The sequence below is a fragment of the Nocardiopsis mangrovi genome, assembly GCF_042653925.1.
GTDB classification, from domain to species: domain Bacteria; phylum Actinomycetota; class Actinomycetes; order Streptosporangiales; family Streptosporangiaceae; genus Nocardiopsis_B; species Nocardiopsis_B mangrovi.
In genome coordinates this window covers 1-115,343 of record NZ_JBHSFQ010000008.1, presented here as the reverse complement: position 1 = coordinate 115,343, position 115,343 = coordinate 1, and the positions used below count along the sequence as shown (strand labels likewise).

Below are 115,343 nucleotides of genomic sequence, written 5' to 3'. Positions count from 1 at the left end.
GGTCTACTTATGCACCAAGGAGTGTCATGAAGGTTCTGATCGTTCTCACCTCGCACGACGAGCTGGGCGACACCGGCCGTAAGACCGGGTTCTGGCTGGAGGAGCTGGCGGCTCCGTTCTACCGCTTCAAGGACGCCGGCGCGCGGATCGTGCTCGCCTCGCCCAAGGGCGGCCGCCCTCCGGTGGACCCCAAGAGCAACGAGGCCGATTTCCAGACCGACGACACCCGGCGCTTCGAGGCCGACCCGGAGGCGACCGAGGCACTGGCGAACACCGTGCGCCTGGACTCGGTGTCGGCCGCCGACTTCGACGCGGTCTTCTACTCCGGCGGGCACGGACCGCTCTGGGACCTGGCCGAGGACGCCTTCTCCGCCCGGCTGATCGAGTCGACCCTGCGCTCGGGCAAGCCGGTGGTACTGGTGTGCCACGCTCCCGGCGTACTGCGGCACGCCGTCGAGGAGGCCGGCACCCCGCTGGTCGCGGGCAGGAAGGTCACCGGATTCGCCAATTCCGAGGAGGAGGCCGTCCAGCTCACCGATGTCGTCCCCTTCCTGGTCGAGGACGAACTCACCAGGCTCGGAGGCGTCTACTCCAAGGGCGGCGACTGGCAGCCCTATGTCCTTCGGGACGGTCTGCTGATCACCGGGCAGAACCCGGCCTCCTCGGGTCCCGCGGCCGACGCCCTGATCGAGCTGTTCGACACGGGCGGCGTGTGAGCGGGGTCAGTTCTGGCCGGTGATGTGGGTGTGGAGTTCGTCGAGGGTCTGGCGGATGAGGCGGGAGATCTGCATCTGGGAGACGCCGATGGTGCCGGCGATCTCGGACTGGGTCTTGTTGCCGAAGTAGCGCATGAGCATGATGCGGCGCCGGCGGTCGGGGAGTGTGGCCAGGGCGGCTTTCAGTGCCTCGCGGTCGATGACGCGCTGGAGGTCGTCGTCGTGTTCGCCGAGGGCGTCGGCGAGGGTGTCGGGGTCGCCGTCGTCGTCGGTGCCGCGGGGTGCGTCCAGGGAGAGGGCGGAGTAGGCGGTCGCGGCCTCCAGCAGCTCGTTCGTCTCCCGCACGTCCAGGCCGAGTGCCTCCGCGGTTTCGGGCGTGGTGGGGGTGCGCCCGTGCTCTTGGGTGAACTCCTCGGTGAAGCGGTTGAGCTCGGCGCGCTTCTCCTGGTGCTTGCGCGGGACGCGGATGGCCCAGGTGGTGTCGCGGAAGTGGCGCTTGAGCTCGCCGGTGACCGTGGGCAGCAGGTAGGAGATGAACGGCTTGCCGTGGCCGGGGTCGTAGCCGCTGATGGCCTTCATCAGGCCGAGCATGGCGACTTGTTCGAGGTCGGCGGCGGGTTCGCCGCGGCCGCGGTAGCGGCGCGCCTGGCCGCGGGCCAGGGGTGTGTACATCTCGACCACGCGGGTGCGGATGCGGGCGGCCTTGTCGGCGTCGCCGGGGGTGTGGCGGGGGGCGAGGCGGGCGAGGTCGCCGAGGAGGTCCTCGGCGCTGGCCGGGGACACGGCGGTTTCGGCGGCGGGGCGTTCGGCCGTGTGGTCGAGGACGGTCCGGTCGCGCCGGGGGCGGTCACGGACGGGTCTGGTCGCTGCGGTCGGGCGGTTGCGGTTGCGGTGGCGTGCGGATGCTGTGGGTGTGCCCATGAGTGGACGGTCCCTTCCAGCGAGCCGGTCGTCGCTCGCGGTCGACATGGTGCGGCGGGTGCCGCGTGTGGCCGGTCGCGCGGGGTGGGGGCGGGGGTGCCGCTCGGCGCGGAGGTGGCCGGATGTCGTATTCGCGTTGTGCTGGGCCCAAATTCCTCCCGTGCCCGGCTCTCCGATGGGCAAACACCCGCGGCCGCCGCCAGGGCCGACCACCATCGGTCACCGGCTCCGGAGGCGCCGTCTCCGGCCGCGACAACGGCCGGGAACCGCGCGCCTCCTGCGCACGGCCGCGCCGCGGTGGATGGGGTGCCGTGCCCGCCGTATCAGCCCCGCGCGCGCAGGCCGTCCACGATCAGGCCGAGGATGCGGCGTGCGCGTCCGGCCGCCTCGGTCCCGTCCAGCCGGGACAGGGAGCCCAAGAGGATGAGCACGTCGTGGGCATCGACGTCGACGCGGATCGAGCCTTCGCGCTTGCCGGCGTCGAGCAGGAGGTCGACGGCCTCGCCGATCGGCCCGCTGTGGCTCGCGGCGAGTGCATGACCCGACCGCGGTTCCAGCGCGGCGAGGACGCCGCGCTTCACGCGTGCGTAGTCGGCGACCTCGTCGAGCCAGCGGCGCAAGGCCGCCACCGGCTCGTGCTGTTCGAGCAGTGACGCAGCGGAGGCCACGAGCCGGTCCACGTCGGCGCGGTAGACCTCCGTGAGCAGCGCCTCGCGCGTCGGGAAGTTGCGGTAGAGGGTTCCCTGCCCGACGCCGGCCGCCTTCGCCACCGCGTTCATCGGCAGGTCCGACGTCGAGCTCAGCAGCTCACGGGCGACATGCAGGATGCGCGTCCGATTGCTGAGCGCATCCGCGCGCGTCCTGCGCTCGGCCATGCCGGGGACCCTCCTTGCTAAGTGGACACGTGTCAACTTACCCGGCCAGGAGGCGGCATGCCGGAACGGCCGGACCCCATCACCGGCAAGACCATCGTGGTCACGGGCGCCAGCAGCGGCATCGGACGCGAGACCGCGACCATGCTCGCCCGGCGCGGAGCCTCGGTGGTGCTCGCCGCACGGCGCCGCGAGCGCATCGACATCCTCGCCGAGGCGATCGCGGGTGCGGGCGGACGGGCACTGGCCGTGCCGACCGACGTCACCCGCATCGGCGATGCCCAGGACCTCGTCGACAGGACCCTCGCGGAGTTCGGCCGGCTGGACCAGCTCGACGTCGGCGGCTGGTCGGCCATGATCGACGCCAACGTCCGCGGCCTCCTGCACGGCCTCGCCGCCGCCCTGCCGGTCTTCCGGCGCCAGGGACACGGCCACGTGATCACCACCGTCTCCACCTCGGGCATCACGATCTCCCCCACGGTGGCCGTCTACGCGGCCACGAAGAACGCGGCGCGCACGATCATGGAGGGCCTGCGCACGGAATCGACCGACGGCGTGGTCCGCACGACCGAGATCTCACCCGGCTTCGTCCGGACCGAGCTCGCCGACGGCATGGAGCCCCGAGCCCGGGAGCAGATCCAGGCGGGCATGCGCGAGTTCGGGCTCGCCCCGGTCGCGGTCGCCCGCGCGGTGTGCTTCGCCATCGAGCAGCCCGATGACGTCGAGATCGGGTCCCTCACGATCCGACCGACCGTTCAGGGCTGAACCGATCCCGGACCCGCGCACCGCCCTCCCGATCCCCGGCATTGGGGAACACCGATGACGGCCGGCCTCCCGCCGCACGGCCGTCCGGGGAGCGTCGGGGGTCCCGGGGTAGGAGGGACGCCCTGCGGGGATGCCGGTGTCGCCTGGGGCGAGGCCGACGACGACGCCCCGACGGAGGACGGGGCGGCAGGAGGGGGCCGGTGGTTCCCCGCGCGCGACCGGTGCGACCATATGGGCACGATGCCTGAGAGATTGCCGTGCCGTCCGCTGCGCACCGGGGTGTTCACCATGGTGTGCGCCGGCCTGTCCGCGCTCGGGCACGCGGTGGGTTCCGGCCACGGCATCCCGTTGCCCGGACTCCTGCTGGGCGTGGCGGTCGTGGCCGCGGCCGCCTGGACGGCGTCGGCGAAGCGGCAGGGGCCGTGGATGCTCGCCGCCTGGATGCTGTGGGGCCAGCTCACCCTGCACCTGGCGTTCAGCTTCACCCAGTCCCTCGGCTCCGGGCACCTCGCGCACCAAGGCGCGCCCCCGCCCGAGGGGGGAGTTCCCGGGTGGACCATGATCGCGATGCACGTCGTCGCCGCCGCGATCAGCGCGTGGTGGCTGCATCTGGGTGAGAACCGGCTGTTCGCCTTCCTGCGCTTCATGGCGCTCTCGTTCTTCGCCCTCCTCCTGCTGCCCGGCGCGGCCCCCGCGTGGCGCGAGACCGTCGCCCCGCGCCGCCCGGCCGAAGACGAGCGCAGCTGGCTCCCCCCGCCCTACCTGCGCCACGTCCACGTCCGGAGAGGACCGCCGCGGCCCCGCGCCGCCTGAGTACCCGCCCCCGGCCCGACGCGCCCGCGTCGCCGACCGGCGGGTGCGTGCGCGCCACCGCGGGGTCCGTCCGGTCGCGACGACCCGCGGGCGCGGTTCCCGCTCTCCGGATCGTCGCCCGACCGGGTGATTCCCGGGCGCGTGGCGCGTGCGCGCGACTCCTGACCGCCCACCGCGATCAGCCGCGGTGCTCAGCGGCGTGCCCCTGAACCCCCATTCACCCGGAACACCGTGCCGCCGGGCCGGCCGGCCGTGCCCGGCCCCGCCCCTGGCCGCCGGCGCTTTGGCGCCAGGCGGAGGCCGCGGTGTTCCCGCACAGGAAGCACTCCGATGACGACCTCGACCGACCTGTCCTTCGCCGCCGCGCTCCGCGGCGGATCCCCGGGACCGCTGCGCTGCTCCGGCTCCCGCCTCGCACCCGGACCGGTCCCGCCGGACCGGTCACGCGAGCTCGACCTGCTGGCGCGGGAGGCCCGGAGCGGGCACCCCGCCGCCTTGAACGCGCTGTTCGCCCTCACCCGCGAGGACGTGCGGCGCTTTATCGCCCGGCGGGTCGATCCCGAATGGGTCGACGACCTCACCCAGGAGACCTACACCCGGGCGACGCGCAGCATGCCCCGCTTCGCCGGACGCGCGCCGGTCAGGGCCTGGCTGTTCTCGGTTGCGCGCCACACGGTCGCCGACCGCTACCGGACGCAGAACAGCCGGCCGCGGCCCTGGAGCCTGGCCGACCTGGACGGCGCGAGCCGGCGCACCCCGCCGGAGCAGAGCCGCTTCGACGAGTACATCGCGCTGTCGGCCCTGCTGGACGAACTGCGGCCCGACCGGCGGTCGGCCTTCGTGCTGACGCAGCTGCACGGGTTCACCTACGTGGAGGCCGCCGAGATCGCGGGCGTGCCCGTGGGCACCGTCCGCTCCCGGGTGGCCCGGGCCAGGCGCGACCTGCTCACCCTGCTGAACGCGCCCGCCTGACCCCTGTCCACACCCGCCCGGGGCGGCGGAGCGCCGCTCCGCCGCCCCGGGCCCGCGACTCCGATGACCACCTGCCATCCCCGAAAGGCATGACATGCACCATCCCACCGCCGGCCTCCGATGGACCGCGCTCGGCGCCGCGCTCGTCTGCGCCCTCGCGCTGACCGCCTGCGCGGCCCCGCACGAGGAGGCCGACTACTACCTCGACCTGGCCGACGATCCCATGGACGCGTCGGCCATCACGCTCACCACGGTCGACGGTGGGGAGTGGACCTTCGCCGACGCGGCTCCGGACCGCTTGACACTGCTCTTCTTCGGCTACACGAGCTGCCCCGACGTGTGCCCGATGACCATGGCCGAGATCCATCTGGCCTTGGCGGACATCGGCGACGACGCCGAGCGGTTCGACGTCGTGATGGTCACCACCGATCCCGCCCGCGACACCGGCGACCAGCTGAAAAGCTGGCTGGCCCGGTTCGACCCCTCCTTTCAGGGTGTCCGCGGGGACATCGACGACACCGTCCAGGCCGCCCTGGACTACGGCATCCCGATCGAGCCCCCGGAGGAGGTCGAAGGCGACTACCTGGTCTCCCACGGCGGCAGGATCATCGTCCTGGGCGACGGGGGAGAGGCCCTCGGCATGTTCGACGAGGGGACCGAGGCCGACCGGATCGCGGCGCTGCTGCCCGGCCTCGCGGACACGCTGCTGTGAGCGGCGGCGTCCCGCCCCGGCGTCCGATGTCGCGCCGCGCGCTCGTCACGCGCGTGGGCGCGGCCGGATTCGCCGGCCTGGCCGGCGGAATCGCGGCCGGTCTGACGGCGGGCGGGTACGCCCGGCAGGAGCCGGGCGACGAGCCGGCCCTCGCCCCGGCCCGGGCCGCGACCGGCTCCGGGCCGGGCCCGGTGCCCGCCCTGGCGGTTCCCACACCGGCGCACGTGCACATCGTGGCCGTCGATCTGCGGGCGGACTCGGCCGCCGCGGCGCGCGCCGCCGCCCGGGCGACCCTCACTGCGTGGCGTGAGTCAGCGGCGGACCTGCACGAACGCGGTCTGGCATCGCTCGGCCCGGGCGCACCGTCGGCGGGACTGCACCCGGCGTCGCTGGGCGTGACCCTGGGCGTCGGCCCGGGACTGCTGGAGCGCGCGGGACGCTCCGGCAACCGCCCACCCGAGCTCGACGACCTGCCCGCCTTCGCCCCCGACGACCTCGACCCCGCCTGGTGCGGTGGGGACCTGCTGCTGCACGCGGGCGCCGAGGACGCCGTGGTCCTCAGCGCGGCGGTGCAGTACCTGCTCGGCCGGGTGCGCGAGCACGCGCGGGTGCGCTGGTCCCTGCCCGGGTTCCAGCGGTCGGCCGCTGCGGCGGTCGACCCCGCGGCCACGCCGCGCAACCTGATGGGGCAGGTCGACGGGACGGTCAACCCGGAACCCTCCGACGCCCTGTTCGGCACCCACGTCCTGGCCTCGCATCCGGACCGGGCCACCGCGTGGATGGACGGGGGGAGCTATGTGGTGATCCGCCGCATCCGCATGCTCCTCGACGACTGGTACGCCCTGGAGCCGGAGGCGAGGGAAGCCGTGATCGGCCGCCGCCTGTCCGACGGCGCCCCGCTGGGAGGCGCGAACGAGGACGACCGGCCCGACCTGACGGCCGTGGACGGTGCGGGCCACCGGGTGATCCCCGACACCGCCCACATCCGGCTGGCCGGCCCGGAACGGACGCTGGGCGCCCGCATGCTGCGGAGGGGGTTCAACTTCGACCTGGGGTGGGGCGCCGACGACCGCCGGGAGGCGGGGTTGATCTTCACCGCCTGGCAGGCCGACCCCCGATCGGCCTTCACCGCCGTCCAAGAGGCGCTCGACCGGGGCGGCGACGCGCTCGCCCCGTTCATTCGCCACGAGGGCAGCGCGGTCTTCGCGGTGCCGCCGGTGAGCGGGGACCGGCCCCACCCGGCCGCCTCCCTGTGGTGAACGCGGGGGACCGCGGAGGGCGCCACAGGCCGCGCGGCAGAGGCTCCACGCGGCACACCCCGATCCCTTGTAGTCCGTGGCGGCCGGCGCCGTGCGGCCGCTCCTTCCCCGCTGTTCGAGAGCGGGGGAGGAGGCGGCCGCGCGCAGGGCCGGTCCGGGGGATCGCCCCGCGCCATCGATTCCCCCGGACCGCAGGGAACCATCCGCGCCGCGGCGACGACTCTGAGAGCGGGCGCGGCCGACCGCCGCCCCGCACACCGAGAACACGGAGGAAACCGACACCATGCAGTGCCGACAGGCCGGAAGAACTCCGCGGCGGCCGTTCCCCGCTCTTGCGGGGCTGTCCGTTCTCCTGCTCGCCGCCGCGTGCGGCGGCGCCCCGGGCCCCGCTCCGGCGACCGCCCCCGCAGGGGGCGCGGAGACCGACCGGGGCGGCGCGAGCGGCGGCGCCCTCGACGTGGCCGGCGCCTGGATCCCCGAGCCGGCCAACCCCGAGGTGGGGGTGGTCTACCTGGAGGTCGCCAACGCCGCAGGGGAGGACGACGCCGTCACGGGCGTCTCCACCAGCGCCTCGGACGACGCCGACCTGTGCGCGACCGAGAACGGGGCGTCGGCCCGGATGCGCACCGTGGACGAGATACCGGTCCCGGCGGGCGGATCGGTCACCCTGGCCGACGGCGGGTACCACCTGATGATCAACGACATCGCCGAACCCCTGGCAGTAGGCGACCGGGTCACCGTCACCCTCACCTTCGCGAGCGCGACGGAGCTGGAGTTCACCGTCCCCGTACAGACCATGACGGGCGCCCCGGGCCCGGAGGCCGGGCACGGGGGACACCACTGACAGCCCTCCGCCCGGCGGCGCCGGTTGCGGGCATCGCGAGCGGCCCGTCGCCGGCCGCGGATGCATGACACCGGCTCCGGATCGACTCCGGACGCGTCGAACGACGGCCGACCGGCCGGCTCCCGTCCGGCGTCGGCCATCGCGTCGGCATCGGGCGGAGCGCGGACGCCCTGCGCGCACCGCTGTTCATCCCGGGAGGTCCCGGATGATGCGGGCCACCTCCGGGGCGTGCGTGAAGGGGAGCCGGTGGTCGGCGTCGAGCCAGGTCGCCGAGGCGTGGGGCACCTCGCCGACGAGGCGCTCGATGCCGGAGCGCCAGAGGCGGTTGTGCCGCTGGGTCCGTCCTTCGGTGCCGCCGCCGGCGATGGAGGTCGACATGATCATGCTGACCGGGCGGTCGATCCTGCGGTGGCGGTCGAGGATCGCGGCCCGGACCACGTCGATCTCCAGCTGGAGGGCGAAGATGTCCTGTGCGGTGAGCAGCACCGTGCGCGCGGTCGGTGCGCCCCGTTCGGCCTCGTGCCGCTTCGCGAGGTCCTCGGCCAGCGCGCGGAATTCCGCCAGATCGGCCTCTGCGATGAACGGCTCGGGCAGGGGGTTGGCGCCGTCGATGAGGACGAGTCCGGCGAACGTGCCGGGGAACTCGGAGGCGTGGTGCACGGCGAGGTCCGCCCCCAGCGAGTAGCCCACGAGCACGGGGGCCGAACGCAGGCCGAGGCGTCCCGGGTCCGCCAGTACGGCGGCGAGGTCGCCGAGGAAGCCGGCGAAGGCGTAGCGGTCGGCGGCCGAGCTGAGGCCGTGGCCCCTGAGGTCGAAGGTGATGACGTCGTGGTCGCGGCGCAGCAGCCCGGTCAGTTCGCGCAGCTCGGCCTGGGTCGTGTTCAGCCCCGGGCACAGGACCAGTGGCCGCCCCCGTCCGCCGCGGGACACCGCGATCGTGACGCCGTCGTGGCGGACCGTGAAGTGGCGTACGGTCCCGTCGCCCTCCTCGGCCTGTTCCCCGGCGCCGCCGGCCGGCACGGTGGTGCCGGTCCGTTGGCGGACGTCCCGGCCGCCGTGCCCTCCGCGCGGTCCGGCGGCCTCGATCGCATCGCTCGTCCATGTCATGCCGGCCATCCTCGGGGGTTGACCCTGCGTCAGGGTCAACCCCCGCCCCGAGGGCACCGGCACGGCGGGCGGAAGAAGGACGGCATAGCCTCGGGACCGGGCCGAGGCAGGATTGGATGGGGCGATGCGATCGCGTGAACTGGCCGACCTCGCCGGCGTGACCGTGCGCACGCTGCGCCACTACCACCAGATCGGCCTGCTGCCCGAGCCGGAGAGGTCGGCGAACGGGTACCGCCGCTACACCGCCGACGACCTGGTCCGGGTGGTGCGCGTCCGCCACCTCGCCGAAGCCGGGGTCGGCCTCGCCGACATCCCGCGGTTCCTCGGCGACGGCCCGGCCGAATCCAACGCGGCGGCCCTGGACCGGGTCGAAGCGGATATCGATGCGCGGATCGCGCGGTTGCAGGCCCAGCGCGAACTGGTGCGTTCTCTGCGCGCAGACCAGCGGAACCCGCGCGTCCCCGTCGGCGTGCCCGGATCCCTCGCCGACGTGCACGACATGTCCGGGCTGACGCCCGAAGCCGCGCGGCTCGACTTCGACATCGCCACACTGGTCACGCATCTCTCCGGCGCGGCGGCGCGGCCGGTGGACGAGGGCATCGCCGCACTGCGCGCCGTGGCGGACCTGCCCGCGTTCTTCTCGGCGCTCAACGGCCTGGCGGACCTCCCTCCGGAGGCGGCCCCCGAGCAGCGGCGGCACGTCGCCCACCGGCTGCGCGCGCATCTCGCCGTGCTCAGGCCCGCACACGGGAGCCCATTGAACGTGCCCGCCGAACGGCTGCTCGACGAACTCCTGCGCCGCCACCTCAACGCGGCGCAGCTCGACGCGCTCGACCAGGCGGCGCGATAGGCGGCGCGGCCCCTGGGGCGGCCGTCCTCACGGCTTTCGGCGACGCGGAGCGGTCCCCTCGCCGCCCCGGCCTCAACGAGCCGCGGGCGAGCGGCGCATCGCGGTCGCCCCGGCGGTCACGCCGCCGAGGGCGCCGTGGGCCTCGAACCCGAAGCTCTCGTACAGCCGCCGGCTCTGCTGGGTGGTGGCTTCGAGGAAGGCGGCCTCACCGTGCTCGTCGATGATGCCCAGCCGGTGGCCCAGTAGCGCCTTGCCGACCCCCAGCCCCTGCGCGGAGGGGGAGACGCCGATGTCCACCAGGTGCCAGAACGGCGGGCGCGGACGGAAGGGGCGAACCGCCCGGTCGTAGCGGGCGAGGGCGAGGACGCTCCTGGGGCCCAGCTCCCACGCCGCACGCAGGCTCGCCCACAGCGCGCCGCGCGGCGGCCCGCCGCCGGCGGGCGAGGACCAGACGGCCGTCCCCACGATCTCGTCCGCGCCCTCACGCCGGGCGACGTCGACGTCCTGCGGGCGGGCCAGCAGGATCGCCGAGCGGAAGAGGGCCTGGAGCTTCGCGCGCCGGCTGCGCGCCTGGGGGCGCACCAGCCGGGCCATGACGGGATCGTCGGCGAAGGCACCGGTCAGGACGCGGGCGGCGGCCTCGACCTCGTTCGCCCCGATGGACTGGACCCGGATCATTGCGAGCTCCCCCCGCGTCGGTCGCCGCACCTACCCCGTGCGGACCATCACGCTATGCCCTCGGGGCCGCTCGGGACCGTATCCGCCACTCGGCGAGCCGGTGCCACATTCCCGCTGGTCATGGGTGCTGCGAGCGGGTCGCCGGCGTCCCGCTCACGGCGGTGACGCCGCGACCCGCACGCGGTCGCCCCCGCCGTCGGAGAGGAACGACGCCAACGCCCGCCCCTCCTCGGCCACGGCGGTGCGGTCGGCCCGGGACAGGCGGTACAGGGGGGTGACCGCCACGGTGCCGGCGTCGACGCGCCAGGTCGCGGCGACCCGGCCGTCGACCAGCACGACGCGCTCGCCGGCGACCGACAGCCCGCGGTGGGCGTCGTCGATGATCCGGCCGCGGTCGTGGTATCCGAGGATCGCGTTGTCGAACGCCGGCAGGAAGCGGACCGGGGCGGGGGTGTCGGGGGAGGGGCGCGGCGCGCCGGGTAGGTCCAGCAGCTCGCGGCCCCGCTCGTCGCGGAAGGACACCAGCTCCCCGCGTACCGCGGCCACCGCGCCGGGCAGTCCGGCCAGGCCGCTCCAGGCGCGCAGGTCGGCCGTTGCGGCCGGGCCGAACGCCGCCAGGTAGCGCCGCACCAGTGCTTCGCCGACCGGATCGGTGCCCTCCGGTGCCGGCGGGTCGACCTCGCGCCCCAGCCAGGCGGAGAGCGGGAGGTTGCGCACCCCGGCCCGCGTGCGCCACAGCCCGCGCGGGGGCAGCTGGGCCATCGGGACGAGGGCGGCGACCAGCATCTCACCCAGGGCCCGCGGTCCGGGCGCCGGCCAGCGTTCGGCCAGCGCCCCCGCGAGTTCGGCCATCGAGCGGGGTTCGCCGTCGGCCAGGACCGCCCGTCCGGCCGCCGCGAGTTCGTCGAGGTCCACCCCGTCGAGCTCGCCGCGGTAGACGCCGAGGACCCGCTGGCGCAGCATGGCGCCGTGGCGGGACCGCCAGGCCAAGGCGTCGTCGGCGGTGAGCAGGTGGACGGTGCGGCGCATCAGGTGCGTCCGCACCACCTGCCGCCCGGTCAGCAGGTCGTCGAGGGTGGCCGGGTCGAACGCCGACAGCCGCGACCACAGCCCGATGAACGGTTCCTGCGGTTCCTGCGCCTGCAGACCGCACAGGCGCGCGACGGTGTCGAGGACCGGCGTGCCGGCGCGTTCGAGGAGCGATTGCCGGGCGAGGGCCGCCCGGTTGAGTGCCCGGGTGCCGAGGACGGTCGTCATCGCGACCACCCCGCCGCGCTCCGGCGGGCCGGGGCCGCGGGCGGGGTTGCGTGCACCCGGCTCATCGGCGGGCCGGTGACGGGGGAGGGGGACGCTCGCCGTCGGGGGCGGGAGGAGGTGCGGTCGTGGCGGTCACCGTGGTCGTGTCCTTCGGGGCATCGTCGTGGCGGGGTACGCGACCACGATCCCAGGCGATGCGGTCAGGATCCGGCCTCATTGCCCGCAGGCACCCCCTATGAGGGGCAGGACAGGAGAACGGTCCTATCGGTCAGCGGGTGTAGAAATGGACGACCGATGATCACGACGATTCTCGTGAGGTACCCCCCGATGCCCCCTGCCCTGCCCCTGCCCCCGGCCGACGACGGACCGCGGGTGTCCGGCATGCTGCTGATCCGCACCCACCACGGCGACGACGACGCCTGGCGCGACGTGCTCCACCGCATGGGCGACCTGCCCGGTATGGCCGCACCGCTCCCGGAGCACGACGCCCACGCGGTGCTGCGGGAGCCCATCCCCCGGCGCCTGATCGTGGTCGACGACCCCGCCTGGCAGGACGCCACACCCGAGGATGTGGGCGAGGCACTGGACACCGATGGGGCGTGGGTTCCCGACCTGGTCCTGCTCGCCACCGACAGGACCGCGGCCAACCCCGATCTGCGTCCCCTGCTGGCGTTCCGCGGCCCCGACGGCGAGGCGTTCCGGATCACGCCGCGCCAAGCGGCCCTGACCTACCTGGTGCTGCACCTCCCGTACCAGGAGATGACCCTTGAGGACTTCGAGGAGTGGGCCCCCGCCGAACCCGAATGGGAGCCCGATGAGGACGAGACCGCTGAGGACTGGGAGGACGACCTCCCCGATCCGGTGGGCGCCTTCCTGGAGTCGCTGAACCCGCCGCCGCGCTACGAGCGCCCGGCCCGGGAACTGCCCCTGCTCACCCAGGAGAACGACGGCCTGCTGGTGCGCACCGACTTCACCGATGACGCCGCATGGGAATCGCTCCTCGATTCCGTGCACCGCCCCGGGCCGGGCTACGACGACCCCATCGACGACTTCGGCGATTACATCGACGCCCTGGACGACCCGGTGTTCGACGGCGCCACCCCGGAGCAGTTGATGGCGCTGGTCCGCCCCGACGAGGAGGACGCCGAGGAGTCGGACGCGGAGGTCCTGCTGATCGCGGACGCGACCGCAATGCGCGATCCCGGCCAGGGTGTCCTGGTCGTGCCGCTGACGGGCCGCATCGGGTGCGCCTTCCGGCTGATCCCTGAGCAGGCCGGGATCATGGTGGCCAACCTGATGATCGGCAACCAGGACATCGAGGACTACATGGACGACCGCACCAGGGAGGGCCTGGGGGCGTAGCGGCTCCGGGGGCGGTCCGTGAGCGCCGCCCCCGGAGCCGACGAGCGGTGCGGGTCCGGTGCCCGGCCCGGGCCCGCACAGCCGAAAACCGCTTGGCCGCGCGGCGGCGGGGTCCGCATGATGGCGGGATGGTCGATCGACACTTCTCCCTGCCGGACCTGGCCGACCTCTACGACCACTTCAACTTCTGGCGGTGCTCCCCCCAGGACGACTTCTACCTCGACCTGGTCATGGACGCCCATTCCGTCCTGGACGTGGGGTGCGGGACGGGCAAGCTCCAGCGGGTGGCCCGCGAGCGCGGGCACACCGGGCGCCTGGTGGGCCTGGACCCGGCCGACGCGATGCTGGAGGTCGGCCGCCGGGACCGGGACGACATCGAGTGGACCCTGGGCGACCTCGCCTCGGGTCCCTACGGCGGGGGCGGGGCGCCCTTCGACGGCGAGTTCGACCTGATCGTCATGTCCGGGCACGCCTTTCAGGTGTTCACCACCGACGACGAGCTGCGCGCCAACCTGGCGGCCGCGCGGCGGGCGCTGCGGGCCGGCGGCCGGTTCGTCTTCGAGACCCGAAACCCGGGCGCGCGGGGCTGGCAGGCGTGGTATCCCGAGCAGGTGCGGACCGTGGACGGCCCGGGAGGGCGCCGGGCCACCTGCGTCGACCGCCTGCGCGAGGTGGCGGGCGACCTGGTCACCTTCACCTCCGACTACAGCGTCGAGGGCTGGGATGGTCCCCGGCGCAGCCGCAGCACCCTGCGGTTCCTGGACGCCGCCGCCCTGAACGGGTTCCTGGGTGCGGCCGGGCTGCGGGTGAGCGCCCAGTACGGGTACTGGGACCGCAGCCCGCTCACCGGCACCAGCGAGGAGATCATCACCTGCGCCCGCCCCGCCTAATGGGAGCTGTCGGGTCGTAGAGACTTGATGCCGTAGCCGCCAGCAGGTGAGCACTTACCTCGCCTTAAGCACGTGACTTCTGCGGTCAGACCGTGCCCCTGCTGGCCGGCCGGGAGGCCAGACCGCTGATGGGGTGGCGTGCCCGCCGATCGGGGCGTGAGCAAGCGTCAGCGGTCGCGTTTGGAGGTGTCGCGAACGGCGGTGAAGCTCTTCTGGGAGCGGGGGCCGGCCGGCACGAGCGGCAACGACATCGCAGCGTTCCGCCTGGTGAGCGAGACCGTGGCGCCCGCGGCCGTCCAGGAGTCCACGGCCGAGCGGCACGCGTATCCGGCCGGCGAGATCCCCGGTAGGGACACGCAGGCCGCCGAGTCGCTGGTCCGCCACGCCGCCCGTGCCTAGGGCCGGCCTGGACCCGGCGGCCGTGGTCGCGGCCGGTGCCGCCCTCGCCGACGAGGTCGGCGCCGCCCACCTGACGATGGGCCTGCTGGCCGCGCGGCTGGGCGTGCGTACCCCGTCCCTGTACAAGCACGTAGGCGGCCAGGAGGACCTCAACCGGCGCATCGCGGCCTTGGCGTTGAGTGAGGCCGCCGACGCCGTCGGCAGCGCGGTCCAGGGGTACGCGGGCCGCGACGCCCTGGGGGCCGCGGCCCGCGCCTTCCGCGCCTTCGTCGTGGAGCACCCCGGACGGTACGCCGCGACGATCGGCGTGGAGCCGTCCGGCCCGGACGATGCGCTGGCCATCGCGGCTCAGCGGCTGCTCGCCGCCTTCACGGCGGTCCTGCGCGGCTACGAGATCGCGGAGTCCGACGTGGCCCACGCGCTGCGCGGACCCGCTCGCGGGCACGGCCCGATCGGGGCAGTTACCGATCGTCGGCACGCCCTTCACGGGCGAGCCTCACAACCGGATACCACTCGGCCCGGGCCCGGTCCGGGGCCGTGGAAGGGGACTTCATGTCCGACACCGGCCTGCGCGATTTCTACGGGCGCTACATCGAGGCGCTCAACGCGCACGAGTTCGACCGCATGGACGAGTTCGTCCACGAGTCCATCGTCCTGCACAGCGAGCCGAGCTCCCGCGCGGCCGTCGTCGCGCAGCTCAACAGCATCGTCGACGCGGTCCCCGATTTCCACTGGGAGATCCGGGAGCTCGCCATCAACGGCGACAGCCTCGCCGCCCGTCTGGCCAACACCGGCACCCCCGCCAAGGAGTGGCTCGGAGCGGCCCCCACCGGCACGTCGATCGAGATCGTGGAGTACGCCATCTACCGGGTGCGCGACGGGAAGTTCCCGCACATGTCCGTCGTCCACGACGCCGAGGTCCTGCGGAAGCAACTCGCAGGCTGACCCGGCCGGGCTCGGCCGGCGCAGATTCGGACACGAGCGGGTGCCCCGCCCTTCGGGCCGGGGTACCCGCTCTTTCCGGCGTCCGACGGGTTCGTGCCGACGCGGACGATTCGGACGGCCGGCCCGGGCCGACGCTGATCGGCGGCGCCCGTCTCCTCCTCCCGGACCCTCGCCCAGTGTCACCGGTACCGCCGGACTCTTTGGAATCGATAGTTCACTTAATGAACGTTTCGTTCATTGAGCTTGCATGGATGCAAGGAAACGCCGCCGCAGTCAACCCACTCGTCTCTCAATTCCCATCCCGTACGGCCTCTTGACGCGGCACGCACGCGTGCTCACAATGACGAGCAGGCGTTCGTATGTTGAACGCTTCGTTCGTTATTTCTCATTCGAGGAGTTGGGGGTCCGTCTGCCGCGCGGTCCGACGGCCGACGCGGCCTCGCCGTCCGTCTTCGCCGCGGGTCGCCCGAGCGGAGCGCGGTGGCGGGCCGGTGACGTGTGCCCCTGATCCGAAGCAGCGACGACCGGATGTGCAGCCGACTGCGAGGGAGTGTTGTCATCGTGACCGAGGTAGCAGACGTCGTCGTGGTCGGCGGCGGGATCGCCGGTCTGATCACGGCCCGTGAACTCGGCCGGGACGGTGTGGGGGTCACCGTGCTCGAAGCGCGCGACCGGCTCGGCGGACGGGTGTGGACCGATCGCCGGCTCGGGCGCGACCTGGAGATGGGCGGAACCTGGCTGCACTGGGTCCAGCCGCACGTGTGGGCGGAGGTCACCCGCTATGGGCTGGCGGTCACCCGCGCCCCACGCCCGGAAGAGGCGTACTGGCTGGCCGGCGACGAGGTCCGCAGGGGCACGCTCGACGGATTCATGGAGCTGATCGACCCGGGCATGCGTCGGCTCCTGAGTGAGACGATGCGCTGGATCCCCCGGCCCGATGCGCCCGTCTCCGCCCCCGGGCTGGAATCCGTCGACGGCTTCAGCCTCCAGGACAGACTCAGCGGACTCGACCTGTCGGTCGAGGAGTACAGCGCCAATGAGGCCGCCTGGGTGGGGCATTTCAACGCGCCGCTCGAGGACGGGGCGTTCACCAGCGCGCTGCGCTGGACGGCGGCCACCGCCGGTTCGTGGCACCTCATGCACGAGGCCTCGGCGGTGTTCCGGCTCGCCGCGGGAACCCGGTCACTGGTCGAGGCGATCGCCGGGGACACCGACGCGGACATCCGCACCCGCACCGAGGTGCGCCGGATCGAGCACGACTCGGCCGGCGCGGTGCTGACCACCACCGCCGGAGACCGGATCAGGGCACGCCGGGTGGTGCTCACACTGCCGCAGAACCTCATCGGCGAGTTGGACGTCGACCCCGGGCTGTGCGCCGAGAAGCGCGCCGCGAGCAAGGAGAAGACGGCGTCGAAGGGCGTGAAGGTCTGGATCCGGGTCCGCGGCCCGATCGAACCGTTCTTCGCCTACTCGTCGGCGGCGCACCCGCTCTCCGTCGCGCGAACCGAGTTCGTCGGCGACGACGACGCCGTGCTGGTGTCCTTCGGGGCCGACGCGCGGCGGATCTCGCCGCACGACGCCGACGCCGTCCGCGCCGCGCTGCGCGTCTGGCGCGACGACCTCGACGTCCTCGAGGTCACCGGGCACGACTGGATGGCCGATCCGTACTCGCGGGAGACGTGGCTGATGCATCGGCCGCACCAGCTCACGCGGTACCTCACCGCCCAGCAGCGACCGGAAGGCGTCCTGCACTTCGCCGGCAGCGACTACGCCGACATCTGGGCCGGCTTCATCGACGGGGCCGTCGAAAGCGGCTTGCGCGTCGCCCGCGAGATCCGCACCGGCCTCGGCACCGCTCACTGACCACCGCGACGACCGGCACCGCACTGAGAGGAAACGCGAGCATGACAACGTCGTCTCCAACGCTCGAGCCACGCCATTTCCGGGACGTCATGGGGCATCTGCCCACCGGCGTCGCCGTCGTGGCCGGTCGCGAGCCCGGCACCGGCCACCCCGCCGGACTCGTCGTCGGCACTCTCCAATCGCTGTCGCTGGACCCGCCGCTGGTCAGTTTCAGCGTGGCGACGACCTCGCGCAGCTGGCCGAAGATCCGCCGCGCCGGGTACTTCAGCGCCAGCGTCCTCGCCGACGGGCAGAACGACGTCTGCCGCGCGCTGTCGAGCAGGCGGGACGACAAGTTCGCCGCGGTGGACTGGCACGAGTCCGCCGACGGAACCCCGCAGATCGCCGGCGCGCACGCCTGGATCGACTGCAAGACCGTGCAGGAGCTGGCGGGCGGCGACCACTTCATCGTGATCGCCGAAGTGCGCCGCCTGGAGGCCGGCGGGGGAGAGCCCATGGTGGTCCACCGCGGCCGGCTCGGCGGGTACCGCGCGCTCCGGTTCTGACCGCCTTCCCCCGCCGGCACGACGGCGGGGGAGCACGCACATGACCACACGGCTCCACCCCCGCCTTTTCGATCCCTGAACAGGAGCAGATGATGCCGTCTCGCCGCATGCGGCTTTTCGCCTTCGATTTCCAGGGCCCCGCGCACCTCTCCGCGGGGCTGTGGCGGCACGAGAATGACCAGGGCGCGCGTTACAAGGACGTCCGGTACTGGACCGAATACGCCCGGCTGGTGGAGCAGGGCCGTTTCGACGGCGTGTTCTTCGCCGACAACGCCGGCTACCACGACGTCTACGAGGGCAGCGCCGCCGGTGCGCTCGCCGACGGTGCGCAGATCCCGGCCAACGACCCGGCCCTGGTGGTCTCGGCGATGGCCGCCGCGACCGACCACCTCGGGTTCGGCCTGACCGCGTCCACCAGCTACGAGCACCCTTACGCGCTGGCCCGGAAGTTCAGCACCCTCGACCACCTCACCGACGGCCGGGTGGGATGGAACCTGGTGACCTCCTACGCCGGCAGCGCCGCGCGCAACCTCGGCAATGGGCGGCTGACGCCGCACGACGAGCGGTACGACATGGCCGCTGAGCACCTCGAGGTCTGCTACAAGCTGTGGGAGGGCTCCTGGGAGGACGGCGCCGTCGTCCGCGATACCGACCGCTGCGTCCATGTCGACCCCGAGCGCGTCCACGACATCGACCACCGCGGCACCTACTTCACCGTGCCCGGGTTCGCCCTGTGCGAGCCCTCTCCGCAGCGCACTCCGGTGATCTTCCAGGCCGGCGGCTCGTCGAAGGGACGCGCGCTGGCCGCCGCCCACGCCGAGGGCGTGTTCGTCAACGCGCTGTCCAAGCCCGCGCTCAAACGGCAGGTCGACGTGCTGCGCGGGCTCGCCGCCGCGTCGGGCCGCGACCCGCGCGACCTGCGGGTGTTGCAGATGCTCAATGTCGTCTGCGCCCCGACCGACGAGCAGGCGCACGCGAAGTACGACGCCTACCGGAAGCTGGTCAGCTACTCCGGCGCGATGGCCCGCTACAGCGGCTGGACCGGACTGGACATGTCGCGGTTCGATCCGGACGTGCCGCTGCGGCATGTCACGACCGCCGCCGGGCAGACCATGGTCGACCTGTTCTCGAAGATGGATCCGGACAAGGAGTGGACCCCGCGCGACATCGCGGAGTTCCTGGGCATCGGCGGTACCGGCCCGACCATCGTCGGTTCGCCCCGGACCGTCGCCGCCGAGCTGATCGGCTGGTTCGAGGAGGGCGACATCGACGGCTTCAACCTCGCCCACGCCGTGAAGTACCAGGACATCGCCGACTTCATCGAACTCGTCGTGCCCGAGTTGCAGCGCCGCGGAGCGATGTGGACCGAGTACGAAGGCACGACCCTGCGCGAGAAGCTGTACGGCCCGGGAGCCGTGCGTCTGCGCGCTGACCACCCGGGCCACCGGTACGCCCACCGTGCGGCCGCCGGCACGGCGCACTGACCGGGGCCGACCGGACGAGCACGGTCCCACGCGAAGGCACCGGTTCGCGACCGCCCGCCTGCCGGCCGAGCCGGTGCCCGAGGACATCAGCGCCGAGTCCCGGGTCCGGAACGACCCCCCGCACCGCCGCGTACCGTCGAGCTCAGTTCCCGTAGCCCGTTACTCCTGCCCGCCTCGTCTCATCCACCGCCGCGTTCACTAAGTGAACACACCTGCTAGACTGGGTGGCGGTCGTGATCCATGGCCTCTACACAGGCTCGAGACGGGCGGGAGACGGGAACGCAATGGGCGACGAGCCCGGGCGCACCGAGATGACCAACAAGTCGGTGACCAAGGCCGTCCGATTGCTCCGCGAACTGGCCGCCCAGCCGCGCACCGGCGCCACGGTCACCACGCTGGCGAAGGTGGCCGGCCTGAGCAGGCCGACCGCGTTCCGGCTGCTGTACAGCCTGGAGCAGGGGGGCCTTGTCGACCGCGTCGACACCAACTACGTCCTCGGCTGGGAACTCGCCAGGCTCGGCCGCCACGCCGATCCGTATGCCGGCCTCGTCGCCCATGCGCAACCGCTCCTGCAAGAGCTGGCGGACCGGTTCAACGAGTCCGTGACACTGTCGATCCCCAACGCCCAGGACGCACTCGACCTGGTCGCCGAGGCCGCCGGCTCGCATGTGGTGGGGGTCCTCTCCCGGAACATGGTCGGCCAGCGCTACCCCATGCACGCGAGCTCCACCGGCAAGGTGCTGCTGGCCGAGCAGTCGGCCGACAAGCTGCGGGCGACACTCCCGGAGCGGCTCGAGGCGTTCACCCCGCACACCATCACCGACCGCGCGACGCTCCTCAAGGAACTCGAGCAGGTCCGCGAGCAGGACTTCGCCATCATCGACAACGAGCTCGAACCCGAGCTCCTCTCGCTGTCGCGCCCGATCCGGGACAGCGCCGGCTCACTCGTGGCGATCCTGACCCTCAGCGGCCCGCGAGCACGGTTCGGCCGCGCTCGGATCCCCGAAGCCCTGCAGCAGATGCAGAGCACCGTCGAACGCCTGGCGGAGTTGTTCTGGCGCGACTCGATCACCGCCTGAGGCCGGTGTTCTCGACCGGGTGAGGCCGCGGCCGGCGCCCGCCCCATCGAGGCTCCAGCCCGGCGCCGGCGTTCCCCGTCCCCGGGGCGGCGGGCTGATCGCCTCGGCTGATGGCATGCGCGGCGCACCGCGGCCGGCGAGTCGTCCCTGCCGCTCATCCGAGGTGGGCGGCGCCGGACGACCGGCCGGCGCCCGCGCCCTCAGGTGTCGGCCGCGCCGATGTCGCCGGTCGCTTCGGCCTCCGCCAGCCTGCGGAGCAGGTGGGCCCGCTCGGGTTCGGTGCCGGCCAGGTCGATCGCCTCGCGGTAGGCCGCCGCGGCCTCGGGGAGCCGGCCGAGCCGGTGCAGCAGGTCGGCCCGCGCGGCCGGGTAGGGGTGGTGACCGCGCAGCCGCGGCTCGCCGGCCAACCCGTCGAGCAGCGCCAGCCCTTCGGCCGGACCGTCGCGCATCGCCACCGCGACCGCCCGGTTGAGCGCGACGACCGGGGACGGCACGAGCGCGAGCAGCACGTCGTAGAGGGCCACGACCTGCGGCCAGTCGGTGGTGGCGAGGTCGGCGGCCTCGTCGTGCACGGCGGCGATCGCGGCCTGTACCCCGTAGGGGCCGGGCGGCCCGCCGGCCAGCGCGGTGACCGCCAGGCCCCGGCCCTCCTCGATCATGGTGCGGTCCCAGCGGCCGCGGTCCTGGTCCTCCAGCAGCACCATCTCGCCGCCCGGGCCGGTCCGGGCGGCGCGGCGCGCGTGGGTCAGCAGCATCAGGGCGAGCAGGCCGGCGACCTCGCGCTGATCGGGCAGCAGCCGGCGCAGGATCCGCGTCAGCCGGATGGCCTCCTCGGCGAGGTCGAGCCGCTGCAACCGCGGGCCCGCACTGGCCGCATAGCCCTCGGTGAAGACCGAGTAGACGACCTGGAGCACGCCCGGCAGGCGCTCCGGCAGTTCGTCGGTGCCGGGCACACGGAACGGGATGCGGGCCTGGCGGATCTTCTTCTTGGCCCGCACGATCCGCTGGGCCATCGTGGCGGGCGGGACGAGGAAGGCCCGCGCGACCTCGGGCGTCGTCAGCCCGGCGAGGCAGCGCAGCGTCAGGGCCGTGCGGTCCTCGGCCGCCAGTGCCGGGTGCGCGCAGGTGAAGAACAGCCGGAGCCGCTCATCGGGCAGGTCGCCGCCGGTGTCGGCGGGCGGGGCGGGGTCGGCCCGGTCCGCCTCCACCTGGAGGACGGCGAGCCGCGCCGCGTAGGCCCGGTCCCGGCGCAGCCGGTCGACGGCCTTGCGCCGCGCCGTCGTCAGCAGCCAGGCGCCGGGCCGGGCCGGAACCCCCTGGACGGGCCAGTGCACGAGCGCCGCTTCGACGGCCTCGGACGCGACCTCCTCGGCCAGGTCGAGGTCGCCGAAGCGGTGGACGAGCGAGGCCAGCAGCCGGCCGTGCTCCTCGCGGAACACCGACTCCACGGACGATGCGACGGGTGTCCCGGTGCGGGAGGCTCCCTCGTCCACGGCCGGTCAGGCCCCGAAGTCGGCGATCGGGCGCACCACGACCGCCCCGCTGCCGCGGGCGCCGGGGCAACGGGCGGCCCAGTCGAGCGCCGCGTCGAGGTCGGGGACGTCGATGACGTAGAAGCCGCCGAGGACCTCGCGGGTCTCGGCGAAGGGCCCGTCGGTGACGGTCCGCCCGCCGGCCGGGTCGACCCGGACCGTCGTCGCGGTGACCAGGTCGGCCAGCGACTCGCTGGAGACCAGGATCCCCGCGTCCCTCACCTGCTTGTCATAGGCCATCCAGTCCTCGACGCTGCACTCGGCGGCCCCGCCGTTCTCGTCGATCGCGCCGCTGTGGATGAGCAGCATGTACTTCATGGGTCGGCTCCTGTCGTTGCCATCGGATATCGCGCGGCGTGGTCGCCGTACATGATGACGACGAACGGGATACGGCCGGATCGACACCCGTTCCGATATTCTCGCTGAGAGGGCCTCCCCGTGGCGGCCGCCGTCGCGTGCCGGGGGGTTCACCGAGCGGTTCGGCCGCATGGCGGACGCTTCCGACCCGGGCGCGCGGCCTCGACGCTCCGCATGGACGACGTCGCCGCCGGGTTCCGTCACGCCGGTTCGGGCAGCTGTCCCGCGAGCAGTTCTTCGGAGCGCTCCCAGAGCCCGCGGGCGAGGTCCGCGTCGGCCGCTTGCGGGTTGCGCGGCGTGCTGTCCCGGCGCTTGTAGTAGTAGGCGCCGGACCGCCAGTCCGTTCCGGGGGTGCCCTCGGCGAGCCACACGATCTGGTCGGCGCCCTGGTCGGGCGTTGACAGGAGGATGGGCCGGATCAGCGGCTTGGTGCCGAAGAAGCGGACGAAGCGCATGATCGGGCTGGTGGTCGCGGAGGCGAAGTTCGTCGCGACGTTGCCGGGGTAGAAGGAGGCCGCCGAGAGTCCGCCGGCGTGGTAGCGCCGATGGAGTTCCGTCGTGAACAGGATGTTCTCCAGCTTCGCCGCACCGTACGCGTGGACCGGATCGTAGCCGCGGTCGTGATCGAGGTCGGCCAGGTCGATCTCCTTGGCGAACCTCACGGTGCTGGAGGTCTGCAGTACCGACGCCCGCGACGCGATGAGCGTATCCAGGAGCCTGCGCGTGAGCAGGAACGGTGCGAGGTGGTTGACCTGGAACGTCTTCTCGAAGCCGTCCCTGGTCGTCGTCTTGGCGCCGAACACGCCGCCGGCGTTGTTGGCGAGCACGTCGATCCGCGGATAGGCGGCGCGGAGCCGGTCGGCGAGGTGCTCGACGTCGTCGAGACGGGTGAAGTCCGCGACGTAGCCGTCGACGCCGAGTTCCCTGGCAATGGCGTGGGTCTTCTCGGCGGAGCGGCCCACGACGACGACGGTATGCCCGTTCGCGTGCAGCCGCCGCGCGGCGGCTGCGCCGATGCCGTCGCTCGCACCCGTGATGACGACCACTTTGCTACCGCCCATGGTTCTCTCCTTCGAAGAGACTTGGTCGCTTATGTGAGACACGGTACCACCAATGGTTTGTAGTACCATCGGGATATGGCTCCGAACCAGGCTGCGCGCGGCGTGCGGGCGCGAGCGCGTCAGGCCATGCGCGCCGAAGTGGCTGCGACCGTCCAGGACCTGGTCCTCGAACGCGGCTACGAGGAGACGACGGTCGACGACATCTGCACGGCCGCCGAGATCTCCCGCAGCACCTTCTTCCGGTACTTCCCCTCCAAGGAGGACGCGCTCTTCGGCGAGACGGCCGAGGCCGGTGAGCACCTGCGCGACGCTCTCGCGGCCCGGCCCGCGGGCGAAGCGCCCTGGGTCGCCATGCGGCGCGCGCTCGACACGCTGATCGAGGGGTACGAGGCCCACGACGAGCGCACCCGGCGCCTCACCCGCCTGATCGTGAACACGCCGTCGCTCGCCGCCCGGCATCGGGAGAAGAACGCCCGATGGCAGGAACTGCTCCGGCCCGAGATCGCACGCCGCCTCGGAGCCGACCCCGCCGACGGCTCCGACCCGCGCGCCCACGCCGTGATCGCCGCCGCCCTCGGCTGCGTCGAGGCGGCCCTGACCGCATGGACCTCGGACGCTCGGCCGCAAGCGCTCGCCACCCTCCTGGACCACGCCATGGGGGCCTTCGCCCGCGTGGAGTGAGCAAGAGGGAGCCGCGTCCCTCCGGGGTCGCGGCGGAGGGAGGCCGCCGGCGACGGCCGCAGTCCCGGGTGCGATGGTTGGAGCCGGTACCCGCCCCATCCGACCGAGGACACCGTGAACATCTGGCTCGCCGCCGCCCTTGCCGTCCTGGGCGGGCTGATCCTGCTGTGGCTCGCGGCCCTGGCCGCCCTGGCCCTGGCCCGCCCGCGCGGCAACCTGCTCTCCGAGGCCGTGCGGCTGCTGCCCGACCTGCTGCGGCTCGTCCCCCGCCTGGCCCGCGACCCGGACCTGCCGCGCGGGGTACGCGTGCGGCTGTGGCTGCTGGTGGGCTACCTCGCGCTGCCGCTGGACCTGGTGCCCGACTTCATCCCGGTCCTGGGGTACGCGGACGACGCCATCGCGGTCGCCGTCGTCCTGCGCTCCGTCGTCCGGGCCGCCGGACCCCGGGCCCTGGAACGCCACTGGCCCGGCACCCCCGACGGGCTCGCCGCCGTACGCCGCCTGGCCGGCCTGCCCGCGACCGCGTGAGCTGCGGATACGCGCAGCAGCCCGGAGTTCCTCGGCGGCGCCGCCGCGCGCACCGGGCGGTCGGCGGCGGGTCCGCCCATTCGGCCCGCCCCCGGGGCCCACGCCGCGCCGCCACTTGGCCGGAAGGTTGCCCGTCCGCGGCTGTCCGTGAGGGGAAAGCGGGGTACTCCTCATCCACCCGCGGCATCCGCCGGACCGGGGACCGCGGGCAGGACCGCGGCGCGCCGCGGATCGACCTCCGACGCCGGAACCGACGCAGATGGGAGTCGCCGAATGCGTGTGCTGTTGTCGACGATGGGGACGCGCGGGGACGTCGAACCGCTGGTGGGACTCGCGGTGCGGTTGCGCGGACTCGGCGTGGAGGTGCGGGTGTGCGCGCCGCCGGACTGCGCGGAGCCGTTCGACGGTTCCGGCGTGCCCCTGGTGCCGACCGGCCCGCCGGTGCGCCCGATCCTGGCACGGGCGGCGCCGCCGACGGCCCAGGACCTGGCCCGGCGCGCGGCGGCGTCGGTCGCCGCCCACTTCGGCACGGTCGCCGCGGCGGCCCGGGGATGCGACGCCTTGGTGGCGACCGGCGTGATGCCGGCCGGCGCGCGGTCGGTGGCCGAGAGGCTGGGCATCTGCTACGTGTTCGCGAGCTACCAGCCGGCCACTCTGCCGTCGCCGTACCGCCCCCCGCCGCGGCTGCCGCTTCCCGGCCGGCCGTTGCCGCCGGAGGCGACCGACAACCGGGCGCTATGGGACCTCGACGCCCAGGGCTGGAGCGCGGTGTTCGGCACGGCGCTCAACTCCCACCGGGAGTCGGCCGGCCTGCCGCCGGTGGAGGACGTGCGGTCCCACGTCTTCACCGACCGGCCGTGGCTGGCGGCGGACCCGGTCCTGAGCCCGTGGCAGGAGCCCGCCGACCTCGACGTCGTGCAGACCGGGGCGTGGATCCTGCCGGACGAGCGCCCGCTCCCGGCCGGCCTGGAGGCGTTCCTGGCCGCCGGCGCGCCTCCGGTCTTCGTGGGTTTCGGCAGCATGCCGGTGCGGGCCCCGCGGGATGCCGCCGCCAACGCCGTCGAGGCGGTGCGCGCGCAGGGCCGCCGCGTGCTCGTCTCCCGCGGGTGGGCCGGCCTGGCCCCGGCCGACGGCGGCGGCGACTGCCTCGCCGTCGGCGAGGTCAACCAGCAGGCACTGTTCGCCCGGGTGGCCGCGGTCGTGCACCACGGCGGCGCGGGCACCACGACGACGGCCGCCCGGGCCGGCGCCCCGCAGGTGGTGGTGCCCCAGGCGGTCGACCAGCCGTACTGGGCCGGCCGGGTGGCCGAGCTGGGCATCGGCGCGGCACACGACGGTCCCGAGCCGACCGTCGCGTCCCTGTCGGCCGCGCTGCGGACGGCCCTGGCCCCCCGGACGCGCGCGCGGGCGGCCGCCGTGGCCGCACGGATCCGCACCGACGGGGCGGCGGTGGCCGCGGACCTGCTCCTCGAAACCGTCCGCGGGGAAGGGACGCCGGCATCGTCCTGAACCACGGGGACCGTCGTTCCGGGCCCGGCTCAGGCCACACGGCGGGCCGGTCCCGGCGGGCGGCCGCGGAGCCCGCGCCGAGCGGTCGTTCCCGCTCCCATCGCATCCCGCAGGCGGCTGTCGGCACCCCCTGGCGCGGATTCCCCCCGTCCGCGAGATCGCCGGGCTACTCGCCGGTGGCGGCGAGCGCGTCGATCTCGACCAGCATCTCCTCGTGCGGCAGCCCGACGAACACGGTGGTCCGGGCGGGCAGGTTCCCGTCCGGCACGTACCGGGAGACGAACTCGCCGTAGGCCTCGTTCATCGCGGTGAAGTGCGCGCGCTCGGTGAGGTAGACGCGGAACATCAGGACGTCGGCGACCGACGCCCCGCCGGCCTCCAGGATCGCCCGGACGTTCTCCAGCGTCCGCAGCGTCTGGGCGTGCACGTCGCCCGGCGCGATGTAGGTCTTCGTCGCCGGGTCCATCGGACCCTGCCCGGAGACCTGCAGCAGGCCGCCCTTGCGGACACCCTGGCTGAAGGTGTGGGCCGGGGCGGGCGCGTCGGGGGTGGAGACGGCGGTCGTGCTCATGCGGTGGAATCCTCTCGGGTCGGTCGCCAGCCGTTGTCGCGGGAGATCGCCCCGCTGACGGCCAGCAGTGACGGGACCAGCTCGATCAGCTGGTCGTAGCCGGCGACGATGGTCGGCACCGAGACCGACACCGCCGCCACCACGGTTCCGGCCGGTCCGCGGACCGGCGCCCCGATGCAGTTGATCGAGGGTTCGTTCTCCTCGCGGTCCTGCGCCCAGCCCTGCCCGCGCACGCGGTCGAGCTCGGCGAGGTAGGCGCCGCGATCGGTGATGGTGTGCGGGGTGCGCGCGGTGAACGCGACGGCGTCGAGGACCCGGTCCCGCTCGGCGGCGGGCAGGTCGGCGAGCAGCACCTTGCCGGCGGCCGTCGAGTGCACCGGGCCGCGCAGCCCGACCCGCGACGCCATCCGCACGTGGTCGTGCGAATCCAGCTTGTCGATGTAGACGATCTCGCTGCCGTCGCGTTCGGACAGGTGCACGGTGTGGCCGTGGGCGCGGTTGAACGCGTGCAGGTGCGGCGCCGCGACCGCGCGGACCTCCCGCTGCTCCAGCCCGCGCGAGGACAGCTCGAACAGCCGCGAGCCGAGCCGGTAGCGGTGCTGCGCGTCGCGGTGCACGAAGTGCTCGTCGGCGAGGGTGCGCAGCAGCCGCAGGACCGTCGTCTTGTGCACGTCGAGCCGGCGAGCCAGCTCGTCGAGGGACGCCGGTCCCTCCCCGAGCACGGTCAGGATCCGCAGGGCCTTGCCGAGGCTTCCGCTCACGCCGGCACCCCCGCAACCACGCCGCCGGGGCCGACGCGCAGCGCGGCCCAGCCGTCGTCGTCGAGGTCGAGCAGGTGCGCGGGCAGGGGGGCCGCGGAGTCGCCGGGCACGACGAGGACGGCGGCCGCGCCGAGGTGGCCGCGGCGCAGGCAGCGGCCCACGTCGTCGCCGCGGACCAGGCCGGCCAGCAGGCCGGCGGCGAACGCGTCGCCCGCCCCGACCGGTTCCACGACGTCCACGGCCAGCGCGGGTCGGGCGACGACCGAGCCGTCGCGCTGCACGGCCAGCGCGCGGGTCGCGCCGTCCTTCACGACGACCAGGTCCGGGGCGGGCAGCAGCGCGCGCAGCCCGGCCGGGTCGGCGGTGCCGAACACCCGCTCCGCTTCGTCGGCCCCGACGAGGACCACGTCGGCCTGCGCGGCGAGCCCCGCGACCCGGGCGGGGTCGCCGTCCGGCCACATCTGCTCACGCCAGTTGATGTCGAACGTGACGCGGTACGGGCGCGGGCGGGCGAGCAGGGCGTCGAGTGCGGCGGCGCAGGACGGCGACACGGCGGCGGTGATCCCGCTGAGGTGGACCCAGGACGCCGCCGCCAGGCGGGATCGGACGGGGGCGCCGGTCAGGAAGGGCGGATCCGTCGCGGTGGCCGCGGACCCCGCGCGACGGTAGTGCATACGCGTCGTGGGGCGACCGTCCGGACCGGTGGCGACCGTCTTGGCGTAACGCCCGGTGGGCCGGGTCGTGTCGGTGGCCACGGCCCCGACGTCGACACCCGCCCTCATGAGCGTGCCGGTGGCGAGAGCGCCCCACCGGTCGTCCCCGACCCGGCCGATCCAGGCCACGGGTGTTCCCGCGGCGGCGAGATTCAAGGCGACGTTGACCTCCGCTCCCGCCGCGCTGGCCGAGCCGGGGGACGTGGTGTCGAGGTCGGACACCAGTACCAGCGCTTCGCCGAAACACACCACCGGGCCGCGGTCCGTGATGTCCACCTGCGACAACTCCTTCTCGTGCCGTTGACCGCTCAGGGAAGTGAATGTTACAAACGAGAAGCAAAAAACGCAACAACCGGTGCAGAATACGCAACATGGCACTTCAGTGGCGTGTTGTGGGAAAAGATGGGTGAGTCTGGTGATCGATGTCGTCGACCTGGTGAGCCGCATGGTGCGGATCCCCAGCATCAACCCCCGTGGGCGGCCGGAGCCGGCGGAAACCCCCATGGCCGAGTTCGTCGCCGACTGGGCACGCGCGCACGGCATGCACGCCGAGCTGCGGGAGGTGCGGGACGGGCGGTACAACGTCGTCGTCACGCTGCCCGGTGACGGGCCGGAGACGCTGCTGCTCGAGACCCACCTCGACACCGTCGAGGTCGACGGGATGTCGGTGCCGGCTCACGAACCCGACGTGCGCGCCGGACTGCTCTACGGGCGTGGGGCGTGCGATGCGAAGGGCCCGCTCGCCGTGTTCCTCGCGGCGATGGCGGACCTCGCCGCCGCCGGACCCCGCCCGTACACGGTCGTGCTGGTCGGCGTGGTCGACGAAGAGCACCTCTACCGGGGGGTGGTCGCGCTGCGCGGGTACGGGCTCGACCCCGTCGGGGCCATCGTCGGGGAGCCCACGTCGCTGCGCCTGGTCACCGCGCACAAGGGATGCATGCGGTGCCGCATCACGACACGCGGACCCGGCGGGCACAGCTCCGAGCCCTGGGGGAAGACGAACGCGATCGCGTTCGCGGCCGAGGTGGTCGACCACCTGGCCGGCGAGCACGCGGCGAGGCTCGACGAAGACGTGCGTCCGCTCGTCGGGCCGCCGTCCCTCGCGGTCACGATGATCGAGGGCGGATCGGGACCGAACGTGCTGCCCGATCGCGCCGTCATCACCATCGACCGGCGCACCGTCGCCGGCGAGGACCCGCACGAGGTCTGGGCGGCACTGCGCGCCGAACTGGTGCGGCGCTGGCCGGAGGGGCTGGAGGTCGCGGAGCCGCACGTCGTCGACTACGCGTTGCAGACCGACCCCGATCTGCCCCTGGTCCGGGAATTCTCGGGGGCGCTCGCCGCGGCGGAGCTGGACCCCGGGGTGTACGGCGTCGGGCACGGCACCGACGCATCCAAGATCGCTCTCGACGCGGTCCCCTGCGTGGTGTTCGGGCCGGGCTCGATCGCGCAGGCGCACATGCCGGACGAGTACGTCCCGGTAGCGGACCTGCACACCGCCCGATCCGTACTCGTCGACGTGCTGCGTCGCCCGCTCTCCCGGGGAGGAAGCCGATGAGCGTCGAGAACGACCGGGGACCGGCGTCCCTGCTGGACGACGGACCCATCGGCCTGCGCTTCCCCGGCCTTCCTGTGGACGCCTCCGGACTGACGCTGACCGAGCTCGGCGCCCAGCGCCGGCCGCTGTTCGGCGGCGGGTTCGATTTTCCGCTGATGGTGCTCCGTGAGTCGGCCGTGCGGCACAACGCCGAATTGATGGCCGCGTTCGCGGAGCATGGCGGCGTGTCGCTGGCCCCCCACCTGAAGACGACCTGCGCGCCCGAACTCGCCGCATATGCCCTGCGGGCCGGGGCATGGGGCGTCTCGGTGGCGACGCCGTTCCAGGCGCGCGTCTTCATGGCGGCGGGGTTCGAGCGGATCCTGCTCGCGAACCAGGTCGTGGACCCGGGGTTCGCCGTCGAGGCGGCCGCCTGGGCGAACGCGGACCCGCGGCGCGACTTCCTCTGCCAGGTCGACTCGCCGGCGGGCGTGCGGGTGCTCGCCGACGCACTCGGCGCGCGATCCGGCGACCGCCCGTTGCCGGTGCTCGTCGAGATCGGCCACCCCGGTGGTCGCGCCGGCTGCCGCGACCGGGCCGCGCTGGACGCGGTGGTGCGGGCCGTCCGTGCGGAGCCCGCGCTGGTCCTCGCCGGTGTGAGCGGATACGAGGGATCGGTCAGCCACTCCCGCGGCCACGACGGCCTCGCCGCCGTCCGTGACTACCTGCACTGGGTCAGATCGGCCATGGACGAGGTCCTCACCCGGCCCGACCCCCGCCGGCACGAGTACGTCCTCAGCGCCGGGGGCAGCCTCTACTTCGATCTCGTCGCGGACGTGCTGGCCGCGGACCCGCCCTCCGGGCCCGGTGCGCCGCCCGTGCGGGTGATCACGCGTCCCGGGGCCTACCTGACCCACGACCAGGGGCTGTACGCCGAGCTCTCGCCTCTGGACGGCGGCGGCAGCCCACCCGAACCCCTCCGGCCCGCGATCGAGGTCTGGGCGCCCGTGCTGTCGCGGCCGACCCCGGACCTGGCGATCCTCGGGGCCGGCCGCCGGGACCTGAACTTCGATCAAGGACTCCCGGCACCGTTCGAAGCGCGGGACAGGTTCGGCCGCTCAGCCCGATACGGCGGCCCGGAGTGGAAGATCGTGGACCTGAACGACCACCACGCGTTCCTGCGGCTGCCGGCCGACGCCGAGCTGGCCCCGTCGGACCTCGTCCGGCTCGGGATCTCGCACCCGTGCACGGCGCACGACCGATGGCGTGCCGTCCTCCTCGCAGACGACGACGACACCGTCGTCTCGGTCGTCCGCTGCTACTTCTGACCTTCAGCGGCCCCGCCGCCCGAGAACCGAGAGTCCAACCATGACAGCTCCATCCACGCAGGAGCGGACCGGAACGAGGACCCGCGTGCGCTACGCGGTCCTCGCATCCGACTTCGTGATCCTCATGCTCAACTACGCCGATCGCGCGGTCATCGGCGTCGCCGCACCCCTGATCATCTCCGAGTTCGGGTTCTCGAACGCGGCGTTCGGCTGGATCCTCGCGGCCTTCGCCTTCACGTACTCCCCGTTCGGATTCATCGGCGGCTGGCTCGCGGACCGCTACGGTCCGGCCAAGGTCATGGGCTGGGCGGCGATCGCCTGGTCGGTGTTCACCGCGCTGACCGCGGCCGGTGTCGGGTTCGTCAGCCTGATCATCATCCGGCTGCTCTTCGGGGCGGGTGAGGGCCCACAGGCCACCGTCACCGCCAAGATCATGCACAACTGGTTCCCGAAGCGGGAGCTCGGTACGGCGCTGGGCATCGCGAACGCCGCGACGCCACTGGGCGGTGCGGTGGGCACGCCCGTCGTCGTCGCGATCATGGAGGCGACCCAGGGCAACTGGCGGCTGCCCTTCATCATCTTCGGCGTCCTGGGCCTGCTGTGCGCCATCGGCTGGTTCATCGTGGTGCGCGATCGCCCCGAGGACCACGCCCGGGTCTCCGCCGCGGAACTGGCCCACATCCGGCAGGACGAGCACGTCCCGGCCGATGCGGCGGAGGACGGGGCGGGGGCGAGCGGTCCGTGGCTGCACCTGCTTCGGCTGCCCGCCGTCTGGTCGACCGCGATCGCCTACTTCGGCTACGCCTGGATCCTCTGGACCTTCCTGAACTGGTTCCCGACGTACCTGGTCAACGAACGCGGGATCGACATCGCCGAGCTGTCGGTGACCGGCGCGGTCCCGTGGGTGGGCGGCTGTGTCGGTCTGGCCCTGGGAGGCGTCTTCACCGACTGGCTCGTCCGCCGGACCGGCCGGACGCTCGGCCCCCGGCGGTGGACCGTGGTGGTGTGCCTGGCGGCGACCGGTCTGCTGTTCGGACTGATCGGGCTGGTGGCGAGCACGACGGGAGCGGTCGTGCTCATGACCGTCGTCGTCTTCCTCCTCTACTTCACCGGCGCCCAGTACTGGATCATCGTGGGAACGGTCGTGCCGGCGGAGCGGTACGGATCCGTCTCCGGTGCGGTGCAGATGTTCGCGACATCGGCGTCGATCATCGCCCCCACCGCGACCGGGTATCTCATCGACTCGTCGTTCGGCTGGACCGGCACGTTCGCGGTGGCCAGTGCGGTGGCGGTGCTGGGCGCGCTGCTGCTGGCCGTGGTCGGGGGCGCGAGCGGCCGCCGCGAGGCAGCGGGCTGAGGCACCGCGGACACCCGGTGGTCCTGCGTCGGCGTCCACGACGCGCCGTTGCGCGCGTCGTGGACGCCCGGCCGGAGCCGCCCCATCGCGTGGCCGCCCCGTCCGGCCGTTGCTCCGACGCCGTCTCATTCAGAGCGCCGGGGCCTCACCAGTGCCGGCAACGGCTTGGTCGCCCCGCGGGTCAGGGCCGGACGAGGACCTTGAGGGCCCTGCGCTCGTCCATGGCGCGGTAGCCCTCGGGCGTCCGGTCGAGGGCGACGGTCTCATCGAAGACCCGGCCCGGCTCGACGGTGCCGTCCAGGACGGCCGGCATCAGCGTCTCGATGTAGGCGCGGGCGGGGGCGGGCCCGCCGGTGAGTGTGATGTTGGGGCCGAAGAGGCTGGTGAACCCGACGGGCGCCTGCTCGTACTGGGGCACCCCGACCCGGCTGATCACCCCGCCGGGGCGCACGACGCCGACCGCCTGCTCATAGGCCGGCATGTGGCCGACCGCTTCGAGCACGACGGGGCTCCCGTGCCCGCCGGTGAGCTCGCGCACCTTCGCGATGCCCTCCTGCCCGCGCTCGGCCACGACGTCGGTGGCGCCGAACTCGCGCCCCAGGTCGGTCCGCGCCTTGTGGCGGCCCATCAGCACGATCCGCTCGGCACCCAACTGGCGGGCCGAGAGCACCGCGAGCAGTCCGACCGCCCCGTCACCGATGACGGTGACCGTGCTGCCGGCCGTCACACCGCCTTTGAGGGCGGCGTGGTAGCCGGTGCCGTAGACGTCGGAGAGGGTCAGCAGCGACGGCAGCAGGTGGGAGTCCTCGCCGACCGGCGCCTTGACCAGGGTGCCGTCGGCGAAGGGGACCCGTACCGCCTCGGCTTGGGCCCCGCCGATCCCGCCGGCGGCCCAGAAGCCGCCGTGCAGGCAGGACGTCTGCAGCCCCGCGTGGCAGAACTCGCAGCTCCCGTCCGACCAGGCGAACGGTGCGATCACCAGGTCGCCGCGGGCCACGGTCGACACCGCGGAGCCCGCATCCTCGACAACGCCGACGAACTCGTGGCCCATCGGCGTGCCCTCAGGAGTGGCCGGCATCGAGTGGTAGGGGTGCAGGTCGCTTCCGCACACACAGGCCCGCACCACGCGCACCACCGCGTCGGTGGGCAGCTGGATCTTCGGATCGGGGACGTCGACGACGCGCACGTCGCCGGCCCCGTACATGTAGGCGGCTCTCATGATCTGCAGTCAACCGCGCCCGACCGCGCGCAGGGAGAGCCTGGTGTTCGGGGTACCGCCACTACCTCCCTGCCCACCCGCCCCTCGCCTAACCTGGAGAAATGAGCCAGGACGACCACCGCGCCGAGATCCGCGAGTTCCTCAGCTCACGGCGGGCGCGCATCACGCCCGAACAGGCCGGGCTGCCCGCCTACGGCGGCAACCGCCGTGTCGCAGGGCTGCGCCGCGAAGAGGTCGCCATGCTCGCCGGGGTCTCCATCGACTACTACATCCGCATGGAACGCGGCAACCTCTCCGGAGCCTCCGAGGCCGTGCTCGACGCCCTGGTCCGCGCCCTGCAGCTGGACGAGGCCGAACGCGACCACCTCTTCGCCCTCGCCCGGGCCGCGGGCCCGGCACGCCGCCCGCGCCGCCCCCCGCCGACCGACGTGCGGCCGGTCATCCAGCAGGTGCTCGACGCCATCACCGACGCCCCCGCCTGGGTGCGCAACGGCCGCCACGACATCGTGGCCATGAACCCCCTCGCCCGCGCCCTGTACGCGCCGGTGCTGGCCGATCCCCGGCGGCCGGCCAACACCATCCGGTTCATCTACCTCGACCCCGCGGCGCGCGAGTTCTTCGTCGACTGGGAGCGGGTCGCCGACGACGCGGCCGCGATGCTGCGCCTGGAGGCGGGCCGCACCCCGCACGACCAGGCGCTGGTGGAACTGGTCGGCGAGCTGTCGACACGCAGCGACGTCTTCCGGCACCGGTGGGCCTCCCATGACGTGCGGTTCCACCGCAGCGGGCAGAAGCGGCTGCGCCACCCGGTGGTCGGCCGACTCGATCTGGACTTCGAGTCGATGGACCTGCCCTCCGAGCCGGGGCTGGTGCTCAACGTCTACACGGCGCCCCCGGACACACCGGCGGCGGACGGGCTCCGGATGCTCGCCAGCTGGGCCGCCACCCAGGAGGGGGAGGAGGCGCCGACCGGTACCGAAGGCGGCCGGCACGGCTGAGAACGCGCTCGATCGCGTCGAGAACCACGGCGCGGCACACGGGCTCGGATCGGGACTCCGCTCGACCCCGCCAGGGGAGTGCGGGAGCAGCCGCGAGACGAACCCGACTGATGGGCGTTGAGTAGGGTGACGGGAGCCAAAGTGCCGTCGTATCCGGTGCGCCCGCCCCCTACGCCTTGGAGGAACCGCCATGGAGCAGCTCTCCTTCGCCGACCGCACCGTCGTGGTGACCGGAGCCGGGAGGGGCATCGGACGCGCCCACGCGCTGTTGCTCGCCTCCCGCGGCGCCCGTGTCCTCGTCGCCGACCGCGGAGCCCGGACCGACGGGGCCGGCGTCGACGGCGGCGACCCCGCGGGTGACGTCGTCGCCGAGATCCGGGCCGCGGGCGGCCGCGCCGAGGCGTCGCGGGCCGACATCTCCACCCGGGAGGGCGCCGAGTCGGTCGTCGCCATGGCGGTCGAGGCGTTCGGGGGCCTGGACGCGGTCATCAACAACGCGGGCATCGTCCGCACGGCGCCCTTCGACGAGGTGGATCCCGAGGAGTACCAGCGCCATCTCGACGTCCACTACTTCGGAACGCTCCACCTCGTGCGGGCGGCCTGGTCCCACCTGGCCGCCTCCGGGAGCGGGCGGGTGCTCAACACGGTCTCGGCCGCCATGCTGGGCCACCCGATGATGGCCCACTACGGCGGCTCCAAGGCGGCGGTCTTCGGGCTCACCCGCAGCCTCGCGGTGGAGGGCGCCGCGCACGGCATCAGGGTCAACGCCCTGGCCCCCGGTGCGGGCACCCGCATGGTGGAGAGCTCCGCGAGCACCCTGAGCCCCGAGGACCTGGAGTACATGCGGACCAGGTTGCGCCCCGACCACGTCGCCCCGGTCGCCGCGTACCTGGTCCACCCCTCGTGTGAGGTGACCGGTGAGGTCATCACCGCGGCGGGGGGAATGGTCAACCGGATGGCGGTGGTCTACACCGCCGGTATCCACGACCCCGGCCTGACCGTCGAGACCGTCGCCGAACGGTTCGACGAGGTCATGGCCGTCACGCCCGAGGCCGTGCCCCAGGTGGTGGCCACGCAGGTCCCCTGAACCGGCGAGGAGGCACCCCCACGCCCTGCGGGGCCGATCGGCCGTCCTCTCAGCCGTCCAGCCCCATGGGGCGGCCTCCGTTGTACCACCCGTCGGGCGGTCCGGGGCTGAGGGCGGTGCCGCTCGGGCCGCGCCGCAGGCTCTGCTCCGCTCCGGCCGGCCGCGCGGTGGGGGACGCGATCCCGGTTCCGGGCCGCGACAGGACCGGACTCAGGTGGCCCCGGCCGGCGAAGCCGGAGGAGAGCGGATGCCCCAGGAGACGGACGATCACGGAATGTTTTCGTCCTGTCGCAGGTCAAGGCGCTGCCTGCTCTTGTGAGCAAATATCCCCCCATCTGTTGCGCCTTTGTGAAATCCAGATCTACGGTGCGTAACACGCATCACATCTGGAGGCCAACATGCGTCGTTCACGCATCCTGGGCATCACGGCGGCGGCGATCACCACGGTCACCCTCTCCGCCTGCTCACTGTCCACGACCCCGGGTGGGGCTTCCGGGGGCGGCACCGACTCCGACGGCCCCGTCGTCATCGGGTTCAGCCAGGCCACGCAGCAGTCCCCCTTCTACGTCCAGCTCCGCGAGGGCGCCGAGCAGGCGGCCGCGGACGAGGGCGCCGAACTCTACTTCGCCGACGCCGGCGGCGACGTCACCAAGCAGAACGACGACGTCCAGGACCTGATCACCCGCCAGGTCGACATCCTGCTCGTCAACCCCGTCGATCCCGAGGGCGTCGAGGCCGCCATCGCCTCCGCCGAGTCCGCCGGGATCCCGGTCGTCACCGTCGACCGGCCGGTTCCGGAGGGCGCCGACGCCCACGTCGGCCGCGACAACGAGGCCATGGGGGCCCTGGTCGGCGCCCGTCTGGCCGAGGAGCTCGGCGACGAGGGCGGCACCGTCATCGAGATCAAGGGCGACGCGGGCGGCGCCGTGGCGCGCGACCGCAGCGCCGGATTCCACGAGGCCGTCGCCGACAACGACGCCATCGAGATCGTCGAGGGCCCCTACAGCGACTACATCCGCTCCAACGCGGTCACCGCCATGCAGGACCTCATCCAGACCAACCCCGACGTCCGCGCCGTCTACGCGCACAACGACGACATGGCCCTGGGCGCCCTCCAGGTCCTGCGGGAGAACGGCCGCGACGACGTCCTCGTCACCGGCGTCGACGGCCTGATGGAGGCGGTGCAGGAGATCGCCGACGGCGGCCCGTACCTGGCCACCGCCCTCAACGACCCCATCGAGCTGGGCCGCGTCGCGGTCGACGTCTCCCTGGGAGTGCGGGACGGCGAGGTCCCCGGCGAGCCGGTCGACGCCGGGACCACCCTCGTGGACCCCGGCAACGCGGCCGACTACGTCGGCGACACCACCTTCGCGCTCGACGGCGACCGCTGAGACGACCGACGGCACGAGCGACAGCGACCGCGGCCCCGGCTTCCCGGGGCCGCAACCGAGAGGAAGAACCACCGCCATGTCAGAGACCATGCAGGCCGCCGTTCTCCACGGCCCCGGGGACATCAGGGTCGAGCGGGTCCCCGTCCCCGTCCCGGGCCCGAACGAGGCGCTGGTCCGCGTCGCCGCCTGCGGCGTCTGCGGCTCCGACATCCCCCGCATGCTCCGCCCCGGCGGCGCCTACCACCTGCCCCTCATCTGCGGCCACGAGTTCGCCGGGCACGTCGTCACTTTGGGCGAGGAGCTCGCCGCGTCGGGAGCGGTCGCCGAGGGCGATCTGGTCACCGTGCCGCCGCTGCTGCCCTGCCGGGCCTGCGGGCCCTGCGCCCAGGGCAACTTCAGCCTCTGCGAGGACTACGACTACTTCGGCAGCCGCCGCGCCGGCGCCTACGCCCAGTACGCCACCGTCCCCGCCGGCAACATCCTGGTCGTACCCGAGGACCTGGACCCCCGCGCCGCCGCGATGCTCGACCCGGCCGCCATCGCCCTGCACGCCGTGTGGCGCACCAAGCTGCGCGCGGGCCACCGCGTCGCCGTCGTCGGGGCAGGGCCAATCGGGCTCTTCGCCATCCAGTGGGCGGCGCTGTCCGGGGCCTCGGAGATCCTGTCCATCGACGTCAGCGAAGAGAAGGCGGCCATGGCCCGCCAGGCCGGCGCCACCCACACCGCGACCTCCCCCGAGGAGGCCCGCGACCACGCGGGGTCCGGCTACGACGTCGTGATCGAGTCGGCCGGGCTGCCCGCGACCGTCGACCTGGCCGTCTCCCTGGCCGCCCGCCTCGGACACGCGGTGTTCATCGGCATCCCGCACGACCCCGTGGTACTGCCCAAGACGACCTTCAGTTCCTTCCTGCGCCGCGAGGTCACCCTGCACGGGGCCTGGAACTCCTTCTCCGCACCCTTCCCCGGCGACGAGTGGCGCCACGCCGCCCGCGCCATGGCGGAGGGCCGCCTGGAGTGGAAGTTCATGATCACCCACGAACTCGGCCTGGACGAGCTTCCTGAGACGATGCACCGGCTCGGAGACCGGTCGGTCTTCAGCTCCAAGGTGCTCTTCCTGCCGAACGGGGACTGACATGACGGCACTGTTGGCCATCGACCTGGGGACGGAGAGCGCACGGGTCGCCGTCTACGCGGACGACGGCACCGCCCTCGGACACGGCGAGAGCGGCTACCCCACGCTCTACCCCCGGCCCGGGTGGGCCGAGCAGGACCCGGGTGACTGGTGGCGGTCCGTGGTGAGCGCGGTCGCTCAGGCGCTGGAGGAGGCGGGCCGCCCTGAGGTGGCGGGCGTCGCCGTCGCCACCACCGCCTCCACGGTCGCCGTGCTCGACGACGCGGGCCGGCCGCTGCGCCCGGCCCTGCTGTGGATGGACAACCGGGCCAGCGAGGAGTCGGCGCGCACCGCGGAGGCCGACCACCCGGTGCTGCGCTACTCCGGCGGCTCCGACGCGGTCGAGTGGCTCGTCCCCAAGGCCATGTGGCTGGCCGCCAACGAACCGGAGACCTACCGCCGCGCCGCGCGGATCGTCGAGGCGGTCGACTACCTGGTGTGGCGGCTCACCGGCCGGTGGGCGGGCTCGCAGATGAACGCCGTCTGCAAGTGGAACCACGATCCCCGCGGCGCCGGGTTCTCCGTCGACCTCTACGCCAGGTTCGGGGTCCCCGATCTGCGGGAGAAACTGCCCGACACGGTCGTCCCCGTCGGCGACCCGATCGGCGAGCTGACCGCGGCCGCACGCGCGGAACTCGGGGTGCGGGGCCCCGCCCTCGTGTGTTCCGGCGGCATCGACGCCCACCTGTCGCTCCTGGCGGTCGGCGGTGCCGAGAACGGACGCGTGTCCGTGGTGTCGGGCACCTCCACCGCCTTCATCACGGAGGTGGACGAACCCGTCTTCCCGCAGACCATCTGGGGCCCCTACCCGGACGCCCTGGACCGCGGCGCCTGGCTGATCGAGGGCGGCCAGGTCGCCTCCGGATCCGTCCTGACCTGGACCGGGGAACACCTGCTCGGCCTGCGCCGCGCCGATCTCCCGGCCCTCTTCGACGAGGCGGCGGCTCTGCGGCCCGCCGACCACGGACTCCTGGTCCTCGACTACTTCATGGGCAACCGCACCCCGCTGCGCGACCCCCGGCTGCGCGGCGCCGTCCTGGGGCTGACCCTGGGCACCACGCCCGCGCAGGTCTACCGGGCGGCCGTGGAAGGGGTGGCCTACGGGACCCGCCGGGTCCTGGAGTCCTTCATCGAGGGCGGGGTGCCCGTGGACGAGGTCTTCGTGTCCGGGGGCATCCGGCACAACCCGCTGTGGCTCCAGACCACCGCGGACGTCCTGGGCCGGCCGCTGCACCTGGTCACCGGGGACAACCTCACCCTGCGGGCCTGCTCCGTCATCGCGGCGGTGGGCACCGGGGCGGCGGGGGGCCTGCGCGAGGCCGCGCGGGCCTTCGCCCCCCGGTACCGGGTGATCGAACCCGATACCGCGCACGCCGAAGCCCTGGAGCGCGGATACGGGGACTACGTCGCCGCCACCGACCAGACGCGCGCCATCGCCCACCGGCTCAGCGACCCCGCTCGGAGGCGGCCATGAGCGGGCCCACCGACGAGAACCTGCTCTACCAGGTCGCCTCGCTCTACTACGAGCAGGACCAGACCCAGGAGCAGATCGGCACGCGACTCCACTTCACCCGCTGGAAGGTCGGGCGGATGCTCGTCGAGGCCCGTGAGGCCGGGATCGTGCGCATCGAGGTCGTGCACCCCCGATCGCGCGTCCACACGGTCGAGAAGGCCCTGTGCGACCGCTTCGGGCTGCGCGACGCCGTGGTGGTGTCCGCGGGACGGGCCCAGGACGAGAAGGAACTGCGGTCCCGCGTGGCCAAGGCCGCCGCGGACTACCTGGCGGCGCTGCGCCCGGCTCCGGTCCTGCTCGGTGTCTCCTGGGGGCGCACGCTGGACCTCGTCGCGCGCGGCATCCCCGCCGGGTGGGCGCGCGGAGTGGACGTGATCCAGATCAACGGCGGCCTGAGCCGGTCCCACCGGCCCACCTCCGCCCAGGACATGGCGAGCCGCATCGCCCACCAGGGATCGGGGACCGTCACGCTCCTGCCGGTCCCCGCCATCGTCGAGCACGAGGACACGCGCCGCGTCCTGGAGCGCGATCGCGCGGTCGCGGACATCCTCGACCACGCGCGGAGGGCGGACGTCATGCTCTTCAGCCCCGGCGGCATGGGGACGGACTCGGTCCTGGTGGAGTCCGGGCACATCGATCCGGCCGATGTCGAGCGCCTCGCCTCCCTGGGGGCGGTGGGCGACGTGGTGGGCCGCTTCCTCGACAGGAGCGGGGCCGTGGTCGACCCCGGGCTGGACGCCCGGACCCTGGGCGTGTCCTTCGACGCCCTGCGGTCGGCCCCGGTCTCCATCGCGGTCGCCTCCGGGGCCGCCAAACACCCGGTGTGCGCGGCGGTCGTCAAGGGGCGGCTGTGCAACACCCTCGTCACCGACGACCAGACCGCCCGGTGGCTGCTCGACCGCGAAACCGGGGAGGTGTGATGTCCATGGATACCGGACCCGACCGCCTGACGATGCGCGGCATCGTCAAGAGGTTCCCCGGCACCGTCGCCAACGACGGGGCCGAACTGTCCGTGCGAGCCGGGGAGGTGCACTGCCTGCTGGGTGAGAACGGGGCGGGCAAGAGCACCCTCGTGAAGATCCTCGCCGGGTCCCAGCAGCCCGACGAGGGCGAGATCCTGATCGACGGCGCGCCTGTGGCGCTGCACAGCCCGCAGTCCGGGCTGGCAGCGGGGATCGCCGTCATCTACCAGGAGCTGGACCTGGTCCCCGATCTGACGGTGGCGCAGAACCTGCTGCTGGGCCACGCGCCGGCGTTCGGGCCCTTCGTCCGGCGCGCGGAGCGGGAGCGCCGGGCGCGGCAGGCCCTGGACCGTGTGGGCGCCGACTTCCCGGTCACCGCCACGGTCCGCGACCTGCCCATCGCCGCGCAACAGCTCACCGCCATCGCCCGCGCCCTGACCTCCGACGCTCGCGTCATCGTCATGGACGAGCCGTCGGCGACCCTGGGCGAGAACGATCTGCGCAAGGTCTTCGACGTGGTCCGCTCCCTCGCGGCCGAGGGCCGCTCGATCATCTACATCTCCCACCGCATGGACGAGATCATGGAGATCGGGGACCGTGCCACCGTCCTGCGCGACGGGCGCACCGTGGGGGTGTTCGACGTGGCCTCGACCGGCCCGGACACCCTGGTGTCCGCCATGATCGGCGAGGCGCGCGAGCCGGCCGGGTCCGACCAGCGGCCCCCGGTCGCGGGCGACCCCCTGCTGTGCGTCGACCGCGTCCGGGTTCCCGGACTCCTCGACGTCTCCGGGATCGAGGTGCGGCCGGGCGAGGTCGTCGGGCTCGCGGGGCTGGGCGGCGCGGGCCGCACCACCCTGCTCAGGGCGCTCTTCGGCGACGTCAAGGCCACCGTGGAGGTGCGCCTCGACGGCCGGCCGCTGCGCGCGGGGAGTCCCGCGTCGGCGGTGCGTGCCGGCCTGGCCCTGGTGCCCGAGAGCCGCAAGGAACAGGGCCTCATGCTCGGGCTGTCGGTGGTGCGCAACGCCGCGGTCACCGCCCTGGGCCGTCCCCCCTGGCTCCTTCCGCACCGCCGCGGGGCGCGCCGCGCCGATCCGGTCCTGGCCGACCTGGGCGTGCGCTTCTCCTCGCCGCACCAGCCCGTCGGCAAGCTCTCCGGCGGCAACCAGCAGAAGGTCGTCCTGGCCAAGTGGATCGCCCGGGGCGGCGTGCGGGTCCTGCTCCTCGACGAGCCGACCCGCGGACTGGACGTCGGCGCCAAGGCCGACCTCTACCGCCAGGTCCGCGCCCTGGCCGACACGGGGGTCGCCGTCCTCCTCGCCAGCAGCGAGCTCAACGAGCTGACCGCGAACGCGGACGGCGTCTGGGTGCTGTACGAGGGCCGCAACGTCGGCTTCTTCGACCCCCGCACCACCTCCGAGACCACCATCGCGCACACCGTCATCACAGGAGCGATGCCATGAGCACCCTCACGCAGGAACCCCGGGCGTCCGCCGCCCCCGCGTCGCGGGGGAGGCGCGGTTCCGACATGTTCGTCAAGTTCAACCTGCTCATCGTGTTCGCCGCGCTGTGCGTGGTGGCGAGCCTGCTCGCCCCCGAGTTCCTCACCACGCGCAACCTGGCGAACCTGCTCCAGCAGTCGTCGCTCACGGGCATCGTCGCGATCGGGATGACCCTGGTCATCCTCACCTCGGGCATCGACCTGTCGGTCGGCAGCATCGCCGCCTTCGGCGGGATGACGGTCGCCCTGCTCATCGACGGCGACATGAACTTCCTGGTGGCGATCGCGATCAGCCTCGCGATCGGCGCGCTCTTCGGCGCCGTCATGGGCGGGCTGTCCGCCTACCTGGCGCTGCCCGCGTTCATGACGACGCTGGCCGGGCTCACCGCGATCCGCGGCCTCACCTACATGCTCACCGACGGCCAGCCCGCGGGCGGAGACGTGCCGCAGGCGTTCCAACTGCTGGGCGGCGGTTTCCTGGGCTACGTGCCCGTCGTCGGCCTGATCTTCATCGCGGTCACGGTGATCGCCTCCCTGGTGCTGCGCTACACCGACTTCGGCGAGTACGTCTACGCCGTGGGCAGCAACCGCGAGGCCGCCCGCCTTGCGGGCCTGCCCGTTCGCGGGGTCGTGACCGCGGTCTTCGCGATCTCCGGGGGGCTGTCGGCGCTGGCCGGGGTGCTGCTCACCGCGCGCCTGACGATCGGCCAGCCCACCGCGTTCAACGGCCTGGAACTGGAGGCGATCGCCGCGGTGGTCCTGGGCGGCACCAACCTCTTCGGCGGACGGGGCGGGGTGTTCGGCACGTTCGTGGCCGTCCTGCTGCTCTCGGTCCTGCGCAACCTGTGCAACCTGATGGGGCTGGGATCGTTCTTCCAGATGGTCGTGACCGGCGTCATCCTCGTCGTCGCCCTCATCCTCAACATGGTCATCGAAAAGAGAGGTTCGCGTGTCTGATACGGCCACGGCGCCACCGGTGGTGTCGAACTCCTCCCTCCGGGCGTTCCTGCACGGCCTCCCGGGGGTCGACGAGGTCGGCGCCCGGGCCCGCGCCCAGGACCTGTCCACCCGGTCCATCAAGACCACCGCCAAAGCGCGGGCCATCGACCTGGCCATCTCCATGGTGGACCTGACGACGCTCGAGGGCGCCGACACACCCGGCAAGGTCCGGTCCCTGTGCGCCAAGGCCGCCCTGCCCGACCCGACCGACCGGACCGTGCCCCACGTGGGGGCCGTGTGCGTCTACCCCGACATGGTCGCCACCGCCGTCGAGGCACTGCGCGGTACCGGGATCGGCGTGGCCTCCGTCGCCACCGCCTTCCCGTCCGGGCGCGCGCCCATGGAGGTCAAGCTGGCCGACACCCGGCGCGCGGTCGCCGACGGCGCCACCGAGATCGACATGGTCATCGACCGCGGCGCCTTCCTGTCCGGGGACTACCGCAAGGTGTTCGACGAGATCGCCGCGGTCAAGGAGGCCTGCGGCCGAGCGCATTTGAAAGTCATCCTGGAGACCGGCGAGCTGGTCACCTACGACAACGTGCGCCGAGCCTCCCACCTGGCGATCCGGGCCGGCGGGGACTTCATCAAGACCTCCACCGGCAAGGTGTCCCCGGCCGCGACGCTGCCGGTCACCCTGATCATGCTGGAGGCCGTGCGCGACCACCACGCCGCCACCGGCCGCCGCGTGGGCGTCAAGCCCGCCGGGGGGATCCGCACCACCAAGGACGCCATCCGCAACCTGGTCCTGGTCAACGAGACCGCCGGTCCCGGCTGGCTGACCCCGGACCTGTTCCGCATCGGCGCCTCCAGCCTCCTGAACGACCTGCTCATGCAGCGCACCAGGCTGTCCACCGGCACCTACCCGGGCCCCGACTACTACACGCAGGACTGAGCCGTGATCTTCGAATACGCGCCCGCACCGGAGTCCCGCTCCGTCGTCAGCCTGCGCGAGACCTACGACCTGTTCGTCGACGGCGAGTTCACCCCGGCCCAGAGCGGTGAGTACCTCACCACGCTCAACCCGGCCGACGAGGAGGAACTCGCCCGGGTGGCCGTGGCCGGGGCGGCCGACGTCGACCGCGCCGTCGCCGCCGCCCGCCGCGCCCACGACACCGTGTGGAGCCGCATGAGCGGCGCCGAACGCGGCAAGTACCTGTTCCGCATCGCCCGGATCATTCAGGAGCGCTCGCGTGAATTGGCCGTCATGGAGTCGATGGACAACGGCAAGCCCATCAAGGAGACCCGCGACGTCGACCTGCCGCTGGTCGCCGCGCACTTCTTCTACTACGCCGGCTGGGCCGACAAGCTCGCCCACGCCGGGCTGGGCCCCGACCCGCGACCGCTCGGCGTAGCCGCCCAGGTCATCCCGTGGAACTTCCCGCTGCTCATGCTCGCGTGGAAGATCGCCCCGGCCCTGGCCACCGGCAACACCGTCGTGCTCAAGCCCGCCGAGACCACCCCGCTGACCGCGCTGGCCTTCGCCGGGATCTGCCGGGAGGCGGACCTGCCCCCGGGCGTGGTCAACATCCTCACCGGCGCCGGGGAGACGGGCCGGGCCCTGGTCGAGCACCCGGGCACCGACAAGGTCGCCTTCACCGGTTCCACCGAGGTCGGCCGCCGGATCGCCCGCACCGTGGCCGGGACGGCCAAGCACGTCACACTGGAGCTGGGCGGCAAGGGCGCCAACATCGTCTACGACGACGCCGCCCTCGACCAGGCCGTGGAGGGTGTGGTCTCGGGCATCTTCTTCAACCAGGGCCACGTCTGCTGCGCCGGGTCCCGCCTGCTCGTCCAGGAGTCGATCGCGGAGGAGTTCCTGCCCCGGCTCAAGGAGCGCATCTCCAGACTGCGCCTGGGCGACCCGCTGGACAAGAACACCGACATCGGTGCCATCAACTCCGCCGCCCAGCTGGAGCGGGTCCGCGCGCTCACCGCCACCGCCGACGAGGAGAACGTCGAGCGCTGGTCGCCCGCCTGCGACCTGCCCGAGCGCGGCTACTGGTTCGCGCCCACCGTGCTCACCGGCGTCAGCCAGGCGCACCGGGTGGCGCGCGAGGAGATCTTCGGCCCCGTGCTGTCGGTCCTGACCTTCCGCACCCCGGAGGAGGCCGTCGCGAAGGCCAACAACACCCCATACGGGCTGTCCGCGGGCGTATGGACCGAGAAGGGCTCCCGCATGCTGTGGACCGCCGAGCGCCTGCGCGCCGGCGTGATCTGGTCCAACACGTTCAACAAATTCGACCCGACCAGCCCCTTCGGCGGGTACAAGGAGTCGGGATACGGCCGCGAGGGCGGCCGCCACGGTTTGGAGGCCTACCTTGGCTGAGCGGCGCGGCAGCAAGAAGAACACGAAGGACACCCGGGGCGCCGAGAAGGCCCTGGAAGCGGGGGGTGGCGGCGCGGAAGCCCCGGAGGCCGGCGGCGGCCGCGCGGAAACCCCGGTCCCGGCCCGGCTCGCGGTCCGCAAGACGTACAAGCTCTACCTCGGCGGGGCCTTCCCTCGTTCGGAGTCCGGCAGGAGTTACCCCGTGACCTCAGCGGACGGCGCCCACCTGGCCAACGCCTCACTCGCCTCCCGCAAGGACGCGCGCGACGCCGTCGCCGCGGCCCGCAAGGCATTCGGCGGCTGGTCGGGGCGCACCGCCTACAACCGCGGCCAGATCCTGTACCGGGTCGCCGAGGTCATGGAGGGACGCCGCGACCAGTTCGCCGCCCAGCTCGTCGACGCCCGGGGCCTGACCCGCGCACAAGCCGATCGGATCGTCTCCGCGGCGGTGGACCGCTGGGTGTACTACGCGGGCTGGACCGACAAGTTCGCCCAGGTCCTGGGCGGCGCCAACCCCGTCTCCGGACCCTTCTACAACCACTCGGCGCCCGAGCCCACCGGTGTGGTCGCGGTGTTCGCGCCCCAGGACGCCCCCCTGCTCGGGCTCACCTCGGTGATCGCCCCGGCCATCGCCACGGGCAATACCGCCGTGGTGGTCGCCTCCGAGCGGGCGCCCCTGGCCGCGGTCGACCTCGCCGAGGTGCTGGCCACCTCCGATGTGCCCGGCGGAGTGGTCAACCTGCTCACCGGGCGGGTGGGCGAGGTGGGACCGCACCTGGCCTCGCATGCCGACGTCAACGCCCTGGACCTGACCGGAGCGGGGACGTCTGCGGCGGAGTTCGAGGAGGCCGCCGCGGACACCCTCACCCGGGTGCTGCGCCCCGGCCCCGAGGCCGACGGCGGGGAGGACGCCTGGCTCGGCACCGACCCCGGCACCGCCCGGATGACGCCGTTCCTGGAGACCAAGACCGTCTGGCACCCCGTGGGCGTCTGACACACGGCCGCCCTCCCTCAGTGGGGGAGGGCGGCCGCAGTCAGCACACGGTCGCGCCCTCGCCGCGCAAGGCGGATCACGCCGCCGGTGGCCGACGCGCCGGCCGTGCCTTCGGCACGATCTCCACCGTCGCGGACACCGGCACGGCCGCGCGCCCGCACGGGCGCATGGCGGCCACCGGCACCGCTCCGAGCAGGTCGATACCCGTCGTTCCGGGACCGTCGGGGGACCTACGTGAGGGACGCACCCCACCGTCAGACGCCGCGGCTGCACGTGAAGCGGGGAACGGTCCCACTCGTGGCCGGCAACGGGACCCACACCGCCTCCGGTGCCCCGACGACCGCGGTCTACGACGTCCAACGCCGCACTCGGCGGAGGGACGGTCACACTCACCGGGTTCCGGTACCGGCGCCGCCCCACCCTCCGCTGGGGCGACCAGGGCGCCGAGGTTCGCGCGTTGCAGAACGAACTCCTCGACCTCGGTTACAACCTCGGCCCGGCCGGGGCGGACGGGGATTTCGGCGACGCCACCTACAACGCTGTCCGCGCGTTCCAGCGGGCGCGAGGCGTGTACCCGGCGGACGGTGTCCCCGGCCCGGAGACCCGCGCCGCGATGGACTACGGCTCGGCCGCCGCTTCCCGCCGTTGTGGGTGTCGCACGTGGCGCTGTCGGATGGTGCGTGGGTGGGGCCTGCCCCGGCTCCGGAGGTTCCGGTTCCGGTGCGGTTACTGCTGGGGATGCCGATCTGACCAGCGTTAGCGGGATTACTCGGGTCTCAACGGTTCCCCGGCTGAGACTCCTGAAGGGTCTGAATTCGGGAGGAGCCATGCTTCGGGAACTTCAGGACTCCAGATACTGCCTGTGTATGGGCCTCTAGCAGGCCATCGGGACATGTCCCGGTTGCGTTCTGTAGTAGTACGTGGCCGCCAGTTAATAGGGCATTCCGGAAGTCCACCAATCCGCCGGTGAACTTCGTATTGGAGAAATCGCCCCCGTCGAAGACGACTCCAGTGAGCCTTTTTCATGCTGACGATGCAGGTCACGGTCCTGTACCGGCCGTGCGGAACCTCCCCTGACAGCAAGAGGCCCCTGGTAGCCGGAGAGCGGGCCCATCGCCCAGCTCAAGAACTGGGACGTCCTCCGCCGGTTGCGGTGCTGCCCGCACCGGGTCGGCGAGATCACCCGAGCCGTGCTGGTGCTTCAACTCCGCGAAGCAGGATGAAAAGGCTCAGTGACGGGCTGTCGGTGGCTGCTTCTACCGTTGCCTCATGGGGAACTATTTTCAGACCGTCGTCGATCTCGACGCCACGCATGTGGACGCCCGGACCCTGGCAGACAGCGGACTCGACTGGCTGGTCGGGGAGGGGATAGTTCGGGCCGAGCTCACCGACTGTGTTCTCGGGGCGCCGTCGGGGCATCCGCCCGGTCCCTCCTGGGCCAAGGCGGTCGGTCAGGAGGACTGGGAGCCCAGCGACGGACTCAGGGTCGAGACCGGCCGCACCGTGTTCAACTGCGGCCAGGGCGAACCCAGGTTCGCTGTGTGCCCCCATTGTGCCGGTCGGGCGGATTTCTACACCGACCGGCTTGAGGAGATTGAGGGTGCCTGGGAACTTTTCGGTGAGGCCATCGGCGCCTGGAGCGACACAGGCAGCGCGGCAGTCGCCTGCCCGCATTGTCGGCGCCCTGGTGACCTGACTGCGTGGACCTGGTCGGATGACTACTTCGCCTTCGGGTATCTCGGTTTCGAGTTCTGGGACTGGCCTGACTTCAGCCCCGGCTTCCTCGAAGGTCTCTCACGCGCGCTCGGGGGGCATCGCACGGTCCTCATGGAAGGCAAACTTTGAGGGAGCTGGGCGGCGGTGGGGAAGCTGGTGCCGTCGCCGACGGTGACCAGCAGGACGCGGCGGTCCTGACGCCGACGCAGGGATCGACGTCGGGACCAGGGGAAGAGGGTGGGCCTCCAGCAGGGCGTTGATCTGGGCTTGCAGAGCCCGGCGCTGAGCGTTGCCTGAAGCGCATGGCCGGCACGGGTGATCTTCGTCGTGAACCCGTGCCGACCAGGGGCTTCACTCATCGCGGGGGATGCGGATGCCGGTGCCGGCCAGGTGGGTGGCGAGTGTGCGGATGGACCAGCGGGTGAAGGGCCGGCCGGGTTTGGCGGGGCGGGTGGTGGCCGTCTGGGCGACGAGGGTTTCCCTCATCGGGGCTGAGCAGGCGGGGACGGCCTCCCGCCCGGTCAGGGTCCAGGCAGCCCAGGCCCCGGTCGTTGAACGTGTGGATGACGTCGCGGACGGTGTCCTCATCGGCGGCGACCGGTTTCGCGATGGCCGGGACGGTGTTGCCCGAGGCCGGGGCGAGGCTCATCATCGCGCGGCGGTAGCGCACGGTGCTGGTGCCGCCCCGGCGCACGATGCACTGGAGATTCTGGCCTTCCTGGTCGGTGAGTCCGCGGGCTCTGACCGGTTCCGCCACCACTTGCCTGACAGGGGTGACCGCACTGTCGCGGCCAACCCTGTCAGCGATCACCGCCCCGGTGAACGTTCCCGGTCACAGCACTAGTTGCCGTCGCCGTCCATGTCGTCCATCTCGTCCATGGGATCCCCGCCGTCCGTGTCGTCGGCGTCGCCCGTCGCGTCCTCGTCCTCCATGCCTTCCGTCTGCTCACCGTCGCCGCCGTCCATGGACGCGCCGTCGTCCATTCCCTCCATCTGCTCGCCCTCGCTGTCGTCCATGCTCTCGTTCGTCTCCCCGCCGCCGGAGTCGCCGGACTCGGAGACGGTCTCGCCGGTCTCGCCGTCGCCGTTGTTGCAGGAGCTCAGCGGCAGCGCGACCGCCAGGGCGATACCGGCGGCCGCCGCCAGTCGGCGCAGTTCATCGCGAGCGGGGTGGGACAGGGACATGTGCGACTCCTTTTCGTGGTGGGGTGATCTCGTCGGGTGGCGGGTGCGGAGCGCACCGCGTAACGACACCGCGGCCACGGCGGGCGCGGGGGCTTGGGGCGACGGCGACCCCGATCGGGCCACGGGCGCCGTGATCGGTTCACGCCTGTCTCGATCAGTTCACGCTCAACTCGACAACATGGTGTCCGGTCGCTCCATCGGGGGCGACGGGTGCCTGGGTGCCGGTCTGGGGCCGGCCCTCGCGGTCGGTGGCGCGGACGCCGATCCGGTGATCGCCGGGTTCGGCGTCCCACTCCAGGACCCATTGGCGCCATGTGTCGCTGCTGTCCTCCTCGGCCAGGCGCGCCTGCTGCCAGGGGCCGTTGTCGATCCGGACCTCCACGGCGTCGACCCCGACGTGCTGGGCCCACGCGACCCCGGCCACGGCGACGCGTCCGGACGCGATCCGGTCGCCGTCTCGCGGGGTGTCGATGCGCGACTGAGTCTTGATCGGCCCCCGGGCCGACCAGCCGCGCGGCACCCAGTAGGCGTCGAAGTCGGCGAACGACGTCAGTTCGAGTTCGACCAGCCACTTGCACGCTGAGACGTAGCCGTAGAGTCCGGGCACGACCATCCGCACGGGGAAGCCGTGCTCGACCGGCAGCGGGCGGCCGTTCATGCCCACTGCGAGCATCGCGTCGCGGCCGTCGAGCACGTCGGCGACCGGGGTGCCGATCGTCATCCCGTCGGAGGAGCGTGACACGAGCTGGTCGGCGGAGCCGCCGTCGGCCGGCGACCGGACGCCGGCCTCGCGCAGCAGCGCGGCCACCGGCACGCCGATCCACCGTGCGTTGCCCACGTAGGAACCGCCGACCGGGTTGGAGACGCAGGCCAGGGTGACGTCACGTTCCATCAGGTCCGGGCGGCCCAGCAGGTCGTCGAAGGAGTACTCGCGCTCCCGCGCGCCGCGGCCGTGGACGCGCAGCGACCACGTGGTGGCGTCGAGGCGGGGGACGGACAGCGCGGTGTCGATCCGGTAGAAGGAGTCGTTGGGTGTGAAGAACGACGACAAGCCGTCGATGTCGAGCTCGGCGCCGTCGGGCAGCGCAGGGGCGGGGACGGCCGGGCGTGGCAGCCGGATCGCGCGGTCGGCGGCCACGGCGTCCGCCCGGGCCGACGCATACCAGCGGGCTCCGCCTCCTGCTGCGGCCGATGCCGCCGCGGTGGCCCCGGCCAGCAGCACGAACCGGCGGCGGTCGAAGCCGGACGAGGGCTCCTCGGGGTGCCGCGGACTCGGGAGCGCGACGGGGTCCACGTCTGCCCCCGCGGCAGGCGAGCCGGGGTGCCGGTCCGCGGGCTCCGCAGAGCCGGCGCTCCCCGCGGGGTCGCCGTCGCCCGGCAGGTCCACCGCTCCGGAGACCGGCGGCCTGCGCCCGGGCGCCGCGGGCGGTGCCGAGGCGGACAGCAGCCGCAGTACGACGTAGGTGACGGCGCCGCCCAGCACGCTCGGCAGGACGTCGAAGGGGCCGCCGTCGGGGCGGGTGACCGCGGCGGCCGCACCGGCCGACGCGAAGAGGGCGATTCCGGCGATCCCGAAAGCACCGACGGTGTCCCGGCGCCGCGCGGCGATCCCGATGAGCGCGGCCGCCACGGCCAGCACGGCGGCGATGCCGCCGAGCAGGACCGGCTTGTCGGCGGTGCCCAGCAACGTGACCGCGAGGTCCTTCAGTGGCGGGGGTGTGAGGTCGACGACCGCATCGCCGACGACGAGCAGGGGAGTCGCCTCGGGCCGGGTGGCGGCCCCCACGACCTCCGCCGCGGCCAGGCCGGCACCCGCCGCGACGAGACCGGCCAGCGCACCGACGGAGCGACGGGCGGCAATTCCGCCTGTCGGGGGGCGTGCAGGGTCGAGCTTGAGATCGAACACACCCCTGCTTCGGAGCCCGGTGACGAAGAGCGACCGGCTCCATCATCACGAAACGGCAACGGTCCGTTCGGCGGTTCGCTCCGCCCTCACCCTCGCCCACTCCTGTCCGGCGCCGGCCCACGCAATTCTCCCGCGCGGGGTCGCCTCCCACCGGGCGGCTCCGAATGCCACAGTGGTGACCGGCGTGCGCCGGCGGCAGGGCACGGGAACGAGGACGGTGGCACGGGTGGAACAGGCGATACCGGCGCGGCGGGCAGGGCTGAGGGCGGCGCGCGGCCGTCCCGCGACGCCAACGCATCCCGCGGCCCCCCAGGACGGGCCCGATACCAGAAACGATGACGACCTCGCCGATCACCTGCACCTCACCGCCCTCGGCGACATCGACGCCTTCGAAGCGGTCTACCGCGAGCTGTCGGGCCCCGTCTTCGGGCTCGCGGCCCGGGTCCTGCTCGACCGCGCCCAGGCCGAGGAAGTCACACAGGAGGTGTTCACCGAGGTCTGGCGGATGGCCGCGCGCTTCGACCGGAGACGCGGCGGCGTGCGCGCGTGGGTGCTGACCATCGCCCACCGCCGCGCGGTCGACCGGGTCCGCTCCGAGCAGTCGGCCGCCGCCCGCATGGCGGCGGCGGGCCGGCTCACCCCGGAGACGTCGGCGCCTGATGAGGTCGCCGACCAGGTCGAGCACCGGCTCGAACGGGAGAAGGTGCGGCGCTGCCTGCGCCGCCTGACCGACCTCCAGCGGCAGACGGTGCGCCTCACCTACTACACCGGCTACACCCAGCGGGAGGCGGCCGACGTTCTCGGGGTGCCGCTGACCACGGTGAAGGGCCGGCTGCGGGACGGTCTGATCCGGCTCCGCGACTGCCTGGGGGTGACCGCATGACGCGCCCGGACCACGACGACCACGGGCTCACGGCCGGCTACGCCGTGGACGCGCTCGCCGACGACGAGCGCCGCCGTGCCGAACGCCACCTCGAGGAGTGCGCCGACTGCCGCCGCGACCTGGACGATTTCCGTGCGACGACGGTCCGGCTCGCCTACGGCGCCGCCCGTGCGCCAGGGGACCGCGTCTGGCAGCGGCTGCGCGCGTCGGTGCCGCGGATCCGCCAGCTTCCGCCGGTGACCGCGGTCGAGAAGCCCGACGGAAGCGCCTCCGCTGGCGCCACACGGCGGCGACGGAGGTCCCCCCTGCCATCTCCGAACCAGGCCCGCCTGCCGTGGGTCCTGGCTGCGGCGTCGCTGCTGGTCGCCGTCGCCTTGGGCGGCACCAGCGTGTCCATGGGCATGCGCATGGCCCAGATGCAGACGCACAGCTCCGAGGTCGAGGCGCTGCTCGCGGCCTCCGACGCCCAGATGCGCGCGTCGCAGATCGGCCGGAGCGACGCGCGCGCCACCGTCGTAGCGTCCCAGCGGAACGACGCCGTGATGATCGTGGTGGAGGGCCTGCCTCCGGCACCCAGCGGGAGGGCGTACCAGATGTGGTACGTCGACGACGACGGCATGCGCTCGGCGGGGATGCTCCAGGAGTCGGGCGATGGCATGCTCGCGGGCATGGCCGACGGCCTGGGCTCGGCCCGCGAGATCGGCATCACCCTGGAACCGGAGTCGGGCATGCACGAGCCCACCGGCAACCCGATGAAGGTCGAGGTCTAGTGCTGTGACCGGGAACGTTCACCGGGGCGGTGATCGCTGACAGGGTTGGCCGCGACAGTGCGGTCACCCCTGTCAGGCAAGTGGTGGCGGAACCGGTCAGAGCCCGCGGACTCACCGACCAGGAAGGCCAGAATCTCCGGCGCATCGTGCGCCGGGGCGGCACCAGCACCGTGCGCTACCGCCGCGCGATGATGAGCCTCGCCCCGGCCTCGGGCAACACCGTCCCGGCCATCGCGAAACCGGTCGCCGCCGATACCGGCACCGTCCGCGACGTCATCCACACGTTCAACGACCGGGGCATGGGCTGCCTGGACCCTGACCGGGCGGGAGGCCGTCCCCGCCTGCTCAGCCCCGATGAGGGAAACCCTCGTCGCCCAGACGGCCACCACCCGCCCGGCCAAACCCGGCCGGCCTGCCTGACTCTCAGGCGGGGCGGGACGTTTCGTCGTCTCCGCGCCTGGCCGGGCGAACGCTTTCAGGACGACCACCCGGCCGGGATCAGGGTAAGCGCGCTACAGCAGCGGGGGCTGCTCGAACCCGACCGGTTCGTTCCCGAGCGGCAGCCCTGCGGTGTCGAGCAACGCCTTGATGGTCGGCGGGTTCTCCCACAGCTCCGCGACCAGCACCGGCAGGAGGAGCCCGGCGGCGACGGTGTCCCACATGGCCCGGTGCGGTCGCCCGTCCGGCACGAGGTCGGTGATGCGGTCGCGGAGCCCGTACCTGTCGACCAACGCCCCCAAAGATTTCGGCGCCTTGCCTTCGGTCTTGCGGGCCAGGCGCATGGTGTCGATCAGCCCTGCCGGCTGGACGTCGGGGTGGCGGCGGTGCAGGAGCCGCCAGTCCACCCCGACGTTATGGCCCACCAGATAGCGGCCGTCCGCCATGGTCGCCAACGTCGGGGCGATCTCGGCGGGTGTGGGAGCGTCACCGAGCCCGTCGTCGGTGAGGCCGGGGGAGATCCATGGTTTCCTCGGGATCGGGCGGCCGGGGTTGATGAGGGTCTCCCACCCTGCCGCCGAGTCGGGGGAACCTCCTACCAGGGGGACCACCGCTATCTCAAGGATCGCCTCGTTGTCGCGGTCTTGGGCGCCGGTGCCTTCCAGGTCGATGACGGACATGGGCGCGGACGTCCACGGCTGGTCGGGCATGGCGGTCCCCCAGGGGGGTCGTCGTAGCAGGCGGTAACGGCTATCGGAGGGGTGCGCCCATGGCGCGGTAGCCGCCGTCGACGTGCAGGGTCGTTCCCGTGATGCCGCGCGCGGCGGGCGACATCAGGAACAGGGCCGGCCCGGCCACGACGGTGGAGTCGTTGGTGTCCCATCCGAGGGGGGAGTGGTCACCCCAGGCTTCCGCGAGTGTGCTGAACCCGGGGATGGAGCTGCCCGCGAGGGAGGCGATCGGCCCGGCGGAGATGGTGTTGACCCGGATGTTCTCGCCTCCGAGGTCGCGGGCGAGGTACTTCGTTGAGTTCTCCAGGACGGCCTTGGCGAGCCCATCCAGTCGTAGACCGGCCAGGCCACCGACGCGTCGAACGTCAGCGACACGACCCCGGCACCCTCGGGCGCTTTCGTCAGCAGGTTGCGGAACCCGACCGCGAGGGCCTTCAACGAGTAGCCGGAGACGTGGATGGCGGTCGCGACGTCCTCCCATTCGGTGGTGAGGAAATTGCCGCCGAGCGCGGCCTCGGGTGCGTAGGCGATGGAGTGGAACAGCCCGTCGATGTGGCCCCAGTGGCCGGCGACCTTGTGGGCGGTGTCGGTGATCTGGTCGGGGTCGGTGACGTCCATCGCCAAGATGTCCACCGGGTCTTTGGGGAGGCGTTTGGCGACGCGTTCGCAGATGCTCAGCGCCCGGCCCGGCGGGTTGGTCAACAGCACCTCGTGCCCCTGGTTCATGGCCTCCTCGGCGACGGCGTAGGCGATGGAGGAGGGGGTGGTGATGCCGGTGATGAGCAGGTTCATGCGCGCCTGTCCTTGTCGGTGTTCTCGCTGGTGGCAGCAACGTATCGGTGGGCGATCAGGCCGTCACCGCCGAACCGGTACAACTTTTCGGCGCGGACTTTGAACCCCCACGCCTCCAGTTCCTCGCGGCTGACGGGGGTGATGTGGGTGGGGTCCATCGCCCGCACGTCGATCACCGCGGGGTTGGGGGTGGTGATGATGACCCCCTTCGTGGCCGCGTTCACGAGTTCCGAGACGAGGCGGGCGGGGTCGGCCAGGTGCTCGATGATCTCCAGCGCGGCGAACCACTCCCGCGCGAACGGGGGCTCCCACGTGTTGAGTTCGACGCCGTCCATCGCCCCGTCCACCCGGATGTAGCGGCCCCGCCACCGGTGGTCGATGCGCAGCACCTGGTCCAGCTCGGTCCAGCCGGCCGCGATGTCGACCAGGGTGTCGTCGTCGTTCAGCCCGCCCTTGATAAGGAGGTCGGCGGCGTGGTCGAAGCGGCGTCGCCGCGTGGGGGAGGGGGAGCGGCGGCGCAGGTAGTACTCGTGGTCGGCGATGCGGGCGGCCGTGGGGTCGGTTCGCTCCCACACTGCGGCGGTGAGGTCGGCGACGGTGCGCAGGCGCCGCACGTAGGCGGACTGGTTGGTGGCGTGGATGATCTCGCGCAGCGGCTGGGTGAACACGTTGCCGAACCGCAGGTTCTCCGGGACGTCGAACGCCGCACAGGAGTAGAAGTCACCGTCCTGCTTGACCAGGGACGTGGGGAGGACGTAGGGGCCGACGGTGGGGGCGAAGCAGTCATAGCAGCGCCGCATCCACGCCGAGATGGGGGTGTGGCCGGGCCGGTCGATGGTCGCTTGGCCGTCCAGGCGCTCGTTGGGCAGGTGGACACGCATCGTGGAGTGCACCCGATCGTGCGGGAACTCCCCATAAGCGTCCTCGTAGAGCTCGATGAGTCGGTACACCCTGTGCTCCCGGGTGGCCGGGTCGGCCAAGGACGACACGCAGACGTTCACCTCCCGGTCGGTGAACTCCCGGGTGACGTGACGGATGATGCGGGCGACATCATCCAGCGGGGTCGTCTGCTCCCTGATGGACACCATCACCAACGGCACGAACAACCGGTTCTCCAACAACCCCGCCCCGGTGAGCCGGTCGAACATGCGCCCGCACGCCCGGTCGGAGGACGCCCACACACCGTTGGTCGTGAGCTTGGAGACGTCGACACCCACACCGCGGGCTTCGCGGATGAGGGGCCGCGGCGACGCCGGCGTTTTCCCAGCCAGCCCGGATCAGGTCGAACACCTGCGGGGTCTTGGCGGCGTATTTGCCCTTGAACGGGGTGACGGGGGTGCGGCCGTCGATGAAGGTGAAGCTGCCTGAGCTCCAAAGATCGGGCAATCTTCCTTACGGGATCCGGAGGAGACCCGCGTGGGGTGGACGAAGAAGGACACGACTCGTCTCTGTGATCAAATGCGTCGCCAGGGGCGCGACGATGACGAAATCGCGGATGAGATCCGGCACGGGAGCAACTGCTCTCCCCTGGCCGCTTACCGGATGATGAGCGGCTGGAGCCAGTCTGAAGTGGCTGAGCGCTACAAAGAGAAGTCCGGACTTCCTCTGGAACAGGCCACACTGAGCCGAATCGAGCTGTGGCCAGAGGGCGGCAAGGCCCCTCACGCATCCCAGATCATCGCCCTGGCAGAGATATACGGCACGTCACCTCTGCGCCTTCTCACCCCCTACGGGTTCGATCGGCTTGACCGGCACGAACGCGAAATCCTCGCTCGTCTCCGAACCGCGCAGTACGGGACGGATACCCTCCCCTCGCCGAAACAGCCGGCACGGAAGCCGTTCTTCACCCCGACCGCTGTCGACCATCCCACCTCAGAAAGGCAGGTCGCCATGGCCGCTCAGAGGGCACTGCGGTTCGCCGCCCTCGCCGAAGGAACCAACGTCGGCCCCGAGACGCTCGCGGAGCTGTCCGACGAGGTACAGCGCATCGCCAGCGTCTACCCGCGTAGCCCGCTTCACCATGTGCTCGGGGACCTTATCGAAGCCCAGAACATCGCCTTCGTCCTCTTGGAGGGCCGACAGCAACCGAACCAGACCAAAGACCTATACATGCTCGCGGGCCTGCTCTCATTGATGCTCGCCAAAGCCAGTCACGACCTGGGAGACCCCAGGGCAGCCATGAAACAGGCCCGGACCGCCTATGTCTGTGCCGACAACGCGGATCACAACGGACTACGCGTGCGTATCCGCGCCCAACAGTCCCTCATGGCCTACTGGGCTGGTTGGACGTCGGAAGCCTCGCGGTACGCGCAACTGGGGCGGGACTTGGCAACCCCCCACACTGGCACAGCCGGCGTATGGCTGCTGGCACAGAGCGCCCGCACGTGGGCAGCCCTCGGCCATGGGGAACGCGCATCCCAGGACCTCGACGCGGCGACCGACCTACAAGACGCCGCGGAGCACGACGATCTAGATGCCTTCGGCGGGCTCATGCGGTTCGCCCGCTGCCGCCAGCTCTATTACGGGGCCGACACGCGGATCTGGATTCCGGGGCAGGAGGAGGCGGCAGAGCAGGCAGCGATCGAAGCGATCAACGCCTACGAGGAAGCGGCTGCCGGCCAGTCGGACGACTGGGCCTATGGCGACGACGCAGGCGCACGGTCGGATCTGGCGTTCGTCCGGGCGACGCAAGGGGATGCGGACGGCGCAGCCGATGCGCTTTCCCAGGTGCTGGCGCTGCCTGTGGACCAGCGCGTCGCTGGGGTTGTGGCCAGCGCCATGCGTGTCCACGGCGCGCTACGGGATTCTCGCTTCGCCGGTAGCCGAACGGCCAACACGCTCCGCCAGCAGATCGAGGGCTACGGGCAGGCGTCTGCCGCCGCGCTCACACCGGGGCGCTAGCCTCGGGGCGTGATCGACGTACAGGGTTCGCGCCTTCGGCTTCGAGAGTTTCGCCCGTCCGACGCGGCTGGTCTGTTCGCGGTTTATGGGGACGAGGCGGCGACCCGGCATCTGTCCTTCGAGCCTCGCACCTTCGACCAGTGCGAGGCCATAATCAGTTCCGCGGCCGGGGACGCTGCGATGGTGTCGCGCAGCGTGTACATGGTGGCCGTTGCGGACAGCGCGGATGAACTCGTGGGCGCAGCCCGATTGGGGGTCGACGAGCGCCCCCACAGCGGGCAGGTCGGATTCGCTCTACGACCGGACATGTGGGGACGTGGCCTCGGCGTAGAACTCGTCCAACTGCTTCTCGCCCTCGGGTTCGACACGCTGGAGCTGAACCGGTTGTGGGGAGCGCGGTCACCGGACAACCTCGCGTCGAAGCGAGTGATGGAGCGCGTAGGGATGATCGAAGAGGGGCGCATCCGCCGGCACCTGCGGACCCGTGGCGCATGGCGTGATTCCATCGTGCATTCCATTCTGGATGATGAATGGAGGGCGGCGTGATGGGCCGCTGACGTTTGCCTAGCCATTACAAGGGGAGATGACCGAGTTGCCGGGGCCGTCCACCCACAGGGTTTGGTCACCATCGGCGGCCACGGTCACTCCCAGCCGGTCGCGCCTCGGTCTGCCTAACCGTTCCCACACATCCCGGGCGGCGGCGATCTCCGCCCACAGGTCTCGGGGGCCGTGCCGCTTCGCCTCATACGGGCCGCCCGCCGGGGTGTACTCGCCGAGCACCCACGACGTGCCGGCCCGGTCGAACACGTAGACGGTCGCCTCCCCCGCGGCCGTGGTGTTGTCCGGGGCGGCTTCGTAGGAGGCGTATCCGATGTGCGGTACGAGGTGGCCGAGCACCACCTTCCACCCCGGGTGGGGGTCGGTGACCCATCGCGGGTTCGTGGCGGTCGTGCCCTCTGCAACGCCGGGCGCGTCCTCGTCCACGAACGCGCCGTACCCTAACCGGTCCGGGCGGTGGGCGCGCAGCATCATGAACGCGGCGTCCCCGACAACCCGGCCGTGAGCGTCCCCGGTCTCGTCTACGATCAGGCGCAGCAGGACCGACGACGCGAAACCCGGCCCGGGGGTCCAGGGGGTCACGATCACCCCGCCGGGGCCGAGAGCTTGCAGCCACGCGGCGGGAATCGTCTGGACGGCCACGGTGGACAGCACCCGGTCGTAGGGGCCACCGGCCACCGGCGCGGCGCCGTCTCCCACGATCAGGTGCGGCGTGTACCCGGTGGCGGCCAGGTTTTTCTCGGCGTCGGCCGCTACGTCGGCGTCCACCTCGACGGAGGTCACGTTCCCCGCACCCAGCCGCGAACACAACAGGGCGGTGTTGTATCCGGAGCCGGTGCCGACCTCCAACACCCGGTGCCCGTCCTCGACGTCGAGCACTTGGAGCATGGCGACGACCAGGCTGGGCTGCGAGAGGGAACTCGTCGGTGTGTATCCCCGGCCTCCAGCAGCGGCCGGGTGCCCGTCGTCCACCTGGGTGACGAGCGAAACGTCCTCACCCAGCCACCGATGAACGTCCGGGTCGGCATCGCGCGGATAGGGGGCGTACAGGCCGGTGGACGGCTCCTCGGCCCACACCACATCCGGGACGAACGCGTCGCGGTCCACGCTGAGAACGGCCCGGTGCCACGCCGGATCTTGGATCACGCCCCGGCTGGAGAGGACCCGGGCGATCCGTGCGCCGGCTGTCACGTCGACGGGGTCCCGCCTTGCCCGTCACCGCTCTGCGGTGGGATGCCTTCCGAGCCGTGTTTGGTGCCCTGCTGGCCGTCGCTGTCGCCGCCGCGCCCGGTGTCGGGTGGTGTGTCGGGTTTATCGTGCTTGCCCATGGTGGTCTCCCTGCTAGGGGTACCTGTCACGGGTACGGTAACCGGCCGGTCCACCGTGTCAGGGGAACCGGCCGGTCTCGGCCACCGGTAGGGCGGTTACAGCGATCCGGCCACCCTGAGTAGAAGCCCACTCACAAGGGCGTGGATGACCGAGCCCACCACCCCACAGCATGGCCGGCAGCGACACCAGCAACGACAGGGATAGGGGCCCCGCCATCTTGATGTCCACGGCGAACAGCAGCACGTTCATGGAGATCAGCAGCTCCCACGCGGGCAAGGAGAGGGGTTCCCAGGGTGGGGGTGTGGGTGGCCACCAGGGTGACGGCGATGAGGACCATCAACTCCACCAGGACCTTGTACAGGGTGAAGTTGCGCATGCGTACCGTCCAGGACTCCCCGACCCAGGCACTCAGCAGGCTCCGGCCAGCAGGTTGACCGCCACCGGCCAGCGCGCGGGCCAGCTCCGAGACGGGCACGGCCGTCAGACGGGCAGGCAGGCGAACAGGACCACGACCGCGCTCATCGCCTTGTTCAGGATGACCGCAGACAGGGTGGCCGACCCGAACATGCCGACCAGCAAGGGAAGCGGGCCCCGCGAGTCGTCGGCACCGGGGCGGCCATGCCGGAGTCGAGCGCGTCACAGGCTGCAACGGGCGTCGGTGGGCGGGGATTCGAGGTCGAGGAGATACGCATCGACCACGTCGTCGACGCACTCGCTGCCGCCGAGGAGGTAGGCGCCGTGCTGCTTGCCGTCGACTGTGAGCAGGCTTGCGTCGAGAGCTCGCGCCATCGCGATGCCGCCCTCGTGCGGCGTGACCGGATCGCCGGTGACCGACACGACGAGCGTCTCCGGGAGGCCTTCGACATCGGCGAGCCAGGGCTCGTCGCGTGTCGGCGGCGCGGGCCACGCCTCGCATTCGCTGTGGTAGTTGCCCGCCGTGAACACGTCGAGGTCGAACATCGGCGCGACCTCCCCGATCTCGCGTGCGAGCGCGGTCTGTTCCCCCGGCGTCAGACGGGGCGAGTCCATGCAGCGCACAGCGATGTTCGTGTCGAAGTCCATGCCGTAGGCGCCGTCCGCCGTGCGGGCGTAGAACGCGTCGCGCAGGGCGAGCATCTCGTCGGCGTTGCCTGCCTCGAGCGCGGTCAGGGCGGAGATGACCTCGGGCCATTTCGCTTCGGAGTACAGTCCACCGCTGATGCCGAGGTAGACGTCCCAGACGCTCACGTCCCGGCCGCCGGCGGTCGCCGCCGGTGTCTCGATGAGCGGCTGGACGATCTCGTGCAGGCGGTCGTTCGCAGCGGCGGGGTCGGGGCCGAGAACGCAGTCGGGTGATTCCGCGCAGAGTGCGGCGAGGTCGTCGAACCGTGCCTGCAGGCCGGCGAATGAGGAGACGCGGAACTCGCTCGCCGTCAGGTCGGGTGCGACGGCGCCGTCGAGCACGATCGCACGGACCTTCTCAGGGTAGGTCGCGGCGTACATGGCGCCGAGCTCGGAGCCGTAGCTGTAGCCGAGGTAGGTGAGCTTCTCGTCGCCGAGCACCTCTCGCATGATGTCCATGTCGCGCACGACATTCGTCGACCCGGCGTTGACGAGGTTCCCGACGCCGCCGGAGCCGTCGGTGCAGCGCTCTGCGAGCTCGGCCGCCTCCTCGGCGCTCGTGACCTCGTACACCGCGCCGAACCGCGGCACGTCGCCCGCGTCGTACTCCTCGTCGGTGTAGCAGTCGAGAGCGGGGGCCGACGCCCCGATCCCGCGCGGGTCGAAACCGACGATGTCGAAGCGCTCGGCGACGGGGCTCGCCTGCCACAGCGGCAGGGTGGACGCGATGAAGCCGGTGCCGGATCCTCCGGGTCCGCCCGGGTCGATCAGCAGCGAGCCCTCGGCCTCGCCTGTCGCGGGGAGGCGCAGGAGCGCGACCTGCGCCCTCTCGCCCTCCGGCTCGTCGTAGTCGATCGGAACCTCGACCGAGGCGCACTCGAGCGCCGGGTTCGCGAACAGCTCGGCGTCCGCCGCGCTCGTCGCGGTGTCCTCGCACCCGGTCCAGTCGAGCTCTTGCCCGAGGTAGGCGCCGAGGTCCGCATCCGCGCCGGAGTTCGATGCGGGAGAAGCGGGCGTGCATCCGGCGAGCAGGAGGAGACCAGCCGCCGCGGACGCGGCGAGCACGGTCTCGGGGTGTCGGGATCGATGTGGGAGGCGAGGATGTGATCGCATGCGTTTCTCCTATGCCGGGCCACGGTCGTGTACGAGGGCGCGGCGGTTGACGGATCGTTCTCGGGTCAGGGGCGCTGAGATGCCCGATAGGGCGGCGACGTGACCGGTCAGCGCGGGGATGTCGGCTCTCGATCCCCTCGGTCTCGGCATCCAGGAGCCGGTGCCGGCGGGAGAGTTGGGCGCGCCAGTGCTCGGGCGTCCCTGGAGCGGGATCGAGACGTCGCCGGCTGCCGTCCGCGCTGATCAGGTGAATCCGCTGCCCGTACCTGCTCGCGGCGACCTCGATGCCGTCCGATCCGAGCGGGAACGGGACCGGCATGTCGGAGGTCTGCACGTGCCCGTCGTCCCGGTAGAGCGAGGCCCGGCCCCACATGTGATCGATATCGACCGTCGCCGTCGACGCATCGGGAAGGTCGATCGCGAATCGTGTGCGCTGCGGCGAGAGGGAGGGGCGGAACGGTGGCAACGGCGAGCCCGGCTCCGGATCGGGCGTCGACCACGCTTCCGCATCGCCGTCGAGGCCTTCGAGCCCGTCGAAACAGTGGGGATCCTTCCGCGCCGCACCGGTCCAGGGGGCGTGCCGGTCGTTCATGTCCCGCCCTGTCCGGGATCGTAACGGGACGGAGCACCGCCACGAGGTCTATCTAGCATTCTCATGCTAAATAAAATAGCACGGGCATGCCAAAAAATGTCTAGGATGGTGTCATGCCTAAGAGAGTCGACCCGGATGTCCGCCGAGAGCAGGTCGCCGACGCCGTGATCGACGAGATCGCCGCGCATGGGATCCGCTCGGTGACCCTCGCCCGGATCGCCGCACGAACCGGCCTGGCCATCGGGAGCATCCGACACTACTTCGGCGACACCGTCCGCGAGGTCATGCGCTTCACGCTGGGCGTCCTCACGCAGCGCGTCGCGCGCCGCGAGGCGACGATGTCCGACGACCCGGTGGCACGGATCGCGGATGTGATCACCTTCGCCGCGCCGACCAGCGAGCAGGAGCGCCGGGAGAACATCGCCCTCGTCGAATACCGCGTCATGGCGCGCACGGACCCGGAGCTCGCGGCCGACATCGCCGCGACGTCCCTCGCGGGCGCAGAGGTGGTCCGCTCGCTGCTGCGCGAGGCGCTGGCCGACCGCGCTATCGACGAGGAGGCGCTGCACCGCGAGGCGCTCCTGCTGTTCGCCCTGATCGAGGGCTTCTCGTTGAGTTCGGCGCTGTTCTCCGCCCCGTTGCACGAGACGGATGTCCGTTCCGTCGTGACGGCGACCATGCGCCGTCTGCGCGACGCTTATCCGCCTTCCGGAAAGTCCGTCGGGGGAGCGGCGAAAGATCCTGAGGCCGCCGAGGAGTCACGGAGCGACGGCTAGTCTCTGGCAGGAGCCGTTCGCCGGGTGTGGTCGTGCTGCGGTGGCCGGTGACCTCCCAAGCGCAGGCGGCGGTCCGCACCGGCTCCGGCACGGCTCCACAACACCGTTGCCGCTTTTTCTGAATAGGGCTTCCCGGAGGACCAGGCACCCGCTCCCTGCGGGCGCGGGTGCCGGATCAGATCCAGCCGTGGCCCGCGGCGCACGAGACGGCGCGGCGAGGGGGCTCCCAGGCGATGCCGCCCGGGAGCCCCCTCGCGCGCCGCGCACCGGTGTCAGGCCGGTCGGCCGTACTCCTCCAGGAGCCGCAGCCACACCTCGCTGGTGGTGGGGTAGGCGGGGACCGCGTGCCAGAGCCGGTCGACCGCCACCTCGCCGACGATCGCGACCGTCGCCGCATGCACCAGCTCGGCCACGTCCTGGCCTACGAACGTCGCGCCGACGAGCACGCCCCGGCCCTCGTCGACGACGATCTTGGCGCGCCCGGTATACCCGTCGGCGTGGAGCACGGCCCCCGCGACCGACCCGAGGTCGTACTCGACCGCCCGGACGTCCAGCCCCCTGTCGCGGGCGTCGGCCTCGGAGAGCCCGACGGCGGCGACCTCCGGGTCGGAGAACACGACGCGGGGCACCGCCAGGTGGTCGGCCGTCGCGGCGTGCGCGCCCCACGGGCCGTCGGCGAGCGGCGTTGCGCGCAGCCGCGCCGCGATCGCCTCGCCCGCGGCGCGCGCCTGGTACTTGCCCTGGTGGGTGAGGAGGGCGCGGCCGTTCACGTCGCCCACGGCGTAGAGCCAGTCGGTGCCGTCCACGAGCATCGTGTCGTCCACGGCCACTCCCGCGGCCGGGTCGAGGCCGACCGCCTCCAGGCCGAGGTCGCCGGTGTTCGGGCGGCGCCCGGTGGACACCAGCAGCTCCTCCGCGGCGAACGCGGTGCCGTCGTCCAGGACGACCGAGGCGATCCCGTCGGCGTCGCGGTCCACCCGTACCGGCGTGACGCCCAAGCGCACGTCCACGCCCTCCCCGGCCAGGGAGGCGGCGACGTGCTCCCCCGCGAAGGGCTCCTCGCGGGGGAGCAGCCCCGCGTTGGACAGCAGGGTCACGCGCGAGCCCAGCGAGGAGAACGCGAACGCCAGCTCGGTGCCCGCCACCCCGCCGCCGATGATGACCAGCCGGGGTGGGACGCGGTCGGTGGAGGTCGCCTCGCGGGTGCCCCAGGGCTTCGCGGCGGCGAGGCCGGGGATCGGGGGCAGGACTGGGACGGAGCCCGTGGCCAGGGCGACCGCCCGCGCCGTGTGGACGCGGTCGCCGACCCGTACCTTCCCGGGCCCGCTGACGCGGCCGCGGCCGCGGATGAGGTCGATGCCCGCCGAAGCGAGCCAGTCGACCTGGCCGTCGTCCTTCCAGTGGCTCGCGAATGAGGACCGCCGGGCCAGGACGGCGGCGGCGTCGACGGGGCCGCCGAGCGCCTCCCGGGCCCCGGCCAGCCTGCGGGCCGCCCGGACCGCGTGGCCGCTGCGCAGCAGCGCCTTGGAGGGCATGCACGCCCAGTAGGAGCACTCGCCGCCGACGAGTTCGGATTCGACGATCGCCACGCGGACCCCGCGCCTGGCCGCGTAGTCGGCGACGTTCTCGCCGACCGGGCCCGCGCCCACGACGATCAGGTCGTAGTCGGTCCCGTGCTCACCGGTGCCGGTCATGACGCCTTCTTTCGCAGCAGGATGCTCAGACGGATGGCGGAGATCAGGAAGAAGACGCCACCGACGGCAGCGTAGCCGCCGACCCCCGCGATGTCGCCGGAGCCCTGGAGCCCTTGGGCCAGGAAGGCGCCGCCGGCCAGGACGGAGATACCGCCGCTGAGGATCTGCGGCACCTGGCCGCCGGAGCGCCACTGCCGGACGGCGGCGACGAGCTGGGGGATGCCCGAGCCCACGGCCCAGACGCCCCAGACCGCGAGGGCGGTGGCGGGGGACGCCGTGGACGCCCAGCCGAGCGCGACGGCCACGGCCACGCTGACCACCACGTTGACCCACTCGGCGGCCTGCGGCGCGCCGGGCGCGCGGTGCCGGGACCGCAGCTGCCACAGGACGGCGGCGGCGTCGAAGAGCGGGTAGACGACCAGGAGGGCGGTGAGCACCGGCCCCTGGGCGCCCGCGGTCGCGAGCATGAGCGCCGCCCAGGCGGCGGCGAAGGCGAAGCGGATGAAGTACAGGCGGCGCAGCGCCTGGCCGAACTGCGTCGGCGCCGTCGTATCGGACACGGTCATGATGTCTCTCCTCTGTGGGAGTGGGGGTGGGGGTATAGGTCAAGCGGCGGTGGCGGCACGTTGCCGCGGGTGGCGGCCGGGTAGGGGCACCTCGTGGGCCGCGGCGGGCGAGATCCTGGGCGGTCTCCCGGGCGGTCCCGTTCCCGACGCGCACGCGCAGCGCGGCGTTCAGCGCGGAGCCGCCGCCCTCCGTGGGGACGACCGGGACCTCGGCGGTGACGGCGGAGTCCTCCAGGGGCGCGTTGCGGCGCGCCGCCACGAGCTCGAGCGCCGAGCGGAAGCACGACGACCCCCGGCGGGGAACAGCTGCCGGGGTTGGTCGCCCCGCCGGATCCGCCCATGGCGGCCGGGACGGCGAGGGTGACGTCGCGCAGGCCGTCGCCGGTGGAGGTCGCGGCGGCGGTGTACAGGGTTGCGGACATGGTTGTTCCTCCTCGGCCGCTTCAATGTAGAGTTACTAGTTCGTCTACATCGAGGACTCTAGACTGCTCGCAGCGCCGGCGCAACCGGCCGGACCAGAACAGGAGCACGCGACATGCACGCCGATATCACCGAACCGGTGAAGCGCAAGCCGTCGGGATCAGTGACGAGAGCGCGCATCCTCGCCGCCGCGAACGAGTTCTTCTACGCCCAGGGCATCCGCGCGACGAGCGCCGACCGCATCATCGAGCAGGTCGGGATCACGAAGGTCACCTTCTACCGGCACTTCCGGACCAAGGGCGATCTCGTGGTCGCGTACCTGGAGGAGCAGGCCGCCGCGGAGCGGGAGTGGCTGGCGGGCACGCGCCGCGAGGGCGACCCGGTGGAGTCGCTGCGCGCACTGGCGACCGACATCGGAGCGGCAAGCTGCAGCCCGGGGTTCCGGGGGTGCGCGTTCATCAACGCGGCGGCGGAGTTCTCCGACCCGGCGGACCCGGTGCGCGCGACGGTCGACGCGCACCGCGCGTGGATGCTCGGCGAGTTCGCCGGCATCGCGGCGGAGGCGGGCGTGGAGGACATGGACGCCGCCGCGAGGCAGCTGATGATCCTGCGCGACGGCGCGATGGTGAACGGCTACCTCGGAGAGGCCGAGACCGTCGCGGCGTCCCTGGCGGCCGCGTTCACCTCGATCCTCACCGCGGCGGGCGGGGCCGCCCCGCGCTGAGCCCGTCCCACCGACTCACGCGACCGAAGGCACCGCACCCCGAGCCCCCGTTCTGGAATGGTGAATTCGAGGAATCGTCGCATCACGTGAGGCCAGCCGGTTGCGGCGAGCAGCTTGGCGAGGAGCTCGGCCGGGGAGTGACCGGCCGAGCTCCTCGTGTGGCCGGGAGTCGAGCTCGGCGGCCACCGCGTCCGGGTCCTCGCGGGAGCGGGCCGCCAGGTCCGTGCCCTTGGGTCGCCGGGCTTCGAGGGCACGGGCGGTGGCCCCGGCATAGCGCTGGTAGCCACCGTGGAACAGGTGGACAGGAGAGAAATCGCCGGCCCGGCGTTTCATCACACGCGCCGGGACGACAGGCCTCACAACCGTCGGCCCCGCCTTCCGAAGCGAGGCCCCGGCCCCAGCCGCACACGTGCACGACTGGGGCCGGGTGGTGAGGAGACACGTGGATCCCGCTCGGTCACGTTTTCGGAGGTCTCAACGGGTTCGAGTCCCGTGAAACCGGATCCTCACGCGAAGAACTGCCAGGTCGGCGGCGCGAGGCGCGGTCGCACGCTGTGAGCGGAAGCTCTCACCGTTGAGCAACGAGGCGAACCGCAGCCATCGGGGCGGGTCGCCGGATGCTCATTGTGACAGGATCCGACGATCCGTCACCATCGAATCCGCGAGAGAGACCTTGGCTTTGCGGTCCCGGGGCTTTGGGGCGGGACCTCAGGCATGCGTCACTGGGCTCTCGGGGTGGGGCGGATCCCGGGTGATCCGGGGATGTCGGACCCGGAACCGCCTGTCGGGAAAAGAGCTGCGGCCTCCTGTGAGGTGCGCCATCCAGGGTCCGTCAGGCGGGTGCGGTCGAGGTCTCCCTGCGGCGATCGGGGCAGAGCGGGCGGGTAGTGGACCCTCGCAACGATGAGACCCATCGAGCGGTGCGGGAACGGTGACGTCCGCCTGACCATGTAGTGGACCCTCGCAACGATGAGACCCATCTCTTGGGCCACGGCCCTTCGGATGTGCGCTCCGACCTCTAAGAGGGCCTTGGGCGCCTGTACGACGACGAAGACGTCCAATCCTTCCTCGCCTGGGGCGACGGCTGCTTCGAGCACGCCGGGCACTGCTGCGGCGAGGTCCTCCGCCCGGGTGTGCTCCTCATGGGTTCCGCTGGTACGCATCGCAGACTCCTCATCCGGCGAACCGAACGGGACGGTTCCGCCGCTGGTACTGTCGCTTCACTTGAAACGCTCCCACCGAATCAGGTCGACACGATGGGTCCACACCAATCACCGACCGGGTGGATCGGGTCAGGGAGGCTCTCGCCGTCCTCCCGCCACCTCCCGTGCTCCCATCGCCGAGCGGATCTTGGCGCCGGATCCTACTTGCTCATTCCTCGACCCCCTGCGCCGCTCACCGGCTCCGCCTCGTGAAAGGTGCCCTCCGCCAGGCGCGCACGGCGGTCTCCGCCCGCTGTGCGGCTCGCCTCGGCCCGGGCGAGGCGGTGGGTATCCCACCCGGCTCCGTGGTCGCCGCGGTCTCGTACCGCGCGGTCGCACGGCGGGCCACACGGCGCGCCGACGCCCCCGGGGCGGCTACGACGCGGCGGCCTGCGCGATCGCCTGGGAGTGAGCCCGCAGATTCTGCCGGACGACCCACCGCACCACGCGCTTGGAGATCCGGCCCCGCAGCGCATTGGGCCAGCCAAGGCGCAGGTGCAGCCGCGCGTGGTCCCCGACCGGTTCGATGACGATCCGCAACGAGCGGGGCGCCGCGCTCTTGCCCTCGTACCGCGCCCAGGTGACCTCCCGGCCCGCAACGCTGTGCGTGATCGACTCCCGGTAGGTCTCCCCGTCGTTCTGGTTGTGGCTCAGCTCGACGACGCCATCCCCGAGCTGTCGCGACGAAACGTCGGCCGTATCCCACTCACCCCGTCGTTCGGGATCGCTGACCAGCTGCCAGAGCCGCGCGTCGGATACCGGTACCTGACTTTCGTAGACGGTGTACTCCCACCCCGCGGGCGCCTCCTCGGCCGCCCAGAAGGGGGCGTCGGAGGGGTGGGATTGCGCCGTGGCGTCCTGGGTCCCGACCGGAGCATCGAGCTCGCGGCGGATCCGGCCGGTGTCGGCGCCCAGCCGTTCCAGCAGCCGCCGCACCCGGCCGCCCTCGTCGTCGATGAGCGCCGCGAGCAGGGCCCGGTCGCCGCCCGCATGCGGGCAGTCGTCCACGAGTTCTCGCAGACGGGGGCCGAGCGGAAGGAGCGCGGGAGTGCCGGCGCCGGACGTGCCGGACGGTTCTGGCAAGGGCGCGTCGATCCCCAGCAGGGCGATGTCCTCCCGGACGAGTATGTCGATCGCCGAGCGCGCCTCGGAGAGGCCCACGCCGGCGGCCATGAGCACGCGGGCGCCCGTGCCGCCGGTGACGAGCACGCCCAGTAGCAGGTGTTCGAAGCCGACTTCGATGTTCCCGGTGCGCGCAGCCTCGCGGCTCGCGGCGATCTCGGTGGCGGTACGGTCGAAGCCCCCAGCGGGCTGCCCCGGCTTCGCCGATGGGTTCGTCATCGCTGACCTCTTTCGGGCGCGCTGATGTGGCGCAGTCGTTTCGCGTATTTCTTGTGGACGGCCTGACGGGTCACCCCGAGGGCGGCGGCGATGGAGGACCACGACTCGCCCGACCTCAGGGCCTGCTCGACCTGCCGCAGCTCCAATGACTCGACCAACGTCCGCAACGATGCGACGGCGCGCAGACCGTCGGCGGGGGCCGAGGTATCCGAAGCAGTGGCCGCAAGCTGAACCGCATCCATGATGTCAACCTAGGTTGCGCGCATATCCATGTCAACCTGAGTTGCGCATATCGTCGTCTTCGACCGGGTCACCCCGGCACTGTGATCGACCGGCCCACCCCCTGCTGCAGCGACCGTCACCTCGCAGGCCCCCGCCCTCGACGCCGGCGACTGCGAGTTCGGCGCTTACCACCCCTGCTCGGCGGCGGGTCGCGCGGCCCCTCCGCATGACGGCGTCCTATCGACACTTTCGAGCGAGCCGCTCGCCCTGCTCTCCGGTTTGATCAGGAGGCACCCCAAGTGAGGTCACGACAGAGCTTCAGGGGTGTGAAGGCGCAACCAGCGCCGGTAGCCGCGCAGTTGCCGGCCGCGGCGGACCCGGTCGACCACCAGCGCCCGCAAGGGCGCATCGGTGGAACAGTCGGGCAGGTCGGCGGCCATCCGGTGCATTCGGGCGGTCGTCGCGGCTTGGACCGCCGACGCGCGCAGCGGTTTCGATCGCAGGGAGGACCGCGGTGCGGGGACCTCGGCCTCGTCCTCATCGAGCCAGCGTCCCGCGGAGCCGGGGTCGACGGCTAGGGCGGTGGCGACCCCGACGAGGTCGAATCCGCCGTCCAGGACCCGTTGGGCCACGGAGCGTCGCCTGATCCCGCCGGTGAGCATCAGGGGGACCTCGGCGGAGTCGGCCAGGCTCGCGGTCAGATCCAGGAAGTAGGCCTCGCGTCGCAGGGTGCTGCCGTCGGCGGGCGCGCCCGCGGTGGCCAGGCTCTCCACGCTGCCTCCGGAGAGTTCGACGAGGTCGACCTCCTCGGCCGCGAGCATGGCGATGACCTTCTCGGCGTCACCGAGGTCGAACCCGCCTCGTTGGAAGTCCGCGGAGTTGAGCTTGACCGCCACCGCGAATCCGGGGCGCGTCGCCGAGCGGATGCGTCGGATGACCGCCAGGAGCAGGCGGGCCCGGTCGTGCAGGCTCCCGCCCCACTGGTCGGTACGGCGGTTGACCAGTGGTGAGAGGAATTGCGACAGGAGGTAGCCGTGGGCGGCGTGTACCTCGACTCCGTCGAACCCGGCACGGTCGGCGGCGCGGGCGGTCGCCGCGAAGCGTGCGACGACCTCGTCGATCTGCGCCTGGGACATCTCCTCAGGCGGTGCGAAGAAGCGGGAGAAGAACCCGGCGCGCACCGGCACGGCGGATGGAGCCCAGGATCTTCCGTGGGTGTCGGCCTGCACGACCCGGCCCGGGTGGTTGATCTGCATCCACACCTGCGCGCCGCCGCTCTTGGCCGCCTCGGCCCAGCCTTGGAAGCCGCTGATCGGGGTGTCGCTCTCCAGGACGATGTCGCCGGGTTGGGCGACCGCGCGCCGGTCGATCATGACATGGCCGGTGATGAGCAGGCCGGCGCCGCTGTGTGCCCAGCGCCGGTACAGGCGGTGGAGGCCGGGCCCCGGCAGTTGGTGGGCGGAGGCGAGCTGTTCCTCCATGGCGGCTTTGGCGATGCGGTTGGCGACGGTGGAGCCGCTGCGCAGCACGAGTGGTGTGTCCAGGCTTGTAGCACCCATGAGGGCTCTCTCCTCTTTTAGTTCGAGTTGCGAAGCATAGTAGATCATTCGAGTCTCAAACTAAAATTTCGGAATGCGCGCACCCAGCGGGGCGCCCGGCAGGGACCGCCGCCGCTGCGGGCCTTGCGGTCGGGCGCCCCGAGGTTCGAAGACATCGACCACGCAAGCGCATGGCCGGCCACGGTGGTGAACGTACTCGCGGCGGAGTACTCCATCGCGCAGCGCACGCTGAAGCCGATTGGCCCGGCGCAGACACGACCAGCGGAGCGATCAGGCGCCGGGGGGCGGCTCAACTGGCCGACGCCGTCACCGGCCGCCCACTGGCGGCCCTCTCACGTGAGCGCGATCGCCGCCTCGTGGTCATCGGACGGCTACGGCCCCGGTGGACTCTGCCTCGTCCTCGACCACGGGCGTGGCATTCTTCGGTCCGCGCAGGGCGATGTAGACGAGCAGAGCGCCCATGACAGCGGCGCCGGCCCACATGCTCTGCTGCCAGCCGTCGACGAAGGACTGCTGGGCGGCGTGGACCAGATCCCGCGCGTACGGTTCGGTGTGGCCCGCGGCCGCGACGGCGTTGGCCACGCCTTCGCGGGCGGTGTCCGCGGCTCCTTGCGGGATGCCGTGCAGCCGACCGTCGATGGCGCCGCGGTAGCCGGCGGACAGCAGCGCGCCGAGGAGCGCGACGCCCAGAGCGGTGCCGAACTCGCGGGTGACATCGTTGAGCGCGGAGGCGACGCCCTGCCTCTCGCGCGGCAAGGAGCCGGTGATGGCCTCGGTGGAGGGGGTCATCGACAGGCCCATGCCGATGCCCAGGGCGAGCATGCCGGGCAGGACGGCCGGGTAGCCGCCGTCAACGGAGACGAACAGGGCCATGAGCGCCAATCCGACGCTTGCCAGAGCGACGCCCACGGCCATGGTCGAGCGGGCGCCGATGCGCGCGGTCATCCGCGGAGCCAGGCCGGAGGCCGACATCATCATGACCGCCATGGGCATCAGCGCAAGCGTGGACAGCAGGCCCGACCAGCCGAGCACGGCCTGGAAGAACGGGTAGAGGACCACGGCGATGCCCGCCTGAACGCCGAAGACCACCAGCAGTGTGATGGAGCCGCCGGCCAGTCCGCGTTCACCGAACAGGCGCACGTCCAGCAGCGCGGCGTCCCGGCGGCGCAGCTCCCAGGCCACGAAGCCGAGGGCGGCGACGAGGCCGACGGCGAGGGCGATCAGCGTCGCGGGGGCGGTCCAGCCGCGCTCGGGCCCCTCCTGCAGGACGAAGATGAGCCCGATCACGGCGACCGTGGACACCAGGGCGCCGACGGTGTCGAAGGGATGAGCGGACCGCTCGCGGGAGTTGGGGATCGCCCGCAGTGTCATGGCCAGGGCCACGATGATCAGGACCACGGGCAGGGCGAACAGCCAGCGCCAGTCCGCGATGTCGACGAGGAGCGCGGAGAGGAACATGCCCAGGATCCCGCCGCCTCCGGCGACACCGGTCCATACGCCGATCGCCTTACCCCGCTGCTCCTCGGGAAAGGTGGAGGTGATGACGGCGAGGGTGATCGGCATGACCATCGCGGCGCCGATACCACCGGCCACGCGCGCCGCCAGCATGACCTCCGCTGTCGGGGCCAGGCCGGCGGCGACACCGGCGACGCCGAAGACGCCCAGCCCGGTGATCAGCATGGGCTTGCGGCCCACGCGGTCGCCGATGGCGCCGAGCGGGAGCAGCAGCGCGGCCAGGGCCAGGGTGTAGATGTTGATGATCCACAGAACGGTGCTCTGCGAGGCGCCGAACTCGACCGCCATGTGGGTTTGGGCGACGTTGAGTCCGGACACCGAGGCGATGACGGCCATCAGCGCGATCGAGACGGTGATCAGGATCGTGCGGAGCCGACGCGCATCCGGTATGTCCCCGATTCCTGCTTCCGCTGCCGCAGCCTGGGGAGGCTGGTTCGTACTCATGGCTTCCTCTCGAAAAGGGCACGCGGAGTCCGCGCCGGAGCGGCTCCGGTCGACGGAGTCGATGGGTGGGCCCGCACCACCGCGCATCGCCGTGGGCGGTCGCGCGCCGGTGCGGGCGTCAGGTCGTGGTGGTCCCGCCCTGCGCGGCGGCGAGCGCCGCGTCGGTGTCCGCGGCGGCCAACTGGGCGTTGATATGGGAGCCGGCCAGGGCGCCGGCCGCGGCGGAGGCGCCGACCTGGGCCATGAGGTCGGTGGCGTTGCCGGCCACCCACACGCCCGGGACCTCGGTGGTTCCCGCCATTCCGGAGGCGAAGCGGCGCCCCGTGCCGCCGGCCAGGTCCTCCATCGGCAGCTTCAGGCCGTCCAGACCCTCGGTGCGGGCCCGCATGTGCGTCGCGACGGCGAGGACGCGTCGGGCCACGACCGCACCGTCGGCCATGCGCACCCCCGCGATACCGCTGTCCTGGCCGGTGACGACTTCCCGCACCGGGGCGTCGACGATGCGGATCCCCCGGGCGGCGAAGCGCGCCCGGGTATCGGCATCCGGCTCGTGGCCGAGGGTGAAGTAGATCAAGTCGTCGGTCAGCTGACGGAACAGCAGCGCTTGGTGGACCGAGGCGGGGCCGGTGGCGAGGACGCCGATGGGCTCGTCGCGCACCTCCCACCCGTGGCAGTAGGGGCAGTGCACCACACCGTGTCCCCAGTGTTCGGCGAGCCCGGGAATGTCCGGCAGTTCATCGCGCAGTCCGGTGGCCACCAGTACACGGCGCGCTGTCACGGCCCGGCCGTCGGCCAGGATGACGGTGAACCGGAGGTCTCCGTCGGGGGCCGGGGCGGCAGGTTCGGTCGAGCCCACCTCGCCGGAGACGACCCGACCGCCGTACCGGCGCACCTGTTCACGGCCCCGTTCGAGGATCTCGGAGGGCGGTCGACCGTCCAGGACGATGAAGCCGTGCACGGCCTCGGCGGGAGCGTTGCGCGGGGTGCCACTGTCGATCACGACGACCGAGCGGCGGGAGCGGGCGAGTATCAGCGCACCGTTCAACCCCGCGGCACCGCCGCCGATCACCACGACGTCGACGGCCTCACTGGGCAGTGCGTCGCTCGCGTGCGCGGAAGCCCTCACGGACATGGCTCGCACCCTCTTCCCTCATGCGTGGACCCGGAGGTTCCGGGCCATCTGCGCACGACGCTAACCCCACGTTGCAGGAAGGGCATACGATGTTGCCCATGACGCAAGAAGATGGAGACCTGGACGGCCTCGTGCGCAAACGGATCCGCGCTCTGCGGGTCGCGCAGGGCTGGTCCCTGGACGAACTGGCTACCCGCGCCCACCTCGGCCAGTCCTCACTGAGCCGCATCGAGAACGGTCAGCGCCGGCTCGCACTGGACCAGCTCGTCGCCCTCGCCCGGGCCCTGGACACCACACTCGACCAGCTCGTCGCGACCGCCACCGACGACGTCGTCACCAGCCCGATGATCGACGGCGCCCATGGCCTGATGCGCTGGCCCATCAAGGGTGACCCCGGCATGAGCGTCGTGCGTCAGCGGATGACCGAACCGCCGCCCGACAACCCCGCCCGCATGCGCGCCCACCCCGGCCGCGAATGGCTGGTCGTCCTGTCCGGCACCGCGATCCTCATGCTCGGCCACCGCCGCTTCCGCGTCGAGACCAACCAGGCCGCCGAGTTCCCCACCATGATGCCGCACGCGATCGGGGTCGAGGGGGGACCGTGCGAGATCCTGGGCATCTTCGACCGCGACGCCCGCCGCGGCCACCAGCGGGACGGCGGTGGCCGTGACGACGCCCAGGGCGTCGGCGAGTAGGCATGGGGCCCCGGTGAACGTGGAGTCTTGCGCGTCGGGCAGTGCGGAGGGTCATTGTCTTGCGTTAACGGGAAGGAATCGTGCTGCTCGCGCATGACCGGCTTACTGTGGCGGTATGAGCCAAGCGCACCAGCACACCTCCCAGCACGGCCACCACCAGGAGCACGGCACCGGCGACCAGACGGAGATCCTCGACCTGGACGCCGAGGTTCTCGCCGAGCACACGGCCGCCATCACCGCATGGCTCCCCCTGAAGACCGCCCCGAGCCGGATCCTGGACCTGGGCTGCGGCACGGGGGCGGGCACCTTCGCCCTGCTCGACCGCTTCCCCGGGGCACACATCACCGCCGTCGACGCATCGGTCGAGCACCTCCAGCGCCTCCGCGAAAAGGCATGCGCCCGCGGAGTGGACGACCGCGTACACACCGCACAGGCCGACCTCGACTCCCGCTGGCCCGACCTCGGCTCGCCGGACCTGGTGTGGGCCTCAGCGTCGATGCACCACATGGCCCACCCCGACCGCATCCTGCGAAACGTGCACGACACGCTCGCGCCCGGCGGCCTGTTCGCCGTCGTCGAGCTGGCCGGCTTCCCCCGCTTCCTGCCCGAAGGCGCCCCCGGATACCGGCCCGGTCTGGAAGCACGCTGTCACGCCGCGGCCGACCGCTTCCACACTGAGCACCTGCCCAACCGCGGCGCCGACTGGGGTCCGATGCTGGCCGCAGCCGGGTTCACGATCGAAGGCGAACGCTCCATCCCCGTGAACATCGAGGGATCCCGCGGCGAAGCGATCGGCCGCTACGCCCTCGCCGGCCTCCAGCGCATCCGCGGCGTCGCCGCCGACGCGCTCTCCGCCGAGGACCTCGCCGCGCTCGACCGGCTCCTCGACACGGACGGCCCGGACAGCATCCTGCGTCGCGACGATCTGGGGGTGCGCACCGAACGCACCGTCTGGGCCGCACGCCGCCCCTGATTCCCAGCGTCCCTGGTTGCCCGCAGTACAGCCCCAGCATCGGATCCTTGCCTTGAAAGCAAGATCCTATGCCGATCACGCATCCGGCTCGCAGGTTGAATGCGCGGTCTCCCGGCGCGGCACCGCGGCGGACCACGCAGCACACACACCGTTCACAGCGCAGAGAAAAGGAGCATGCCCATGGCCACACCTCAGACCCCGCCCGTTGAGAAGCCTGCGGCCGGCGATGACGACTCGAACGGCCTGCCCGCCGAGTACGAAGCCTGGCGCCGAGGCCGATGGGAGGAGGTCGCCGGAGCGAACGGCAAGGCCAAGGTCGTCGCCAACGGCAGGATCACCGACCGCGACACCCACACGCTTCCCGGTGTCCCCGGCCGGTGGAGTACCAGCGCGTCCGGTGCCCTGACCGTTACCGCCGACGCCGCGGACGGCGTGGCGGTCGACGGCACGACGGTCGAAGGAACCGTCGAAGTCCCCTCCGGCTGCTCTTTGGGATTCCCCGACGACATGGTCGGCTTCGCCGGCGGCGCCGACGGATCCTACGGCCTGGTCGTCATGGACCACGGCGCCGTCGAACGCTCCGGGCTCAGCGGCATCGATACCTTCCCCTACGACCCCTCCTGGGTCCTCGAAGGCCGCTACCGCGCGGCGCCCGACGGCCGGCGCATCGAAGTGGGACGGCTGACCCGCCCGCGCAGCACCGAGGCCATCCTCGCCCCCGTCGACCTAGTCGTGACCATCAAGGGCACCGAATACGTGCTCGCCGTCCTCGAAGACATGCCCGGCCAGCGTCTGGTGGTCTTCACCGATGAGACCAACGGTACCGAGACTCCCGAGATCGGCCGCTGGCTCGTCCTGCCACTGCTGGAGCCCGGCAGCACACTGACCGTCGACGCCAACCGGGCAACGCTCTCCCACCACCACCTGAACCCGGATGTCTTCGTCTGCCCCCTAGCGCCACCCGGCAACCACCTGCCCATGCGCGTTGAGGCCGGCGAACGCGCCCTGGTCCACGACACCACCGATCAGACCTGATCCGCCCCGCACCCGGCAGTCATCCACACCGCAGACGTAGAGGAGCATCATGAGCAACAACATCAAGGACACGGCCGTCACCTACCTCCGTGCGCTGGAGGAGCGCGACTGGGCGGCCGCCCGCGCCCTGTGCGCCGACACCGCCACCGTCTGGCACAACGACGGAAAAGGCGAGGAGACGATCGGGGCGAACATCGACGGGATGAAAGGGCAGATCGACTCCATCGAATCGATGCGCTACGACATCATCCGCCAGCTCTCCGAGCCGGGCGAGGTCCTCCAGCAGCACGTGGTGCACGTGGCCACGACGAACGGTATGCGCGGCGAAGTGCACGCCGCGGTCCGCTTCGGCTTCGACGACACCGGATTGATCACCCGCATCGAGGAGTACGCGAACTTCATCCCCGCGGGACAGGACGGCTGAGCGGACGCACGCAGAGGCGCCGCGGAGGATCTCGGCGGCGGAACGGGCGCAGGTCCGGGTGGTCGCGGGGCGGCGACCACCCGGACCCTTCCGACCGGGGCGCATTCACAAAGCCGCGTTCCTCATGTGCGTGACCGGGCGCCTGCACCCAGTGCCGTGTCGACCTCCTCCAGTTCGACGGGCCCAAGGACCCAACCCATGGCGGCGGCATTGACCTCGACCTGTTCAGGAGTGGTCGCGCCGGCGATCACCGACGGAACATCCGCTTGTGCCAAGAGCCAGCCGATCGACAACTCGATGATCGACTTCCCGTATCGATCGGCGACTTCCCGCAAGCGTTCGACCTTGCCGAGGTTCTCTTCGCTCGCCAACGGCGCGAACTCCGGCATGAACGCCAACCGAGACCCCTCGGGGATACCGTGGCGGCCGTTGTATTTGCCGGTCAACACCCCCGAAGCCAAGGGGAAATAGGGAACGACACCCAGCCCCGCCTGATGGGCGGCCGGCACCACATGCTCTTCGGCCCCCCGTGACAGCAGGTTCCACTCCACCTGAACGGCTCGCAAGGGGAATCCCTCGCTTTCGCCCGCCAGCGCGGCGGCCTCGTTGATCTGACCGGCATCGACGTTGGCCAGGGCGAAATCACGCACTTTTCCGGCCGCGAACAATGACCGGAACGCCTCCAGCATCTCCTCCACCGGCGCCTGCGGGTCCGGAGCGTGCTGATAGTAGACGTCGATCCGGTCGGTGCCCAGGCGGCGCAGGCTCCGTTCGGCCGCACGGATGATCCATTCGGACAGTTCGCCCGGGCGGTAGCCGCCTGACGGTTCCCGCCACCGGTACTTGGTGGCGATCACCGCCTCGTCACGGCGGGAGCCCAGTGCGGCGCCCAGATACTCCTCGGACGCGCCCTGGCCGTACACCTCAGCGGTGTCGAAATGGTTGATGCCGAGGTCCAAGGCGGTACCGACGACCGCTGCCGTCTGTGCGCCATCGAGCTTCGTCCCGAAGTTGTTGCACCCCAGTCCCACAACGGAGAGCGAAGGTCCGGAACTTCCTAAGGCACGGTGATGCACGTGTTCCCCTTTTCCGTCGAGAGCCCACGGCATCGGCCGCGCGCGGGGGAGGCGGGCCACTCCGTCCCCAGGACATCAGGTTTCGCCGGCGGCGCCGGAGGCCAGGAAGCGATCGGCCCACTCATCGCTCCCGGCGATTGCGGGCAGGTTCATCGAGGCGGCCACCAGGTACAGCGTGCCGGCGGCGAAGAAGTCGTGCGCCAGGTCGGTGTCGATCCCCGGCAGTGCCTCGATCCGGTCGACGGTGTTCTTCGTCCAGGCGTGCATCAGGTCGCGGATGTCGGGGTCCTCGCAGGACGCATATCCCTGGAGCAGCATGAGCATCAGCTCGCGGTTCTCCATGAGGACGCCCCAGGCGTTGGCCATGGTCTCCAGATGCCGGCTGTCGGCTTTCTCGCCCGGAACGAACACGTCCCGTTCGACCGTCGTGAAGACCCGCTCCAGCACCGCGACGAAGAGCCCCTTCTTGGTCGAGAACACCCGGAACAGGTTCGGGTGGGAGATCTCCACATCCTTGGCGATGGTCACGGTCGAACCGCCGTGCAGCCCCTTGTGGCTGAACTCCTTCAGCGCCGCCGCCAAGATCTGCTCACGGCGGCGCTCGATGCTGACCCGTGCTCTCCTCTCTGTCGCCACTTTTGATAGTAAACACTCACTGTAAACGTGCGTCAAGCTCTTTAACCCATAGGGACAAGGCCGTCACCCGTGGAGATGCGGTCGGCTCCGAGATGGGTGTGACGGTCGCCGGTCGGCCTGCGTGCAACGCCGTTGCGCGCCGTTCCATAGATGGCGAAACGCGGTGGTCCGATCGGACCACCGCGTTCAGCGTGCCAGGGGTGGGATGACACGTCCCCTGCGGAACCGGAGCGGGGGAGGTTCAGCCGAGGGCGGCGAGGCGGCGGCCTTCGAAGTAGGCGGCGATGAGGTAGGCGCTGCCGCCGGCGAGGGCGAGTACCCAGTAGGGGCCGGGCTCGGTGAGGAAGAGCGCGGCGGTGGAGATGAGCGCGAGGCTGCTTCCGAGGGTGTAGTGCAGGACGTTGCGGCGCGCGGCGCCCTCGGCGATGTTGATCATGCCGACGATGAACACGGCGCCGATGGGAAAGAGGACGTTCTCAACCTCGGGCGGCAGGTCGACAGTGCTCGTCAGGCCGATGATGGCGAGGGTGACGGCGATGAAGCCGGTGGCCCAGGCGTTGCCGACGAGCTTCTCACTGAGGACGTCGGCCGGGTCGGCGTCGCGCTGGGCACGCCTGCCGGCCATGAGGGAGGAGCCCACACCGGGCACGATACCGGTGGCGAGCAGGACGAAGGGCACCCATGTGGGCAGGTCCATCAGGGGGTCGGCTCCGGCGGAGACGGCGAAGGCGCCGTGTCCGAACACGAAGGCGAACGCGAAGGCGAGGTAGGCGCGGCGGCTGTCGATCCGGCTGGGGCGCAGGTCGTTCGCGCCGTCGCGGGCGACAGTGGGGGTTTCGGCGGTGGTATCGGTCATGGTGGTCCTCCGGTCGGGGTTTGGTTGTTCGGGCGTGGGTCGATGGATGCGGGGGCGGTAACTGGAAGGGGCCGGGGGCCGGTCCACGCCTCGCGACACCGGTGACGGGTGATGGGAGGCGCGGAGGGCTCAGGGCGGCAGGGGCGACGTGCACCTTCAGCGCGGGGCGTCTCGGTCATCGGGTCGGCGCCGGAATTCCCGGCAGCGGTGGCCGGCGCGGTCGCGGTGATCCCTGCGCCGGTCATGGCGTTCGCCGCCGCATGGCCGAGGCGGCGAAGAACGATACGAAACGCGCGACCGCACGCAGTCGGCGTGCGCGGGTGAACCCGACACCTCGGAGAGATGCCCCGAGCCGGGGCAGGTCGGCGCCGCCGATGGTGATCACGAAGTGCCGGCGCTCATCGGGTGTGCCGTCGACCGGGGAGATCTCGGTCTGCAGGCGGGTGAGCCCGGTCAGGAGCGCCAGCGGGTTGCGCGAGCGCACGCTCTTGGTGCCGGAGAGCTGCCACGGGCGTCCGTCGTCGTCGTGGAAGCGCAGCGCGTAGGACATCGCCTCCCGTCTGCCCTGGGGGAAAAGGGACAGCGTGCCCGAGATGCCCATGCGCGTGGCGATGTCCTCGACGTCGATCACGCCCCGCATCCGCACCGTGTGCGCCGGATCGGCGAGGAACGCGTCCATGCCCGGGATCTCCGCCTTCAAGGACAGGACCATCATCGGGTTCTCGCGCCGGCGTGTGGCCATGCGCTCCTGGAAGACGACACCGTCGCCCTTGGTGGCGGTGTGGAGCCGGGACATGGACGCGAAGGCGGCGTCCTCGGGGACGTCGGCGGGGACCACCGCCTCCCATTCGGGGGCGCGCCATTCGGGGCGGCCCGAGCGGCGGATCACCGTCTCGATGGAGCGTTCGGCGGTCGCGAGGATCGTGGCGGAGGGGTTGACCCCGGTGGCCGCGGGGAGCACCGAGCCGTCCATGACGAACAGGCCCGGGTAGCCGTGCACTTCGCCGGCCTCGTCGGCGACGCTGGTGGCGGCGTCGGGGCCGGGGCGTACCCCGCCGAGTGCGTGGACGGTGATGGTGCGGCGCAGCAGCGACCAGGTGAAGGGGTTGTACAGGCGGGCGTTGACGAGGCTCGCGATCGTCGGCCCCACCCGGACCTGGGAGCGGTACAGGTGGGCCTGCCACTTATTGTTCCAGGTCAGTGTCGCGTCCCCGGCCCGGTCCAGTCGCAGGGTCCCGTTGCCGGAGTCCCGGCCCATCGCGAGCACGGCGAAGGTCTGGCCGGCGCCGGTCCTGCGTACGCGCCGCCGCCACCAGTGGCGTGCATTGCGGGCCGGCAGGAGGGTGTCGAACAGGGTGTTCAGGGGCGGGGGAAAGGCGCCGTCCTGCACCTGATACCACACCGACCGGTGCCCTTCGGCCACGTCCAGGACGGTGTTGGTGGTGATGGTGGGCCCGGTCGTCATGTCGGGCTGCTCGCCGCGGAGTTCGGCCAGGGTGAGGAAGTCGCCGTTGCCGGAGAAGCCCCGGCCCAGCTCGCGTGAGATGTCGGGCAGTGTGCCGTGCACGTCCCGGGAGCGCAGGAGGAGTTCGTTGGTGGCCACCGCCCCGGCGGCCAGGACGACGCGCGGGGCGGTCCACTCGCGGAGGGGGGCGTCGGGGTCGGTGGGGGTCGAAGCGGTCACCGCGTATCCGCCGTCGCGCTGCTCGATGAGCTGGACCTGCGCGTCGGTGACGGCTTCGGCGCCGGATGCCTCTGCCACGGCGAGGTAGGAGGTGTCCAGGGTGTTCTTGGCGCCGTGGTTGCAGCCGATGACGCATTCACCGACGAAGGCGCAGCCGCGGCGCGCGACGCCGTGGGTGTTGGGCCGCCAGGTGTCGGGGTCACCGAAGGTCACTGCCAGGTTCGGGCGGACGGTGGCCTCGTCCTTGTCCGTGCCCGCCAGGAGCTGTTCGATGAGCTCGGTGCGGGGCGGTGCCTTACCGGTGCGGGGGTCGTCGCCCACCGGGGCGACGCCGATCATGTGCGCGGCCAGGTCGTAGTAGGGGTCGAGCTTCGCACGGCGCAGGTGGTCCGGCCAGCGCTCGTCCATCGTCCCTTCGAAGGGACGGGCGAAGACGTTGGCGTAGACGAGGGAGCCGCCGCCCCAGCCGGCCCCTTGGACGCTGGCCATGTTGTCGAGCCAGCGGATGTCGTAAAGTCCCCGGTCGACGTCCCACAGCCAGCCGTCGTCCAGGCGCGACCGGCGGGGGAAGTCGCCGGGCTTCCAGCGTCGGCCGCGTTCGAGGACGATGACCGAGAACCCCGCCTGCGCGAGGCGGGCCGCGGCCACCGCGCCGCCGAACCCGCTGCCGACGACGATGGCGTCGGCGTCGAATCGATCAGTCATGAACGTTCCCTTCAGGGCGGATGTCGTGGTGGGTGGGTGCGCCCGCCGTCGACGAGCGGCGGGTCGGCGCAACGGTGCCTACGCCCGTGCCGGGGTTCGGCGCCCGTGAACAGGCGGCCGCGGCCCCGGCACGGGGCGCACCGGACACGTGTGCGTCAGGTGGCAGGGGAGGCGGGTGGACCCTCGGTGGGCGCGGGGCGCCGAGGGTCCGGTGCCGCGGCCGGTGACCGGGCGACACCGGCGCGAGGCCGTTCACAGCTCCCCCCGGCGGCACGCCGGTGGACGGTGGGGTGCACGTGCGAACGGCCTCGTCGCCGAGGTCGGTCAGGCCGCGTGCTTGCCGGGTGCGGCGCTGCCCTTGTACTCGTTGAGGTTGGAGACCAACTCGGTGAGGTCGGGGTTGGCCTCGAAGCGGCGCCGGTGGATCTCGGTGATCTTCTCGCCGATCTCCGGGTCGGGGTCGTCGGTGATGTCGAACGACATGAACTTGTCGATCAGCGGCAGACCCATCAGGTCGATCTCCAGGTGCGCCGGGTCGTTCATCATCTTGTCGTAGGTCTCGATGTCCTCGATCGCGGAGACGACGCCGTACTGGTACTCCCCGCCGAAGTCGCGGCCGGCACCCCCAGGGAACGTGCCGTTGCCCTCCCCGGTCATGTTCGACATGATCGCGTCCACGGTCTCCTGGGGGACCTCGGGCTTAACGGTGAATCGGATGAAGTGGTAGATCATGGTGGTTCCTTTCGTCGGATGTTCGGTGTGGCGACGGGGCCTGGCCGAAACGGTGGTCAGGCCTGGGCGAAAACCGCGGCGTGGTCGCGGGCGAAGTCGGTGACGTCGCGCGCGGGGCGCCCGGTGAGGTCGGCGACCCAGGTGGACAGCTCGGCGGCCTCACCCCGGGCGTAGTGGGCGTAGTCCTCGACCAGGCCCTCGAGCTGCCAGGGCGGAACGAAATCGGCCAGGGCGGCGGTGAACTGCTCGGCGGGCACGTCGTGGAAGACGACCTCGCGCCCGGAGGCGGCGGAGAGCGCCTGGGCGATCTCGTGGTGGGTCACGGCCCGGGGACCGGTCAGTGTGTAGGTCTGGCCGGTGTGGCCGGCGCTGGTCAGCACCGCCGCGGCGGACTCGGCGATGTCGCGGGTGTCGATGGCGCTGACGGCGGCGTCGCCGATGGGTGCGGCGAAGAAGCCCTGGGCGATGGTGCCGGCGAAGGCGAGCAGCGACTGCAGGTACAGGTTGGGCCGCAGCACCGTGTAATCGAGGCCGAGTCCCTTGACGTGCTCCTCGACCTCGGCGTGCCAGCGCAGGAACCGCACCGGCGAGTCCGTGCGCGCACCGTACTGCGACAGCAGCACGAACCGTTCCACGCCGAGGTCGCGGGCGATGCCGGCGAAGCGCTTCTGCACCTCGGCGGCGTCGGGCTCCGAGGGGCTGTTGAGGAAGACCCCGTCGACGTCCTTGAGTGCGGTGGCGACCGACTCCGCGTCGCGCAGGTCGGCGACGACGTTCTCGACGCCGGGGACGGGCCGGTCGGGGTTGCGGATCATCGCGCGGACGGTGGCTCCGCGCTCCTGCAGCGCGGCGACCAGCGCGGAGCCCACGGTCCCGGTCGCACCGGTCACGAGTACGGTCGGGTTGTCCATCAGCATCCATCCATTTCTTGATGCCGCCGGGGCGGTTCCCCGGCGGGGTGCTTCTCTGCTTCCATCGCCTGGTCGGCGGTGGGGGTCTTTCGTCTCGCGGGAGTTCTCTTCGCTTGCTGTCAGCGCGGACCGGCGGTGGCGGGGGCCGGTTTCGGTCGGGCAGGAGGGATGAGGGAGAGCGCGAGGGCGGTGAGGATGAGCGTGGTCTGGGCGAGGAAGGCGGTCGTGAACGAGATGTCTCCGTTGGCCCCCGCCGCGCCGATGGCGAGCCCGGCCAGGGCGGCGAGCCCGACCGCGCCGCCGAGCTGCTGGCCGGTGCTGATCAGTCCGCTGATCAGTCCGGATTCGCCTTCCCCGCTGTCGCGCACCGCCATCGTGACGGCGTTGGTGGTGCTGAGGCCGAGGCCGGTGCCGATCAGCAGGAAGGCGCCCAGAAGGTGCGCGGAGAAGCCGTCGGTCGCCGGGTTCAGCACCAGCCACAGCAGGCCGGCGAGCAGCGGGACGAGGCCGGCCGGCAGCGCGCGGGCCGGCCCGATTTGGGTGGCCAGCAGCGGCGCGGTGGCGCTGCCCACGATGATCATGGCGGCGATGGGGAGCTGGCCCATCCCGGTGGCCAGCGCGCTCATCCCCAGGACCTCCTGCTGGTAGAGGGGCAGGAAGAAGAGCAGGCTCATCAGTGTGGCGCCGAGCAGCAGCATCACCGCGGCCGCCGTGACCACCGGCTGCCGGCGCAGAACAGTGAGCGGGACCAGGGGGTGCGCGCAGCGTCGTTCCGCGACCACGAAGGCGGCGAAGGAGGCCACGCCCACCACCAGGGCGATCAGCGTGCCGGGCGCGCTCCATCCGGTCTCCGGGGCGAGGACCATGCCGAGTGCGAGACCGGAGACCCCGACGGTAATGGTGACCGCGCCGGCCACGTCGAACGGGCCGGGGCGGCCCGGGAACGCCGGAACCGAGCGCCACACCGCGATCGCGCTGACGATGCCGAACGGCACCGGGGCCCAGAACACCGACTCCCACCCCAGCAGCTCGGTCAGCGTCCCGCCGAGGAAGACGCCGAGCAGACTGCCGGCACCCGTGATCGTTCCCCACATGCCCATCGCCCGGGTGCGCTCCGCGGCGGTCTCATAGAGGGCGAGCAGGAGTACCAGCGAGGACGGCATCAGGAGCGAGGCCCCGATCCCCTGCGCGACGCGCGCGGCGATCAGCACCGGTCCGCTGAGGGCCAGCGCGCAGGCGACCGACGCCGCGAGGTAGACGGCCATCCCGGCCAGGAACACCTTCCGGCCCCCGAGTACATCGGCGAGGCGGCCACCGAGCAGCAGTGGGCCGGCCAGTGCCACCAGGTAGCCGCTCGCGACCATGGTGAGTTCGGCGGCGGAGAGCCCCAGGCCCGTGCGGATCGCCGGCCCGGCCAGGTTCACCATCGCGACGCCGAGAACGACCAGGAACATGGAGGCCGCCAGGCCGGCCACCGCCACACCACGCGGTTTTCGCGCACGGGCGGCCACCGCGCTGGGTGTGGTCTGGTCGCTCATCGCATTTTCCTTGTCCAGAGAGTGTTCGGGTTCGTTTCACGTTCCGGTGGCCGCGGTAGGGCCGGCAGAGGGAGCCGCGGGATTCTTTCGTCACGGCCGATTCGGCTCCCGAGCGCTCTCCGGCCCCTTGACCCTGCCGCGATGGTTCGATGCATCTTCCTGGAGGGATCCGGATTGCGCTGAGTCCGTCCGGAGGCACATCAGGGATGCTGCGAAAAATGAGAATCGCCTGACCCGCACGGGCCGGATGTGCATGACATTGAGAGTCCGGGAGGGATGAATGTGAATCTGCGGCCGGCCCCCGGCTAAAACGTCGAATTTCCTAAGGCCGCGTCATTCTCTCGTAGGCGACCCGTTCGAAGTCGAGGTAGCCGCCGTAGGATGCGGGATCCATGAAGGGCAGGATCTGCGTGGCCCAGTAGCCGCCGATGCCGTTCTCCCGGTCGATCCAGTAGTAGAGGTTCGCTATCCCCGCCCATCCTTGGGCGCCCGCCGGTCGCCCCGTCGGGGCGGCCTCCTCGTTGATCATGAAGGCCAAGGACCAGGATTTGCGGATGCCCGGGAAGAATTCGACGTCGTTGGAGGTCTGGGGGAGTGCGCTGCGCAGCGGGGTGACGTTCATGCCGTCGGGTAGATGCCGCCGCACGGCGTCGCGCACCGTGGCCGACTCGAGCACGCGTCCGTGGTCGCCTTCGCCGTCGTTGAGCCACATGCGGATGAACTTGAGGTAGTCGCCGACGGTGCCGTAGAGGCCGTGCCCGCCGGGATCCACCTCGGGCGGACTCGGTAGTTCGAAGTCCATGGGCACGAGTCCGCCGTCGGCTGCGCGCTGGTGCATGCCGGCGATGCTCCGGCGGCGCGCGTCGTCGAGCGTGAAGGACATCGTGGTGATCCCGAGGGGCTGGAAGATCTCCCGGGCGAACACCTCGCCGAGGCGCTGCCCGGTGACGCCCTCGATGATCTGGCCGACCCAGTCGATACCGGCCCCGTATTCCCATCGCGTCCCGGGGTCGAACAGCAAGGGTGTGCGAAGAGCGGCGCGGGTGCCCGTCATGATCGAGGGCTGCCGGTTCTCACGGACGAGCCGGGCGTAGTCGGGATTGAACGACTCATACCCCAGGCCGGAGCTGTGTGTGAGCAACTGACGGGTCGTGATCTCGCCGGCCGGTGGACGCACGACCGGTTCACCCAGGTCGTCGAAGCCCGTCAGAACCCGCAGCTCTCCGATCTCCGGGGCGTACCATCGGGCCGGAGCGTCGAGGTCGAGCCGGCCGCGTTCCACGAGCTGCAGCGCCGCCGTCGCGGTGACCGCTTTCGTCGTCGACATCATCGCGACCGGTGACTCACTGGTCAGCGACTCGGCGCCGTCGGTACGGCGGACCCCCGTCGCGCGCAGATGTACGGTCCGATCCCTGTCGGTGACTCCGGCGATGACCCCTGGCACCCCGGGCGCGGATTCCACGGTTCGGCGGATCACCGCGTCCATCTCATCGGCGAGCGTATCGATCATCTTTCTCCTTCTTTCCTTCGAATATCGGGCGCCAATGAGAATGCAGTGAATTCGGTCTCCGCTCCGCCTGCCGTTGCAGGGGAGGAGCAGCAGGTGCGCCGTTGCCGGGCGCCGGCCGAAGGTCCCGGGTCTCTTCCAGGGCGTCCGGTCGCCAGCGAATGATAGTGAGTGCTAACTATCTTAAGCCTAAAAAAACACGTGGTCTCCCAAAGCTCAGGATCCGGACACCGGGAAGCGATTGGCCGCCGCGCCGCCTGCGGAGCGAGCGGGCAGGTTCATAACTGCGGCCACCGAGTGCGGCATGCCCGCGGCGAGAAATCGTGCCTCGGGTCGGCGTCGGCCACCGCTCGTGTGCCGGCGGCCGGTCCGTCTCCATGTCCTCGGCGACGGTCGTGGTCGAACCGTCCCGTGCGTCCCGCGGATGGACTCCTTCGGTGTCGCGGCCAGGATCTGCTCGCGGCGCCGCTCGAAGTCGGTCTGCGGGTCTTCGACACGTTTGATACTTAACACTCACTTCATGCGTGGCGTCAAATCCGCGACGGACAGGGACGCAGGAACCGCTGCCTTCGCTCGTCATCGATGAGTCGGCCAGGGGCGCGGCGTTCGACGGCGACGATGCACGGCCAGGCGGACACCTGGGGCGGTCGTCGTGGTGGGCTCTCACCCGGTGGCCCGTGATCAATGCGGCACGTCGCCCGGTCGGAGGGCGGTATCTCCACGGAGCTCGGGGTGAGATGGATCATAGGCCGCCCGTCGGACGTGCGGCTGTCTTTCACCGCCGCTCGGAAAACGCGAGGTCAGAGTCGCCGCAGCAGATCGACGGCGGACTGTGGGGACATCCATCGGGGCGGCCGGATGCGGTCCCTTTCCGCCAGGTGATCGGCTGTTGACCCGGTGTCCAGGGTGCCGTGGGTTGACGCCGGTGCAATAGTGACTGTTTACTCTCAAACGATCCCGGGTCGAGGCTGCGGGTCGGGATCGAGTGGTGCGGCGGCAGATCCCGGTCGCCCCACCGAAGGAGTCCGGGCCCAAGGTCTGTTCGCCGGTCCGACCGTGGGGTCGCCGGAGATGCGGCGGCCCCGGGCCCCGGCCCTGAGGGGCATATTTTCATGGCAAATTGATAGTTAGTACTCACTATCATTTCGAAGATGGCGAAACTTCCAAAGGTTCCCGCTGGTTCGCCACGACCGGTAGGTCCCCATCACAGCCGACGCCTCAGCACCTACTCGCCGATGAAGGACGCGACGATGAGCATCGAAACCGCACCTCCCCCGGTGCTCGCCCGGCCCCGGGTGGCGCGCGGTGTGGCGATGGCCGGCCTGGCGGGTGCCATGTTCCTGGTCATCCTCGACGGCACGATGGTGAACCTGGCCGGGCCGGCGATCCGGGACGGGTTCGGGCTCTCCGCCGCTGGACTGACGGCCGTCGCGAACAGCTACCTTGTGGCGTTCGCGGGGCTGCTGCTTCTCGGGGGCCGCCTCGCCGACGTGCTCGGAGGCCGGGGAGTGTTCCTGGCCGGGATGGCCGTCTACCTCGCGGCATGCGCGTTCTGCGCGCTGGCCCTCAGCGGACCGGTGCTGATCGCCGCGCGCGTCGCGCAGGGCATCGGGGCGGCGATCGTGGTGCCGTCCGCACTCGCGCTCGTGCTCGCCCTCTACCCGTCTCCCGCGGAGCGCACCCGGGCGATGGGCATCTGGGGCGCCATCGCGGCCGCCGGCAGTCTGCTCGGCGTCTTCCTCGGCGGGACGCTGACCCAGTTGTTGGGGTGGGAGTCGGTGTTCTGGGCCCCGGTGCCGTTCGGCATCGTCAGCGCGATCGCGGTGTGGCGCTCGGTTCCGGCGTTCCCGGGCCGCCCCGGCCCGTTCGACGTGGCCGGCGCGGTCACCATTACCGTCGGGGTCTCCGGTCTCGCACTCGGAATGGTCTCCGCGGCCGAAACCGGATGGGGTGCGGCCACAACGGTCGTCAGCCTCGCGGTGGGCATCGCCTCCCTCGCCGCGTTCGTGATAGCCGAGCAGCGCTCCTCCCACCCCCTGGTCCCGCTCACCGTCTTGCGCAGGGCACCAGTGGTCACCGCGAGTTCGGTGATGCTGCTGCTCGGCGCCACGATGACCAGCCTGTTCTTCTTCCTGCCCCTCTACCAGCAGGAGGTGCTGGGGATGGGTGCGCTGGAGACCGGAATGGCGCAGATCCCGATGGCCGCCATGACCATCGTGGGCAGCGCCGCCGCGCCGCTGCTGGCGCAGAGCATCGGGTCGGCCCGCGCGCTGCCGGTCGCCCTCGCCCTGCTGCTCACCGGCCTGCTGTGGCTGGTGCTGAATCCGATGACCGACGGCTTCTCCGCGCACCTTCTGGGCGCGTTCCTGCTGCTCGGCGCGGGCCTCGGGCTCGGCATCGTCACCGCCACGACGATCGCGGTGCGCGACAGCGGGGAAGGCGAATCCGGGCTGATCAGCGGACTGATCAACGCCGTGCAGCCGCTGGGCGGAGCGCTCGGGCTCGCGGTCCTGGCCGGGATCGCCATCGGCGCCGCAGGGACGCACGGGGACGTCTCCTTCACGGCCGCGTTCCTCGGCGAGGCCGTGCTCATCCTCATCGCCCTCACATTCTCGCTCATTTCCCCCGCCAGGACACGGTCGTCCGCGGTCACCGCGACCATGCGCTGACCCGCAGTCCTCCGTCCCGGCACGGCACGCAGCATCACCAAGCAACGGACACAGAGAAGGACCCTGCCAGGGAACCGCCCCGGCGCCCCGGAAAAAACGGATGTACCCACGAATATTCGCGATGACGATGTGTGATCTTCATATCTCCGTCCCAGTGAAATCGAGAATGCGGCTTCATTCGGGATGCGTTGTGTGAGCCGATCCGCCTGGCCAGTGAACACGTCCTCGTAGCCGCCGATATCTCATCATTCCCTGAAGAACCCGTACTGATTCGCATTCGAAAGTCGTTCACCCATTCGTGTCGGAGTGATGAGCGATGAGCAGGGACACGCCCGACCACATCGCTACTACGACCCGAACCCGCTTCCTCAACAGATAAGGAGTAGTGGACGTGAGTCTGACCACCAGTACCGAATACGGGATGACCACGGGTCGGACCGCCATGGAGACGGCCCACGCCGAGTGCAACGAGGTCTACACCAAGGTGGACTTCCTGCGCGACAGCCTGAAGTCGAGCTGGCAGGGCGGCGCGGAGGCGGGTTATGAGACCGCGCTGGTGAAGTGGCTGGAGGAGCTGCGGCTGATCGTCAATGGGATGAACCAGATGATCGGGACATTCGGCGGTACCACGCGCGGCATGTTGAACCTGGAGGACGACAACCTCGTCATCTCCTCTTCCTGGAACGACCAGCTCAATCCCAACCAGTCCGGCTACGCCGTGCAAGGCGAACTTCTCGGCCCGGGACGTTCCTGACACCATTCGGCCGTCCCCTGAAGCGGTCTCCGTCACGAAACGAGGTATCAGACGATGAGCGACTTTTCCGTCAAATACGCGGGCATGGACGATTCGGCGTTCGATCTGCGTGCGCGCACGCAGGATATCCGCAATTCCCTCGATGAGCTGGCCACGAAGATGGCCGCGGTCCGCGGCGAGCTCGACGGTTCCACGGCCGAGAACTACGACAACAGCATGGCGCAGTGGCGGCTCAACGTGCAGGACATGGAGTTCCTGCTGACCCAGGCCGAGCAGGCGCTGGTCCTGATCCGCGACAACTACAAGAACACCGACGACAGGCTGTCCCTCGAATGGGTCTCGCGGCATATGTAGGCGCCACCTTCCGGGAACGGGACGTTTCCGGCCGACCCGGGGTCGAATAGTCAGGAGGGCGAACGATGGCCGAAAAGACTGAGATCACACTTGACTACCTGAACGAATGCCGCACGGACAAGATCCTGCCGATGCTGGAGGACCTCCGTGAGCACAAGAGAGTCCTGGACGACTATGTCGGTGGCGGTCACGACGCCCCGCGGGTCTACGAGCTCCGCGTCGGCAATCACAAGCTGTTGCCGAACGCGGCCTTGTTGGACGCGCATTTGACGAGTTCCGTTGAGAAGATACGCGACGAGCTCAAAGCCCTGATCACCGAGCTCGAAGGGATGGACAGCAGGTTGCAGCAGGCTGACATCTACTTCAGGGACGTCGAGGAGGACGCGGCGCTGACCGCCTCCCAACTCGCCTACATCATCGACCCCGCGAATGCGTCCGCGCTAGGGGGGAGGTCCGGTAACCCGCCGGGCGACAGCAGCGAGGCGTGACCGGTCGGGGGCGCTGAACTGCCACCGCGGACGCCACGGGATCTAGCGAGGAGGAAAACCGGTGCCCGATCCGCATGAAGAGGACATCACTTCAGAGGATGAAGAAACCGAAAAAATCGGAGAGGAAGCGCCCAGCGCACCGTTGGAGGGGGCGCCGGCGTCGCGCAAACTCCACGACATCATGAACATCTTCGCCGACAGCGACTTGGGCGGCGCTGTCCCGCCGATGATCGACCCCGACAATGTCACGAAGATCGACTGGTTCGTGCGCTTCAGATCCGACCAGAAATCGCCGGACGAACTAACGCACTGGCTGGAGTCAGGATTTTCCGAGCAACGCGCTGCGGATGGCCGCGGGGGATGGAGCGACTCACGCAGTGCGCCCGGATCTTCTGGTCCTGAAAGCGATGAACGGGAACGCGTCTACTATTCCGGAATCGCTTTCGATCCCGATTTCTCCGGTTCTCCCGCCTGGAAGCTCTTCTTCGACAACATGTCAACGATCCTGGACGTCCCGTTAGGACACGACGGAGGGTCGAGCACAAATTACGACGCGAAAAATTTGGGGCAACTTTCGCAGGATCTCTATGATCTGCAAGGGATGCTCGACGGGCGGACCGACGATCTGAAGAGTTGGTGGAATGGGGCCTCGGACGCATTGAGCGGTGCGACCGCCGATGTGTTCGTGGGCCACCTGGGCAACCTTCTGGCACGGTTTCGCGCGCTCCGCGACCAAGTTTCAGAGTACCCCGACCCGATCATCGACGCCCGGAACTCGATCATTGTCCGCGCCAGAAACGATTTCTACTTTGCCTTTGGTTCTTGGGCCAAGGACAGACTGTTCCACCCGTCGGCCCATGTCGACAAATGGTTCAAGGACAACAAGGACATCGCCACGGTCAAAAAGGGGGACGACAGTACCCAGATCGGGGATATAGGGCCGGCCAATGATCCCAACACCTGGACGGAGATCCAGAATCGGATCCAGCGGTCATGGCGCGACCACCTGAATGAGTTCTCCGATCGCGTGGCCCAGCGCATGGACGTGTTCGCCGCCGAATACGACAAGAGCCGCGCCAGCATGGTTGAAATCACTCGGCCAGCGAGCATGCCGCTCGACTGGTCCGGTGCGGGCGGTGGTGGTGGCGGTGGAGGCGGTGGCAACGGCGACGGAGACGATCTGTCCGACATCGAGAAGGAGTACAACGACACATACGAAGACTGGTTGCGGGAACAGATCGAGTGGATGGAGGAAAACCCGCCCGGCGGTGGCGGTGGGGACGACGGAGACAGCGAGTCCGACGGCTCGGAGATGCAGGACCGGTACAACGAGGCCCTTGATGATTATTACCGGGAACTGATCGACGAGCTGGACAGCGGTCCTACGGCCGGTGGTGACGACCTCGGGGGCGGTGGCGACGGTGGCGGGGGTTCGGGCGGTTCGGGTGATTCCGATGCCGCGCGTGAGTACGAGGACGCGCTTGATGATTACTACCGGGAGCTGACCGAGGGCCTGGACAGCGGTCCTACGGCCGGTGGTGACGACCTCGGGGGCGGTGGCGACGGTGGCGGGGGTTCGGGCGGTTCGGGTGATTCCGATGCCGCGCGTGAGTACGAGGACGCGCTTGATGATTACTACCGGGAGCTGACCGAGGGCCTGGACAGCGGTCCTACGGCCGGTGGTGACGACCTCGGGGGCGGCGGTGGCGGTGGCGCTCCCATTCCGGTTGGCGGGGGCGGCGGCTCCGGAGACCGGCGCCGGCCCTCGGACGACTCCTCCGCCCAGGCGATCGACGACTACTACGACCAGGCCACCGGCGATCTCGACCGGCTCATGGCCGATTCGCCCGACCCCGACGGCGACGGCCGCAACGCCGACGGCGAGGCGCTGACCCCGGCGGAGCAGGAGTACCAGCGGGCCCTGGACGAGTATTCCCGCAGCCAGAGAGAGGACCTCGAGCAGCTCGCCTCGGATGGGCCGGACTCCAGTGGCGGCGACCTCGGCGGCGACGGCTACGAGCAGCGCCTGCAGGAGTACTACGACGAGGAAATGGGCAACCTCGACCGCCTGGTGTCGGACGTCGACGGCATCACCGACGAGAACGGCGACCCCGCCCCGGAACTGGATGAGTACCGGCAGCAGGTGGGCGACTACTACGACCAGCGCACCGGCGAGCTCGACGATCTCCTGACCGGCCCGGAATCCGGCGGCGGTGACTTGGGCGGTGGTGGTTCCGGTGGTGGGGACGGTTCGTCGGCGCAGGAGTACCAGGAGCGGCTGAACGAGTACTACGACCAGCAGGCCGCGGACCTCGACGAGCGGATGAACGCCGGCCCGGAATCCGGCGGCGGGGATCTGGGCGGTGGTGGTTCCGGTGGTGGGGACGGTTCGTCGGCGCAGGAGTACCAGGAGCGGCTGAACGAGTACTACGACCAGCAGGCCGCGGACCTCGACGAGCGGATGAACGCCGGCCCTGCTGCCGGGGGAGGCGGCCTCGGTGGCTCCCTGGGGCGCGGCGGAGGGGAGGAGGCGGGCGGTCCCCCGCCGTCCTACTCCATCGGCGACGGCTGGAGCGATCCCCGATCCGCCCCCGAGCGGCCGGTCCCCGACGCCAACGGGATCCGGAGCGGCGGCGGCGACCTGCGCGGCGGGTCGGAGGCGTTCACCGGAGCCGTCGGCAACGGAAACGGCAACGGTCAGGGCGGCGGCGAATTCAGCGGCCTGGGCGGCGGCGGGATGGGAGGCATGGGCGGCGGCGGGATGCCGCCGATGATGCCGCCGATGGGCGGCGGAATGGGAGGCATGGGCGGCGCCGGGGGCCAGGGCGAGAACGCGCGTACCCGTACCTCCTGGATGTCGGAGGACGAACGCGTCTGGGGCACCGGCGCGGGCGAAAAGATCTCGGTGCTGGGGCGCCCAGGCTCCGGCGACGTCACGAAGGGAGACCGCAATGAGCAACTTCCAGCAGGAAATGGAACAGGAACTCGCACGTCTACGGGAGGCCCAGGAGAACCTGTCCAAGGCAAGCGCAAGCCTGGCCTCGGCAACCGAAGAGGCCGTCTCCAAGGATCGGGGGATCAGCGCGACGGTCAACGCTGAGGGCGAGTTGGTCGACCTGAAGTTCCGCACCAACGCCTACAAGTCGATGCCGCCCGCCGAGCTCTCAGCCGCTGTCAGGGATGTGGTCAAGCGGGCCCGGGACCGCATACAGGACCGGGTGGTGGAAGCCTACGCCCCCTTCGCCCCCGAGGGCATCGACATGGAGGCCGCCCGGGCGGGCGGGTTCAACCCCGCCCAGATGCTCGCCGACCTCGGCCTGGACCGCCTCGACCTCCCCGAACCGGGCCGCCCCGGCAACTGACCCCGCGGCCCGCCCGCACCGACGACCCAGACCCCCGAAACACCGAAAGGAGTTGCCATGTCCGGTGATGGCATGTCCATTGACCCCGAACAAATGGCCCAGTTCGGAGCGCTGACGCAGCAGCCGGCCGACCTCGTCAGGAAGACCATGAAGGAGGTCGTGACCGAGGCCGAAGCCCTCCACCGCCTCGCCTGGGGCGACGGCGATGAAATCGCCAAAATCGGAGATCAGAAGTACCGCCCCGCGCTCGATCAGATCAGGGACGCCGGCGAGGAGCTTGCCGGAGCCCTTGACATTGCGGGCGAGAACACCGTCAAGAACGCCGGAGAACTCCGCGACGCCGATGACCGATCCCTCGATCTGGGCAACGACCTGGCCAACAACATGCCCGGCGGCGGCCGGATCCGGAATTAGGGAGTAAAAGGCCATGGAGGGGGAGCTTCCGAAGCCTCTGGCGGACCTTTTCTACGGGCTGACGGGTTCGCCTTGGTTCACCGCAGACGAGGTGCTGCTGGGCGCGCTCGCGGATGTCCTCAAACGCGGAGCCACGCGGATCGAAACCGAAGTTCCGCCGCTCATCGACTCCGTCAAGCGCCGGGTGCGCTCCTCCTTCGACAGCCAGGCCGCGGAATTCTATGAAGAATCGATCGACAAGTTCACGACAGGGGAGACCAACTACGTAAAAATGACGGCCGACGCGTTGTACGAGCTCGCCGAGTTCGTGGAGGAAGTGCGCAAGCAGGTCGCATACACGAAGCGGATGATCATCGGGCAGCTCATCCAGCTCCTCGTGGAGATCGCCGCTGCCATCTTCATGGCCAAGTTCACCTTCGGCGCCAGCATGTCCATGATCCCCCTCCTCAAACGGATCACCAGCCTGTTCATCCAGCGCGCGCTGAATTTCCTGATCACCCAGCTTCTGGCGCATGTGATCTATAACACCTCCTTCGCGCTGGTGCTCGACCAGCTCATCCAGCGGAACCTGATCGCCCTCGGTATCCAGAACGGCAATGACGGCAAGTTCACGCTTGATGCCGGCGTCGGCGGTGCCCTCGACGGTCTTGTGGGAGGGTTCCTCAACAAGCTCAGCGACAAGGTCGCCAACATCTTCGGCGGCGACTTCGGCGACCTCCTCAAGCTCAACCTGAACAAAGGCGGGCCGGACTCGGTGCCGCCCCCGGGCCTGGGTAGAGGGCTCGGGGAGGAGACGCCCCTGCCGCCACCGCGCAACGGCGGCGACGTGCCGGACGGGAGCCCGTCTCCGGTCGGCGGTCCCTCGCCCACGGGCGACCGTGAGGTCGAGGCCGGGCCGTCGGGCGGCCAGAAGGACGGCCCCGACGGCGTGCCCGTGGGCGGGCCGGCCCTCCTGCCGCCACCGGTGCGCGACACCCCACCCCTGCCGACGCCTGATGCTCCGCCCCCGCCCGGCGGTCGCGAGGGTGTGCCCGAGACGCCGCCCGGTGTGGGCGGGCGGAGCCTTCCGCCGAGCCTCGTCGACGACGTCTCCCACGTGTTCGGCCGCAACGTCCACGACCTGATGCTGCCGTATGGGAGCACCCCGCGCCCGTGGGACAACGTGGCCACCGTGAACCGGTTCCGCGACGACATGGGCAACGTGTTCGCGAACAACTTCGGTGACCAGGTCGGCCGCGACGTGGCCCGCGACCTGGGGCGTGACTACGCCGACGCCTTCGCCGCGAACTGGGGCCGCCACGAGATCGGCGACGCCCTGGCGCGGGTGCTCGACAATGCTCCCGGCGGCCCCGCGGGCCGGCTGTCGCCGGAGGCGAACGCGTTCCTGTCCCGGGAGCTGCCCGAGGGGATCGGCCGCAGCCTGTCGCAGTTCGGCGAGGACTGGCGGCGCATGGCCGCGCAGTGGGTCGTCAACCCCGTTGAGGGGGCGGTGTCCAACGTCCTGGGTGAGGGCTTCAGCAACATGATCCTCACCCCGGAGCACGAGTTCAAGGTGACCGGCATGACGGCCGTCGCGGGGGCGAGCACCTCGCTGGTCGCCATGGGCGGCACCCTGGGCGGGATCAAGGGGATCGACGCCCTGCAGAACCTGTTCGCGTCCAACGGGGCCGGCGCCTCGCCCCCGCCGGTCACCGAATCCGACCCCTCCACCGCCGATGACGGCACCTCTGCCGGACGAGTGGGCGACACCGGCGGGACCGGGGGTGGTGGCGGCAGCAGCAGTGGCGGCGGTCCCGGCCACACCGGGGGCCCCGACAGCGACGACCTCACCGCCACCGCCGAGCCCCCGGTGACCGGGGACCTGTCCGGCACCGGTGACACCGCGCGTCCGGCACCTCCGCCCGAGGTGCGCCCCGACACGTCGGCGCGTCCTGAGGCGCCCGCGCCCATCCGCACGTCGTCCGACGCACCGCAACCGCCGTCGAACGCGCAGCCCCCGTCCGCGACGGGGCCCGGCGACCGTCCCGAGTCGGCTCCGTCCCGGGACGGCGAGCACACCCCCGACACCTCAGCACCCCCTGGGCCCGCCGGCGACCCGCCCCGGACCGGGGATGACGAGGTGTCCCCGCAGGTGGGCGACGATGCCGTGGACGCGCCGATCCTCGACGGGATGCCCGGCGACGGGGCCGCCGAATCCGCCGGGGGGGCGCAGGGCGACGGCACCGTGGGAGGGAACCCCGCGGCCGACGCCGCGCCCGCCACGGATGGTCCTACGGGAGTTCCGCCTGTCGTGGCGATGACGCCCCCGCCCGCGCAGGGTGGGGACGGCGCGGGAGCGCCGCGACCCGGCACCGCTGCCCCGCGCGGCGGCGCCGACAACAGTGCGCCGCGCGGCGACGGCGCGTCGGCTACCGCGTCCGGGCCCGTACTGGGCGAGGACGGCGCGCCCACCGTTGCCGGCGATGCCGTTGTGACGGGGGTGAACGGGCAGCAGGAGACGTCCGCACCCGAGGCCGTCGCGGCCTCGGCCCTCACCCCGATGGCGCGGGAATTCACGGACGCTCTGACGCCCCGGGCCACCGAGAGCGGCGACCTGCCCCGAAGCGACGAGGCCACACCGCCCCGCGAGGCGTCCGCGCCTGCGGAGTCCCACGCGTCCGGCCCCGGCCGGGCACCGGAGAGCGGGCCAACGGACGAGGCGGACGGGCGCGGTGCCAGGGATCCGCGCGACGACACCGACGAAGCCGGAGATGCGACCGAGGTCGCACCGCCCGATTCCCGGGCCGGCGAGCACGACCCGGCCGCCACCTCCATCAGCCCCGTCCCCGCGCCCGCGGCGACCCGAACCGGCCCTGGCCTCGATGAGGCCAGGGGGGCCGATGAGGTCGGGGAGCAGCGGGTGGCCGACGACGGCACCGCTGATGACGGTGACAGCCTGTACGACGAGCCCACGGTGTCGTCGCCGCCCGTTTCGGAGTCGGTGGATGCGGGCGGTCCGTGGCAGGGGAATCCGCCGACGACGCCGGACTTCGGGGCTTTGCGGGATCCCAAGGGGGGTAAGGAGGACGGGCCCCGTACGGTCGAGGAGATCCTTGCCGGCCTGGGCCTGGTCGACCACAGCCATGCGCTTGAGGACGTGCTCTCGAACTTCAACGGCGACTACATCGTCAGACCCGCCGACCGGTTCCGTTACACATATGCCGACGACGACGGCTACGGGGACGACGGCGCCGATTCCAGCAACCGGTATCCGTCCGTGCGCTACAGCGAGTACCCGAGCACGGTCCGGTACAGCCGGTATCCAGCGGCGGATGATGGGCTGTTCGACTTCTCCCCGTCGACCTCCCCGCAGGATGGCGGGGGTCGCGGTGGGGATCCGTCGCGGTCGGCGTCCACGTACCCGACGACGTCGGGTTACGGGTCCGGCTACCCCTCGACCCGCCAGGCATCGGGGAGTCGCGCGCCGGTCGATGGTGATTGGACTACGGACGACCTCTACGGCCAGGGGATCGATGACTCCCCCTACTACTCGGATGAGGACGTCCCTGTTTACAACCCGCCGGTCCGCCGGATCCCGCAGCCGGCCCATACATCGGGTATCCCTACGCACAATCCGTTCTTGTCGGGTGCGCCTGGCCGGGGGCAACCGTCCATCGCGGGTGGGTTGCTGGAGCTCGGCCTGTGGGGGATCGGGACCGCGCGCCCGCTTGTGCGCACGTTCGCCAGTGACGCCGAGGCGATCCGGTTCGGTCGTGACCACTGGGACGACTATGTGCGGAACTTGCCCCAGAGTGTGCAGGACAGCGTCAGGGCGCATTCGGATCCGGACTCGTATCGGCAGATGAACACGGCGCTTCGCTCGGGCGGGCGCCTGGACGCGGTGACCCGGGGGTATATCGAGAATGTGGACTGGGCGCTGGTCGGCAGGCCCGTGCCCGAGGACATCATGGTGACCCGCGGGATGGGCGTCAACCACCTGCCGGTGGCTCCGCAGCACATGGTGGGCCGCAGTATCCGCGAGATGGGCTATCTCTCCACATCATTGGGGGGTCCGGCCCCGTCGTTCGATAACAACCAGGCGATCGTCTACATCCGGGTTCCGGAGGGGACGCCTGCGATCTGGATGGAGCGGTTGTCGACGTTCGGTGTCGTGGAGCGGGAGCTGATGATCGTCCACGATCTTACGTTGTCGTTTATTGATGTCGTTTACCACAATGGCCAGTGGCACATGATGGCGGAGATCGATCCGTATTCTCTGCCCGGCGCTGCTCATGATGGTGCCTCGTCCGGTCGGTCCGGTAGTGGTTCTGGTGACCGCGACCGGAATCGTGACGGGCACCGTGAGCGTAGGGGTGACCGTCACGGCTCTGATCGGCGGGATCGTGGTTCGGGTCATGGTCATGGCCGTTCGGGTGGATCGCGGCATGGCGGGGATTCAGGTTGGGGTGGGCACCGTCGCCGGCCCGGTGATGGCGTGCCGGTGCAGGAGTCCGGTGCGGGGGATCAGCGGGTGCCGGACCTGGTGTCGGACCAGGTCACGCGGGGTGTCCCCGCTGATGACGGTGACAGCCTGTACGACGAGCCCACGGTGTCGTCGCCGCCCGTTTCGGAGTCGGTGGATGCGGGCGGTCCGTGGCGGGGGAATCCGCCGACGACTCCGGACTTCGGGGCTTTGCGGGATCCCAAGGGGGGCAAGGGCCGTGAGGACGGGCCCCGTACGGTGGAGGAGATCCTTGCCGGCCTGGGCCTGGTCGACCACAGCCATGCGCTGGAGGACGTGCTCGCGAACTTCGACGGCGACTACATCGTCAGACCCGCCGACCGGTTCCGTTACACATATGCCGACGACGACTACGCCGACACCGCGCACCCGCAGTATCCCGCCGGGACGCAGTTCTCCCCGTACCCCGCGACCGTGCAGTACTCGCAGTACCCGGCCGCGACCTACGATGAGTCCGCGGCGACGCACTACCAGGAGCCGGCGGCTTCGACCGGGGAGACCGCGCAGGCCCGGGACGAGGACGCCGACGAGCCCGTGCAGTGGCACGGGACCTACACCGGCATCGAGGACCTCGTCGCCGCCACCGAATACGACGTCGTGGACCGGCGGACATTCAACGCGGACGGTAACGACGGCAGCACCGAACTCATGCACTTCGCGAACGGTGCGCAGGCGGTCTACAAGGAGACCGAGGGGACCATACGCGCCCGCGACCGCGCCGATGCCGAACAACTCGGCTCACTGGTCGGCCGCGCCATCGGCGCCAACGTCCCCGGCGTCCTGCGCGTCGGCGAGTTCGAGATGTTCATGCACTTCATGAGCGGGGAGTCCGGGACCACCCATATCGAAAACCCGCGATCCCCGCTCCTCCGCACGCGGGACGGGCACGTCCTGGGCCTTCTCGACGTGCTGATCGCCAACGGCGACCGCAATCCGGGCAACTGGCTGGACCAGGGCAATGGGCACGTCGCGGGGATCGACCACGGCAAGGCCTGGTTCACGTACGAGTACACGCCGGAGGACCCCACCGACCTGGACGGGCTGGCCTACACCAACGGCATGCGGCCGTTCTACGACTTCGACGACAACAGGTGGATCCGCAACCCGTTGACCCGGGACGACATTCGGTGGATGCGGCCCCGGCTCGCCCGGCTCTACGGCGAGTTCGAGCGCTTGGGCCGGACGGACTGGTTCGACGAGATGATGGCGCGTTTCGACATGCTGGCCCGCAACGCGCGGGGGACCTCCAGCCTGTTGGCGCGGGGCAGTGATCTTCCCGGTTCTCGCCGTGATGGCGATCCTCCCGCGCCCGGGGGTGGGCAGGGCGGGTCCTCTTCGTCCCGGTCGGCGTCGGGTTCCGGGGGAGGTACCGGGCGGCGGCACCACGGGTCGGGTCATGGGAGCTCCCGGCATGATGGACGTTCGGGTCCGAGCGGGCATCGCAGGCACGATGTCAGTGAAGCACCCCTTCAGGACTCCACTACCGCGGACCAGCAGGTCCCGGACCTGGCTGCGCACGACGACGCCGTCGATGCCCGTCGGGAGGCGGCGGAGCTGCGGGTTGCTGCCGACGCCGCGAGGACGCGTGCGCAGGAGCCGGCCTCTGGGGCCGAGGGCGAATCCGTACGGCAGGAGGCGCAGGCCGCCGCCCATGCGGCCGAGGTCGCGGCCGATGATGCGGAGTATTTCGCTGATCTCGCTGAGGTGGCCGCGCGCACCGCCGAGCGGCGCGCCGACGACCTCGCCAGGGACGTCTTGCCCGAAGCCGAGGTCGGGGAGCGGGACGGTATCGACGGTGCCGCCGACGATGACGGTGACAGCCTGTACGACGAGCCCACGGTGTCGTCGCCGCCCGTTTCGGAGTCGGTGGATGCGGGCGGTCCGTGGCAGGGGAATCCGCCGACGACTCCGGACTTCGGGGCTTTGCGGGATCCCAAGGGGGGCAAGGGCCGTGAGGACGGGCCCCGTACGGTGGAGGAGATCCTTGCCGGCCTGGGCCTGGTCGACCACAGCCATGCGCTAGAGGACGTGCGTCCGTACTCCGAGGGCGACGCCGATTACATTGTTGAACTCGCCGACCGGTTCTCCTACTCCTCCGCCGACGATGTTCTCAACGACGCTACGCCCACCCCGATCGGGTCGCCTCATCAGCAGGCGGCGACGGGAAGTCCCGTCGACCCGGCGCCGGCCACGGCCCCGCCGCCGGCGGCGACGGGAGTGCCCGCGCCCTCGACGGCGGGGCAGGGCGGTCCGGCGGGGTTCATGCCCGCTCAGGGCATGGTCGACGGGGGCGACGGGCGGCAGGACCCGGCCATGGCGCCCGCCGAACCCTCCGTGCCTGCCGAGGCCGCGGCGGAGCCGGCCGGTGCGGGGGCGTCCGGGTCCGGCTCTTCGGCGGCACAGGGCGCCGGTGGCGGTGCGGGCCGGTTGCGGTTGTTTCTCCGGGATCCGGCTCCGGTCCGCGATGATCTGCCCGATCTCGCCCCGGACAACGGGACCGTCCGGTCGGAGCGGATGCTGTCCATTCCCTTCGTTGATGGGCCTGACAGCGGGTCCTCCCGGGTGAGTGTCGAGTTCGCCACCCCGGGGGGCCGGATGCGCGCGGATGTGGAGGTCCAGCGCCCGTTCCTCGAGTTCTCAGCGGTCGAGTTCCCCGGCGGGGACGGGGCGGCTTCCCGCTACCTCCACGAGGTCGTGGTGCGGTTGCGCGTGCTCGCCATGGACGACAACGCCGCCGCCGACGCCGCGTACATCGAGGCCGTGGAGGCGGCCACCACGGCGCTGAAGCGGCGGATCGAGGAGTGGTTCAACAACAAGTACGTGCTGCCGCGCAGCGGTGCCCAGCTGCGGGTGTCCGTGGGCGACGGGAGACCAGGGCTGTTGTACCACGCCACCGTCACGTGGTATCCGGTGCCGCCCGCGGCCGACGGGTCGCCGACCCCTGAGCCGGGTCCGGACGCACAGGCCTGGGGGGTCGGCGAGATCCTGCGGCGGCTGAGGCTGCTGGACGTGAATCCCGCGCAGGGTGCGGACCGTCCGTATGTCGCGCGGCAGACGCTGGAGCTGATCGAGAACGCCGCGCCGATCAGCCACGGCCTGTCGGCTCTCGCCACCACGGGGGGCGAAAACCGGCCGAAGCCGGTGGTGCGCCAGTTCTCCAGCGACTTCGTGACGTCACCTCCCGCTTCCCCCGACGCGCCGCCGCTGATCGTCGGGATCGAGACCGCCTACGGGCATGTGCGGGCGGAGGTGAAGATCCTCAACCGGTTCTTCGAGTCCTCCACGGTCGAAATCGGCGGGGACGACCGGGGCGGTCCTACCGCGGCCCGGGACATCACGCTGCGCGTCGCCGGTTACTCCCCTCCCGGGATGGACCGTGCGGCCCGGCAGGAGGCCTTTCTGGCGGTCAAGACGTACATCGAGCGGGTGTTCAACGGTATGTACGTGCTGCCGCGCAGTGGCCATCAGCTCAATGTGCACCTTGAGTGGGCGACACTCGACACCCGGCCCGAGCATACTCATTTCTTCTTGGTGTTGGCCCCGGTTCCAACCGCGGCCGGTGGTTCGCCGGTTCATTCCGGTGCTCCTGTCGTCCGGGGACTGGGTGAGGTGCTGCGGCGGCTGGGGATGCTGGACGGCGACCCGGCGCGGGGGGTGGCAGAGCCGTATGTGCGGCGGCTGACGCTGGCGCGATTCGAGGCCATGGTGGAGCCGCGTCTGGAGCGGCGGTGGGGGGAGGATGTCCGGGCGTCGGACGTCGCGCACGAAGGGGTGGTGCCGAGCCCGTCGCGGTGGAGAGGCGAGGGGAAGGCCGAGTGGGCGGCCGCGCGGGCGGCCGCGCAGGTCCACCAGGTGGGCCTGCACGTGGACGCCGGGTGGCCCGAGATGATGGTGGATGCCCGTCCGGCGAGGCGCTTGGGCCCGGACGATCACCCCGAGGAGCCGCACCTGCTCCGTTATGAAGGCACGCGGAGGTTCGAGTGGAAGCGGGTCGAGATCCCCGCCCGGTACCGCAAGCCGGGGGGACCGACCCACATCGTGGAGATGACCTACCGCCCCCGGGTCCTGCGCGCCAAGGGGATGACGAAGGCGCAGTACAACGCCTATCTCACGGCGGTCCGTAAAGAGACGGAGGCCATGTGGAACGGCCAATTCCGGCTCCGCGGCGATGGGACCGTCGTGAACGACCAGGGTGCGGCGGTGCACCGGCTCGACCCGCGCCTGTTCGCGACGCTCTTCGGTGAAGGGAGCCACCGGGACGCCGACGACCTGAACGGCAACGAGGCGAGGTTGTCCGGCCCCGGCCCGCAGCCCGGAACCGGCGACCAACTGCACATCAACCTCGAACTCGCCGACGACACCACCCCTCGTGACCAGGTGCACCACATCATCACCCTGCACCACGGGGACGACGTTCCTACGTTCCGTGACCTGCCGCCCATGAACACGAGCACATGGTTCGACAGCTTTCCTGCGAAAGCCGCCGTCCATGAGATCGCGCACCTTCTCGGCCTGCCCGACCAGTACCCGGACTCGAAGTCGGTCTTCCGCTCGGACCCGCGCGGCAACTCCGTACGCCCCGGACCACGCCTTATGAACTCCTGGGAGTGGTCGAAATTCTCCGAAGGGCGGTACAGGGAGACCCGCTCGCCCGTCGTATGGATCGACGACCTCGACAGGTTCGGCTCCGTCATGGAGCACGGCACCGGGGACTACGCGACACCGCTCCGGGTCGCCGATCTGACGGATCCGTCCAAGACCCGCCTCGCCCGGACACTCGAACCCGGTATGGACGCCGCCGATCCGCGGCGGCTCAAGGTGGTCCACCGCTTCGCCCTGGCCGTCGAGTTGTATACCAGGAACTGGGACGGTGCGCGGATCGCGGCTCAGCTCGTCTCCGCCACGGATGCGGCGGCGCTTGTCGCCGTCCGCGAACCGGTCACCGTCGCGGCCGATGCGCGGGCCGCCGCGCGTCGCGAGGAGGCGAGCGCAGCCCGGGCCCGTGCTGCCGGCGATGACGCCGCGGCGCGCACGGCCGTTGCCCGTGCCGCCGATTTCGAGAAGGCCGCGCGCGCCGCTGATGCCCGTGCGGCCCATGCGCGCGAGCACGCCGCCGACACGGGCGCGGTTGCCCGTGCCACCCAGGCGCTCCAGGCCTTCTATGCCGACGTCAATCGGTGGCGGGACAGCGGTCGGCTGGCGCGGGCGATGGATTACGTCAGCCGGGCGGGGGCGGGTGTGACGGCCGCCGCATACGTGACCAGAACACTTCCCCAATCCGTGATGTTCAGACTCGCCCACACACTGACCGGTTCGAACGATCCGGCGGACGGCGCCCCCGCGCTCACCATCTTCTCTGCGGGCCGTGACCACGCGGCCGGGCGTGGCCCGCTCGCCGATATCCCCGCGGGTCAGGGACGCCCCGCTATCACCGCGGATGAGATCAAGGCCCGGCTGGAGCAGTGGCGTTCCAGGAACCTCCTGGTCGAAGGGCTTCGCGTCTACCATGACACCGGTCTGCGGGTGGAGGGCTCCGAATGGATCGGCGCCCTGCCCGACGTCGGCCGCGCCGCACTCATCGGCAGCCTGTTGCCTCCGCCCGGCCCGCGGCCTGATCCGGTTCCTCCGGTCGGCCCACAGCCGGATCCGGTGCCGGGACGCCTGGGCCTGCTGCCGCGGCCCGTAGCGGAACAGGCCGCTCTGGACATCCTCGGCGCGAGGTACGACCAGGTTGCCCGCAAGAAAAAGCTGTCGGGTCTCATCGTGGCCGTCCCGGGATACCCGGAAGTCCGGCTGACCGCGGATCAGGTGCGGGACCAGCTCGTCGAATGGCAGGGCAGGGATGTCCTGAGCGATGCGCCGGGACGCCTGCGTCAGTTGGGCGTTCCCGTCACCGATGAGCAGATCGCCGCTCTCGCGTCGGCGCCGGATGGGCGGGGTACGTCGTCGGAGCAGAGGACGGGGCCGCGAGGTGTGAAGCGGCCGGGCTCCTCACAGATCGGGCCCGAGCACCGCCCCGCGCAAGCGGGATTCGGTCCTCCGGAGGACGCGGAGGCCGGCGGGCACGCCGAGGAGGACCCGGGCTGGTGGCCCGCCGACTCCACCGATTCCGCCGGACCGGCTGGCGCTGAGTCTCCCCGCTTCGGTCCGGCGCAGGCTGACGATGTCCATGCTGACGCCGCGATTTCCGAGCGGCCGGTTCCGCCGCCCGAGTCGCCTGCCGTCGGCCCCGCCATCTCCGGTATCCAAGGAGATGCTTCGGGCGGGCACGCGAATGAGAGAGCGTCCGGGGAACCCACCGGTCCGGCTGCGCCCTCGGAGCTTCCCACACCGCAGTCGGAGACCGACGGCGGGGGCGGGAACACCGAATCCGGTTCCGTGGTCGGCGAACGCGACCGTGTGCGCAACCCCCTCAACAGCAGGGGTTCGGGCACGACTCCGCCTCCGGTGTCGGAGGCGAATGCCGGGCCGGGCCCGGCCGATGCCGCGGAGCTCCGCCCCGCTTCCCGTGATGACGTGACCGGCGCCGGCGACTCGCCGCGGCCGACGGCGGCCGGCGACGCCGATACCGGCGTCCGGGCGGCGGGCACGGAGACGGCGGCGGGTGTCGATCCCGTGGCCCGGGCGGCCGAGGCGGGCACCCGGCCGAACGCGCCCGCGAAGGACTCGTCCGAGAAGAATCCGCCCGTGGACGTCGCGCCGAGGAAGGGCAGCGCCGAGCGGTCCGATCCACCGCCCCCCGACAGGACAGGGGAGGACAGGGCGGACGACGCCGTCGAATCGCCCCTGTTCACCGGGGACGGCGACGCGACGCTCGGCGGCGAACGCCCCGCCCCGCCCGCGGAGCCCGGTCGCACCGCCCCGGAATCCTCTGGGCGGTCCGGGCTCCGCCGTGCGCTCGCGGGTGAGCGAGGCGCCGACCCCGCCTCGACGACGGCGCCGCCATCGGGGACCCGCACGTCCCGTGCTCCGGTGGCGACCTCCGAGACCCCTCCTGCAACCGGCCGGAGGCTGAACTACCTGTTCAGGAGCGGCCAGATCGAGGCACCCCTCATCGGCCCCGCCGCCAACAAGCTCATCGCCCGGATGCGCGCCGAGCTCAGCGGCCGTGGCGGGATGCGCTCCGACCTCGATGGCCGGCTCTCCCTCGGCGAGATCAACGCGATCGAACGGCAGGTGCGCGCCGACTTCGAGCGCGATTCCCGGCCCTACTTCGCGCCCGGCGGCCACTCCTTCACCATTCAGGGCCGCGGCGGGCCGCGGAAGGTCGCCCTCAAGCTGTCCCCGGAGGGGGACTCCTGGCAGCCCGTGCCGCGTTCCGGGCCGGAGCCGGCACAGACCGGACCCGGCAGCCGGCCCGACGTCAAAGCCAAGAGCACGGCGGAGCACAAGGCCAAGTCGTCGCGGAAGGGGGCGGCGACCTCCGCGGCGGCCCTCGGCGGGTCGTTCTCCATCACGGCCTTCGGGCTGGCCCCGGCCGACGCGCCCGTTGCGGGACCGGTCTTCACCTTCTCGTTCAGCGGAACCCGCAACCAGCGATCCACCAGCTATTCCGTCGGTGAGGGAATCTCCGGCAAGAGCGAGGTGTCGCTGAAGGGCACGCCCGAAGAGTTCGTCAACGCCCTGCGGGCGGAGCTGACCGTCGACCCCCCTGCCTCCGCCTCGCGCCGCGTGTCCCGCAGCGGACTCCCGGGATCGCCGCACCGCTGGCGCGGCGATAACCGCGGCGCCGACGTGGAGCTGACCGAGAGGCCGGTGGCCTCCCGCGTGGTGGTGCCGGAGGGACTGAGCATGTCCATCCCCGGCGGCCTCGAAGACCGCGGCGCGGCCGCCGATCCGGCCACAGCGGCCCCGGCGCGCATCGTCCTGCCCGACCCCTTCGGCACCGGTCCCCGCCCCGCGGGCACGCAGAGCGGGCAGGGGACCCGGGTGGGCAGCGGGCACCCGCTCACCGTCGATCCCATCGACGGCCTGACGAGGCAGATCCGCCAGGGGCTCGGCATCGGCACCGACCACCCCACCAGCGCGGACCTGGACCGCGCCACGACCCCTGATGCCCTTCAGGAGATCCTGCCGTCGCTGGACCGCGGTCCGGTCCCCGTGGCCGTGGTCGTCGACGGCAACGGTGCGGTGCGCGTCGTCACGATGTGGTCGGTGCCCCGGGTGCTGACGCGCATCGACGACGTACCGGCGAAGGCGTCCTTCAGCCGGAGCCACAAGAGCGACAAGGAAGCGGGGCTGACGGCGAAGCGGACGACCAACCTGAAACTCGGCGTCGGGCTCGGCGCGGTCGTGTCCCTGGTCAATGGCATCCTCCGCTTCAACATGCCCCACTTCGAGTCCTCGTTCAAGGCCGAGGCCTCGTCGAGCCGGGCCATCTCGACGGGGGGCGGCCGGGCGGTCAAGGCGCACTCCGACAAGGTCGAGACCTATGAGGTCCAGCGGGCGTTCTACGCGACCGTTTCCGGCGACCGCACGCAGATGCGGACGGAGGGCCGGTCGGTCGAGGAGATCGCGGTGGCCGACGCCCGGCGCATGGCCGGCCTGGACGCGCCCACCCCCGAGGCCGCCGCGCGGCGTGTTCCGCGCTTCGACCACCTGACCGTCGACCGCCCTGCTCATTGGGGCGGGACGACCCCCCGGGAGGTGGTCCACCAGGACGGCAGCCGTTACCGGAGCGCGCCGCAGACCGGAACCCCGGCGCCCGGCGCCACCGTCCCCGCGCCCCGGCCCAGCACCTTCTATGAGGACTACGCGCGGTCGGTGCTGATCGGGATCGCCGATGCGCACCCCGGTCTGGTGGTGCCCGAGCTCGCCACCATGTCCAAGGACACCTTCGCCCGCCGCCCCAGCGCCGGGCCCGACGACCCCCGCACGGCGCGCGAGTTCCGCGGTCTGCGCCGCGACTACGAGCAGGCGGTCGCCAACACGCTCATGGTGCTCGATGCGATCACCCCGGACAACCTGGAGGGGCGACTGGGCGAGTGGACGGGCCCCGGGATCGACGTGCACTTGGTGGAGACCACGAGCATCGACCCGCGCCTGGCCAAGCGGGGCGGCTTCTTCCGGCCCCCGTTCGTGTCGGTGCGGCTGCACGCCGAGGCCACCGGCCGCGCCTTCGGCGGCACCTCGACGATAGGGACCGAGTTCGCCGTGTCGGGATCGGCCGGGCAGACGGACGGGCGCGACCGGAACAAGACCTGGAGCGAACAGTTCAGCATCGGGGTGCAGGGCCGCGACCCCGCGGCCGATGCGACCGGCCTGCGGAAGAACATCGGGATGTTCAACGCGGTGGCGGAGGCGTCCCAGCCGCGCGGACGCGCCCAGGAGCACGGGGCCAAGGGATCGACCGAGAGCAAGGCCAAGACCACCGGAGACACCGATGTGTGGTGGTGGGACCTCAACGCCGGCGCCACGATCGCCAAGTTCCGCAAGGCCGACGACCTGGGCGTGATCGACGAGGGGGCGACCGCCCGCGATCAGGGCGGGCGTGACGCGGCCGCGGCCGACGGGGACACCCCCGCCGCGCACGGCCAGGGCGCGGCGGTCTACGACGGGCACGCCGTCACGATCCAGGGCCCCCGTGGGCGGCTGGAGGTCGAGTCCGCGGCCGGCCGGGACGCGGATCCCGCCGGGCCCCGCGACACCCGGGACACCGCCACCGATCGGCCCACGACAACGAGCGTGAGCACCGCCCGGCGGGCGTCGGTGCCGCAGCCTCCCACGACCGAGAACACCTCGACCCCCGTCACTCAGGAACGCCGGGCCTCGGCACCGGCCGTCTCCACCCCGGATATGACCGGTCGCGCCCCGGGGACCACAACGGCGCCCGCGGGTCCGCGCCGGCTGTCGGACGCCGACGCGCGTGCGCTGGTGCTGGGTACCGCGCGGCGCCCTGTCCCGCATCCGCTGGACGGTGTGCCCACCGCGCCCGACACCGTGACCGCGCCGGATCTGTACCGGCTCGGCAACCGGCTGCTGACCGATACGACCCCGGGGTTCCAGGACTTCCTGAGCCGCTCCCGGGGCGCCCATGACTACGTGCGCCAGCTCCTGCTCTCGGCCACGCTCACGGGCAATATGCCCCAGCTGCTGGCGCGGTTCGGGCTGCGCAGCGGCCGGTTGCAGGTCGACACGTCATGGCTGTGGCGGGGTCTGCCGACCCTGGTCACCCGCGCCGTCCGCGGCGACTTCCGGCTGCACGACCCGATGCCCACCACCACGGTGGAGATCTCCACCAGCGGCGAGGTGGGCATCGGCGCGACCCGCGTCCACGGCGGCCACACCCGCTCACTGGCGCTCTCCGCCCGGTTCCGGCACAACCCCAACGACGAGGTCCCCCCAGGGACCGACCCCGCCCCGGGCCTGGACACGGCGCGCCTGCCCAACCCCATGCCCGGCGGGTCGTGGACTCCGTACTCGCGCTCGACCACGATGAGCACCGCCGAGTCGGTCACCGTGTCGCGGACCACGACCGTGGGCCCGCAGGGCGGATCCTTCCCCTACACCGCCGACCTGTCCTTCGACCAGGCGGCCGAGGCCAAGAAGGACTGGAAGTTCGCCGTGACCGTGCCGCGCCGCTCCTCCACGGCCACCCACCACGGCGTGCACACCGAGGTCCCCGGAGCCGAGTTCGGCTACATCGCCGAGGCGGAGGTGTATGCGGCCGGCCTGGTCGACGACGCGGTGGGAACCGACACCGACGGCAGCCCCGTTGCGACGACGCTGCTGGGCCACGACGCGCCCCAGCCGGACTGGGCGCCGCGGCCGGGGTTCACCGGACTGGGCCACCGCCGCGAGGGCCCCGACCCCGGCCCCGTGGTCGACGCGCTCGTTCAGCGGCTGGCCGATGCGGGGCTGGAGCTGACCGGGACCAGCCGTGAGGAGCTGTTCCAGCGAGTGGGCGCGCACATCACGCGGGGGCTGGACGACGCCACCGGCCGGGCGGTGCCCATCGATGTCAAGGTCCGCTCCACACACCTGGTCCACGCCTCGTCCCCGGGCAGGATCACCGTGGACGTCATCCGCCAGGGCGGCGAGGTGGACCGGGTCGGGGCCAAGGCCGACTTCACGGACTCGCGCTCCCGCACCACCGATACCACCCGTTCCGCTGGCACCAAGAAGGACAGCACCGTCGGCGGCGAGTTCGCCGGGGTCAGCGCGCTGCCCCACAACGGCGACGAGCGCCCGGTGACGGAGGCTCCCACGAGCAGACCGGTGTCCCTCCCTATCGTGGGCGATGCCTCGCGCCAGAGTGGGGTCTCGACCACGCAGAGCACGGGCGATTCGACCACCGAGACCGCCGACACCACCATCACCGGCCCCTACGGTGTCCTGGGTGCCGACGCCTCGCTGCGCCTGTACCTGGAGATCGACGGCCGCGACCCCATCGTCGCCGAGGCGCCCGCGGGGCGGATGAGTGAGCTCTACCCCGCCCCCTACCTCACCGGAACAGGCGGCCCCGCGGCCGACGCCCCCAGAGCGGGCGCCCCGAGCCTGTTGCCCTCGCCCGGCCAGCGGCTCGAACCGGCGGCCCGGGAGTGGACCGCCGACCGGCGCCGCCGCGCCGGCGGACGGGCGCCGACTCCGCGGCTGGAGGCGCTGTCGGTCGCCGGCGACGGTGCGGCGGTCACCGGGGCGGGCTACATCGCCGCGGCGCGGGCCTCGGGGTGGCAGCCGCAGGGCGCTTCGGCCCCCGAGATGGTCCGCTCGGCGCGGAAGTACCTGGAGGGCGCGATGGGGCCGCGGGTGGAGAACATCCCCGCCGCCCTGACCGGCTTGACGCTGACGGCGAACTTCGCGCCCGCGTCCGGGAGCGGGACGGGCCTGCCCAACCTGTTCCGGGACAAGGCGATCGTCTTCGCCGACCTCGAGTGGCGCCTGCACGCGGTGCCCCGTGCCGAGGGCGCCCGGCTGATCGACGTGTCGGTCGACTCCGCCCACGGAGGTTCCCGGCAGGACGCACACAAGGACGAGACGTCGGTGGAGCACTCCACCACCACGTCCGGCGGTGTGACCGGGCGTGCGATCGGGACCGTGCCCGACGACAACTGGCCGCTCGGCTCGGCGAACGACGGCCAGTCCACGGCCGTCTCATCAGCCGCGGGGACCTCGCGGACCACCGCCACCGACCACCCCGGGCGCCCGCCCGTATCGAGTAAGCGGGCCTACCTGGTCGCGGTCCCCACGACATGGCTGGTCGCCGCGGAGTCGCCGGTCGCCGAGGTCAAGCACCTCGGGTTCACCCGCAACCAGGTCGGCATGGCGGAGGTCGAAGCGGAGGTCGTCACCTGGGTCGACCACGAGCAGGCGCGTCAACTGGGGCTCCTGGACGGCGTCGAGACGAACAAGGATCTGTGGGACGCCCTGTACACGGCCCAGGAGAAGTTCGGCGAGACGGAGAAGACCTACTTCGAGGCCCGCCAGAAGCTCCCGGAGCTCGTGCGAAGCGTCGAGGAAGCGCACCGGAGCGGTGATACCGCGCGCCTGAGGGACGCGCGAACGGCGTACGACACCCAGCGAGAGAAGACGGACGGCCTGCACGCCGAGTTCCGCCAGGGATTCGAGGTCTGGAGCGCGGCCCGCGACGCGGCCCGGGAGTCCCTGGAACTGCCGCGGCTGGAGCGCGCGGTCCAGGACACCCGGGCACGTGAAGGAGAGGATCCCAAACACGGCCGGAACGCCCAGGCGGCCCTGGACGCGCAGCGCGCGACGGTCGACCGCCTGCGTGACCGGGCCCGGACCGCCTACAGCGACTGGGACGCCACCCGGACCAAGCCGGTAGCGACGCAGGAGTCCGCACCGCCGAACGCGCGGGGTTCCCGGCCGACCGCTCCTCCTGGTTTAGAGCCGACGTCCCCGCCGGTGCCTTTGGAAGCGCGGACACAGGTGCCCGGTCCCGCGGACGACGCCGCCCCGGCACCGGCCGACGATCCCGACCGGTACACGATGCGGGGGGCGCTGCCGAACGCCTCCGAGCTCGGGGACGACAGCGGTCCGGCACCCGGAGAGGCCCCGGCGGAACCCCGGCCGAGATCTCCCGAACCGCCGCAAATGGACGTGCGCGGACGGATGCGCGCGGAGACGACGGGTGCCTTCAGGCGGGACACCGATTCCGGGGACGAGGACTTCGGGGTCCACCAGCGCCATACCGAGTCGGATCCGAACGACGAAATGCCGTCGTTGCCCGGACCGTGGACGCGTGACCCGTGGCAGACGGAGTCGCGAACAGGGCGGTATGCGTTCGATTCACCGCCGACGAGCCCCCGCGGGGGGACACCCGTGGACACCTCCGCGGTGGACCCCGATTCCGCGGATGACTTCGTGCTCCCGCCGGCGGTGGGCCACAGGGGCGGTGCTCACACCGTGCCGGAGGGGCGCGGCGCCGCGCCCTCGATCGAGGCAGGCGACAACGGGCCGCCTGTGCCGCCCACACCACAGCCCTCTGCTGTAGCGGAGCAGCGTCCCGCACCGGTGCTCGGCGAGAACGGGGGGACGACGGAGCCCGAGCGGGAGACGGAGCTCCCCGAGCCGCAGCCGTCGCATCCGTCGGCGCCGGCGGCGGAGCGCCCCGGGCAGGGTGCGCCGCTTCCCGAGCGCCAGGCGGCCCCGCTGCCCGACGAGCCGGCGCAGCAGCCCTCGCCCTCTGTCCCGCTGCGGACGGAGCCCGCGACGGGGGAGATCGGCGATGCGGGACGATCGCCTCTGCCGCAACCGGAAAGCGGCCTGAGCTACTTCGAGCTGTTCAGCAGTGTGCTGACCCCCAAGGACGCCACGCCCCGCAATCGGGTTGCCGAGCCGGAGGCCCCGGCCGGGGCGAGCCGTCCCGCGGCCGCGCCCGCGGAGGGTGACGACCGCCCCGTACCCCCGGCAGACCAGGCCGTGCCGCCCGCCGACGGTCAGCGGGAGGGCCCGGATCCCGCCGATGACCGGCGGGGCGCCCCCGACCCCGGCGACACCGAGGACTCCGCCGACAGCGACGCCGACAGCGACGGGGGTGGGGACGTCCACGACCGCTTCGGCCGCCGCGGCGATGACGATGACGATGCCCCGGCTCCCGGGGCTGGCGGTCAGGGCCCCGCCGCCTTCGGCTCCGCGGGCGTCTCGCGCTCCGGCGGCGAGCAGGCCGATGGCAATGGCAGTGGCCGGTCGTCCACCGGCCCGGCGGGTACCACCCGCGGCCCGGACGCGGGCAATGAGCGGGAACACACAGCACCGGACGACTATGCGGATGCCGACGACGACCTCTACGCCTCCTCCCCGGAGCCGTCGCCGGGACCGGCCACTCCCGTGGATCCGGGCGACCCGTGGGGCGGTAATCCTCCGGTGAGACCGGATTTCAGTGCTCTGTTGGGTCCGAAGTCGGCGAAGGATGCGCCGTTGCTTTCGGCTGCGGATGTGATCGCTGATCTGACCAATCGGTGGGTTATCCGGGCCCATGCCGAGCAGGAGGCCGTTAGGCAGGTCTTCATGGCCGGCACCGACTCGGGGCATCTCCCGGATGGTTCTGGTGGTGACTCCGGTGGCGGGGCAGGGTCGTCGGCCGGTGACGGGGGCACCGGGATTCCTGTCACGGCTCTGGAGGGTCTGGATCGTACGATCGCCGCTCTGGCCGGGCAGGGTTCGTCGATCCGCCAAATCGCCCATCGCATCGTGAAATCGTCCAAAAAGGTCGCGGATCATCTTCATGCCATGTACGCCCGTGTGGAGGGTGTGGGACCGGCCAGGGACGAGAGAGGCCGCAGAAGGGACCTCCTGGCGGCGTTGGGTCGGTTGGCGCGGGATGCGGGGTTGGAACCTGATCCGGCGCACCTTCAGGGACTGATGGTTTCGGTTTCGGATCTTGTCGGTCTGGATCGTACGATCGCCGCTCTCGCCGGGCAGGGATTGTTGACCTCCGTCATCGCCGAGCAGACCGGGGAGTCGATGCCCACGGTCGACTATCGCCTTGCTGCCATGTACGCCCGTGTGGAGGGTGTGGGACCGGCCAGGGACGAGAGAGGCCGCAGAAGGGACCTCCTGGCTGAGTTGGGTCGGTTGGCGCGGGATGCGGGGTTGGAACCTGATCCGGCGCACCTTCAGGGGGTGATGGTTTCGGTTTCGGATCTTGTCGGTCTGGATCGTACGATCGCCGCTCTCGCCGGGCAGGGTTTGACGATCCCTGACATCGTCGAGAGCACCAGGACACGGGAGGGCACGGTCAAACGTCAGCTTCGTGCCATGTACATCCATGTGGAGGGTGTGGGTGCGGCCAGGGACGAGAGAGGCCGGAGAAGGGACCTCCTGGCGGCGTTGGGTCGGTTGGCGCGGGAGGCGGGGTTGGAACCTGATCCGGCGCTCTTGCGCGGTGCCGCCACCGGTGGTCGGACCGGTATCGCGGGCGTGGTCCCCGCACCGGGTTCCCACGAGGTCGCCAACGACCCTGAGTGGCTCCCTGACGCTGACGGCGGTGTCTCGCCGGGGGATCCTCTGACGGATTTCCTGGTGGAGGCGGGTGCGTTGTCGCCTGATGCCCGCGGCACGCGCGGTGTTGCACCGCGGAGCCCGGAGGCTGGACCCGCCCACGATCCTGAGGATCTGCCTGATGCCGATGGTGTCGGTGGTAGTGCGACAGGTGGTGGGCTGCTGCCTGCGCCTGCGTCGTCGTCTGTGTGGGGGCGTGGTGGTGCCGGGGGCCAGGAGCCGGGTGGGGGTATGGGCAACACTGTCCGGGCCCGGGTCGATGACGTGGCCGCTGATGAGTGGGCGCGGATGGGCCTGCCGATCCTGGAGACCGTTGAGGGGGCGGTGGCCGGGGTGGAGGGCGCCCACGTCCTGGCCATCACTCCCGACCAGGCCCATTCCGTGTGGGAGTACACGCGTTATGCCCGCGACATGGTCGACGACGGGCTGGCCGCCGACGGCGATGTCGCGCCCGACGACCACGACGATTTCTGGTGGATCGTCGGTGATATCGATGCGGTTCTGGAGCGGGCGATGCTGCCGGTGGCGGTC

General features: G+C 71.6%; 89 protein-coding genes and 6 pseudogenes. 55 read left to right on the top strand and 40 right to left on the bottom strand.

What is annotated here, in order from left to right:
* The first annotated feature begins 26 nt into the window (after positions 1-26).
* The gene (locus ACFO4E_RS11200; protein WP_378573626.1) at positions 27-716 is read left to right on the top strand and encodes a type 1 glutamine amidotransferase domain-containing protein; all 690 of its coding nucleotides are present in this window, start codon (positions 27-29) and stop codon (positions 714-716) included.
* A gap of 6 nt (positions 717-722) precedes the next feature.
* Here ACFO4E_RS11200 and ACFO4E_RS11195 read toward each other — a convergent pair whose 3' ends face one another.
* Both ACFO4E_RS11195 and ACFO4E_RS11190 read right to left on the bottom strand, forming a co-directional pair.
* A complete protein-coding gene (locus ACFO4E_RS11195; protein WP_378573624.1) occupies positions 723-1,637 on the bottom strand; it encodes a SigB/SigF/SigG family RNA polymerase sigma factor in 915 nt (304 codons plus the stop codon).
* Between the two features lie 323 nt (positions 1,638-1,960).
* Positions 1,961-2,512 (bottom strand): TetR/AcrR family transcriptional regulator, encoded by a 552-nt coding sequence (locus ACFO4E_RS11190; RefSeq protein ID WP_378573622.1) that lies wholly within the window; start codon positions 2,510-2,512, stop codon positions 1,961-1,963.
* 57 nt (positions 2,513-2,569) lie between these two features.
* Between ACFO4E_RS11190 and ACFO4E_RS11185 the strand changes: the two genes are divergently transcribed.
* From ACFO4E_RS11185 to ACFO4E_RS11160, 6 genes are all read left to right on the top strand, one after another.
* Positions 2,570-3,274, top strand: coding sequence for an SDR family oxidoreductase (locus tag ACFO4E_RS11185; RefSeq protein WP_378573620.1), 705 nt, complete (start codon positions 2,570-2,572; stop codon positions 3,272-3,274).
* Between the two features lie 240 nt (positions 3,275-3,514).
* Positions 3,515-4,087: a hypothetical protein gene (locus ACFO4E_RS11180; RefSeq protein ID WP_378573618.1), complete on the top strand. Its 573-nt coding sequence runs from the start codon at positions 3,515-3,517 to the stop codon at positions 4,085-4,087.
* Between the two features lie 330 nt (positions 4,088-4,417).
* Positions 4,418-5,059, top strand: a complete 642-nt coding sequence (locus ACFO4E_RS11175) for a sigma-70 family RNA polymerase sigma factor (protein ID WP_378573616.1) — start codon at positions 4,418-4,420, stop codon at positions 5,057-5,059.
* A 94-nt stretch (positions 5,060-5,153) separates the two neighbouring features.
* A complete protein-coding gene (locus ACFO4E_RS11170) occupies positions 5,154-5,771 on the top strand; it encodes an SCO family protein (RefSeq protein ID WP_378573614.1) in 618 nt (205 codons plus the stop codon).
* A gap of 26 nt (positions 5,772-5,797) precedes the next feature.
* Positions 5,798-7,030, top strand: coding sequence for a Dyp-type peroxidase (locus tag ACFO4E_RS11165; protein ID WP_378573786.1), 1,233 nt, complete (start codon positions 5,798-5,800; stop codon positions 7,028-7,030).
* 283 nt (positions 7,031-7,313) lie between these two features.
* Entirely contained in the window at positions 7,314-7,874 is a 561-nt protein-coding gene (locus ACFO4E_RS11160) for a copper chaperone PCu(A)C (protein WP_378573613.1), read from the top strand.
* Between the two features lie 186 nt (positions 7,875-8,060).
* Here the strand turns inward: ACFO4E_RS11160 and ACFO4E_RS11155 are convergent, their stop codons facing one another.
* Positions 8,061-8,981, bottom strand: coding sequence for an alpha/beta fold hydrolase (locus ACFO4E_RS11155; RefSeq protein ID WP_378573611.1), 921 nt, complete (start codon positions 8,979-8,981; stop codon positions 8,061-8,063).
* Positions 8,982-9,105: 124 nt separating this feature from the next.
* Here ACFO4E_RS11155 and ACFO4E_RS11150 point away from each other — a divergent pair, with 124 nt between their 5' ends.
* The gene (locus ACFO4E_RS11150; RefSeq protein ID WP_378573609.1) at positions 9,106-9,831 is read left to right on the top strand and encodes a MerR family transcriptional regulator; all 726 of its coding nucleotides are present in this window, start codon (positions 9,106-9,108) and stop codon (positions 9,829-9,831) included.
* 72 nt (positions 9,832-9,903) lie between these two features.
* On the opposite strand, the gene ACFO4E_RS11145 is transcribed toward ACFO4E_RS11150, so the two are convergent.
* The gene (locus ACFO4E_RS11145) at positions 9,904-10,509 is read right to left on the bottom strand and encodes a GNAT family N-acetyltransferase (protein WP_378573607.1); all 606 of its coding nucleotides are present in this window, start codon (positions 10,507-10,509) and stop codon (positions 9,904-9,906) included.
* 153 nt (positions 10,510-10,662) lie between these two features.
* Complete coding sequence (locus ACFO4E_RS11140) at positions 10,663-11,766, bottom strand: winged helix DNA-binding domain-containing protein (protein WP_378573605.1); 1,104 nt, start codon at positions 11,764-11,766, stop codon at positions 10,663-10,665.
* Positions 11,767-12,093: 327 nt separating this feature from the next.
* On the opposite strand from ACFO4E_RS11140, the gene ACFO4E_RS11135 reads away from it, so the two are divergent.
* From ACFO4E_RS11135 to ACFO4E_RS11095, 9 genes and pseudogenes are all read left to right on the top strand, one after another.
* Positions 12,094-13,128 (top strand): DUF6924 domain-containing protein, encoded by a 1,035-nt coding sequence (locus tag ACFO4E_RS11135; RefSeq protein WP_378573603.1) that lies wholly within the window; start codon positions 12,094-12,096, stop codon positions 13,126-13,128.
* 128 nt (positions 13,129-13,256) lie between these two features.
* On the top strand, positions 13,257-14,018 hold the full coding sequence (locus ACFO4E_RS11130) for a class I SAM-dependent methyltransferase (protein ID WP_378573601.1): 762 nt from the start codon (positions 13,257-13,259) through the stop codon (positions 14,016-14,018).
* Positions 14,019-14,174: 156 nt separating this feature from the next.
* On the top strand, positions 14,175-14,417 hold the full coding sequence (locus ACFO4E_RS11125) for a hypothetical protein (protein WP_378573599.1): 243 nt from the start codon (positions 14,175-14,177) through the stop codon (positions 14,415-14,417).
* 76 nt (positions 14,418-14,493) lie between these two features.
* Positions 14,494-14,832 (top strand): annotated as a pseudogene (locus ACFO4E_RS11120) (WHG domain-containing protein); the annotation flags it as partial.
* A gap of 137 nt (positions 14,833-14,969) precedes the next feature.
* Complete coding sequence (locus ACFO4E_RS11115) at positions 14,970-15,362, top strand: ester cyclase (RefSeq protein WP_378573597.1); 393 nt, start codon at positions 14,970-14,972, stop codon at positions 15,360-15,362.
* Between the two features lie 561 nt (positions 15,363-15,923).
* Positions 15,924-17,225 carry a flavin monoamine oxidase family protein gene (locus tag ACFO4E_RS11110; protein WP_378573595.1) on the top strand — a complete coding sequence of 434 codons (1,302 nt, stop codon included), beginning with the start codon at positions 15,924-15,926 and terminating at the stop codon, positions 17,223-17,225.
* A gap of 89 nt (positions 17,226-17,314) precedes the next feature.
* Positions 17,315-17,770 carry a flavin reductase family protein gene (locus ACFO4E_RS11105; protein WP_378573593.1) on the top strand — a complete coding sequence of 152 codons (456 nt, stop codon included), beginning with the start codon at positions 17,315-17,317 and terminating at the stop codon, positions 17,768-17,770.
* Positions 17,771-17,877: 107 nt separating this feature from the next.
* Positions 17,878-19,254 carry an LLM class flavin-dependent oxidoreductase gene (locus ACFO4E_RS11100; RefSeq protein ID WP_378573591.1) on the top strand — a complete coding sequence of 459 codons (1,377 nt, stop codon included), beginning with the start codon at positions 17,878-17,880 and terminating at the stop codon, positions 19,252-19,254.
* Positions 19,255-19,538: 284 nt separating this feature from the next.
* On the top strand, positions 19,539-20,333 hold the full coding sequence (locus tag ACFO4E_RS11095) for an IclR family transcriptional regulator (protein ID WP_378573589.1): 795 nt from the start codon (positions 19,539-19,541) through the stop codon (positions 20,331-20,333).
* Between the two features lie 200 nt (positions 20,334-20,533).
* Here ACFO4E_RS11095 and ACFO4E_RS11090 read toward each other — a convergent pair whose 3' ends face one another.
* The 3 genes from ACFO4E_RS11090 to ACFO4E_RS11080 form a co-directional block, all read right to left on the bottom strand.
* Positions 20,534-21,826 carry an RNA polymerase sigma factor gene (locus tag ACFO4E_RS11090; protein WP_378573587.1) on the bottom strand — a complete coding sequence of 431 codons (1,293 nt, stop codon included), beginning with the start codon at positions 21,824-21,826 and terminating at the stop codon, positions 20,534-20,536.
* 6 nt (positions 21,827-21,832) lie between these two features.
* Positions 21,833-22,183 (bottom strand): YciI family protein, encoded by a 351-nt coding sequence (locus ACFO4E_RS11085; RefSeq protein WP_378573585.1) that lies wholly within the window; start codon positions 22,181-22,183, stop codon positions 21,833-21,835.
* A 239-nt stretch (positions 22,184-22,422) separates the two neighbouring features.
* Positions 22,423-23,283 carry an SDR family NAD(P)-dependent oxidoreductase gene (locus ACFO4E_RS11080; protein ID WP_378573583.1) on the bottom strand — a complete coding sequence of 287 codons (861 nt, stop codon included), beginning with the start codon at positions 23,281-23,283 and terminating at the stop codon, positions 22,423-22,425.
* Between the two features lie 75 nt (positions 23,284-23,358).
* Between ACFO4E_RS11080 and ACFO4E_RS11075 the strand changes: the two genes are divergently transcribed.
* From ACFO4E_RS11075 to ACFO4E_RS11065, 3 genes are all read left to right on the top strand, one after another.
* Entirely contained in the window at positions 23,359-23,964 is a 606-nt protein-coding gene (locus ACFO4E_RS11075; protein WP_378573581.1) for an acyl-CoA-like ligand-binding transcription factor, read from the top strand.
* 114 nt (positions 23,965-24,078) lie between these two features.
* The gene (locus ACFO4E_RS11070) at positions 24,079-24,492 is read left to right on the top strand and encodes a YkvA family protein (RefSeq protein WP_378573579.1); all 414 of its coding nucleotides are present in this window, start codon (positions 24,079-24,081) and stop codon (positions 24,490-24,492) included.
* Positions 24,493-24,765: 273 nt separating this feature from the next.
* On the top strand, positions 24,766-26,001 hold the full coding sequence (locus tag ACFO4E_RS11065; protein WP_378573577.1) for a glycosyltransferase: 1,236 nt from the start codon (positions 24,766-24,768) through the stop codon (positions 25,999-26,001).
* Between the two features lie 166 nt (positions 26,002-26,167).
* Here the strand turns inward: ACFO4E_RS11065 and ACFO4E_RS11060 are convergent, their stop codons facing one another.
* From ACFO4E_RS11060 to ACFO4E_RS11050, 3 genes are read right to left on the bottom strand one after another with little or no spacing between them, the layout of a single operon-like run.
* A complete protein-coding gene (locus tag ACFO4E_RS11060) occupies positions 26,168-26,572 on the bottom strand; it encodes a RidA family protein (protein WP_378573575.1) in 405 nt (134 codons plus the stop codon).
* Positions 26,569-27,333, bottom strand: a complete 765-nt coding sequence (locus tag ACFO4E_RS11055) for an IclR family transcriptional regulator (RefSeq protein ID WP_378573573.1) — start codon at positions 27,331-27,333, stop codon at positions 26,569-26,571. The genes ACFO4E_RS11060 and ACFO4E_RS11055 overlap by 4 nt, the downstream gene beginning before the upstream one ends.
* Positions 27,330-28,322 (bottom strand): sugar kinase, encoded by a 993-nt coding sequence (locus ACFO4E_RS11050; RefSeq protein ID WP_378573571.1) that lies wholly within the window; start codon positions 28,320-28,322, stop codon positions 27,330-27,332. The genes ACFO4E_RS11055 and ACFO4E_RS11050 overlap by 4 nt, the downstream gene beginning before the upstream one ends.
* 130 nt (positions 28,323-28,452) lie before the next feature.
* On the opposite strand from ACFO4E_RS11050, the gene ACFO4E_RS11045 reads away from it, so the two are divergent.
* Genes ACFO4E_RS11045 through ACFO4E_RS11035 form a run of 3 tightly spaced genes read left to right on the top strand, consistent with a single transcriptional unit; the run spans position 28,453 to position 32,268 of the window.
* On the top strand, positions 28,453-29,604 hold the full coding sequence (locus ACFO4E_RS11045) for a M20/M25/M40 family metallo-hydrolase (RefSeq protein ID WP_378573569.1): 1,152 nt from the start codon (positions 28,453-28,455) through the stop codon (positions 29,602-29,604).
* On the top strand, positions 29,601-30,911 hold the full coding sequence (locus tag ACFO4E_RS11040) for an alanine racemase (RefSeq protein WP_378573568.1): 1,311 nt from the start codon (positions 29,601-29,603) through the stop codon (positions 30,909-30,911). The genes ACFO4E_RS11045 and ACFO4E_RS11040 overlap by 4 nt, the downstream gene beginning before the upstream one ends.
* A gap of 40 nt (positions 30,912-30,951) precedes the next feature.
* Positions 30,952-32,268, top strand: a complete 1,317-nt coding sequence (locus tag ACFO4E_RS11035) for an MFS transporter (RefSeq protein ID WP_378573566.1) — start codon at positions 30,952-30,954, stop codon at positions 32,266-32,268.
* A gap of 181 nt (positions 32,269-32,449) precedes the next feature.
* On the opposite strand, the gene ACFO4E_RS11030 is transcribed toward ACFO4E_RS11035, so the two are convergent.
* Entirely contained in the window at positions 32,450-33,487 is a 1,038-nt protein-coding gene (locus tag ACFO4E_RS11030) for a zinc-binding dehydrogenase (RefSeq protein ID WP_378573564.1), read from the bottom strand.
* Between the two features lie 101 nt (positions 33,488-33,588).
* Between ACFO4E_RS11030 and ACFO4E_RS11025 the strand changes: the two genes are divergently transcribed.
* On the top strand, positions 33,589-34,485 hold the full coding sequence (locus ACFO4E_RS11025) for a helix-turn-helix transcriptional regulator (RefSeq protein WP_378573563.1): 897 nt from the start codon (positions 33,589-33,591) through the stop codon (positions 34,483-34,485).
* A 190-nt stretch (positions 34,486-34,675) separates the two neighbouring features.
* On the top strand, positions 34,676-35,572 hold the full coding sequence (locus tag ACFO4E_RS11020; RefSeq protein ID WP_378573560.1) for an SDR family NAD(P)-dependent oxidoreductase: 897 nt from the start codon (positions 34,676-34,678) through the stop codon (positions 35,570-35,572).
* 49 nt (positions 35,573-35,621) lie between these two features.
* Here ACFO4E_RS11020 and ACFO4E_RS11015 read toward each other — a convergent pair whose 3' ends face one another.
* Positions 35,622-35,843, bottom strand: a complete 222-nt coding sequence (locus tag ACFO4E_RS11015) for a hypothetical protein (RefSeq protein WP_378573558.1) — start codon at positions 35,841-35,843, stop codon at positions 35,622-35,624.
* Positions 35,844-35,970: 127 nt separating this feature from the next.
* Between ACFO4E_RS11015 and ACFO4E_RS11010 the strand changes: the two genes are divergently transcribed.
* The 11 genes from ACFO4E_RS11010 to ACFO4E_RS10960 all read left to right on the top strand — a co-directional run bounded on the left by ACFO4E_RS11010 (position 35,971) and on the right by ACFO4E_RS10960 (position 48,271).
* Entirely contained in the window at positions 35,971-36,963 is a 993-nt protein-coding gene (locus ACFO4E_RS11010) for a substrate-binding domain-containing protein (RefSeq protein ID WP_378573556.1), read from the top strand.
* 76 nt (positions 36,964-37,039) lie between these two features.
* On the top strand, positions 37,040-38,095 hold the full coding sequence (locus ACFO4E_RS11005) for a galactitol-1-phosphate 5-dehydrogenase (RefSeq protein ID WP_378573554.1): 1,056 nt from the start codon (positions 37,040-37,042) through the stop codon (positions 38,093-38,095).
* Position 38,096: 1 nt separating this feature from the next.
* Positions 38,097-39,608, top strand: a complete 1,512-nt coding sequence (locus tag ACFO4E_RS11000) for an FGGY-family carbohydrate kinase (protein ID WP_378573552.1) — start codon at positions 38,097-38,099, stop codon at positions 39,606-39,608.
* Positions 39,605-40,567, top strand: coding sequence for a sugar-binding transcriptional regulator (locus ACFO4E_RS10995; RefSeq protein ID WP_378573550.1), 963 nt, complete (start codon positions 39,605-39,607; stop codon positions 40,565-40,567). The genes ACFO4E_RS11000 and ACFO4E_RS10995 overlap by 4 nt, the downstream gene beginning before the upstream one ends.
* 5 nt (positions 40,568-40,572) lie before the next feature.
* On the top strand, positions 40,573-42,069 hold the full coding sequence (locus tag ACFO4E_RS10990) for a sugar ABC transporter ATP-binding protein (protein ID WP_378573548.1): 1,497 nt from the start codon (positions 40,573-40,575) through the stop codon (positions 42,067-42,069).
* Positions 42,066-43,064: an ABC transporter permease gene (locus ACFO4E_RS10985; protein ID WP_378573547.1), complete on the top strand. Its 999-nt coding sequence runs from the start codon at positions 42,066-42,068 to the stop codon at positions 43,062-43,064. The genes ACFO4E_RS10990 and ACFO4E_RS10985 overlap by 4 nt, the downstream gene beginning before the upstream one ends.
* Positions 43,057-43,998, top strand: coding sequence for a deoxyribose-phosphate aldolase (gene deoC / locus ACFO4E_RS10980; RefSeq protein WP_378573545.1), 942 nt, complete (start codon positions 43,057-43,059; stop codon positions 43,996-43,998). Before ACFO4E_RS10985 ends, deoC begins: the two co-directional genes overlap by 8 nt.
* 3 nt (positions 43,999-44,001) lie before the next feature.
* Positions 44,002-45,432 (top strand): aldehyde dehydrogenase family protein, encoded by a 1,431-nt coding sequence (locus tag ACFO4E_RS10975; RefSeq protein ID WP_378573543.1) that lies wholly within the window; start codon positions 44,002-44,004, stop codon positions 45,430-45,432.
* A complete protein-coding gene (locus ACFO4E_RS10970) occupies positions 45,425-46,426 on the top strand; it encodes an aldehyde dehydrogenase family protein (protein ID WP_378573541.1) in 1,002 nt (333 codons plus the stop codon). Before ACFO4E_RS10975 ends, ACFO4E_RS10970 begins: the two co-directional genes overlap by 8 nt.
* Positions 46,427-46,754: 328 nt before the next feature.
* Positions 46,755-47,186: a peptidoglycan-binding domain-containing protein gene (locus ACFO4E_RS10965; RefSeq protein ID WP_378573539.1), complete on the top strand. Its 432-nt coding sequence runs from the start codon at positions 46,755-46,757 to the stop codon at positions 47,184-47,186.
* Between the two features lie 509 nt (positions 47,187-47,695).
* Entirely contained in the window at positions 47,696-48,271 is a 576-nt protein-coding gene (locus ACFO4E_RS10960) for a hypothetical protein (RefSeq protein ID WP_378573537.1), read from the top strand.
* A gap of 2 nt (positions 48,272-48,273) precedes the next feature.
* Here the strand turns inward: ACFO4E_RS10960 and ACFO4E_RS10955 are convergent.
* The 4 genes and pseudogenes from ACFO4E_RS10955 to ACFO4E_RS10940 all read right to left on the bottom strand — a co-directional run.
* Positions 48,274-48,442, bottom strand: a pseudogene (locus ACFO4E_RS10955) (IS110-like element IS110 family transposase); the annotation flags it as partial.
* Between the two features lie 57 nt (positions 48,443-48,499).
* A pseudogene (locus ACFO4E_RS10950) lies at positions 48,500-48,899 on the bottom strand (helix-turn-helix domain-containing protein); the annotation flags it as partial.
* An 83-nt stretch (positions 48,900-48,982) separates the two neighbouring features.
* The gene (locus ACFO4E_RS10945; RefSeq protein WP_378573535.1) at positions 48,983-49,327 is read right to left on the bottom strand and encodes a hypothetical protein; all 345 of its coding nucleotides are present in this window, start codon (positions 49,325-49,327) and stop codon (positions 48,983-48,985) included.
* Between the two features lie 154 nt (positions 49,328-49,481).
* Positions 49,482-51,233 (bottom strand): molybdopterin-dependent oxidoreductase, encoded by a 1,752-nt coding sequence (locus tag ACFO4E_RS10940; RefSeq protein WP_378573533.1) that lies wholly within the window; start codon positions 51,231-51,233, stop codon positions 49,482-49,484.
* Between the two features lie 259 nt (positions 51,234-51,492).
* Between ACFO4E_RS10940 and sigK the strand changes: the two genes are divergently transcribed.
* The 3 genes and pseudogenes from sigK to ACFO4E_RS10925 all read left to right on the top strand — a co-directional run.
* Positions 51,493-52,116, top strand: coding sequence for an ECF RNA polymerase sigma factor SigK (gene sigK, locus ACFO4E_RS10935; protein ID WP_378573784.1), 624 nt, complete (start codon positions 51,493-51,495; stop codon positions 52,114-52,116).
* Positions 52,113-52,886: an anti-sigma factor gene (locus tag ACFO4E_RS10930; protein ID WP_378573531.1), complete on the top strand. Its 774-nt coding sequence runs from the start codon at positions 52,113-52,115 to the stop codon at positions 52,884-52,886. Before sigK ends, ACFO4E_RS10930 begins: the two co-directional genes overlap by 4 nt.
* Positions 52,887-52,969: 83 nt before the next feature.
* A pseudogene (locus tag ACFO4E_RS10925) lies at positions 52,970-53,300 on the top strand (helix-turn-helix domain-containing protein); the annotation flags it as partial.
* 98 nt (positions 53,301-53,398) lie between these two features.
* On the opposite strand, the gene ACFO4E_RS10920 reads toward ACFO4E_RS10925, so the two are convergent.
* The 3 genes and pseudogenes from ACFO4E_RS10920 to ACFO4E_RS10910 form a co-directional block, all read right to left on the bottom strand.
* On the bottom strand, positions 53,399-54,034 hold the full coding sequence (locus ACFO4E_RS10920; RefSeq protein WP_378573529.1) for a 3'-5' exonuclease: 636 nt from the start codon (positions 54,032-54,034) through the stop codon (positions 53,399-53,401).
* Between the two features lie 40 nt (positions 54,035-54,074).
* Positions 54,075-54,847: pseudogene (locus ACFO4E_RS10915) on the bottom strand (SDR family oxidoreductase).
* Positions 54,844-56,064: an SPASM domain-containing protein gene (locus ACFO4E_RS10910; RefSeq protein ID WP_378573527.1), complete on the bottom strand. Its 1,221-nt coding sequence runs from the start codon at positions 56,062-56,064 to the stop codon at positions 54,844-54,846. The pseudogene ACFO4E_RS10915 and the gene ACFO4E_RS10910 overlap by 4 nt, the downstream one beginning before the upstream one ends.
* A 199-nt stretch (positions 56,065-56,263) precedes the next feature.
* On the opposite strand from ACFO4E_RS10910, the gene ACFO4E_RS10905 reads away from it, so the two are divergent.
* On the top strand, positions 56,264-57,748 hold the full coding sequence (locus tag ACFO4E_RS10905; protein WP_378573525.1) for a helix-turn-helix domain-containing protein: 1,485 nt from the start codon (positions 56,264-56,266) through the stop codon (positions 57,746-57,748).
* 9 nt (positions 57,749-57,757) lie between these two features.
* A complete protein-coding gene (locus tag ACFO4E_RS10900; RefSeq protein ID WP_378573523.1) occupies positions 57,758-58,294 on the top strand; it encodes a GNAT family N-acetyltransferase in 537 nt (178 codons plus the stop codon).
* A gap of 18 nt (positions 58,295-58,312) precedes the next feature.
* Here the strand turns inward: ACFO4E_RS10900 and ACFO4E_RS10895 are convergent, their stop codons facing one another.
* The 4 genes from ACFO4E_RS10895 to ACFO4E_RS10880 all read right to left on the bottom strand — a co-directional run bounded on the left by ACFO4E_RS10895 (position 58,313) and on the right by ACFO4E_RS10880 (position 61,849).
* The gene (locus ACFO4E_RS10895; protein WP_378573521.1) at positions 58,313-59,497 is read right to left on the bottom strand and encodes a methyltransferase domain-containing protein; all 1,185 of its coding nucleotides are present in this window, start codon (positions 59,495-59,497) and stop codon (positions 58,313-58,315) included.
* Positions 59,494-59,634: a hypothetical protein gene (locus ACFO4E_RS10890; protein WP_378573519.1), complete on the bottom strand. Its 141-nt coding sequence runs from the start codon at positions 59,632-59,634 to the stop codon at positions 59,494-59,496. The genes ACFO4E_RS10895 and ACFO4E_RS10890 overlap by 4 nt, the downstream gene beginning before the upstream one ends.
* 58 nt (positions 59,635-59,692) lie before the next feature.
* Complete coding sequence (locus ACFO4E_RS10885) at positions 59,693-59,884, bottom strand: hypothetical protein (RefSeq protein ID WP_378573518.1); 192 nt, start codon at positions 59,882-59,884, stop codon at positions 59,693-59,695.
* A 387-nt stretch (positions 59,885-60,271) separates the two neighbouring features.
* Positions 60,272-61,849, bottom strand: a complete 1,578-nt coding sequence (locus ACFO4E_RS10880; protein WP_378573516.1) for an alpha/beta hydrolase — start codon at positions 61,847-61,849, stop codon at positions 60,272-60,274.
* A 705-nt stretch (positions 61,850-62,554) separates the two neighbouring features.
* Here ACFO4E_RS10880 and ACFO4E_RS10875 point away from each other — a divergent pair.
* A complete protein-coding gene (locus tag ACFO4E_RS10875) occupies positions 62,555-63,217 on the top strand; it encodes a TetR/AcrR family transcriptional regulator (protein WP_378573514.1) in 663 nt (220 codons plus the stop codon).
* A 272-nt stretch (positions 63,218-63,489) separates the two neighbouring features.
* Here ACFO4E_RS10875 and ACFO4E_RS10870 read toward each other — a convergent pair whose 3' ends face one another.
* Both ACFO4E_RS10870 and ACFO4E_RS10865 read right to left on the bottom strand, forming a co-directional pair.
* Positions 63,490-64,911 (bottom strand): dihydrolipoyl dehydrogenase family protein, encoded by a 1,422-nt coding sequence (locus tag ACFO4E_RS10870; protein ID WP_378573512.1) that lies wholly within the window; start codon positions 64,909-64,911, stop codon positions 63,490-63,492.
* Entirely contained in the window at positions 64,908-65,477 is a 570-nt protein-coding gene (locus ACFO4E_RS10865) for a hypothetical protein (RefSeq protein ID WP_378573510.1), read from the bottom strand. The genes ACFO4E_RS10870 and ACFO4E_RS10865 overlap by 4 nt, the downstream gene beginning before the upstream one ends.
* A 535-nt stretch (positions 65,478-66,012) precedes the next feature.
* On the opposite strand from ACFO4E_RS10865, the gene ACFO4E_RS10860 reads away from it, so the two are divergent.
* The gene (locus ACFO4E_RS10860; RefSeq protein ID WP_378573508.1) at positions 66,013-66,621 is read left to right on the top strand and encodes a TetR/AcrR family transcriptional regulator; all 609 of its coding nucleotides are present in this window, start codon (positions 66,013-66,015) and stop codon (positions 66,619-66,621) included.
* A 101-nt stretch (positions 66,622-66,722) separates the two neighbouring features.
* On the opposite strand, the pseudogene ACFO4E_RS30160 reads toward ACFO4E_RS10860, so the two are convergent.
* The 6 genes and pseudogenes from ACFO4E_RS30160 to ACFO4E_RS10835 all read right to left on the bottom strand — a co-directional run.
* A pseudogene (locus ACFO4E_RS30160) lies at positions 66,723-66,855 on the bottom strand (IS30 family transposase); the annotation flags it as partial.
* Between the two features lie 1,343 nt (positions 66,856-68,198).
* Positions 68,199-69,164 carry an SRPBCC family protein gene (locus ACFO4E_RS10855; RefSeq protein WP_378573506.1) on the bottom strand — a complete coding sequence of 322 codons (966 nt, stop codon included), beginning with the start codon at positions 69,162-69,164 and terminating at the stop codon, positions 68,199-68,201.
* The gene (locus ACFO4E_RS10850) at positions 69,161-69,406 is read right to left on the bottom strand and encodes a hypothetical protein (RefSeq protein ID WP_378573504.1); all 246 of its coding nucleotides are present in this window, start codon (positions 69,404-69,406) and stop codon (positions 69,161-69,163) included. Before ACFO4E_RS10850 ends, ACFO4E_RS10855 begins: the two co-directional genes overlap by 4 nt.
* Positions 69,407-69,691: 285 nt before the next feature.
* Positions 69,692-70,945 (bottom strand): oxidoreductase, encoded by a 1,254-nt coding sequence (locus ACFO4E_RS10845; protein ID WP_378573503.1) that lies wholly within the window; start codon positions 70,943-70,945, stop codon positions 69,692-69,694.
* Between the two features lie 360 nt (positions 70,946-71,305).
* Positions 71,306-72,904 carry an MFS transporter gene (locus tag ACFO4E_RS10840; RefSeq protein WP_378573501.1) on the bottom strand — a complete coding sequence of 533 codons (1,599 nt, stop codon included), beginning with the start codon at positions 72,902-72,904 and terminating at the stop codon, positions 71,306-71,308.
* A gap of 118 nt (positions 72,905-73,022) precedes the next feature.
* On the bottom strand, positions 73,023-74,036 hold the full coding sequence (locus ACFO4E_RS10835) for an NAD(P)/FAD-dependent oxidoreductase (RefSeq protein WP_378573500.1): 1,014 nt from the start codon (positions 74,034-74,036) through the stop codon (positions 73,023-73,025).
* Between the two features lie 98 nt (positions 74,037-74,134).
* Here ACFO4E_RS10835 and ACFO4E_RS10830 point away from each other — a divergent pair, with 98 nt between their 5' ends.
* From ACFO4E_RS10830 to ACFO4E_RS10815, 4 genes are all read left to right on the top strand, one after another.
* Entirely contained in the window at positions 74,135-74,731 is a 597-nt protein-coding gene (locus ACFO4E_RS10830) for a helix-turn-helix domain-containing protein (RefSeq protein WP_378573498.1), read from the top strand.
* 115 nt (positions 74,732-74,846) lie between these two features.
* Positions 74,847-75,704: a class I SAM-dependent methyltransferase gene (locus ACFO4E_RS10825; protein ID WP_378573496.1), complete on the top strand. Its 858-nt coding sequence runs from the start codon at positions 74,847-74,849 to the stop codon at positions 75,702-75,704.
* A gap of 180 nt (positions 75,705-75,884) precedes the next feature.
* Positions 75,885-76,739 carry a DUF1684 domain-containing protein gene (locus ACFO4E_RS10820; RefSeq protein ID WP_378573494.1) on the top strand — a complete coding sequence of 285 codons (855 nt, stop codon included), beginning with the start codon at positions 75,885-75,887 and terminating at the stop codon, positions 76,737-76,739.
* Between the two features lie 49 nt (positions 76,740-76,788).
* On the top strand, positions 76,789-77,163 hold the full coding sequence (locus tag ACFO4E_RS10815; protein WP_378573492.1) for a nuclear transport factor 2 family protein: 375 nt from the start codon (positions 76,789-76,791) through the stop codon (positions 77,161-77,163).
* A gap of 122 nt (positions 77,164-77,285) precedes the next feature.
* Here the strand turns inward: ACFO4E_RS10815 and ACFO4E_RS10810 are convergent, their stop codons facing one another.
* From ACFO4E_RS10810 to acmB, 8 genes are all read right to left on the bottom strand, one after another.
* The gene (locus tag ACFO4E_RS10810; RefSeq protein ID WP_378573490.1) at positions 77,286-78,194 is read right to left on the bottom strand and encodes an aldo/keto reductase; all 909 of its coding nucleotides are present in this window, start codon (positions 78,192-78,194) and stop codon (positions 77,286-77,288) included.
* 120 nt (positions 78,195-78,314) lie between these two features.
* Positions 78,315-78,875 (bottom strand): TetR/AcrR family transcriptional regulator, encoded by a 561-nt coding sequence (locus ACFO4E_RS10805; RefSeq protein WP_378573488.1) that lies wholly within the window; start codon positions 78,873-78,875, stop codon positions 78,315-78,317.
* A 241-nt stretch (positions 78,876-79,116) separates the two neighbouring features.
* Entirely contained in the window at positions 79,117-79,731 is a 615-nt protein-coding gene (locus ACFO4E_RS10800; RefSeq protein ID WP_378573486.1) for an ABC transporter permease, read from the bottom strand.
* A 241-nt stretch (positions 79,732-79,972) separates the two neighbouring features.
* A complete protein-coding gene (locus ACFO4E_RS10795) occupies positions 79,973-82,120 on the bottom strand; it encodes a GMC oxidoreductase (RefSeq protein ID WP_378573484.1) in 2,148 nt (715 codons plus the stop codon).
* A 324-nt stretch (positions 82,121-82,444) separates the two neighbouring features.
* A complete protein-coding gene (locus ACFO4E_RS10790; RefSeq protein WP_378573482.1) occupies positions 82,445-82,852 on the bottom strand; it encodes a Dabb family protein in 408 nt (135 codons plus the stop codon).
* Positions 82,853-82,908: 56 nt separating this feature from the next.
* Positions 82,909-83,763 (bottom strand): SDR family oxidoreductase, encoded by an 855-nt coding sequence (locus ACFO4E_RS10785; RefSeq protein ID WP_378573481.1) that lies wholly within the window; start codon positions 83,761-83,763, stop codon positions 82,909-82,911.
* Positions 83,764-83,882: 119 nt separating this feature from the next.
* Positions 83,883-85,301 (bottom strand): MFS transporter, encoded by a 1,419-nt coding sequence (locus ACFO4E_RS10780; protein WP_378573479.1) that lies wholly within the window; start codon positions 85,299-85,301, stop codon positions 83,883-83,885.
* A gap of 322 nt (positions 85,302-85,623) precedes the next feature.
* Positions 85,624-86,811 carry a methyl acetate hydrolase AcmB gene (acmB, locus tag ACFO4E_RS10775; RefSeq protein ID WP_378573477.1) on the bottom strand — a complete coding sequence of 396 codons (1,188 nt, stop codon included), beginning with the start codon at positions 86,809-86,811 and terminating at the stop codon, positions 85,624-85,626.
* A 1,247-nt stretch (positions 86,812-88,058) separates the two neighbouring features.
* Between acmB and ACFO4E_RS10770 the strand changes: the two genes are divergently transcribed.
* The 8 genes from ACFO4E_RS10770 to ACFO4E_RS10735 all read left to right on the top strand — a co-directional run.
* Complete coding sequence (locus ACFO4E_RS10770) at positions 88,059-89,477, top strand: MFS transporter (protein WP_378573475.1); 1,419 nt, start codon at positions 88,059-88,061, stop codon at positions 89,475-89,477.
* Positions 89,478-89,898: 421 nt separating this feature from the next.
* Positions 89,899-90,231 (top strand): hypothetical protein, encoded by a 333-nt coding sequence (locus ACFO4E_RS10765; RefSeq protein ID WP_378573474.1) that lies wholly within the window; start codon positions 89,899-89,901, stop codon positions 90,229-90,231.
* 54 nt (positions 90,232-90,285) lie between these two features.
* Positions 90,286-90,585 (top strand): WXG100 family type VII secretion target, encoded by a 300-nt coding sequence (locus ACFO4E_RS10760; RefSeq protein WP_378573472.1) that lies wholly within the window; start codon positions 90,286-90,288, stop codon positions 90,583-90,585.
* A gap of 65 nt (positions 90,586-90,650) precedes the next feature.
* Positions 90,651-91,073: a hypothetical protein gene (locus ACFO4E_RS10755; RefSeq protein WP_378573470.1), complete on the top strand. Its 423-nt coding sequence runs from the start codon at positions 90,651-90,653 to the stop codon at positions 91,071-91,073.
* 61 nt (positions 91,074-91,134) lie between these two features.
* Positions 91,135-94,173, top strand: a complete 3,039-nt coding sequence (locus ACFO4E_RS10750; RefSeq protein ID WP_378573468.1) for a hypothetical protein — start codon at positions 91,135-91,137, stop codon at positions 94,171-94,173.
* The gene (locus ACFO4E_RS10745; RefSeq protein ID WP_378573782.1) at positions 94,088-94,435 is read left to right on the top strand and encodes a YbaB/EbfC family nucleoid-associated protein; all 348 of its coding nucleotides are present in this window, start codon (positions 94,088-94,090) and stop codon (positions 94,433-94,435) included. The genes ACFO4E_RS10750 and ACFO4E_RS10745 overlap by 86 nt, the downstream gene beginning before the upstream one ends.
* Positions 94,436-94,492: 57 nt before the next feature.
* Positions 94,493-94,849, top strand: a complete 357-nt coding sequence (locus tag ACFO4E_RS10740; RefSeq protein WP_378573466.1) for a hypothetical protein — start codon at positions 94,493-94,495, stop codon at positions 94,847-94,849.
* A gap of 13 nt (positions 94,850-94,862) precedes the next feature.
* Positions 94,863-115,343 (top strand): ADP-ribosyltransferase (locus ACFO4E_RS10735; RefSeq protein WP_378573464.1); only part of this gene is annotated, 20,481 nt, incomplete at its 3' end.

Excerpts from the sequence above, each read along its gene's own strand:
- ACFO4E_RS11200 (WP_378573626.1), top strand. The coding sequence starts at position 27 with ATGAAGGTTCTGATCGTTCTCACCTCGCACGACGAGCTGGGCGACACC.
- ACFO4E_RS11195 (WP_378573624.1), bottom strand. The coding sequence starts at position 1,637 with ATGGGCACACCCACAGCATCCGCACGCCACCGCAACCGCAACCGCCCG.
- ACFO4E_RS11190 (WP_378573622.1), bottom strand. The coding sequence starts at position 2,512 with ATGGCCGAGCGCAGGACGCGCGCGGATGCGCTCAGCAATCGGACGCGC.
- ACFO4E_RS11185 (WP_378573620.1), top strand. The coding sequence starts at position 2,570 with ATGCCGGAACGGCCGGACCCCATCACCGGCAAGACCATCGTGGTCACG.
- ACFO4E_RS11180 (WP_378573618.1), top strand. The coding sequence starts at position 3,515 with ATGCCTGAGAGATTGCCGTGCCGTCCGCTGCGCACCGGGGTGTTCACC.
- ACFO4E_RS11175 (WP_378573616.1), top strand. The coding sequence starts at position 4,418 with ATGACGACCTCGACCGACCTGTCCTTCGCCGCCGCGCTCCGCGGCGGA.
- ACFO4E_RS11170 (WP_378573614.1), top strand. The coding sequence starts at position 5,154 with ATGCACCATCCCACCGCCGGCCTCCGATGGACCGCGCTCGGCGCCGCG.
- ACFO4E_RS11165 (WP_378573786.1), top strand. The coding sequence starts at position 5,798 with ATGTCGCGCCGCGCGCTCGTCACGCGCGTGGGCGCGGCCGGATTCGCC.
- ACFO4E_RS11160 (WP_378573613.1), top strand. The coding sequence starts at position 7,314 with ATGCAGTGCCGACAGGCCGGAAGAACTCCGCGGCGGCCGTTCCCCGCT.
- ACFO4E_RS11155 (WP_378573611.1), bottom strand. The coding sequence starts at position 8,981 with ATGACATGGACGAGCGATGCGATCGAGGCCGCCGGACCGCGCGGAGGG.
- ACFO4E_RS11150 (WP_378573609.1), top strand. The coding sequence starts at position 9,106 with ATGCGATCGCGTGAACTGGCCGACCTCGCCGGCGTGACCGTGCGCACG.
- ACFO4E_RS11145 (WP_378573607.1), bottom strand. The coding sequence starts at position 10,509 with ATGATCCGGGTCCAGTCCATCGGGGCGAACGAGGTCGAGGCCGCCGCC.
- ACFO4E_RS11140 (WP_378573605.1), bottom strand. The coding sequence starts at position 11,766 with ATGACGACCGTCCTCGGCACCCGGGCACTCAACCGGGCGGCCCTCGCC.
- ACFO4E_RS11135 (WP_378573603.1), top strand. The coding sequence starts at position 12,094 with ATGCCCCCTGCCCTGCCCCTGCCCCCGGCCGACGACGGACCGCGGGTG.
- ACFO4E_RS11130 (WP_378573601.1), top strand. The coding sequence starts at position 13,257 with ATGGTCGATCGACACTTCTCCCTGCCGGACCTGGCCGACCTCTACGAC.
- ACFO4E_RS11115 (WP_378573597.1), top strand. The coding sequence starts at position 14,970 with ATGTCCGACACCGGCCTGCGCGATTTCTACGGGCGCTACATCGAGGCG.
- ACFO4E_RS11105 (WP_378573593.1), top strand. The coding sequence starts at position 17,315 with ATGGGGCATCTGCCCACCGGCGTCGCCGTCGTGGCCGGTCGCGAGCCC.
- ACFO4E_RS11100 (WP_378573591.1), top strand. The coding sequence starts at position 17,878 with ATGCGGCTTTTCGCCTTCGATTTCCAGGGCCCCGCGCACCTCTCCGCG.
- ACFO4E_RS11095 (WP_378573589.1), top strand. The coding sequence starts at position 19,539 with ATGGGCGACGAGCCCGGGCGCACCGAGATGACCAACAAGTCGGTGACC.
- ACFO4E_RS11085 (WP_378573585.1), bottom strand. The coding sequence starts at position 22,183 with ATGAAGTACATGCTGCTCATCCACAGCGGCGCGATCGACGAGAACGGC.
- ACFO4E_RS11080 (WP_378573583.1), bottom strand. The coding sequence starts at position 23,283 with ATGGGCGGTAGCAAAGTGGTCGTCATCACGGGTGCGAGCGACGGCATC.
- ACFO4E_RS11075 (WP_378573581.1), top strand. The coding sequence starts at position 23,359 with ATGGCTCCGAACCAGGCTGCGCGCGGCGTGCGGGCGCGAGCGCGTCAG.
- ACFO4E_RS11065 (WP_378573577.1), top strand. The coding sequence starts at position 24,766 with ATGCGTGTGCTGTTGTCGACGATGGGGACGCGCGGGGACGTCGAACCG.
- ACFO4E_RS11060 (WP_378573575.1), bottom strand. The coding sequence starts at position 26,572 with ATGAGCACGACCGCCGTCTCCACCCCCGACGCGCCCGCCCCGGCCCAC.
- ACFO4E_RS11040 (WP_378573568.1), top strand. The coding sequence starts at position 29,601 with ATGAGCGTCGAGAACGACCGGGGACCGGCGTCCCTGCTGGACGACGGA.
- ACFO4E_RS11035 (WP_378573566.1), top strand. The coding sequence starts at position 30,952 with ATGACAGCTCCATCCACGCAGGAGCGGACCGGAACGAGGACCCGCGTG.
- ACFO4E_RS11030 (WP_378573564.1), bottom strand. The coding sequence starts at position 33,487 with ATGAGAGCCGCCTACATGTACGGGGCCGGCGACGTGCGCGTCGTCGAC.
- ACFO4E_RS11025 (WP_378573563.1), top strand. The coding sequence starts at position 33,589 with ATGAGCCAGGACGACCACCGCGCCGAGATCCGCGAGTTCCTCAGCTCA.
- ACFO4E_RS11020 (WP_378573560.1), top strand. The coding sequence starts at position 34,676 with ATGGAGCAGCTCTCCTTCGCCGACCGCACCGTCGTGGTGACCGGAGCC.
- ACFO4E_RS11010 (WP_378573556.1), top strand. The coding sequence starts at position 35,971 with ATGCGTCGTTCACGCATCCTGGGCATCACGGCGGCGGCGATCACCACG.
- ACFO4E_RS11005 (WP_378573554.1), top strand. The coding sequence starts at position 37,040 with ATGTCAGAGACCATGCAGGCCGCCGTTCTCCACGGCCCCGGGGACATC.
- ACFO4E_RS11000 (WP_378573552.1), top strand. The coding sequence starts at position 38,097 with ATGACGGCACTGTTGGCCATCGACCTGGGGACGGAGAGCGCACGGGTC.
- ACFO4E_RS10995 (WP_378573550.1), top strand. The coding sequence starts at position 39,605 with ATGAGCGGGCCCACCGACGAGAACCTGCTCTACCAGGTCGCCTCGCTC.
- ACFO4E_RS10990 (WP_378573548.1), top strand. The coding sequence starts at position 40,573 with ATGGATACCGGACCCGACCGCCTGACGATGCGCGGCATCGTCAAGAGG.
- ACFO4E_RS10985 (WP_378573547.1), top strand. The coding sequence starts at position 42,066 with ATGAGCACCCTCACGCAGGAACCCCGGGCGTCCGCCGCCCCCGCGTCG.
- ACFO4E_RS10960 (WP_378573537.1), top strand. The coding sequence starts at position 47,696 with ATGGGGAACTATTTTCAGACCGTCGTCGATCTCGACGCCACGCATGTG.
- ACFO4E_RS10945 (WP_378573535.1), bottom strand. The coding sequence starts at position 49,327 with ATGTCCCTGTCCCACCCCGCTCGCGATGAACTGCGCCGACTGGCGGCG.
- ACFO4E_RS10930 (WP_378573531.1), top strand. The coding sequence starts at position 52,113 with ATGACGCGCCCGGACCACGACGACCACGGGCTCACGGCCGGCTACGCC.
- ACFO4E_RS10920 (WP_378573529.1), bottom strand. The coding sequence starts at position 54,034 with ATGCCCGACCAGCCGTGGACGTCCGCGCCCATGTCCGTCATCGACCTG.
- ACFO4E_RS10890 (WP_378573519.1), bottom strand. The coding sequence starts at position 59,634 with ATGGGCAAGCACGATAAACCCGACACACCACCCGACACCGGGCGCGGC.
- ACFO4E_RS10885 (WP_378573518.1), bottom strand. The coding sequence starts at position 59,884 with ATGAACGTGCTGCTGTTCGCCGTGGACATCAAGATGGCGGGGCCCCTA.
- ACFO4E_RS10880 (WP_378573516.1), bottom strand. The coding sequence starts at position 61,849 with ATGCGATCACATCCTCGCCTCCCACATCGATCCCGACACCCCGAGACC.
- ACFO4E_RS10875 (WP_378573514.1), top strand. The coding sequence starts at position 62,555 with ATGCCTAAGAGAGTCGACCCGGATGTCCGCCGAGAGCAGGTCGCCGAC.
- ACFO4E_RS10870 (WP_378573512.1), bottom strand. The coding sequence starts at position 64,911 with ATGACCGGCACCGGTGAGCACGGGACCGACTACGACCTGATCGTCGTG.
- ACFO4E_RS10865 (WP_378573510.1), bottom strand. The coding sequence starts at position 65,477 with ATGACCGTGTCCGATACGACGGCGCCGACGCAGTTCGGCCAGGCGCTG.
- ACFO4E_RS10860 (WP_378573508.1), top strand. The coding sequence starts at position 66,013 with ATGCACGCCGATATCACCGAACCGGTGAAGCGCAAGCCGTCGGGATCA.
- ACFO4E_RS10855 (WP_378573506.1), bottom strand. The coding sequence starts at position 69,164 with ATGACGAACCCATCGGCGAAGCCGGGGCAGCCCGCTGGGGGCTTCGAC.
- ACFO4E_RS10850 (WP_378573504.1), bottom strand. The coding sequence starts at position 69,406 with ATGGATGCGGTTCAGCTTGCGGCCACTGCTTCGGATACCTCGGCCCCC.
- ACFO4E_RS10845 (WP_378573503.1), bottom strand. The coding sequence starts at position 70,945 with ATGGGTGCTACAAGCCTGGACACACCACTCGTGCTGCGCAGCGGCTCC.
- ACFO4E_RS10840 (WP_378573501.1), bottom strand. The coding sequence starts at position 72,904 with ATGAGTACGAACCAGCCTCCCCAGGCTGCGGCAGCGGAAGCAGGAATC.
- ACFO4E_RS10835 (WP_378573500.1), bottom strand. The coding sequence starts at position 74,036 with ATGTCCGTGAGGGCTTCCGCGCACGCGAGCGACGCACTGCCCAGTGAG.
- ACFO4E_RS10830 (WP_378573498.1), top strand. The coding sequence starts at position 74,135 with ATGACGCAAGAAGATGGAGACCTGGACGGCCTCGTGCGCAAACGGATC.
- ACFO4E_RS10825 (WP_378573496.1), top strand. The coding sequence starts at position 74,847 with ATGAGCCAAGCGCACCAGCACACCTCCCAGCACGGCCACCACCAGGAG.
- ACFO4E_RS10820 (WP_378573494.1), top strand. The coding sequence starts at position 75,885 with ATGGCCACACCTCAGACCCCGCCCGTTGAGAAGCCTGCGGCCGGCGAT.
- ACFO4E_RS10815 (WP_378573492.1), top strand. The coding sequence starts at position 76,789 with ATGAGCAACAACATCAAGGACACGGCCGTCACCTACCTCCGTGCGCTG.
- ACFO4E_RS10800 (WP_378573486.1), bottom strand. The coding sequence starts at position 79,731 with ATGACCGATACCACCGCCGAAACCCCCACTGTCGCCCGCGACGGCGCG.
- ACFO4E_RS10795 (WP_378573484.1), bottom strand. The coding sequence starts at position 82,120 with ATGACTGATCGATTCGACGCCGACGCCATCGTCGTCGGCAGCGGGTTC.
- ACFO4E_RS10790 (WP_378573482.1), bottom strand. The coding sequence starts at position 82,852 with ATGATCTACCACTTCATCCGATTCACCGTTAAGCCCGAGGTCCCCCAG.
- ACFO4E_RS10785 (WP_378573481.1), bottom strand. The coding sequence starts at position 83,763 with ATGGACAACCCGACCGTACTCGTGACCGGTGCGACCGGGACCGTGGGC.
- ACFO4E_RS10780 (WP_378573479.1), bottom strand. The coding sequence starts at position 85,301 with ATGAGCGACCAGACCACACCCAGCGCGGTGGCCGCCCGTGCGCGAAAA.
- acmB (WP_378573477.1), bottom strand. The coding sequence starts at position 86,811 with ATGATCGATACGCTCGCCGATGAGATGGACGCGGTGATCCGCCGAACC.
- ACFO4E_RS10770 (WP_378573475.1), top strand. The coding sequence starts at position 88,059 with ATGAGCATCGAAACCGCACCTCCCCCGGTGCTCGCCCGGCCCCGGGTG.
- ACFO4E_RS10765 (WP_378573474.1), top strand. The coding sequence starts at position 89,899 with ATGACCACGGGTCGGACCGCCATGGAGACGGCCCACGCCGAGTGCAAC.
- ACFO4E_RS10760 (WP_378573472.1), top strand. The coding sequence starts at position 90,286 with ATGAGCGACTTTTCCGTCAAATACGCGGGCATGGACGATTCGGCGTTC.
- ACFO4E_RS10755 (WP_378573470.1), top strand. The coding sequence starts at position 90,651 with ATGGCCGAAAAGACTGAGATCACACTTGACTACCTGAACGAATGCCGC.
- ACFO4E_RS10740 (WP_378573466.1), top strand. The coding sequence starts at position 94,493 with ATGTCCGGTGATGGCATGTCCATTGACCCCGAACAAATGGCCCAGTTC.